This is a genomic window from Streptomyces sp. Tue6028 (genome assembly GCF_002300165.1).
GTDB lineage: Bacteria > Actinomycetota > Actinomycetes > Streptomycetales > Streptomycetaceae > Streptomyces > Streptomyces siamensis.
In genome coordinates this window covers 57,672-173,014 of sequence record NZ_MLCE01000015.1, presented here as the reverse complement: position 1 = coordinate 173,014, position 115,343 = coordinate 57,672, and the positions used below count along the sequence as shown (strand labels likewise).

93 protein-coding genes and 4 tRNA genes (1 of these 97 only partly in view) are annotated in these 115,343 nt (G+C 71.8%); 48 read left to right on the top strand and 49 right to left on the bottom strand.

Features of this window, described 5'->3' with window-relative positions; genetic code table 11:
- Positions 1-685 carry the start of an SGNH/GDSL hydrolase family protein gene (locus BKI49_RS14115; RefSeq protein WP_257004784.1) on the bottom strand. The gene continues 701 nt to the left of window position 1, outside the view, so 685 of the gene's 1,386 nt are visible here — the first part of the coding sequence; the start codon lies at positions 683-685; its stop codon lies off the left edge, out of view.
- A gap of 212 nt (positions 686-897) precedes the next feature.
- Here BKI49_RS14115 and BKI49_RS14110 point away from each other — a divergent pair, with 212 nt between their 5' ends.
- From BKI49_RS14110 to BKI49_RS14095, 4 genes are all read left to right on the top strand, one after another.
- Positions 898-2,277 (top strand): DUF445 domain-containing protein, encoded by a 1,380-nt coding sequence (locus BKI49_RS14110; protein WP_095934610.1) that lies wholly within the window; start codon positions 898-900, stop codon positions 2,275-2,277.
- 485 nt (positions 2,278-2,762) lie between these two features.
- Positions 2,763-4,268, top strand: coding sequence for an MFS transporter (locus BKI49_RS14105; RefSeq protein WP_095934609.1), 1,506 nt, complete (start codon positions 2,763-2,765; stop codon positions 4,266-4,268).
- 176 nt (positions 4,269-4,444) lie between these two features.
- A complete protein-coding gene (locus tag BKI49_RS14100) occupies positions 4,445-4,918 on the top strand; it encodes a hypothetical protein (RefSeq protein WP_095934608.1) in 474 nt (157 codons plus the stop codon).
- A gap of 45 nt (positions 4,919-4,963) precedes the next feature.
- On the top strand, positions 4,964-5,323 hold the full coding sequence (locus BKI49_RS14095) for a VOC family protein (RefSeq protein ID WP_095934607.1): 360 nt from the start codon (positions 4,964-4,966) through the stop codon (positions 5,321-5,323).
- A 93-nt stretch (positions 5,324-5,416) separates the two neighbouring features.
- Here the strand turns inward: BKI49_RS14095 and BKI49_RS14090 are convergent, their stop codons facing one another.
- The gene (locus tag BKI49_RS14090; protein WP_095934606.1) at positions 5,417-5,926 is read right to left on the bottom strand and encodes a levansucrase; all 510 of its coding nucleotides are present in this window, start codon (positions 5,924-5,926) and stop codon (positions 5,417-5,419) included.
- Positions 5,927-5,936: 10 nt separating this feature from the next.
- Positions 5,937-6,386 carry a hypothetical protein gene (locus BKI49_RS14085; protein ID WP_095934605.1) on the bottom strand — a complete coding sequence of 150 codons (450 nt, stop codon included), beginning with the start codon at positions 6,384-6,386 and terminating at the stop codon, positions 5,937-5,939.
- Between the two features lie 199 nt (positions 6,387-6,585).
- Between BKI49_RS14085 and BKI49_RS14080 the strand changes: the two genes are divergently transcribed.
- The gene (locus tag BKI49_RS14080; protein WP_095934604.1) at positions 6,586-7,554 is read left to right on the top strand and encodes a GlxA family transcriptional regulator; all 969 of its coding nucleotides are present in this window, start codon (positions 6,586-6,588) and stop codon (positions 7,552-7,554) included.
- 184 nt (positions 7,555-7,738) lie between these two features.
- On the opposite strand, the gene BKI49_RS14075 is transcribed toward BKI49_RS14080, so the two are convergent.
- The 5 genes from BKI49_RS14075 to BKI49_RS14055 all read right to left on the bottom strand — a co-directional run bounded on the left by BKI49_RS14075 (position 7,739) and on the right by BKI49_RS14055 (position 19,958).
- A complete protein-coding gene (locus BKI49_RS14075; RefSeq protein ID WP_095934603.1) occupies positions 7,739-8,041 on the bottom strand; it encodes a hypothetical protein in 303 nt (100 codons plus the stop codon).
- A gap of 160 nt (positions 8,042-8,201) precedes the next feature.
- The gene (gene drmB / locus BKI49_RS14070) at positions 8,202-10,067 is read right to left on the bottom strand and encodes a DUF1998 domain-containing protein (RefSeq protein ID WP_095934602.1); all 1,866 of its coding nucleotides are present in this window, start codon (positions 10,065-10,067) and stop codon (positions 8,202-8,204) included.
- On the bottom strand, positions 10,064-13,309 hold the full coding sequence (locus tag BKI49_RS14065; RefSeq protein WP_095934601.1) for a helicase-related protein: 3,246 nt from the start codon (positions 13,307-13,309) through the stop codon (positions 10,064-10,066). The genes drmB and BKI49_RS14065 overlap by 4 nt, the downstream gene beginning before the upstream one ends.
- On the bottom strand, positions 13,306-15,210 hold the full coding sequence (locus BKI49_RS14060) for a UvrD-helicase domain-containing protein (RefSeq protein ID WP_095934600.1): 1,905 nt from the start codon (positions 15,208-15,210) through the stop codon (positions 13,306-13,308). The genes BKI49_RS14065 and BKI49_RS14060 overlap by 4 nt, the downstream gene beginning before the upstream one ends.
- The gene (locus BKI49_RS14055) at positions 15,207-19,958 is read right to left on the bottom strand and encodes a DEAD/DEAH box helicase (RefSeq protein WP_095934599.1); all 4,752 of its coding nucleotides are present in this window, start codon (positions 19,956-19,958) and stop codon (positions 15,207-15,209) included. The genes BKI49_RS14060 and BKI49_RS14055 overlap by 4 nt, the downstream gene beginning before the upstream one ends.
- Positions 19,959-20,716: 758 nt before the next feature.
- On the opposite strand from BKI49_RS14055, the gene BKI49_RS14050 reads away from it, so the two are divergent.
- The 3 genes from BKI49_RS14050 to BKI49_RS14040 are packed head-to-tail and all read left to right on the top strand — an operon-like array spanning position 20,717 to position 24,735.
- A complete protein-coding gene (locus BKI49_RS14050; RefSeq protein ID WP_095934598.1) occupies positions 20,717-22,861 on the top strand; it encodes a helix-turn-helix transcriptional regulator in 2,145 nt (714 codons plus the stop codon).
- A 3-nt stretch (positions 22,862-22,864) separates the two neighbouring features.
- Positions 22,865-23,860, top strand: a complete 996-nt coding sequence (locus BKI49_RS14045; RefSeq protein WP_095934597.1) for a hypothetical protein — start codon at positions 22,865-22,867, stop codon at positions 23,858-23,860.
- Positions 23,857-24,735 (top strand): DUF6339 family protein, encoded by an 879-nt coding sequence (locus BKI49_RS14040; protein ID WP_095934596.1) that lies wholly within the window; start codon positions 23,857-23,859, stop codon positions 24,733-24,735. The genes BKI49_RS14045 and BKI49_RS14040 overlap by 4 nt, the downstream gene beginning before the upstream one ends.
- Before the next feature lie 10 nt (positions 24,736-24,745).
- Here BKI49_RS14040 and BKI49_RS14035 read toward each other — a convergent pair whose 3' ends face one another.
- From BKI49_RS14035 to BKI49_RS14000, 8 genes are all read right to left on the bottom strand, one after another.
- Positions 24,746-26,215, bottom strand: coding sequence for a DNA cytosine methyltransferase (locus BKI49_RS14035; protein WP_373557546.1), 1,470 nt, complete (start codon positions 26,213-26,215; stop codon positions 24,746-24,748).
- A 126-nt stretch (positions 26,216-26,341) separates the two neighbouring features.
- Positions 26,342-27,325, bottom strand: coding sequence for a DNA cytosine methyltransferase (locus BKI49_RS14030; protein ID WP_095934594.1), 984 nt, complete (start codon positions 27,323-27,325; stop codon positions 26,342-26,344).
- Positions 27,313-27,723, bottom strand: a complete 411-nt coding sequence (locus BKI49_RS14025) for a very short patch repair endonuclease (RefSeq protein WP_095934593.1) — start codon at positions 27,721-27,723, stop codon at positions 27,313-27,315. Before BKI49_RS14025 ends, BKI49_RS14030 begins: the two co-directional genes overlap by 13 nt.
- Before the next feature lie 54 nt (positions 27,724-27,777).
- Entirely contained in the window at positions 27,778-30,666 is a 2,889-nt protein-coding gene (locus tag BKI49_RS14020; RefSeq protein ID WP_095934680.1) for a Z1 domain-containing protein, read from the bottom strand.
- Between the two features lie 118 nt (positions 30,667-30,784).
- A complete protein-coding gene (locus tag BKI49_RS14015; RefSeq protein WP_095934592.1) occupies positions 30,785-32,365 on the bottom strand; it encodes an ATP-binding protein in 1,581 nt (526 codons plus the stop codon).
- Positions 32,366-32,541: 176 nt separating this feature from the next.
- The gene (locus BKI49_RS14010) at positions 32,542-33,561 is read right to left on the bottom strand and encodes a YecA family protein (RefSeq protein WP_095934591.1); all 1,020 of its coding nucleotides are present in this window, start codon (positions 33,559-33,561) and stop codon (positions 32,542-32,544) included.
- A gap of 189 nt (positions 33,562-33,750) precedes the next feature.
- Positions 33,751-34,188, bottom strand: coding sequence for a DUF3592 domain-containing protein (locus BKI49_RS14005; RefSeq protein ID WP_095934590.1), 438 nt, complete (start codon positions 34,186-34,188; stop codon positions 33,751-33,753).
- Positions 34,189-34,374: 186 nt separating this feature from the next.
- Positions 34,375-35,850 (bottom strand): glycoside hydrolase, encoded by a 1,476-nt coding sequence (locus BKI49_RS14000; RefSeq protein WP_095934589.1) that lies wholly within the window; start codon positions 35,848-35,850, stop codon positions 34,375-34,377.
- A 270-nt stretch (positions 35,851-36,120) separates the two neighbouring features.
- Between BKI49_RS14000 and BKI49_RS13995 the strand changes: the two genes are divergently transcribed.
- Positions 36,121-36,957, top strand: a complete 837-nt coding sequence (locus tag BKI49_RS13995; protein WP_095934588.1) for a class E sortase — start codon at positions 36,121-36,123, stop codon at positions 36,955-36,957.
- An 83-nt stretch (positions 36,958-37,040) separates the two neighbouring features.
- Here the strand turns inward: BKI49_RS13995 and BKI49_RS13990 are convergent, their stop codons facing one another.
- Positions 37,041-37,658 carry a tetratricopeptide repeat protein gene (locus BKI49_RS13990; protein ID WP_095934587.1) on the bottom strand — a complete coding sequence of 206 codons (618 nt, stop codon included), beginning with the start codon at positions 37,656-37,658 and terminating at the stop codon, positions 37,041-37,043.
- A 44-nt stretch (positions 37,659-37,702) separates the two neighbouring features.
- Positions 37,703-39,196, bottom strand: coding sequence for an MFS transporter (locus tag BKI49_RS13985; protein ID WP_095934586.1), 1,494 nt, complete (start codon positions 39,194-39,196; stop codon positions 37,703-37,705).
- 113 nt (positions 39,197-39,309) lie between these two features.
- Here BKI49_RS13985 and BKI49_RS13980 point away from each other — a divergent pair, with 113 nt between their 5' ends.
- The 4 genes from BKI49_RS13980 to BKI49_RS13965 all read left to right on the top strand — a co-directional run bounded on the left by BKI49_RS13980 (position 39,310) and on the right by BKI49_RS13965 (position 42,226).
- A complete protein-coding gene (locus tag BKI49_RS13980) occupies positions 39,310-39,837 on the top strand; it encodes a winged helix-turn-helix transcriptional regulator (RefSeq protein WP_095934585.1) in 528 nt (175 codons plus the stop codon).
- A 170-nt stretch (positions 39,838-40,007) separates the two neighbouring features.
- Positions 40,008-40,325: a DUF6412 domain-containing protein gene (locus BKI49_RS13975; RefSeq protein WP_095934584.1), complete on the top strand. Its 318-nt coding sequence runs from the start codon at positions 40,008-40,010 to the stop codon at positions 40,323-40,325.
- A gap of 151 nt (positions 40,326-40,476) precedes the next feature.
- On the top strand, positions 40,477-41,235 hold the full coding sequence (locus BKI49_RS13970; protein WP_257004783.1) for a YidC/Oxa1 family membrane protein insertase: 759 nt from the start codon (positions 40,477-40,479) through the stop codon (positions 41,233-41,235).
- A 133-nt stretch (positions 41,236-41,368) separates the two neighbouring features.
- Positions 41,369-42,226 carry a fumarylacetoacetate hydrolase family protein gene (locus BKI49_RS13965; RefSeq protein WP_095934583.1) on the top strand — a complete coding sequence of 286 codons (858 nt, stop codon included), beginning with the start codon at positions 41,369-41,371 and terminating at the stop codon, positions 42,224-42,226.
- A gap of 262 nt (positions 42,227-42,488) precedes the next feature.
- Here the strand turns inward: BKI49_RS13965 and BKI49_RS13960 are convergent, their stop codons facing one another.
- A complete protein-coding gene (locus BKI49_RS13960) occupies positions 42,489-42,953 on the bottom strand; it encodes a heme-degrading domain-containing protein (RefSeq protein WP_095934582.1) in 465 nt (154 codons plus the stop codon).
- Complete coding sequence (locus tag BKI49_RS13955) at positions 42,950-44,026, bottom strand: Gfo/Idh/MocA family oxidoreductase (RefSeq protein ID WP_095934581.1); 1,077 nt, start codon at positions 44,024-44,026, stop codon at positions 42,950-42,952. Before BKI49_RS13955 ends, BKI49_RS13960 begins: the two co-directional genes overlap by 4 nt.
- A 234-nt stretch (positions 44,027-44,260) precedes the next feature.
- On the opposite strand from BKI49_RS13955, the gene BKI49_RS13950 reads away from it, so the two are divergent.
- The 13 genes from BKI49_RS13950 to BKI49_RS13885 all read left to right on the top strand — a co-directional run bounded on the left by BKI49_RS13950 (position 44,261) and on the right by BKI49_RS13885 (position 58,030).
- Positions 44,261-45,385, top strand: a complete 1,125-nt coding sequence (locus tag BKI49_RS13950) for an ROK family transcriptional regulator (RefSeq protein WP_095934678.1) — start codon at positions 44,261-44,263, stop codon at positions 45,383-45,385.
- A gap of 645 nt (positions 45,386-46,030) precedes the next feature.
- Complete coding sequence (locus BKI49_RS13940; protein WP_095934579.1) at positions 46,031-46,978, top strand: hypothetical protein; 948 nt, start codon at positions 46,031-46,033, stop codon at positions 46,976-46,978.
- Positions 46,979-47,015: 37 nt separating this feature from the next.
- On the top strand, positions 47,016-47,774 hold the full coding sequence (locus tag BKI49_RS13935; RefSeq protein WP_095934578.1) for a GntR family transcriptional regulator: 759 nt from the start codon (positions 47,016-47,018) through the stop codon (positions 47,772-47,774).
- A 154-nt stretch (positions 47,775-47,928) separates the two neighbouring features.
- Positions 47,929-49,053, top strand: a complete 1,125-nt coding sequence (locus tag BKI49_RS13930) for a TIGR03364 family FAD-dependent oxidoreductase (protein WP_095934677.1) — start codon at positions 47,929-47,931, stop codon at positions 49,051-49,053.
- Between the two features lie 5 nt (positions 49,054-49,058).
- Positions 49,059-49,814: an HAD family hydrolase gene (locus BKI49_RS13925; RefSeq protein WP_095934577.1), complete on the top strand. Its 756-nt coding sequence runs from the start codon at positions 49,059-49,061 to the stop codon at positions 49,812-49,814.
- Positions 49,811-50,950 (top strand): ABC transporter ATP-binding protein, encoded by a 1,140-nt coding sequence (locus BKI49_RS13920; RefSeq protein WP_095934576.1) that lies wholly within the window; start codon positions 49,811-49,813, stop codon positions 50,948-50,950. Before BKI49_RS13925 ends, BKI49_RS13920 begins: the two co-directional genes overlap by 4 nt.
- Positions 50,943-51,815 (top strand): 2-aminoethylphosphonate ABC transporter permease subunit, encoded by an 873-nt coding sequence (locus tag BKI49_RS13915; RefSeq protein WP_095934575.1) that lies wholly within the window; start codon positions 50,943-50,945, stop codon positions 51,813-51,815. Before BKI49_RS13920 ends, BKI49_RS13915 begins: the two co-directional genes overlap by 8 nt.
- Positions 51,802-52,599 (top strand): ABC transporter permease, encoded by a 798-nt coding sequence (locus BKI49_RS13910; protein WP_095934574.1) that lies wholly within the window; start codon positions 51,802-51,804, stop codon positions 52,597-52,599. Before BKI49_RS13915 ends, BKI49_RS13910 begins: the two co-directional genes overlap by 14 nt.
- Positions 52,600-52,666: 67 nt before the next feature.
- Positions 52,667-53,758, top strand: coding sequence for a 2-aminoethylphosphonate ABC transporter substrate-binding protein (locus BKI49_RS13905; protein WP_095934573.1), 1,092 nt, complete (start codon positions 52,667-52,669; stop codon positions 53,756-53,758).
- A gap of 411 nt (positions 53,759-54,169) precedes the next feature.
- The gene (locus BKI49_RS13900; RefSeq protein WP_028803458.1) at positions 54,170-54,949 is read left to right on the top strand and encodes an HAD-IIA family hydrolase; all 780 of its coding nucleotides are present in this window, start codon (positions 54,170-54,172) and stop codon (positions 54,947-54,949) included.
- Between the two features lie 121 nt (positions 54,950-55,070).
- Positions 55,071-55,895 carry a hypothetical protein gene (locus BKI49_RS35825; protein WP_257004782.1) on the top strand — a complete coding sequence of 275 codons (825 nt, stop codon included), beginning with the start codon at positions 55,071-55,073 and terminating at the stop codon, positions 55,893-55,895.
- 1 nt (position 55,896) lies between these two features.
- Positions 55,897-56,556, top strand: coding sequence for a class F sortase (locus BKI49_RS13890; RefSeq protein ID WP_095934572.1), 660 nt, complete (start codon positions 55,897-55,899; stop codon positions 56,554-56,556).
- 457 nt (positions 56,557-57,013) lie between these two features.
- Entirely contained in the window at positions 57,014-58,030 is a 1,017-nt protein-coding gene (locus BKI49_RS13885; protein WP_095934571.1) for a glycoside hydrolase family 6 protein, read from the top strand.
- Positions 58,031-58,165: 135 nt separating this feature from the next.
- Here the strand turns inward: BKI49_RS13885 and BKI49_RS13880 are convergent, their stop codons facing one another.
- From BKI49_RS13880 to BKI49_RS13870, 3 genes are all read right to left on the bottom strand, one after another.
- On the bottom strand, positions 58,166-60,103 hold the full coding sequence (locus BKI49_RS13880) for a radical copper oxidase GlxA (protein ID WP_095934570.1): 1,938 nt from the start codon (positions 60,101-60,103) through the stop codon (positions 58,166-58,168).
- Positions 60,100-62,046 (bottom strand): glycosyltransferase family 2 protein, encoded by a 1,947-nt coding sequence (locus BKI49_RS13875; RefSeq protein ID WP_095934569.1) that lies wholly within the window; start codon positions 62,044-62,046, stop codon positions 60,100-60,102. The genes BKI49_RS13880 and BKI49_RS13875 overlap by 4 nt, the downstream gene beginning before the upstream one ends.
- 406 nt (positions 62,047-62,452) lie before the next feature.
- Positions 62,453-62,526 (bottom strand) — tRNA-Lys (locus BKI49_RS13870).
- 317 nt (positions 62,527-62,843) lie between these two features.
- Here BKI49_RS13870 and BKI49_RS13865 point away from each other — a divergent pair.
- The 9 genes from BKI49_RS13865 to BKI49_RS13825 all read left to right on the top strand — a co-directional run bounded on the left by BKI49_RS13865 (position 62,844) and on the right by BKI49_RS13825 (position 73,772).
- Complete coding sequence (locus BKI49_RS13865) at positions 62,844-64,214, top strand: peptidoglycan-binding protein (protein ID WP_095934568.1); 1,371 nt, start codon at positions 62,844-62,846, stop codon at positions 64,212-64,214.
- 127 nt (positions 64,215-64,341) lie between these two features.
- Complete coding sequence (locus tag BKI49_RS13860) at positions 64,342-65,529, top strand: SPFH domain-containing protein (protein ID WP_095934567.1); 1,188 nt, start codon at positions 64,342-64,344, stop codon at positions 65,527-65,529.
- A 209-nt stretch (positions 65,530-65,738) separates the two neighbouring features.
- A complete protein-coding gene (locus BKI49_RS13855) occupies positions 65,739-66,377 on the top strand; it encodes a lytic polysaccharide monooxygenase auxiliary activity family 9 protein (RefSeq protein ID WP_179332440.1) in 639 nt (212 codons plus the stop codon).
- 145 nt (positions 66,378-66,522) lie between these two features.
- Positions 66,523-66,987 (top strand): DUF3592 domain-containing protein, encoded by a 465-nt coding sequence (locus BKI49_RS13850; RefSeq protein WP_095934566.1) that lies wholly within the window; start codon positions 66,523-66,525, stop codon positions 66,985-66,987.
- 68 nt (positions 66,988-67,055) lie between these two features.
- Positions 67,056-68,714, top strand: a complete 1,659-nt coding sequence (locus BKI49_RS13845) for a long-chain-fatty-acid--CoA ligase (protein WP_095934565.1) — start codon at positions 67,056-67,058, stop codon at positions 68,712-68,714.
- Between the two features lie 71 nt (positions 68,715-68,785).
- Positions 68,786-70,009: a sensor histidine kinase gene (locus BKI49_RS13840; RefSeq protein WP_095934564.1), complete on the top strand. Its 1,224-nt coding sequence runs from the start codon at positions 68,786-68,788 to the stop codon at positions 70,007-70,009.
- Complete coding sequence (locus BKI49_RS13835) at positions 70,003-70,647, top strand: response regulator (protein WP_095934563.1); 645 nt, start codon at positions 70,003-70,005, stop codon at positions 70,645-70,647. Before BKI49_RS13840 ends, BKI49_RS13835 begins: the two co-directional genes overlap by 7 nt.
- 318 nt (positions 70,648-70,965) lie before the next feature.
- Positions 70,966-72,255, top strand: a complete 1,290-nt coding sequence (locus tag BKI49_RS13830) for an MFS transporter (RefSeq protein WP_257004781.1) — start codon at positions 70,966-70,968, stop codon at positions 72,253-72,255.
- Between the two features lie 227 nt (positions 72,256-72,482).
- Positions 72,483-73,772, top strand: coding sequence for a M18 family aminopeptidase (locus BKI49_RS13825; RefSeq protein WP_095934561.1), 1,290 nt, complete (start codon positions 72,483-72,485; stop codon positions 73,770-73,772).
- 69 nt (positions 73,773-73,841) lie between these two features.
- Here the strand turns inward: BKI49_RS13825 and BKI49_RS13820 are convergent.
- The 6 genes from BKI49_RS13820 to ehuB all read right to left on the bottom strand — a co-directional run bounded on the left by BKI49_RS13820 (position 73,842) and on the right by ehuB (position 78,129).
- Positions 73,842-73,915: transfer RNA gene (locus tag BKI49_RS13820), tRNA-Lys, on the bottom strand.
- An 86-nt stretch (positions 73,916-74,001) separates the two neighbouring features.
- Positions 74,002-74,760, bottom strand: a complete 759-nt coding sequence (locus tag BKI49_RS13815) for an IclR family transcriptional regulator (protein ID WP_095934560.1) — start codon at positions 74,758-74,760, stop codon at positions 74,002-74,004.
- Between the two features lie 253 nt (positions 74,761-75,013).
- Positions 75,014-75,811: an ectoine/hydroxyectoine ABC transporter ATP-binding protein EhuA gene (gene ehuA / locus BKI49_RS13810; RefSeq protein ID WP_179332439.1), complete on the bottom strand. Its 798-nt coding sequence runs from the start codon at positions 75,809-75,811 to the stop codon at positions 75,014-75,016.
- Entirely contained in the window at positions 75,801-76,451 is a 651-nt protein-coding gene (gene ehuD / locus BKI49_RS13805) for an ectoine/hydroxyectoine ABC transporter permease subunit EhuD (RefSeq protein WP_095934559.1), read from the bottom strand. The genes ehuA and ehuD overlap by 11 nt, the downstream gene beginning before the upstream one ends.
- Complete coding sequence (ehuC, locus tag BKI49_RS13800) at positions 76,448-77,185, bottom strand: ectoine/hydroxyectoine ABC transporter permease subunit EhuC (RefSeq protein ID WP_095934558.1); 738 nt, start codon at positions 77,183-77,185, stop codon at positions 76,448-76,450. Before ehuC ends, ehuD begins: the two co-directional genes overlap by 4 nt.
- The gene (gene ehuB, locus BKI49_RS13795) at positions 77,182-78,129 is read right to left on the bottom strand and encodes an ectoine/hydroxyectoine ABC transporter substrate-binding protein EhuB (protein WP_095934557.1); all 948 of its coding nucleotides are present in this window, start codon (positions 78,127-78,129) and stop codon (positions 77,182-77,184) included. The genes ehuC and ehuB overlap by 4 nt, the downstream gene beginning before the upstream one ends.
- Before the next feature lie 106 nt (positions 78,130-78,235).
- Here ehuB and BKI49_RS13790 point away from each other — a divergent pair, with 106 nt between their 5' ends.
- Entirely contained in the window at positions 78,236-78,730 is a 495-nt protein-coding gene (locus tag BKI49_RS13790; protein ID WP_179332438.1) for a DUF3830 family protein, read from the top strand.
- A 99-nt stretch (positions 78,731-78,829) separates the two neighbouring features.
- Here BKI49_RS13790 and BKI49_RS13785 read toward each other — a convergent pair whose 3' ends face one another.
- Entirely contained in the window at positions 78,830-80,230 is a 1,401-nt protein-coding gene (locus BKI49_RS13785) for an amidase (RefSeq protein WP_095934555.1), read from the bottom strand.
- Between the two features lie 19 nt (positions 80,231-80,249).
- The gene (locus BKI49_RS13780; protein WP_095934554.1) at positions 80,250-81,233 is read right to left on the bottom strand and encodes a D-2-hydroxyacid dehydrogenase; all 984 of its coding nucleotides are present in this window, start codon (positions 81,231-81,233) and stop codon (positions 80,250-80,252) included.
- A gap of 228 nt (positions 81,234-81,461) precedes the next feature.
- Here BKI49_RS13780 and BKI49_RS13775 point away from each other — a divergent pair, with 228 nt between their 5' ends.
- From BKI49_RS13775 to BKI49_RS13765, 3 genes are all read left to right on the top strand, one after another.
- Positions 81,462-82,241, top strand: a complete 780-nt coding sequence (locus tag BKI49_RS13775; RefSeq protein ID WP_179332437.1) for a maleate cis-trans isomerase family protein — start codon at positions 81,462-81,464, stop codon at positions 82,239-82,241.
- Positions 82,238-82,972, top strand: coding sequence for a maleate cis-trans isomerase family protein (locus tag BKI49_RS13770; protein ID WP_095934552.1), 735 nt, complete (start codon positions 82,238-82,240; stop codon positions 82,970-82,972). The genes BKI49_RS13775 and BKI49_RS13770 overlap by 4 nt, the downstream gene beginning before the upstream one ends.
- Positions 82,973-83,145: 173 nt before the next feature.
- Entirely contained in the window at positions 83,146-84,237 is a 1,092-nt protein-coding gene (locus BKI49_RS13765; RefSeq protein WP_095934551.1) for an LLM class flavin-dependent oxidoreductase, read from the top strand.
- An 11-nt stretch (positions 84,238-84,248) separates the two neighbouring features.
- On the opposite strand, the gene BKI49_RS13760 is transcribed toward BKI49_RS13765, so the two are convergent.
- Positions 84,249-86,228, bottom strand: coding sequence for a putative bifunctional diguanylate cyclase/phosphodiesterase (locus tag BKI49_RS13760; RefSeq protein ID WP_257004780.1), 1,980 nt, complete (start codon positions 86,226-86,228; stop codon positions 84,249-84,251).
- Positions 86,229-86,721: 493 nt separating this feature from the next.
- Here BKI49_RS13760 and BKI49_RS35820 point away from each other — a divergent pair, with 493 nt between their 5' ends.
- Positions 86,722-88,374 carry a M6 family metalloprotease domain-containing protein gene (locus tag BKI49_RS35820; RefSeq protein WP_257004779.1) on the top strand — a complete coding sequence of 551 codons (1,653 nt, stop codon included), beginning with the start codon at positions 86,722-86,724 and terminating at the stop codon, positions 88,372-88,374.
- Between the two features lie 284 nt (positions 88,375-88,658).
- Here BKI49_RS35820 and BKI49_RS13740 read toward each other — a convergent pair.
- The 7 genes from BKI49_RS13740 to BKI49_RS13710 all read right to left on the bottom strand — a co-directional run bounded on the left by BKI49_RS13740 (position 88,659) and on the right by BKI49_RS13710 (position 95,586).
- Positions 88,659-88,732: transfer RNA gene (locus BKI49_RS13740), tRNA-Lys, on the bottom strand.
- Positions 88,723-89,418, bottom strand: a complete 696-nt coding sequence (locus BKI49_RS13735; protein WP_095934548.1) for a bifunctional DNA primase/polymerase — start codon at positions 89,416-89,418, stop codon at positions 88,723-88,725. Before BKI49_RS13735 ends, BKI49_RS13740 begins: the two co-directional genes overlap by 10 nt.
- A 177-nt stretch (positions 89,419-89,595) precedes the next feature.
- Positions 89,596-89,973 carry a hypothetical protein gene (locus BKI49_RS13730; RefSeq protein WP_095934547.1) on the bottom strand — a complete coding sequence of 126 codons (378 nt, stop codon included), beginning with the start codon at positions 89,971-89,973 and terminating at the stop codon, positions 89,596-89,598.
- 340 nt (positions 89,974-90,313) lie between these two features.
- Positions 90,314-91,648: an AAA domain-containing protein gene (locus BKI49_RS13725; protein WP_095934546.1), complete on the bottom strand. Its 1,335-nt coding sequence runs from the start codon at positions 91,646-91,648 to the stop codon at positions 90,314-90,316.
- Positions 91,645-93,351, bottom strand: a complete 1,707-nt coding sequence (locus BKI49_RS13720; RefSeq protein WP_095934545.1) for a hypothetical protein — start codon at positions 93,349-93,351, stop codon at positions 91,645-91,647. Before BKI49_RS13720 ends, BKI49_RS13725 begins: the two co-directional genes overlap by 4 nt.
- Positions 93,342-94,634, bottom strand: coding sequence for a hypothetical protein (locus tag BKI49_RS13715; RefSeq protein ID WP_095934544.1), 1,293 nt, complete (start codon positions 94,632-94,634; stop codon positions 93,342-93,344). The genes BKI49_RS13720 and BKI49_RS13715 overlap by 10 nt, the downstream gene beginning before the upstream one ends.
- Entirely contained in the window at positions 94,585-95,586 is a 1,002-nt protein-coding gene (locus BKI49_RS13710) for a phosphatase PAP2 family protein (RefSeq protein ID WP_095934543.1), read from the bottom strand. The genes BKI49_RS13715 and BKI49_RS13710 overlap by 50 nt, the downstream gene beginning before the upstream one ends.
- Before the next feature lie 249 nt (positions 95,587-95,835).
- On the opposite strand from BKI49_RS13710, the gene BKI49_RS13705 reads away from it, so the two are divergent.
- Entirely contained in the window at positions 95,836-96,432 is a 597-nt protein-coding gene (locus tag BKI49_RS13705) for a histidine phosphatase family protein (RefSeq protein ID WP_095934542.1), read from the top strand.
- Between the two features lie 26 nt (positions 96,433-96,458).
- Here the strand turns inward: BKI49_RS13705 and BKI49_RS13700 are convergent, their stop codons facing one another.
- Complete coding sequence (locus BKI49_RS13700) at positions 96,459-98,018, bottom strand: NsdA family TPR-like regulatory protein (RefSeq protein ID WP_095934541.1); 1,560 nt, start codon at positions 98,016-98,018, stop codon at positions 96,459-96,461.
- Positions 98,019-98,316: 298 nt separating this feature from the next.
- Here BKI49_RS13700 and BKI49_RS13695 point away from each other — a divergent pair, with 298 nt between their 5' ends.
- Both BKI49_RS13695 and BKI49_RS13690 read left to right on the top strand, forming a co-directional pair.
- On the top strand, positions 98,317-98,754 hold the full coding sequence (locus tag BKI49_RS13695) for a hypothetical protein (protein WP_095934540.1): 438 nt from the start codon (positions 98,317-98,319) through the stop codon (positions 98,752-98,754).
- A 156-nt stretch (positions 98,755-98,910) separates the two neighbouring features.
- Positions 98,911-99,816 (top strand): spermidine synthase, encoded by a 906-nt coding sequence (locus tag BKI49_RS13690; RefSeq protein WP_095934539.1) that lies wholly within the window; start codon positions 98,911-98,913, stop codon positions 99,814-99,816.
- Positions 99,817-99,856: 40 nt separating this feature from the next.
- Here the strand turns inward: BKI49_RS13690 and BKI49_RS13685 are convergent, their stop codons facing one another.
- A complete protein-coding gene (locus BKI49_RS13685) occupies positions 99,857-100,378 on the bottom strand; it encodes a hypothetical protein (RefSeq protein ID WP_095934538.1) in 522 nt (173 codons plus the stop codon).
- Positions 100,379-100,489: 111 nt separating this feature from the next.
- Between BKI49_RS13685 and BKI49_RS13680 the strand changes: the two genes are divergently transcribed.
- From BKI49_RS13680 to BKI49_RS13670, 3 genes are all read left to right on the top strand, one after another.
- The gene (locus tag BKI49_RS13680) at positions 100,490-101,194 is read left to right on the top strand and encodes a response regulator transcription factor (RefSeq protein WP_179332436.1); all 705 of its coding nucleotides are present in this window, start codon (positions 100,490-100,492) and stop codon (positions 101,192-101,194) included.
- 325 nt (positions 101,195-101,519) lie between these two features.
- Positions 101,520-102,899, top strand: a complete 1,380-nt coding sequence (locus tag BKI49_RS13675) for a sensor histidine kinase (protein WP_095934674.1) — start codon at positions 101,520-101,522, stop codon at positions 102,897-102,899.
- A gap of 187 nt (positions 102,900-103,086) precedes the next feature.
- The gene (locus BKI49_RS13670; RefSeq protein WP_095934536.1) at positions 103,087-104,556 is read left to right on the top strand and encodes a glycoside hydrolase family 18 protein; all 1,470 of its coding nucleotides are present in this window, start codon (positions 103,087-103,089) and stop codon (positions 104,554-104,556) included.
- A 134-nt stretch (positions 104,557-104,690) separates the two neighbouring features.
- Here BKI49_RS13670 and BKI49_RS13665 read toward each other — a convergent pair whose 3' ends face one another.
- The 4 genes from BKI49_RS13665 to BKI49_RS13650 form a co-directional block, all read right to left on the bottom strand.
- On the bottom strand, positions 104,691-106,121 hold the full coding sequence (locus BKI49_RS13665; RefSeq protein WP_095934535.1) for a GH1 family beta-glucosidase: 1,431 nt from the start codon (positions 106,119-106,121) through the stop codon (positions 104,691-104,693).
- Positions 106,122-106,261: 140 nt separating this feature from the next.
- Positions 106,262-107,170, bottom strand: coding sequence for a carbohydrate ABC transporter permease (locus tag BKI49_RS13660; RefSeq protein WP_095934534.1), 909 nt, complete (start codon positions 107,168-107,170; stop codon positions 106,262-106,264).
- Positions 107,167-108,195 (bottom strand): carbohydrate ABC transporter permease, encoded by a 1,029-nt coding sequence (locus BKI49_RS13655; protein WP_095934533.1) that lies wholly within the window; start codon positions 108,193-108,195, stop codon positions 107,167-107,169. Before BKI49_RS13655 ends, BKI49_RS13660 begins: the two co-directional genes overlap by 4 nt.
- Positions 108,192-109,514, bottom strand: coding sequence for an ABC transporter substrate-binding protein (locus BKI49_RS13650; RefSeq protein ID WP_095934532.1), 1,323 nt, complete (start codon positions 109,512-109,514; stop codon positions 108,192-108,194). The genes BKI49_RS13655 and BKI49_RS13650 overlap by 4 nt, the downstream gene beginning before the upstream one ends.
- 404 nt (positions 109,515-109,918) lie before the next feature.
- Between BKI49_RS13650 and BKI49_RS13645 the strand changes: the two genes are divergently transcribed.
- Together BKI49_RS13645 and BKI49_RS13640 are read left to right on the top strand one after the other, a co-directional pair.
- Positions 109,919-110,974, top strand: coding sequence for a LacI family DNA-binding transcriptional regulator (locus BKI49_RS13645; RefSeq protein ID WP_095934531.1), 1,056 nt, complete (start codon positions 109,919-109,921; stop codon positions 110,972-110,974).
- Positions 110,975-111,069: 95 nt separating this feature from the next.
- Entirely contained in the window at positions 111,070-111,897 is an 828-nt protein-coding gene (locus tag BKI49_RS13640; RefSeq protein ID WP_095934530.1) for a protein kinase family protein, read from the top strand.
- 85 nt (positions 111,898-111,982) lie between these two features.
- Here BKI49_RS13640 and BKI49_RS13635 read toward each other — a convergent pair.
- From BKI49_RS13635 to BKI49_RS13620, 4 genes are all read right to left on the bottom strand, one after another.
- A tRNA-His gene (locus tag BKI49_RS13635) sits at positions 111,983-112,055 on the bottom strand.
- Between the two features lie 109 nt (positions 112,056-112,164).
- Positions 112,165-112,767: an oligoribonuclease gene (gene orn / locus BKI49_RS13630; protein WP_095934529.1), complete on the bottom strand. Its 603-nt coding sequence runs from the start codon at positions 112,765-112,767 to the stop codon at positions 112,165-112,167.
- A 229-nt stretch (positions 112,768-112,996) separates the two neighbouring features.
- The gene (locus tag BKI49_RS13625) at positions 112,997-114,241 is read right to left on the bottom strand and encodes a helix-turn-helix domain-containing protein (protein ID WP_095934528.1); all 1,245 of its coding nucleotides are present in this window, start codon (positions 114,239-114,241) and stop codon (positions 112,997-112,999) included.
- 374 nt (positions 114,242-114,615) lie between these two features.
- On the bottom strand, positions 114,616-115,128 hold the full coding sequence (locus tag BKI49_RS13620; RefSeq protein WP_095934527.1) for a hypothetical protein: 513 nt from the start codon (positions 115,126-115,128) through the stop codon (positions 114,616-114,618).
- Positions 115,129-115,343 lie beyond the last annotated feature (215 nt).

The window sequence follows — 115,343 nt, the reverse complement described above, 5'->3', positions numbered from 1 at the left end:
ACTCGCTCTGTTCGGTGTACGCCGTGCTGGTCACGTCCTCCGTGCGGTCGCCGTCCGCGACGTACGAGACCTGCCGCGCGTGCGGGTGGTAGGTGACCGGGCCGGACTCGGTCGGCGCGTACGTGGTGACGAGGACGTCCGCGCCGTGCGGGATGCGCACGCGCACCGCGTCGCTCATCGCCTGCCCGCCCGCCGGGATGACGACCGTGGGGTTGCCGCCGAAGGTGAGGCGGCGCATGGTGTCGGCCGCCGCGGCGGCGTTGTTCGGCGTCGCGGCGACGGCGAGCGAGACGTGCGTGAGGGTCAGCGGCCGCTGCCCGTAGAGATTGGAAAGCGTGATGCGGGCACTCGTACCACCGGCGCTCGCGTGCACGACGTTGCGTATGGAGCGGCCCGCCATGCCGTGCGTCTCGGTGCCGGGCTCGGCCCCCACCGGGGAGGCCGACCAGGCGCCGACCCAGGTGCCCGTGGAGGCGGGCGCCGCCGAGTTGTGCGGTGCACGGCCCGCGGCGAGGTTGTTCTGGTCGCCGCTCCCGTCGTCGGCCGAGACACCGATGTAGATGCCGGCGGAAAGGACCACGACCAGGGCGATGATCGCGGCCAACAGGGCGCCGTGCCTCACGGGGACTGCGGACGTCTGTGGGTCCACAGCGTGCCCCGCACCCCCGGCGTGACGCTTGGTCATGCGGTGCGTGTCTCCTCGGACGATGGGAGCCCGAGGCTCCGATGTGATCACCCCATGATGCGTCATGGGGCGGAAGAACACCGACAGCGCCCCCCTACGGGACCCCCTGGTCGATTCCCCGTCCGAACAGACGCCGGGAACTCCTGGTCCGTTCCAGGAGTCGGTCAGGAAGAAGCCCAGGAAGGGACAATGTGTACAGGGACTGAGAACGGATGGAGTGGATGGAACGCACGAAATCAGGTGAAACAAGCGATCCAGAGCAGCCTGCCCGGTCCGCCGCCGCCGTGAACCCCGCGACGACGGCGACCGCCGGGCGGCCGGGCCGGGCGATGACCACCTTCAGCCCCGCCGACGAGGAGCGCCGCCGCGGAGTGCGCCGCATGAAGGCCACGGCGACGGGTCTGCTGCTGCTCGTCGCGCTCGTCTACGTCCTTGCCAAGTGGGCGTCCCACGAGGGCGCCGGCGCCTGGGCGGGGTATGTGGCGGCAGCGGCCGAAGCGGGCATGGTCGGCGCCCTCGCCGACTGGTTCGCGGTCACGGCCCTGTTCCGTCACCCGCTCGGCCTGCCCATCCCGCACACCGCGATCATCCCCACCAAGAAGGACCAGCTCGGGGTCTCCCTGGGCGAGTTCGTCGGCGAGAACTTCCTGTCCGAGGAGGTCGTCCGCCAGCGGCTGCGGGCCGTCGGCATCGGCAGCAGACTCGGCTCCTGGCTCGCCGAACCGGAACACGCCGACCGGGTGACGGCCGAACTGGCGACCGCGCTGCGCGGCGCGCTGGCCGTCCTGCGGGACTCCGACGTGCAGGCCGTGGTCGGCGAGGCCATCACACGCCGCGCCGACGCCCAGGAGATCGCCCCCGGCATGGGCAAGATGCTGGAGCGGATCGTCGCGGACGGCGGCCACAGACGCGTCGTGGACCTGATCTGCGTCCGCGCCCACGACTGGCTGGTACTGCACGACGAGCAGGTCCTGGACGCCGTGCAGGGCGGGGCCCCCGGCTGGACCCCCAGGTTCGTCGACAAGAGGGTCGGCGAACGGGTCTACAAGGAGCTGCTCCGCTTCGTCACCGAGATGCGCGACGCCCCCTCGCACCCGGCCCGCGGCGCACTCGACCGCTTCCTCACCGACTTCGCCTCCGACCTCCAGTCCGACACCGACACCCGCGCGCGCGTGGAACGGCTCAAGGGCGAGGTCCTGGGCCGCGGGGAGGTCCAGGACCTCATCGCCTCCGCCTGGACCGCCGTACGCTCCATGATCGTGTCCGCCGCCGAGGACGAGCGGAGCGAGCTGCGGCTGCGCGTGCGGGCCTCGCTGCTGTCGCTGGGCGCCCGCATGGCCACCGAGCCCAAGATCCAGGCGAAGGTCGACTCCTGGGTGGAGGACGCGGCGGTGTACGTGGTGACGACGTACCGCACGGAGATCACCTCGCTGATCACCGACACCGTGGCGAGCTGGGACGCCGAGCACACCACCCGGAAGATCGAGGCGCACATCGGACGCGACCTCCAGTTCATCCGGATCAACGGCACGGTGGTGGGCTCGCTGGCGGGTCTGCTGATCTACGTGGTGTCGCGGGCGCTGGGGGCCTGAGCGGCGGCCGTCGGCCCGGGCGGCGATCGTCGGCCCTGGCCGGGGTCGTCGGCCCGAGCGCCGGCCGGGGCGGGCCCCGGGGCCGGGCGCCGGGCTTGGGTGTGGGGGGCGGGCTTGGACGCCGCCGGGTACGGGCGCCGGTCGCGGGCCCGGAGGTGTGCGCCGCCGGGTGCGGGCCTGGAGGCTTGCCCTGCTGGGCGTCGGTGCAGGGCGCCGGGCGCGGGCCGGTAGCCCTGTGCTGCTGGGCTCGCGCCGCCGGGTGCGGGTGCCGGGCGTGCGGTGCAGGCTGGAGGGATGGAGGCCCTTCCCGCCGCTGCCGGGTGCAGGCCTGGAGGCCCCTCCCGCCGGTGCCACGTCCAGGGCTGGAGGCCCGTCCCGCCGGTGCCGCGTACGGGCCCGGACGTCCGCCCCGCCTGCGCCGTGCGCAGGCGTGAAGGCCGGAGGCAGGGGCACCCGGACGTGGTTCGCTCAGGAAAGAGGGAGCCATGACCGCACCAGCCCCGGGCGCCTCCGGACCTGCCCCCACCGGCACCGTCACCACGGACGTGCCCGCCCGCCTGGACCGGCTGCCCTGGTCCCGCTGGCACTGGATGATCGTGATCGGCCTGGGAACCGTGTGGATCCTGGACGGCCTGGAGGTCACCACCGTCGGCAACATCGCCGGACGGCTCTCCGAGGAGGGCAGCGGCCTCGCCATCACCTCCGCCCAGGTCACCGGCACCGCCGCGGCCCTGTACGTGGCGGGCGCCTGCGCGGGCGCCCTCTTCTTCGGCCGGCTCACCGACCGCTACGGCCGCAAGAAGCTCTTCATGGTCACCCTCGCCGTCTACCTCTCCGCGACCGCGCTGACCGCGCTGTCCGTCGACGCCTGGTGGTTCTTCGCTTTCCGCTTCCTCACCGGCTTCGGCATCGGCGGCGAGTACGCCGCCATCAACTCCGCGATCGACGAACTCATCCCCGCCAAGTACCGGGGCCGGGTCGACCTGATCATCAACGGCAGCTACTGGCTCGGCGCGATCGGCGGCGCACTGCTGTCCATCGTCATGCTGAACACGGACATCTTCCCCGCGAACATCGGCTGGCGGCTCACCTTCGGCCTCGGCGTGGTTCTCGGACTGGTGATCCTGCTGGTCAGGCGGCATGTTCCGGAGAGCCCGCGGTGGCAGTTCATCCATGGGCGCGGCGAGGAGGCCGAGGAGCTGGTCGCCTCCGTCGAACGGGACGTCGAGCGGGAGAAGGGCGCACCGCTGCCCCGCGCACGTGGCGAGATCACCATCCGGCAGCGCAAGAGCATCGGCTTCGGCATCATCGCCAGGACCGTGTTCGCGCACTATCCCAAGCGTGCCGTCCTCAGCCTCGCCCTCTTCATCGGCCAGGCCTTCCTCTACAACGCGATCACCTTCGGCTTCGGCGCCATCCTCACCAAGTTCTTCGACGTGCCCACCGGCGGCACCGGCTACTACTTCGCCGTCATCGCCGCCGGCAACTTCCTCGGCCCGCTGCTGCTCGGCAAGCTCTTCGACACCGTGGGCCGCCGGATCATGATCTCCTCGACCTACCTGCTCTCGGGCTTGCTGCTGTTCGGCACGGCCTGGCTCTTCGACCGCGGCTCGCTGAGCGCGGCGACCCTCACGGCCTGCTGGTGCGCGGTCCTCTTCTTCGCGTCCGCGGGCGCCTCCAGCGCGTACCTCACGGTCTCCGAGATCTTCCCGATGGAGACCCGCGCCATGGCCATCGCCTTCTTCTACGCCATCGGCACCGCCGCGGGCGGCATCAGCGGCCCGCTGGTCTTCGCCGACCTCACGGAGTCCGGGGTGGTCGGCGACACCGTGCTCGCCTTCCGGATCGGCGCGGCCCTGATGTGCGCGGCGGGCCTGGTCGCCGCGTTCCTCGCGGTGAACGCCGAGCGCCGTTCGCTGGAGGACATCGCCACGCCGCTGTCGGTGGAACCGGCGGGGGCCGCCGCGTCGTCCGCGTCGACGAGGAGCTGACGGCCCGCCCCGCACGAGCCCCGGGCCGCGGCTGAACTCCCGGTCCCCGGGGCCCGCGGCGGCCCCGGCTCCCGGGCACGGTCCCGGCAGGCGTCCCCGAGCACACGGATCTGAGTACGGGCACCTGAGTACGCGTACTCTGTCGGCCCGCCGCGCGGACGGGAACCCTCGTACGCATGACCGAGAAGCTGTTGAGCCCCCTGCGAACGAGCCCCGGGCCGGAACGCTGGCTGACGCGCCTGCTCGGCGCCGTGCTCTCCTGCACGGCGTATCTCCTGTGCCTGCCCTGGGACCTGGGCAACCGCCGGACGACGGAGGGCGCCCTCACGGAGACGAGCCCCGTGACCGGTGCCGGCGTCGTGACCCTCGCCGTGGTCCTGCTGCTCCTGGCCGCGTACTTCGGCCACCGGGACGCGCTGGCCTGGGCGTTGCTGCTGGTCGCGGTCGGACCGGCCACGCTGCTGTACGTGTCGCTGCGCACACATCCCGGCCCCCCGGACGGGTTCGCGGGCGCATGGCCGCTGGTGTGGGCGTTCTTCACGCTGCTGATGGCGACCGGGGTGCTCGTCGCGGCAGCGGTGGCACGGCAGTTCAGGGCAGACTTGGCGGACGACTTCAACGAGGAACTGAGCCTGGCCCACCGCCCGTGACGCCCGAGGAGCCGTCACCGGCGGCCACGAAGTGAGGAGCCCCGCATGACCGTGCGCAGGATCGTCCCGGACGTCCACGTCGAGTCGGAGAAGGCCATGGCCACCAGCCGGGACTTCTACGGCCTGCTCGGCTTCGAGGAGGTCATGCACCTGGGCTGGGTCATGACACTGGCCTCCCCCTCCAACCCCACCGCCCAGATCAGCTTCTTCACCGAGGAGCGCACCGCCCCCGTCGTCCCCGACCTGAGCGTGGAGGTCGAGGACGTGGAGGCGGTCTACGCGCAGGTCCTCGCCTCGGGCGCCGAGGTCGTACGGGAACTGCGCGAGGAGGAGTGGGGCGTACGGCGCTTCTTCGTACGGGACCCGAACGGGCGGGTGGTCAACGTGCTGGAGCACCGGACGTGAGCCGCTCGCGCCGGACGCCCGGAACCCTGGGTACCCGGAACCCCGAACACCCGGAATCCCGGGCGCCTGGAACCCCGGAACCTCGGGGCGCGGTCACTGCCCGTAGAAGTACTGCGAACCCTTCTCGATGAAGTACGAGGCGTAGACGCGGCCGAGGGCCGGCTTGCCGCGGTACATCCCCACGTAATTACGCGCGCTGTCGACCACCACGGGCCGCGTCATGCAGGCGAACTTGATGCGCTGCTGCGCCTCCGCCCACTGCACGGCGGCCGGATCGACCCGGTCACTGACCAGGAGCGGGAAGGCGCCGATGCCGTTCTGCATACCCACGGGCAGGCCGCCCTTGGTGTCCTTGGCGTACTTCATCACCTGGTCCGTGAAGGCCGAGACGACGGGCACGGTTATCTCCGGGACCGCCGCGGCCACCGTGAACAGATGCAGCCTGGTCGCCATCCAGCGCATCTTGAAGTCGGCCCGCCGCCCCACGAGGACGGGCACCCCGGCCCAGTCCTCCCAGCGCGTCGCGCATCCGTCGGCCGTCAACTGGCGCTCCACGAAGGCCAGGTAGGCCCCCGGCGCCGACTGTCCCTGCTGTGCGTACATGGGCGGGATCCTAAGCCCCCGTGGTGGACCCCGGTCGCACGATCATCAGGACGGTGACGGTCGCCCACAGGAGGTTGAAGATCCCGGTGAACATGGCGAGCCGTACGGTCGCCCGCCGGTCGCCCGCGCCCTCCACGAGCGCGCTCTGACGGGGCAGGACCAGCGCGCCCAGGACCACGGCGGCCAGCGCGGTCAGCGCGATCGAGACGATCAGCCAGGTGTCACCGAGGACACCCATGTCGCTCGCCGTGGCGAAGCCGAAGACGGGGACGGCGACGCCGACGACCGCGTACACCTGGCAGATGCGGTGCAGCAGGCGCGTGGTGGCGAGGGCACGCTCGTCGTCCGGCGCGGCGAGGGCCCTGCGCGCGGCGGGCGGGAACATGCTCGCGGCGACCGTCACGGGCCCGACGGCGACGATCGCGGCGATGACGTGGACGGCGAGGAGGAACTTGGTCACGGGGTGACGGTAGGGGCGGGAGAGGATCTTCCAGAAGTGGCGGTTCTGCCAGTCCCCAACGGATTCTCGCCAGAGGCCCTCACGAACGCCTCTCACCCGGCCGGATTCCCTCGGGCACGCCGGAAAAGCCGTCACGGCCGAGCGCGGACACCCAGGTCGCGGAAGTGACCGGAACCCGTCGTCCGCGTACGCTCTCGCCATGCACACCGTGGCCGTACTGGCGCTGGACCAGGTCATCCCGTTCGATCTCAGCGCCCCGATCGACGTCTTCGGCTGGGCCCGGCTGCCGGACGGCCGGGAGGCGTACCGGGTCCGGGTCTGCGCGGTCGAGGCGGGCAAAGAGGTGGGCGCCGGACCGTTCACCCTGCGCGCCCCGCACGGTCTGCGGGCCCTGGCCGAGGCGGACACGATCATCCTGCCGGGGGTCGCCGACCCCACCGCCCCGCTCCCGCCGGGCGTCGCGGAGGCGCTCCGCGGGGCGGCCGCGAACGGCACCCGCATCGCCTCGGTCTGCGTGGGCGCCTTCGTCCTCGCCGCCACCGGGCTGCTGGACGGACTGCGCGCGACCACCCACTGGATCGCGGCCCCCGACCTGGCCGCCCTGCACCCGGCCGTCACCGTCGACCCGAACGTCCTCTACGTCGACAACGGCCAGTTCCTCACCTCGGCGGGCGCGGCGGCCGCCCTCGACATGTGCCTGCACATGATCCGCAAGGACCACGGCTCGGCCGTCGCCGCGCACGCCGCCCGGATGTGCGTCATGCCACTGGAACGGGAGGGCGGCCAGGCCCAGTTCATCGTCCACACACAGCCGCCCGTGCCGACGGGGACGACGCTGGAACCGCTCCTGGACTGGCTGGAGGAGAACGCCGCCCGCGACCTGACCCTGGAGGACATCGCGGGCCACGCCGGCATGAGCACCCGCACCCTCAACCGCCGCTTCCGCGAACAGACCGGCACGACGCCGCTCCAGTGGCTGCACCGGGCCCGCGTGCGGCGCGCCCAGTACCTGCTGGAGACGACCACATATCCGGTCGAACGCATCGCGGCCCAGGCCGGGTTCGGCTCACCGACGGCATTCCGGGACCGCTTCAAACGGGTGGCGGGAACGAGCCCGCACGCGTATCGACGGGCGTTTCAGGGGGAGGGGGCGGGGAGGGTGGGGTGAGCCTGCGTCACCCCCGGGGTGGGGGGTGAGTCGACGCTCACACCCTGGGGCGGGGCGGGGTGAGTCGACGCCCACGCCCCTGGGCCCGGCGGGCTGGGGTGAGCCCATGCCCACGCTCGGTGTCAGGCGGGTTGAGCCCGGGGCCGACGGCCTGCGTCGCCCGGCCGCTTCCGCCCGACCTCTCTCAGACCTTGCGGTCGGCGACGGCCCAGGACGCGAGCGCCACGGCCCCGGCGACGCCGAACACGGCGGGCCAGGCGCCGACCTTCTTGGCCAGCGGGTGGGACCCGGCGAAGGCGGCGACGTAGGCGACGGTCAGCGCACCGGCGGCCTTCCCGCCGGCGGCCTGCCGCCACTGCTGCGCGGCCGTGGCACCCGCGGCGGCCAGCACGACCCCGCCCAGCTGCCGCTTCTTGGTCCAGCGCGCCACGCCGTAGCCGCCGATGAGCCCGCTCGCGGCCACCACCGCGGCCGGTACCTTCGCCATCACTGCCTCCCGCTGCTGCGTCAGTCGAACGAACCGAGGCTAACCCGGGCCCTTCCGTCACCGGGCGCCCACCCTCACCAAACGCGCATCGAGGTCAATCGAGGCATCCGGGCGAGGGCCGGCACGGGCATCGTGCAGACTGCCGGCCGGCCCCTCGATGTCACCCGGTGAGTATGTCCGCGAAGAAGCCCAGACGAGGATCGTCGGGGGTACCGACGAGCAGCGCGCGGTCCAACAGGATGTTGTTGTGCTCGCAGCTCGTCTCGGGCAGCATCACGCAGGCGTGGCAGGCGGCGAGGTTGGTTCCGCCGGCACCGGAGGCCTCGGTCTCCATGCAGAGCGGGTCGGAGGAGCACCACTCGGCGCGGTGGACGGCCGAACGCACCGTGCGGTCCAGGAGTTCCGGTTCGCCTTGCGCGACGAGGCCGCCGAGGCTGCCCGCCGAGTCGCTCGTCGCCGTGTAGACGAGCACCCCGGCCATGTCGTCGGAGGCGTACAGACGCTCGCGCAGGGAAGCGGCCGGGTAGCCCGCCTCCAGACTCCACTCGTCGATGAGGACGTGGGCCAGAGTGTGCAACAGCACCATGCGAGGAGTGGCAGGGGAGGGGACGACCCGACTCGGATCATCGGCCCACTGCTCCAGCACCCGCTGGTGGGCGGTTCGCATCCGCTCGATCCGGGCCGCCACCGCCGGGGCCTTCTCCCAGGCATCCAGTCGGTCTTCGGCCAGGCGGAGGAAGACTCCTTCGCCACGCACCTCCATGGCCGGGAGCCAGCGCAGTGGGCGTTCGGAGAGCGGCATCTCCTTGGCATCGGTCGTCGACTCGGCATCGACGAGCCGGGTGAACGCCTTCAGAGCCCGTACCTCGCGGAGCTTCTTGACCAGCATCGGACCGGTGACACCGAGCGGATCGAGCACGCTCTGGTCACCCAGGGGGGTCTCGCACACGAACTGCTCGTCGCGGGAGTGCTCGCTCTCGTCGTTGCCGGAGCGGAGACGCTCGTACTCCTTGTTCCGCAGGGCGCGGTAGCGGTGGTCGAACGTGGGAGCCGTCTCACCGTCGGGGTCCTCCTCGCGCTCGGCGGCGAGCAAGGTCATCACCTCGTCCAGGGAGACGGGCCACTCCTCGTCGAAAACAGCGTCGAGGTAGATCGCGACGGCGTCGCGGTTCTCGTACTTCCTGAGCTTTTCCCAGTGGCCGTCGAGGGGATCCGCGCGGCTGTCGCTCCACGGCGGGATGGAGAGCGCCGACTTCAGTACCGGTTGCCACACCGAGGAAGAGCCGCGCTGGAGAGTACGCAGGGGGAGTCCGCACTCCTGAGCCGGAGCGGACGTGCCGAGCCACGGGCGAGTGCCTCGGCACTTGAGGCCCAGGTCCCCCAGCGCGCTCCTGCGGAAAGAGCCCTCCATCGAGACCTCGGGAGCCTGCTCGCAGCTGCAGGAGACGAGAATCGAGCGGAGCGAGGACGTACGCCCGGACGAGCGCAGCTTGAGCATCCCCCCACACGTTCCGAACGTCGTGGAACCACGCTCGGGAGAACGATGCACCCATTGCCAGTAGGGGAATTCGCCGAGATGTCCGGCCTCGCAGGCGACGACGAAACGGGAGGGGACGAGGTCGACCTCGCAGGTGCCGCACACGCTTCGGCCGGCGGGCGGGTTGAAGTCGCCGTGTCGTTGCAGTTCGAGGCACTCGGGGCAGGAGTGCATCGAGGGGAAACGCCGGACCCGGAGACCGTCCTTGCTGGTGTCGTCGGACGCCGGCGGCAACCGGAAGTGGTCGACGCCGAGCAGTCGGGCCAGGCGCCGTTCGCTGATCCGCGGGGATTCGTCGCTGTTCCAGCTCTGATCGGCCTCGTCCAGGCCCGAGACGATGAAGGACTCCTGATCGACGGCGATGAGCGATCCGACGCCGTACGTGGTGATCGCCTGGGCACGACGAACTGTGCCCCGCCGCGGAAGATTGTGGGCGGGCGTACCGCCTCGCGCGGTGGTCCGGCGACGACGGGCTGGGGGCGGGGTCATCGGGTTCCCTCCATGAACAGGGCGGTCTCGGCGTCGACATCGCGCAGACTCCACAGAGTGGGGTACGCCTCGGCGTCCTCGGACTCGTCGTCGTACGCCTTCAGGAGTGAGGGGGTGCGATCACCCCGTTTCGGTTCGAAGAGCAGGCCGCTGTGGTTGCTGGCCTCCTTGCGCCACCACTCGACGAACTCGTCGAAACCCTGGGACACGGCCTCGGTCTCCTCAGGAGTGACCGCGCCCACGCGGCTCATGAGCACGGATTTGATGCGGCCTTCGAGGACGTTCACGTAGGACTCGACCTTGCCGGCACTCTTGTTGGGACGGGCGGCCGGGATCAGGATGCGGGCGAGGGCGACGATCACCGCATGCAGCCCCCTTTCGCGAGCGCGGGCGGAGAACGGGGTGACGGAGGTCGACTCCACCTCGCGGTACAGAGCCGAGTGGAAGTGCTGGAAGCTCTCGTAGTGGGAACGGTCCCGGGAGCGCGCCGAGTTGAGCATGACCGCCACCAGCCCCGGGTGCGCCCGGCCGACCCGGCTGGTGGCCTGGATGTATTCGGCGGTCGTCTGCGGCTGACCCGTCACGGCCATGAGCCCCAAGCGGTCCACGTCCACGCCCACAGCGATCATGTTCGTGGCGAGCATGACGTCCACGGTGTCCTCGTCGGGGAGCCTCTTCTCGATGCCCTTGAGCCGGGTGGGGATCTCGCTGGCGTCGATACGGCTCGTGAGCTCCGAGTAGTTGGCGACCGAGCGGACCGCCACGCCCTCTCGTTCGGCGAGCAGTTCCAGATAGGCCACCACGTCGTCGTGGACCTGGAGTTCGGCTGCGGAGAGCAGCCGAAGGCTGTTGAAGTAGCCGACGAGACTCCAGTACGCGTCGCGCACCTCGTCTTCGGTCCTCGCCTGCTTGGCGCGGTGCAGCAGCGTCGCGTAGGTGCGGATCAACAGGGTGGACTGGCTGGTGCCGGGTGCCAGGAGGCCCACGTAGCGGCGGCTCGCCTTCTCTTCGCGCGGTGTCTCCACGGCGAACCACGAGTCGCGTGCGTCCAGACCTGCGGGCGGGAACTGCCGTACACCACGCGCGAAGAGGTGAAGCCCCTGATCGGCGGCGCGACGGATGGTGGCCGTGGAGGCGATCACCTTGGGGCGGTCGGCGAGCGCGTCCACGGCGGTCTCGTAGAGACCGGTGAGGGTTCCCAGCGGACCCGAGATCAGATGAAGCTCGTCCTGGACGATCAGCTCCGGGGGAGGGGTGCCGTCGTGCGGGTCGTCGAGGTTGAAGAGAGCCGATGTCGCCGGTCGCCACGGCATCGAGGCGAACTTGTCGACAGTGGCGATGACCAACGTGGGTCGGGCGTCGTACACCGCCTCGTCGATCAGGTGGACAGGCAGGCCGTCGGCGAAGTCGCAGCCCGTACCGGGGCAGCGGACATGCATCCGCCTGGCGTCCTCGTCCACCTCGTAGTTCCGGGCGTCCAGGCGGGTCCCGCACCAGGGGCAGGCGTGCAACTGGACGGGGTTCTCGGTGGCGAGGCGCTTGTCGAGGTTCGCGCGCAGCTCGTCGAGCTTGAACCCGGCCTCGGCCAACGTGTTGGGGGTGGCCGAACGTCCCACCCACATGCCGACGGAGAACGCCTCGTCTCCCAATTCGGGTGTGTTGCCTCGCAGGTGCTCCATGGCACAGAGCAGCGTCGCCGCACGCTCGAACTGCTGAAGGGTGAGGAGCCGCAGCGTGTAGCGCATGAGGACGGTGACACCACCGCCGTCCGCACCCCTGCGGATACGGCGCAGGAACGACGTGAGGGCGATCAGCCCGAGGTAGGCCTCCGTCTTGCCACCACCGGTGGGGAACCAGAGCAGGTCCGAGATCTCGCGGTCGTGGTGCTTGCGATCGTCGATGCCGGCCATGCACAGCAGGACGAAGGCGATCTGGAAGGGGCGCCATTCGCCGGCCGCGGGGTCCGGAGCGCCCACGCGCCCGTCCTTCACCCACTTGCTGCGGGCACGCTGGTCGGCCATGGCGCGGTTGGCCAGCCGGAAGGCCCTCATCAGGTCGGGCTTGTCCCGCAGCAGTTCGATGCCCTCGCGGATCCGGTCGAGTGCCTCGCGGCAGGCCTTCACCTGGTCCCGCGCGGGCTTCTCATGGGTCTCACCCATCAGGGCGTCCGCCTCGGCCGACTTCCGATCGATCCACCGTTCGTATCCTGTGGCGAGCCCTTCCAGAGCGGTCAGGACCTCGGCGTCGGAGTCCTCGGCCAGCCCCAGCATGGACAGCGTCGAGCTGTCGATCTCCGGATTGGAGTCGGTGAGCAGCACCTCCACGCTGGGCACGAACTCGCTCCGCACTTCGGCCACGGCGGCCTTGACGGTGTCGGTCATGCCGATCGGCGGCGGAGTCCAGTCCCAAGCGGCGGAGCAGCCGTGTCCGACCGCGAAGGTCGGGGCGTGGCGGTGCAGCAGCCGACTCGTGGCGATCTCCGGGTCATGGGCGGAGGTCGGGGCGGGACGCTCGACGAACGCGGTGGAGCCGTCGGCGGCCCGGACCGTCAGACCGCACTGGAACAGGGAGAACGCGTCCTGGAGATCCCGTTCGCCGATCTTCTGAGTGTTGATCAACGTGACCGTGACAGTGACTGTGCCGGTGGTCCGGTCGGGACGACGGACGATGACGTGCAGCGCCACCTTCCCGAGGAGGAGTTCGATCGGTTCGGCCGGCGAGGGCGCGGTCACGTCGATGTGCTGGTCCGGGAGCTGGAGCTCCGTGCGCCCCCACCGCTCACGCTGCTCGGCGGTGGTGCGGGCCTCGGCCCGGCGAGCAGGTATCGGATTGCCGTCGACGTCCGTGGGTTCGTAGCCGGCAGCGCGGACCGAGACCACGATCGTGTCGCTTTCGGTCGGGTCGACCGCGAAGGTCAGGCCCATGGAGGAAGGACGCCTGTCACCCGCCGCGCCGACATCCTGCGCGGTGCCGGACTCCTCGGCGTCGTCGCGGGAAGGAACGGGAGTGGCGTCCGTGCCGTCCTGTTCGGCGGCGATCTCGACCCTTCGCTCCTTGGAGGCACGTGGGTACAGCACGCCGGTCAGATAGCGGTCGATCGGCGCGTCCTGGGTGAGCACCTCGTCGCGGTCGTCCGCCTCGGCGTCCTCGGCGGGGCCGAGGAGCTCACGGCGCAGTCCCACGAGGAGCTCCTCGTCACGGACCCGGTAGTGCTCGGAGTGTCGGCCTGCCATGTGCGTCATGCGCGCTGCTCCTCGTTGTAGTCGGCTCTCCGGTACCGGCCGATGCCCGTGATCCGCGGGGAGATCCACACGCCCCGATCACCGAGCCCCGCGTTCGCGCCGGCCGCGGTGCTGCCCGTCACGGTCTCCAGCGTGTCGATCCGCAGCCCGTGGATCTCGTCGGGCCACCGGGGGTCCCAGGTACGGTTCACCTTCTGCACCTTGAACAGCTCCTCGCGGAGCCGCTGCGAGGCCTCGCCGATCTCGCGTCCGTCGTGCATCAGGGTGTACGGGGGGCTCTGCGTCTCGCCCATCGGCATGTCGTGGCTTCTGCGCAACACGACCGGGTGTCCGGGGCCCACCCGTTCCAGGAGGTACGTCTGGGTGGCGACGGCGTCGCCCTCCCGGCCGGGCGGCTCGTCCCGGCTTACGTCACCCGCCTCGGCGACGATGCCGTACCGGTCGTAGGACCGCCATCCACCGATGTATCGCCGTCCGTCCCCCCGCTTCCCCACCCGCCTGATCTGCGGCAGTTCGGGGGGTGTCGTGTGGTAGAGGTCCTGGCGGGCGCGCGTCATCGCCACGTAGAGGGCGCGTGCCTCGGCGGGAAGGTCCAGCTCGTCCTTGTGGCGCTTGTGGAGCTCCGCGACGGCGGGCGGGACCAGGACGATCACCCGGTCGAACTCCAGGCCCTTGGCCCGGTGAACCGTCGAGATGACGATCCGGGCGGTCTCCGGGTCGGCCGCCTCGTCGGGGAACCTGCCGTCGGCGACCGCGCGGCGAAGCCGGCTCAGGTCGAGCACGCCGCGCCCGGAACCGCGAGCGACTCGACGCAGTGCGGCCCACAGAGCCTTCGCGTTCGGCTCGTACGGCAGGGGGACGTCCGAGAGCATGGAGTGGAAACGGTCCTCGGAGAGACCGGTCGCCTCCGTCCGGCGCAGCAGTTCGGCGACCCAGTACGGCACCGGACGGTCTTCCAGCGGGCGCCGCAACCTGTGCTCGACGCCGTGCGCGTGCAGCAGCTCGGAGACCACGAGAGCCTCCCTGTTGTCACGCGTGAGGATCGCGCAGCTGTCCGTGACGTCCCGCAGTCCGGCCAAGGCGAACTCGTTGGTGAGGTCACCCATGGCGTTCACCGGGTCCAGGAGCAGGTCGCGCAGCTCGTCGTAGAGAGTGCCCGCCTCGTCCGGGTCGGTGACCTGCTGGAGGCGCGGTCCGTGCGCCAGCGCCACCCGGGCCTCCGGCGTGATCGCTCGGAAATTCTGGGTGAGCCGCAGCTCCACCAGGTCGTCGGGGTACGAGCAGCGCAGCCAGTCGAAGAACCGGCCGGTCTCGTCCGCACGTTCGCCGGCATCGGTGATCTGGAAGCCGTAGACGGACTGTGCCGCGTCTCCGACGACGGTGAAACCGCAGGTCTCCTGGTACCGGTCGAGCAGTGTCTCCACCAGTTCGCGGCGCGCGCCCAACAGATCCTGGACCTCGTCGATCACGACATGGGCGGGCGGGACGCCGTCACCGATCTCCAGCGCGCCCTTCTCGACCGCGTCGGTGGCGGCGGCGATCCGCTCCTCGAAGCCCGCTGCCGTCCAGTTGCCGTCCGGGTGCGCCCGGTCGAGGACTGCGTAGGCCCAGGCGTCGAAGGTCTGGGCGCGCACCCGCCGGCCGCGTTCTCCGTGCCGGGCGATCCGCTCACGCAGCTCACGGGCGGCGGCCCGGGAGAAGGTGAGCACCAGGATCTCGGCGGCCTCCAACGCCTCCTCCGGATCCTCGTGACCGCACAGCGAGTCGAGCCGCCGGACCAGGGTGTGCGTCTTCCCCGCCCCGGCTCCCGCCGTGACCAGGACACGCGCGTCCCAGGGCTGATCGACCACGGCCCGCTGCTCGTCGGTGAGCGGGGGGCTGTCCAGGTAGGCGTCGGTCACTTACGGCTCCAGAGGTGTTCGAACTGGGTGAACGCGAGCTGGGTGTCGAAGTTGGCAATGTTGTCGGAGACGTTGAGGATCAGGCAGCTGTCCTTGCCGCCGTTCTTGGTGCCGCGCAGGCCCCGGCCGATCATCTGCTGGTAGACGTTGGTGCTGTAGACCGGGCGGGCGACCACCACTACGCGGGTGGCGGGAGCGTCGAACCCCTGGGTCAGCACTCCATAGTTGGTGAGCACACGGATACCTCCCGCGCGGAAGTCCTCGATGCGGCGGCGTCGATCCTGCGTACTGGTCGTCGAATCGACGGCTGCCGCGGGCACTCCTCGGTCGTTCAACAGGGCGGCCAGGTAGTTGGCGTGGTCCACGGAGGTGGCGAAGAGCAGGGTCGGCCAGTCCTCGGGGAGGCCGGCCACCTCGTCGACGATGCGACGGCTGCGCGCATGGTCCTCCGCGAGGCGCTGTTCGGCGGAGCGCGACAGCATGGCCATGCGCTCGGCCTGAGCCTTCTCGTCGCGGGTCAGCTCGATGCTGCCGCCCTCGAGGGTGCGATGCTCCACCTGTGCGAGCATTCCCCATTCCTGGAGATCCCGGTACGGATCGCCGGACGGGAAGACCCCTTCGTCCAGACGACGTCGGCCGAAGCGGCCGGCCAGCCGGTTGGTCTCCTCCTCGTTGGTGTTGCGGTACGGGGTGGCCGTCAGGCCGAGCAGATGACGACGGGTCTCGTACTGGGTGAGACCCAACTTGCCCAGAATGTCGGTGTATCGCGGGGAGATCGCCGTATGGGCCTCGTCCACGATCACCAGGGAGGCGTCGAGCAGCCACTCGTACTGCTCGGTGCCCAGGCACCGTTCCAGCTTGGCGTCCGTGGCCACGACCAGATGCGGGTGCCCTTGGACGTCGCCGACCTCGTTGCCGCTCCACAGCCGGCTGATGGTGAGCGGCCGTTCCGCCCCCACCTTGCTCCAGACGAACTTCCAGCTCTGCACGGCCTGTTCGCACAGCTCCTCGGTCTGCGCGATCCACAGCAGCGGTCCCTGCAGCTCACCGACCCGCTTCACCCAGCGGATCACAGCCTCGGCGGTGACGCGTGTCTTGCCTGCGCCGGTGGGCAGGGAGAGCATGGCGCGCTGCGGGGCCAGCCGGTCGAGCAACGTGGTGATGTTGCGGACCAGGTCCTCCTGGTAGTCGTGGAGTCGGGGGAAGTCCCGCGGACCGTCGATCGTCTCGAACACGGGCGGAGAGGGCGTCCGGGAGCCGGCGAACGTCACCGGAAGCCCGAGGCTCGACACGAAGGCGATGGCGGCCGACGAACCTCCGTATCCGACAGGTGCGTTGGGGAATCCGGCCTGGATGTCCCGGGCGTGGTGGTGGAGCACCCTGTCACCGCGCGCGTTGAAGGCCATCTGAGCGATCCGCCGTCCCGACGGCTCGGCGCCTCCGGTCGCCTCCGCCTCGGCGTCCATCAACCCCTCGGGCAGACCGGAGCGCAGGGCTTCGGCTCCGATCAGCAACTCGATCTTGGTGACCACGTCCTCGGCGTCGCGCACCGCCTTCAGGGCGGCCTTCGTCGCACTGTCCCGCACCATCTGCTCCTGGCGTTCCAGGACGGCTCTGCAACCGGCGGCGCCCAGCCCCAGTTCCAGTTCACGGTCGATCAGGCGGAGCATCGGCTCGGGACCCAGCGGGACACGGACCTTGACCGTGGTGCCCTGGCGCACGGCGTCCAGGGGGCGGGGCTTGGCTCCGTTCTCCGTCCGGGTCACCTCCTCCAGCTCGATGCACCGTTGCACCAGGCTGTTCCGGTTGCCGCTGTTGAGTCGCTGGCGCAGGGCGGGGTACAGCTCGACGAGCGGAACCGGGTCGCCGTCGGGGACCTCACGCGTCTCTCGGGTGATGGCTTCGGCATAGCGCTTCATGTGCCATGTGGTCGCCATGAGTTCGGCGTCGGCCTCGGACACCACGAGCAGCGCGGGGAGCTGTTCGGCGCGCAGGGCCCGGTACTCGGCCGTACCGACGGCGACGGTGATCTCGTCGTCCGGACGGGTGCCCCAGGTGTCGCCGATCCGACAGCGGGTCAGCGAGTCCTCGGGGAAGGCCGCGCCTAGCCGGGTGAGCATCACGTAGGTGTTGCCGACGAACTTGTCGTCCGCACTGCGGGTCAGCTCCAGGAGCAGGGGCTCCCAGCGTTCGGGCGGGACGTCGTCGACCGTGGTGGGCAGACGCAGCTTGCGGGCCTTCTCCGGGGAGAGATCGGCCACCGGCAGGACGTCGCAGTAGGCGGCGAGCTGCGGGCCGACCGCTTCGCGCAGCGGCTTGATCCCCTGGGAGGTGAAGACCGACCCGTGCCTTCTGAGCATCCAGCGGATCGGTGATTCCACGGCTTGCCTGGTGCTCGACTGGGCGCCGATCTGGCGCGTCCAGTTGTCCACCACGGCGTCGTCCGGCAGGGCTTTCAGGAAGGAGGCGCGGGACTCCTCGGACAGTGCCCGGAAGAGGTGCAGCGGCCCCCCGATCGCGGCCCCCTCCATCTTGAGACGGTTGAGGGCGGGACGAGGAGCGCGCTGGTCCAGGCCCCGCAGAAGGGTTGCGTGGACGGCTTCCCGGTACTCCTCGAACCAGGCCTCGTTCTCCGGACGCATCGATGCGGACGGACGCTCCAGCAGACCGAACTCGCGGAAGACGGCGACATCGTCGGAGTGGAACTTCATGTCCACGGCGATGCTCGGGTCGCGCTCGGCGTCGACCACCGCGCCCGGCAACATGCAGTCGCGTATCGGCCGGAACTTCCCGTCCGCCGTCCGGACACGCAGCGTCTCGCGGACGTTCGGCACCTGCCGGAGCACGGTGTGGGTCAACCTGCGCCCGCCGGCCTGGCGGAACAGGTCCCAGAAGCGCTCCCACTCGGTGCTCCCGTAGCCGTCGAAGCCCTGGTCGAGCACGCTGACGAACCGGCCCTCGACGTCCGCCTCGCGGATGCCGAGCAGATTGAGCGCGGAGGCGAGTCCGGGGTTCCCGGCCATCTCGCCGACCACGTACACCAAGGACTCCCGCAGTCCGTCCTCGTCCGCACGGCGGAACACCTGACCGGCGACCGGAGGGACGAGGCCGTGCTCCTCGGTGAGCACGATCTTCGCTTTGCGGGCCTCCTCGGTGTACGGCGACCCGGCCTCGATCATGTCTGCGAGGATGCGGACGGCGGTCGCGGAGGCTTCGGCGGTGCCGCACGCGACCAGGGCCTCCAGCCACGCCCGGACGTCGGAGCGCTTGTGCCCGGCCGCACCGAGGACGTGCTCGACCTTTCCCGAACGCAGCGTGTCGGCCTCCGCGTCGGGGTGCAGCCAGTCGGAGGGGCGGCCGGGTGTCTCGTGCCACATCCGCAACCAGCCGGCGTGCCGGTCCTTGTCGAGGCGCGGCGGGACGCGCAGCTCGGTCGGGACGCGCAGCACGCCCTCCTGGTCGGGGAGAGACGGCCGGACGGCCGCCTGGTCCCAGATCTCCCGGGTCAGGAACTCGTCCGCCCAACTGATCGCCTCCTTCACACGCCCGGGCAACAGTGGGAGGTACGCGGCGGGGTCCTCGGCGGGGGCCAGGCCGGGGAGGGACTCGACCACCAACTTCGCCGAGACCTTGATCATCTCTTCGTTGAACGCCGAGGAGTCGAGCAGGTTCTGTCGGTCCTCGTTGGTCTTCCAGGAGCCGTTGAGGATGCCGCTCAGGGACATCTCGTACTTGGTCGGGAAGAAGGACCAGAAGCGGCCTCGCCCCCGCGACTGCGGGCTGACGTAGAGCCCGCTCTTTTCGTCCTTCTCCAGGGCGGGCACTGCCCAGGCGAGGTCGAGCGCGAGACGGTCGTGCAGTTCGCCGGCGTCGGCTCGGGCAGCGGGACCGGGTTCGTGCGCGGTGGAGAAGACCCTCCAGCGGGCGCTGACGGTCGCCCGGCCCGCCCGCTCCTCGGTCACGACGTGCAGGTTCCCGGACTGCTCGGCGGTCAGCACGCGGCGAAGGGCCGGACGGGGCCTGCGGTCCTCGAGCACCACCGTCCCCACGTGAGGAGAGAGCAGCTGGAACCCCGGCGGGAACTCCTCACGGGCCGATCCGGCGGGCGTCCGCCCGCCGTGCATGTCCAGCGCCAGCCTGGCGGCGGCGCCGTCGAGCAGCGGTAGGCGGACGACGGTCGTGGCCCAGCGCAGCAGTTCGTCGAGAACCGGGTCCTGGGCACGCTCCGCGTCGGCGTCGAGAGGGCGGGCCATGCGCAGCACCGGCGCCTCGAACTCCTCGCCCAGGCGCTTCCGTACACCGGGGACCGAGCGGATCTTCTCGAGCGCCCATTCACGATCGAATCCGAAGGAGCCGGAACTGCTGAAGAACTGTGGTGTGTCGGTGACGACGAGAACGGACTTCACGCCCACACCGAAACGACCGATCTGGCCGCCGCGCTTGCGCGACATGCTCATTCGCAGAATGGTTTCCGCGCCCTCGGCCGTCACCGGTTCACCCTCGTTGGCACAGTAGAGGTGCCTGTCGGTGAGGACGACCTGGACAGATCCCCCGGGCTCGGTGGCCATCTCGTCGGCTGCGTTCTGTACGAGTTCGAAGAGCTGACGGTCGCCGTAGCCGCCCTGGGTGATGCGGCGTTCCCCGTTGGCGTGTTCCGGAACGAGGCCGGGGTCGACCGCATAGGTCTGCAGGACACGAGACGACTGTTCGATGACGGTGGGAATCACCGACGACGGGGTGACGGACATTGCTTCTTCACGACTCCTACGAAGGATATGACGGAAGCGGAGGGCGAAGTCGGGTGTGGAGGCGTCCCGAACCCGCTTGAGCTGCGGTGATGTGATGAGACGGCCTTGCGACATCACTGATCGGACGTCGAGGCGACACGAGCCGTCTCAAGGTCGGCCGTCGTCAGGATCGATGAATTCGGAGCGGTGGCCGAAGAGGTCGTCGAATTCGCCGACTGTCATGCCGAACGAGTTGAGGGTCTGCGTTGTTTCCGTGTCGGAGCTGGCCGAAGAAAGCCGCAGGTGTACCGAGATCCCGAATGTTCGGGAGGGCCTTTCATGGGTTGCGATTCCTCCGATTCTTCTCGGGGATCCCCGGGGCGCGGAGGCGTTCGGGGCCGTGCAGTGGAAACAGGGCACAACTCACCCGCTGTCACACGGGAGTTCCCGAGTGAGGCGACAGCTGTCGTTGTCGAGGATCCTAGAGCGCTTCACTCGTTCGTGTCATCCCCAACTCTCCTATTGCTTAATGGAGTTGACGTCTCCGCTTTGCGATGAGTCTTTGCGTCCGGGATTCCGTGCCGACCTTTCCTTGATCCGTCCGGCCCGCACCCTTCTGGGCGAAGCCGTCGAAGTCGGGAAAAGGTGATGAGCCGGGTTGATGAGCTTGCGGGGTCGATCGAGCTTGCGTCAAGCATCAGTTGACGTGCGTCAGGGCGTCAAATTAGCCTGTCTGTGACCGGGGGCACAACGACATACTGCGGGGAGTGGGAGGCCACATGGAGGCCGGTGAGGAGTTCGGGCCCTGGCTGGCTCGTCAGCTCAGGCTCGCGAACAAGACGCAGGCGGAGCTGGCGGAGGAGCTGGGGCTGACCCGGGCCGCGGTCTCGGCGTGGATCACCAAGCGTTCGGTCCCCCGTCCGACCGTCATGGGAGAGATCGCCAAGGCGCTCGGAACGGACCTGGGCACGGTGCACACACGTACCACCGACACGCAAGCCGGCCTCCCTGTCACCTGGTACCACCGGCCCGGCTACCAGGACGGCGGGCGCGACGGCGGGAACGCCGCGGCTTTCGCCTTCGACGCGGACGTCCAGGTGCTCGCGCGGGAGACCTGCCAGAACAGCCTCGACGAGCGACTCGTGGAGAACGGTCGTCCGGTCCGCGTGCGATACACCATCCACGAACTCACCGGCGAGAAGCTGGAGGCGTTCCGTGCTGCCCTGCTCTGGGACGAACTCCAACCCCACTACTCGGCGGTCTCCGAGTCAGCCGCCGATCAGAAGGTCGGCCGCGTCGTGGACGCAGGCGTACGAGACATGTTCGAAAAGGGTCGCCTGGTCCTCCTCCGGATCGACGACTACAACGCCTCGGGCCTCACCGGTGACGACTACGACGACGGCAAGTTCGCGGCAGTCGTCCGCAGGCAGTTGGAAAGCCTCAAGTCGGGGCGCGGCGCGGGCGGCTCCTACGGTCTCGGCAAGGCAACTCTTTGGGCCACCAGCGCGCTGGGCATGGTGCTCATCAACTCCACGCTCTCCGTGCCGCACGAGGGGCGCACTGAGCGTCGCGTCATCGGGAGGCTGGAGCTGCCCTGGCGTTCCGTCGACGGCATTCCGTACGCGGGCCCCGCCTGGCTGGGGCGACCCGATCCCGAGACGCACAACGCGGAGGTGGTTCGCTCCTGGTGGGCGGACGAGGAGACGGTCGAACGCCTTCATCTCACCCGTGACAACGACGAGCCGGGCACGTCCTTCCTCATTGTCGGCGCCCACGACGTGGCGAGCCTCGAGCAGGGTGGAACGGACTCGGACGACGAGGAAGGCAACGCGAGCGACGGTGACGGGATCCGCGACATCCGTGTCATGCATCGACGTCTGGTCGAAGCGTTGGGCCGGGATTTCTGGGCGGCCATGACCGGAGGCGGCAGCAGGCTTCCTTTGCTCGAGACCTCGGTGCGCACGTATCGCAACGGCGAGATCGTGCTGGAGGAGGAGACGGTCGACCCCACCGACATTCAGCCCTCGCGGAGCCGGGCGCTGCGGGCGTTCTACGAAGGGACGACCGTGGACCGGCTTACCGAGGCCGGCCAGGTGGCCCTCCGTGCCGTTCCGCTCAAGCTCCCCCTGTTCGGCGGACGGTCGGGCACGCTCGGCACACACCAGGGGGTCCTCCTGGTCACGGAGGCCGAGGACAAGGACGGGGTACCGAACCAGGTCCACTCGCTGCGTGGCAACCGGATGACCATCAAAAAGTCGACCGTTCACGGTCTGCCGCTGGGCGTCACCCAGTTCCAGGCCGTTCTCCTGGTGGGCCATGCGGCGGGGGAGTCGGCGCCCTTCGCGGGGGAGGCCGAGGAGTTCCTACGGGCCGCGGAACCTCCGGAGCACGACCGATGGGGCCAGACCGAGGAGTTGACGCTCCGATGGTCCCACAGTGCCCACAACCGGATCTCCAGACTCACCACCGAGGTCAACGCAGCCGTCAAGGAACTGGTGGTCCGACCGAAGCGCCCCGGCTCCGAGGAGAGCGCCAAGCTGCGCAAGAAACTCACCGTCCAGCGCAAGACCGCCGCAGTCAAGCGGGGTTCCGGGCCGACCGTGCCGGAACTGGTCGAGTTGGACGCCGAGATCGGTGAGAGCAAGGAGTGGCGGATCACCGCGGAGGTGAAGCTTCCACGCGCCGACGAACTGCCCGCGATGACCCCTGTGGTTCTCCTCGAAGTCCGCTCGGGCGGCAGGCCCAGACTCGACTGGGCCGAACTCGTCGCCGTGGAGGGCTGCGAGGTGGAAGGCGGCGTTCTGCACTTCGAGCAAGGCGCCCGCAGGGCGGTGTTCCGTGGGGCCACAGATCCCACCAGTCATCCGGTCCGCACCGAACTCACGCGACTCGCGCTCGAACTCCGTGCCGGCTCAGGGGAGTGAGGCATGAAGTTCTATCCGTACAAGAGACTCAACCGCCCGGTCGGTCTGAGGGTGACGTCGGTCTCGCTCAGGCTGCCCGACCGCACCCGTGACCACTTGGACACCTCGGCGTTCTCGACACCTCAGAGGACGGTTGCCCTGGGCGTGGCACAGCACGAGGACTGGCTGTCCGCCAGGATCGGCCTGTCCGCGACCCTGCCCCCCGGTGCCACCGACCCGGACGCCCCGTGGAGCGATCTACGGGTCCTTGCGGTGCTCACCGACGGCGACACCAACGTCCGAACCACGGTCGAACTCCGCCAGGATGCCCCGGAAAGCAAGGAATGGTCCGGTGCGATCGAGGTGCGCCGTGACGACCACGTCGGTCGTGCCGATCTGGCGGTCCACGCGGTCGCCACCGTGGACGGCGTGCGGGGCCGGGCGATCACCGAGACCGACACCGACTGGACGATCGACACGACCGCCGAGGAACCGCTGGGTGGACTCCGCCTCGACGTCAAGCAGACGAGCTTCACCAAGAGCGCGCGGGAGTGGTTGCGTCCCTACGCCGACGCCCCCTGGGTCGTCGATGCCTCGGGCCGGCTCCCGGTGGTGATGGTCAATACCGATGTCGAAGGGTTCTCCGACCTTCTCGGCGGCGAGACCGGCGGGATGGAGAACAGGGTTCACGAGTTGCTGCTCTCGCAGATGGCCACCGACGTGTGGACGGCCGTCTTCCACAGCGCGGTCGGTGATCTGGAGGTCGAGCCCGACGGCTCGCCCGTCTTCCCCTCCGACTGGAGGGGGGAGGTGCTGCGGGAGATGCTCCCCGACGTGGTGCCCGGCCTCCGAGCCGAGGATGCGCTGCGCCAGGTGCATCGACGGCGGACCGGCGACGCCGGTTGGGCGGAACTCCAGACCCGCGTCCACTTCGCCGCCGTACGTCGTGCGGGTGCGCGACAGTCGCTCGCCAACGTCCTGCGCGCGCTCCAGCAGACCAATCGAGAGGACCGGTCGTGATCGAGCAGCCGCACCACCTTCCCCCGCGACTCGGTCTGCTCTCCGCGACGGCCGCCGATCCCTTCCTCACCGAGGATCTTCTCCGGGGGATCCAGGGGCACGGGGGCGTGGACCTGGCGAAGGTCGTCGAACCCCTTCCCGAGGAGGACCCCCGCTGGCGGGCGGAACCTCTTCGGGAACTGATCGACGACGTGTTGCACCAGTTCAAGGAGAACCGGACGGAGGCTGACGCCTGGCTGGCCCCCCGTCTGCACGCCGCTCTTCGCCTGACCCGGCGGGAGGCCGCCGACCGGCGGATCTGGAACCACCTCGCGCTCGGTGTCGCCCCGGACTACGTGGCGTGGCGGCATGCCTCCGCGCCCTCGTCGGGGAGCGCTGACTCGCGTGTCGCCGCGGCCCGTTTCAAGGGATCCCCGGACCGGCAGTGTTTCTCACGTCTGTGGTGGGCGGCCGAACTGTTCCGCAACGGACGGGACTACGCCCCGGTAGTGGTCGCCTGCTCCAATCAGGATCTGATCCACACCGTGATGCGGTCGGACCTGGTCGACCACCGCCCGACGGCCCAGGCGTTGGTCCGTGTCCTCCAGAGCGGCATCGCCACCACCGGCCGTGAGATCAACGGCCTCATGGCCGCGATCAACACAGCCGGTGCCACCCTGGTCTACGACGCGATGGCCGCAGACGAGTGGCGGGACCCCGAAGATCTGCGCCGTTGGATCGAGGAGGCCGAGACCGCCCCTCCCGTGCCCCGTCACGAGTTGCCGACCGGACCGGAGGAGGAGCCCGTCCCCGAGAAGTCCGTCGAGACACTGACCAAGTACTTCGCCGACCTCTTCGAGACGGCACCGGTCCGGGGGCGGGCGCCGCAGGGGTGAGCCGTAGGGGTCACCCGCCGGTGAAAGAGTGGCCTTCCAGGCCTTCCCGCTGGCGGGCCCTCACTGGCTTGCTCGGGGGACGCCAGTTCTCCAGCTTCGCCAAGGCCTGCTCCAACCTAGCGCGGGCTTCCTTCTTGCTCAGCCCCGGTTCGAGTACATGCTGAAGCACGTGCAGCGCGAGCCGGGGTGGCACCGCGTTGCCGATCTGCTGGGACCGGTCGCCGCCCTGCCAGGGGTACGCGACGGGAAACGTCTGGAGAACTCCGGCCTCGGCGAGTTCGAAACGAGGGAGATCCGTGTTCGTGCCCTTGTGGACGAGCCGGTTGCGGGACACCTTCCCGGTGACCGTCGAGGACGGGGCGTCGTGGTCACGGCGCCCTCGTGCGGCCGGGTCGCCGCCCGTTCCATAGTTCGAGACGACGGTGAAGGCGGGACGGTCCGGCAGGTCCAGGTCCGGGAGATCCAGCGCGATGTCCCGAGCCTTCTTCAGGGCGGCTTCCATGGACACCCAGGAGTCCTTCGTCTCTTCCTCGGTCTTGTCGACACCCTTCTCGTCGATGTCCCAGAGCGCGTCCGGGCGATCCGTGTTCCGGGAAGCGGCGGAAATACCGCCCGGCCGGTAGCGCTCGTGGGTCTCCTCCAGCTTCGGGATGTCGATCTCCTTATATCTGGCCATGAGCACGGCACGTCTACGGGTCTGCGGGACACCGAACGCCTCGGTGTGCATCATCTGCGTCCTGGTCCGATAGCCGAGGGTGCCCAGCACCTTCTCGTACTCCTCCCACACAGGCATCACGGCGGGTACCTGTTCCAGCACGACGGCCTCGTACGGCACCAGCCCAGGGCGTCGGCGGCGTTCGATGATCCACCACAACGGCTGCAGGACGAGTCCGGTCCGTTCGTCGCCCAGTTCCTCCAACCTGGCTCGGTGTGCGTCGAGGGACTTCTCCAGAGACACGAGGCCGTCGAAGAGGCTCTTGAGGTCGGCGTCCCGGCGGGCGAGACCGCGTGGTGCCTCTGTCGTTTTCAGTGCGAGCTTGATCTCCTCGGTCGAGCAGCCGTGCTCGGCGAGGCTCTTCCTGGCCGCCTTGCGAGTGACCGAGCGGACCGCCTCGTCCTCACGCTTCCGGGCTTTGACCGCGTCCGCCTCGGCGGCCCTGAGTCGCAGTTCTTCGGAGATCTCGCTCCAGGTACGGTCGACCTCACTCCAAGGGGTCTTCTCCGAGCTCGCGGCTTCGTGCAGCCGCGCGATGTACTTCTTCACCTCGTCCAGGGCCCTGCGGCCGGCGCCGTGTCCGGCGACGGTGAACGTCTGGCAAGGCGGCCCACCCGTCAATACCTGGGCGTGCGGGAAGTCGGCGGCCCGATAGTCCCTGACGTCACCGGCGAAGGTGTCCATCCCCGCCGCCTCGCGGGTCTTGCAGGCGTTGTCGTCCCATTCGATGCCGGTGACCTGATGACCGAGGGCCTCCGCTGCCACATCCAGCCCTCCAGGTCCCGCGAACAGGTCCACGATGCGAAAAACCGCAGGTGAGGAGGGCGTGTGCGTGACGTGGCTCATGTGCGAGAAGTTTAGCCGGCTGTCCGGTGTGCCATCGCCCATCGGCTACGCCCGGCCCGAGGACTGCAGAGCGGTCGCGATCGCCTTGCCCAGTGCCCTGCCGACCGGCGGAGGGGTGGCATGGCCGATCTGCCGGTATCGGGCGGTCTTCTGTCCCGTGATCCGCCACTCCGGGGGGAACGCCTGGACGACGGCGGTCTGGTCCACCGTGATTTTCGGCATGTGCGCCACGTCTTCCGAGCGGGGCCACACGTAGTCCGGTCCCGGCACCTCGTCGGCGAAAGCGTTGCCGTTGATCCCCATCCGCGCCCAGGCACGTTTCGTGCCGGTCGGGCCGACGTCGGCACCACCCCGGTTGTCCGAGCCGCCGACGAGGGTCGGAGCCACGGCGCTCGCCTGATCCGCCCAGGCGTCGGCCTCCCGCCAGCCCCGCGCTGCCATCGAGCCGCGAAGCGCCTGACCGACCGAGACGTGCACGTCCACCGTCGGCTCCGGCGGGGCGAAGGCGGCGAACCAGGGCTCCTTGAGTGCCACCAGGACACCTTGTTCACGGTCCTGCGGCACGCCGAAATCCGCGGCGTTCAGTACGAACCAGCGCCATCGGTAGCCGAGGTGAGCCAGTTCCTCCGCGATGAACCGGCGCACCTCCGCATAGGCGGGCGAGTCGACGAGTGCCGGGAGGTTCTCCAGCAGCAGGGCGCGGGGCTGGACAGCGTGGAGCAGGTAGACCGTGGCCGTGAGTTGTCGCAGTTCCGGCTCGCCGTCCGGCCGCCCCACCGCGGCCGAGGACTTCACGCGGGGCAGGCCCGCCGAGAGCAGATCGACGTCCAGGGTCTCCGGGTGCTCTTCCGGGAGGAAGTCGATCAGATCCTCGCAGACGACCATCCAGTCCGGTCGGTTGGCGAGAAGCGTCTCGCACGCTTGGGGCTTGTTGTCGAGCAGGAGCACCGGCGAGAAACCCGCGCTCTCCAGCCCGAGGGCGAGCCCGCCGGCTCCGGAACACACATCGACGAAGGTCAGATCCCCCACGCTTCCCCCTTGCCCGAGCGTCCAGGCGGGCGCCGTTCCACTACTGCTCTCACCCGGGCGGCGACATCCTCGGGAGCCTCGTGTTCCCAGAACCGCAACACCGTCCACCCCCGCGCGGTCAGGTGCTCCGTCGTCTCCAGATCACGGGCCATGTTCCGGTCGAGCTTCGTGCGCCACCACTCGGCGTTGGACTTCGGCTGCGTGGCGTGTTCCGGACATCCGTGCCAGAAGCACCCGTCGATCAGGACGGCCACCTTGGCCCGGGTGAACGCCACGTCGATGCGCCGCCGCGGCATGCCCGGCACCGGGTATTCGACGCGGTAACGCAGACCTGCCGCGTGCAGCAGGCGCCGCACGGCCAGCTCGGCGTTCGTGTCCTTGCTGGCCTGACGGGACATGCGTGCGGAGACGCCGGGGGAGGAGGGCCTCACGTTGTCCAATGGTGTCGCGCCTCAGGGATGTACGTCGTCTCGGTCGATGACGACCGCATCCTGCCGGCCCGAGTCGATCGTACGGAACCGGACCAACGGGCGACCGGTGCCCGCCGACGACTCCGGCGCGACGAAGGAGAAGGCCATGACGACGTCACCGGGCTCCACCGTCCCGTCGGAGGCGAGGCGGGGCTCGGATTCGACCACCGGGTAGAGCAGCAGTGCTCCTCGACGCGGGCGGACGAGCTGCTCGACCGACACGTTCCCGGCCGTCTCGACGGCGCCCGCGATGCGCAGGGCGGCGGCGCGGTGCTTGGGCTCGCTGAGCGCGCCGAAGAGTGAGCCGCGCCGGCGGGTACGACGGGCCAGGGCGAACGGGCCGTGCCCCATGAGACGGGCCTCCACGCGTTTGGTCGAGGTCTGCAACGGCGTGATCACGAGCCAGTCGTCGATCGTCGCAGGCAGTCGGCCTGCTTCCAGCAGGAACTCCAGGTGCGGCGAGAACTGGCTAGGGATCGACCACCGCAGGTCGCACAGCACCCTCGTCAGCGTCTCGTGCGAGACAGTACCCACGCGCGCCTCGTACGCCGGGCCCTCGCCGACCGACAGCCTTACCGGGCCCTGCCCCAGTGCGGCGAGCACCGGTTCCCAGCAGTCCGTGTTGTGGGCCAGCGCGTCCGAGGTCTCCGGGTAGGCGGTCGGCTCCACCCAGGTCCCCGGCGACCGCACCTCCACCAACTCCGCGTTGAACATCTTGTTCCGGGCCGACGGCTTGACCCACGGCAGATGCTGGGCCACCAGCGGCGGGATCTGTGCGGGGGTGACCTGGGGTCGGCCGTCCACCAAGGGTGCGTAGCGGGCCAGTTCGGCGCGGAAGAGTTCCTCGTCGCGGCAGATCGCCTCGAAGGCCTCGTACAGGTCGACGGTCTTGGCGTTGCGGCCGCGGCCGAGGGACTCCTCGCGACCGATGTACAGCCGCACCAGATCCCGGTACCCGGGCCGGAAGCCGAACCAGCGGCCCATCTGCATCAGGGTGTCGGCCTGCTGCGTCGTGCGGCGGTAGTACGTGATCGTCAGGCCCTCGACCGTGAAGCCCCGGGACAGCTTGGTGCCGCCGACGAGGATCTTCCAGACGTTCGGGGTGCGGTCGAAGTCCAGATCGGGCTGGGCGTAGTCGCGCTCGCTCTCGCCGTTGATGACCATGACAGGGCTGCCGCCCTGGTTGATGAGACGGCGGGCCCCGGACACGTACGGCTTGAGGTCCGCGTACGTCGTGGGCATGGGCAGGGAGCCGTCCGCGTGGGTGCGGAAGTCCCTCTCGAAGAGGGACGCCAGGCGCGTGTGGCCTTCCGGTCCGGTGTACGCGGCGTTGTGCCACATGGTGTTGATGCGCAGGGCCAGCGCGGTGTGCTCGGCCATGCGGACCGACTCGTGCACGAGCATCGTGTGGTGCCGGAACGGGCCGGAGGGCACGCCGTGCTCCTCGCGGTAGAGCTTCAGAGCGCCGGTGAGGACGAAGGCGTCCAGCGCTTCCTGGAGGCGGTCGCCGGTGGAGTCGTGGATGCCCCGGACATGCCGCTTCTCCGCCTCGCCTTCGTCGTCGTCGACGGCGTCCAGGTCGTGGAAGTCCTGCACGCCCATGTAGTCGGTGGGGCGGGGGAGGGAGATCAGGAAGTCGCGCGGGAAGAGGTCTTCCTCGTCGCCCGGGTCGATGAACACGTTGGCGAAGGGCGTCGCGGTGTAGCCGACGTACTGGGCGCGCGGCAGGAGCTTGAGGAGCTTGCTGATCTGGCCGTTGATCGCGGTGCGGGTGACCTTGCCGTCCTCCCACTTCTTCGGGTCCGTCGTGTTCACCGAGGCCTGGTCCGACTCGTCGTCGATGATCAGGGCCGGTATCTCCCCGAGGATCGGGCCGAACTTCTTCAGGTCCGTGACGAGCTTCTCCAGCACCGACTTGTTCTTCTTCACGACCATGACGCGGGCGCGGGCCGTGTGCAGGTTCGCCGGGTCGTTCAGGGGCCGGGTGGGGTCCGCCTTGTCGAACTGCAGGGCGCTGATGCCGCGCTCCAGCGCCATGTAGTCACGGTCACGCGAGGTGAGACGTTCGATGTCGAAGGCGCCGAGCACGGAGGGGCGGGCGCCGAACGAGACGAACTTCGCGGGCCAGTCCTCGTCGTCCTGGTAGTCGATGCCGACGAGGGCGTCGGGGTCGTTCGGGTCGGCGGCGCCCAGGATGTTCTCCTGGCCGATCAGTTCCATGTCGAGCCGGCGCTGGGTCTGGCCGCGCAGCAGGTTCAGAGTGCCGCCGAGGACGATCACCAGGCGATAGCCGGCGTCGACGGCCTTGGCGATGACACCGGTGAAGTTGGCGGTCTTGCCGGACTGCACGTAGCCGACGACCAGTCCACGCGCGCCGTAGGGATCGTCACGCGTGGGGTCGGCGAGCCGCTCCACGACCGCATGGGCGGCCTCGTCCAGACCGGAGACCGCCGCGTCGTTCCAGCCCTTGCGGCGCAGCAGACGCTCGTACGACGCCCAGTAGAAGGAGCGGTTCGCCGCCTGCTCCCGGGTGTACCAGGCCTGGAACTCACGGCTGATGGTGACAGGCCCCGGTTCCTCGTGGACCGGGACGGCCGTGTCGAACGCCTTGCGCAGGTCCCCGCCGAACGCGAGCTTGTCGTAGACCTCGGTGCGGCGCTCCACGGTGCGGGGCGCGGTCGCCGACCACGCGGGGGACTGCTCGAAGTCCCAGGCGGTGAGCTTGCGACGCCAGAGGGCGAGCAATTCGTCGCCGGGGGCCGCCGCCAGGAGGCGGTCGCGGAGGCCGACCAGGTCCGCGTCCGCCGGTTCGTCGGCGTCGGCGAGCACGAAGGCGAGCTTGGCGAAGTGTTTGGGGCCGCGCCGGCTCATCGCGTCGAGGACCTCGCCGTGGAGATCGGTGAGGCGGTCGGGAGCGGGGGTGTTCTCGGCGGTCACGGCGGCTGAGCGGCCTCTCTGGTGTACGGGATGGTGCGGGGCGGTGGGTGGACTAGCCCGCGTCGCGGGCGAGTTCGGCCCGCACCGCGGTGACGAGCACGCTGTTCCACAGCGCCACCTTGTCGGTCTGGTTGGCCCAGACCCGCTCCTTCTGGAAGATCTCGTTGAGCATCAGATAGAGAAGGCTCTTGAGGACCGGAGCGTCGTTGGAGCCCCCGCGTCGACCGCTGTTGAAGGCGTGCCGGTAGTCCCTGTTGAGGACGACCCGGCGCTCCTTGTGGTCGATCGTGAAGAGGAGCTCGGCGGAGTCGACGCCCGTCGGCACGTCCAGCCTGGCCCAGGTGAAGGTGATGGGGTCGTGGCCGTCCAGCTGCGGCAGTTCGTCGCGCAGCGTCCGCTTCAGCTTCGGGTCGATCCCCTTGCCGGGCGGGATGACGGCCGTGCGCTTCACCTCTGTGCGCCGCTTGGCCGCTTCGCGGTAGGTGGCCTCGGCCTCGCCGACGTACTCGACGAAGGCGTGACCGGTGCCGGGGGCCGCCGCGCCCTCCAGACCTCGGGCGAACGCCGGTGTGACCTGGACGCCGTCCTTCTTGACGGTCAGGGCGAACACGTCGTTGGGCTCGGGCGGCAGATCGACGGCGATGCGGGCGAGGGCGAGGTGGCCCTCCGCGCTGCGGGTGTCGTTCCAGCCGCCTGCCTGGACGAGCCGGTCGTTGCGATAGAGGTAGAAGCCCTGACGTTCGGCCAGCGGTCCGATGCCGCGGTAGGCGACCAGCGGTGACTTGGGCGGCCATATGTGCGCGGTGAGCGCGACGTCGCCGACCCCCTCGACCGGCGCGACGTACGTACGGGGATAGCCGGGTCGGCCCGGGACCCGGTAGCCGAACGGGTCGATGGGCTCCACGCCCCGGTGGTCCAGCTCCTCCCGGGTGTGGACGTCCTCCACGACGATGTCGATGTGGAAGCCGTCGCGGGCCAGGAAGCGGTGGAGGTGGAGACCGAGGTGGGTCTCCAGCCGTTCGATCGCGTCGTTGAGGTAGCGGTCGGTCTGTCCCGCGGTGATGGTCTCGAACGTGCGGACCTGGTCCCAGCGCACGATCGTGCCGTGCCAGCCGATGATTCCGTCGTAGCGGTCGACCAGGCTCTGGCAGTACATCGCGTCGACGATGTCGCAGGTGAAGTCGGCCTGTGCCCGAGCGGTGAGCCAGCGGCGGCCGGCCGACGGGCTGCGCTTGGTGCGGCTGATCACGGTGAGCGCGTCGGCGTGCGAGAGCGAGGCGGCCTTCAGCCCGGCGCCGAAATGCCCGAGGGCGCCGTCGGCGTACTTCTCGCGCCCGCCGACGGTCATCGCTGTGTCCAGGCCTGCCTCGTCCATCCCCTGGCCGTCGTCGATGACGAGCAGGCCGACGAGGCGGTCCCGTCCACCGCGCTCACCGGTGTCCCGCAGGAAGCTCACGACGACGTTGCCGGCGCCCGCGTCGATCGAGTTGTCGATCAGGTCGGCGATGGCCGCCTCGAAGCCGTAGCCCTGGTGCGCGAGCGATTCGAACGACCGGGCCGCCGGGGGGAGTCGCTTGCTCCCGCTGGTGGGTACGTCGAACTGCCAGTCCGACGACGGCTGGTAGGGCGGCATACGTGTTCCTCGCGGGCAGGGACATGCCCGGTCGGCGTGCGGGCGTGCCAGTTCAGCTGGTCACATATGACGTTAGCGCGAACGAGTTGTGAAGGAACAGTGGGTACGGAACGGAAGTGCTCGATGTCCCTGGACGTGTTTCGGGGCGGATGGCGAGGAGTGCGGCGCCGCCGGACTCAAGCTCCCGTGATCCCGTGGCACTCCCCATACCCCCGCCCCGACCCGCACCAGCAGACAGCCCCCCGCTGCGGCGGCCACGCCTCCGCGCGGCCTCGGGCTGCCAGGGTCGTCGCGTACTGGGGGAGGAGGGCCGGGTCGGAGGGCGACGTGGCCTCCGAGGCTGCGAAGGCCTCGTAGGAGGGGACCGTGCCGGTGACGATGCCCAGGTTCGGGGTGCCCGAGGAGGACAGTTCGCGCAGGGAGGCTTCTATCGTCGCGAGGTGCTCCTCGTGGGAGGGGTACTCGGCGGAGAGGCCCGGGTAGGCGCTCACGAGCTCCGTGAGCTCCGGCGCCGTCCAGTGCAGGACCGCCACCGGGAAGGGACGGGAGAGCGCCTCCCGGTAGGTGCCGAGCTCGGCCCGCAGCCGGCTGATCTCCGCCTGGATGTCCGCCGGGTTGTCGGAGCCCAGGGACCAGACCCGCTTGGGGTCGTGGAGCTCGTCCAGGGAGACCGACGACGAGTGCAGGGTGTCCGCCAGGGTGTCCCAGTCGTCGTGCGCCGCGCCCAGCATCCTGCGCACCCGGTGCCGGCCGAAGAGCACGGGCAGGGTCGAGTACGGGGGCTCGGCCACGTCCGCGAGCAGCAGCGTGGCCGCCTGCGTGAACGTGTCCTGCGCCGCCTCCAGCTCGTCGTGGTGCTCCAGCGCCTCCGCGACGATCACCCAGGGAGCGGCGTCGCGCGGGGCCGCGGCGCGGACGCCGTCGATGATCGCGCGCGCCTCGGCCTCGTGGCCGTACTCCCACAGGTTCGACGCCTTCAGGGCGCGTACGAGGGACGGGGCGTCGAGGGGCGTCGAGGAAGCGAGCAGGCTGTCGTAGAGCGACGTGGCGCGGGCGCGGTCGCCGGCCAGTTCGAGGTGGGCCGCGGCCTGCACGAGCAGGTGTTCGGCGTCCTCGGGGTAGAGCTCGGCAGTCCGCTCCAGGCGTGCTGCTTCGGCGTTGTGGTCGACGTTCTCGGCAGGCATGTCGGGGCGCATGGGGGACACCGTACTGCCGTCACCTTACGAAAGTGAGATACGGGCAGGCCAGGGCATTGGCCGGGAGCAGCCGGCGGACCCGGGAGCCGGGGACCGCACCTCGGTACCGGAACCTCGGCACCCGAGCCCGGTGCCGGAACCTCGGCACCGACCCCGGTACTGGAACCTCGGCATCGACCCCGGCGCGGATCAGTAGCCGTATCCCTCGGGCAGCAGCGTCGCGATGCGGATCAGGACGGCGGTCAGCGTGCCCGCGCACAGCAGGACTCCCGCCCAGGCGCCGATGACCGCCGACCGGTAGCGGTCCGGAGCGTCCAGGGTGACCGAGTCGGGCGCGCCGGGAACACACAGAAGGCGGACGCGGCTGCCCTCGGGCAGGGCGTGGGCGCCGATCGTGTCGGGGACGGCGCGCTCGTGCTCCACGCCGTCGTCCCCGGTCCAGCGGACCACCGGGTGCAGGGCGGCGTACGTCGCCTCGCGGGAGGCCAGGTGCCCGGTGACCGTGCCCTCGACGCGGCGCGCGGTGCGCCGCACGACGCGCTCGGTCACGGCGACCATGCCCTGTTGGCCGGTCACCGCCACGCCCGCGAGGAAGGGGATCAGGGCCAGCAGCCAGTACGCGCTCATGGCCGGGGAGTCTATGGGGGCGAGAGGGCCGAGGGAGCTTGTGGGGCTGGGGAGTTGGGCATCCCCGAGGGCAAGGACGCGGGGCTGGCCGGGACATCACGCCCTCGCCCCCGCCCCCGGTGCCGGGGCCGGCCCCGGCCCCAGCCCCAGCCCCGGCCCGATCCCGCTCCGGCCCGACCCGCCCCCTCAGACCGCCACCCCCTCCACCTCCAACGTCTGCACCGCCCCCGCCGCGAACGGGACGGCGACCGTCTTCCCGGTCAGGTACGTGTCCGTGTGGGCGGTGTAGCGGTCGCCGCTGCCTCCGGTGACGGTGTTCCAGCGGCGCACCAGGCCGCCGGTGGAGCCGGTCACCGTGCCGAAGCGGGAGAGGTCGAAGGTGAGGGTCTGGGCGGAGGACGCCTTGTTGAGCGCGACGATCACCAGGCGCCGGGCGCCCCGGTCCAGGGCGGCCACCGCGTGGTCCACCCCCGTGTCGAGGATCGTCATGCCGGGCCGGATGTGGCGGCTGAACTGCGCCATGACGTAGTGCTTCGTCTGGACCGCGCCGGGGGTGAGGGTCCCGGCGTCGTACGCGATCATGGCCCAGCCCGGGGACGGGTCCATGACCTGCCAGTAGACCCAAGCGGTCGGGTGCAGCCAGCGGAAGTCCAGCAGGAGGTTGCTCGCGAGGGTGGCGCCGGTGCCGTCCGCGTCGCCGTACTCGGAGTTCCACAGGCTCTTGCGCGCGGTCGTCACGGCGTCCGTGTAGAGGAGGTCGCGGCGCCCGCCGGCCCCCTGGTAGCCGTGCACGTCGACGCGGTCGACCAGCGCCTTCGTCGTCGAGCCGAAGGAGTTCCACGTCGTACGGGCCAGGTCGTAGCTGGTCTCGTCGGACGCGGCGATCCGCGTGCCGGTCAGGCCCCGCTTGTCCAGCTCGCTCCTCAGGTGGGGCAGGACGGCGGCCTGGACGGAGGAGTCCATGTGGCAGCCCTCCTGGGTGCCGGTGGCCGTCCACCAGCCGGAGGACGGTTCGTTGAAGGCCTCGACCGTCGCGAAGTCCACACCCCAGTCGTTCCTGGCGCGGAGGGCGACCGCGGCCAGGTGGGAGGCGTGCTGGCGGTAGTTCCAGGACTGGAGGTTGTTGCCGCCGCCGGACGCTCCGGACGGGTTGTGGTTCAGACACATCCACCACATGGGGGAGTTGGCGAACAGCTCGCTGGTCGCGCCGCGCGCGGTCGCCTTGACGAGGGCGGCGCGCTGCGTGGCGTCGGCCGTCCACTTCCAGGCCGAGGAGGCGGGGTCCTCGTTGTTCCAGTCCTGCCAGTAGCCCTCGATCTGCTTGAAGACGGGGATGCCGGAGGAGGCGACCATGCTCTCGCCGTTCACGCTGTTCCAGCTGCACGCGCCCAGGTTGTAGCGGGCGATGTTCAGGCCGAGGCCCGGCAGCGAAGTGCCGTTGTACGTCGTCGACTTGGTGGTGAAGAAGATGTCGGCGAAGTCGTCCCGGGCGCCGAAGACGTTGGCCCACCAGGCCAGCGAGGTGCCCCAGCCCTCCCAAGTCCCGTACGTCGTGGCGGGGTTGACGGCGATCGTCGCGTCCGCGCGTGCGGTGCCCGTCGCCACGGTGCCGGCGAGGGCCGTGCCGCCCGCGGCGGCCAGCAGTGTTCTGCGTCGGATCATGGCTTCTCCGTCCGGCCGACTCCCGGTCGTTCCCACGGGGTCGGCGTGTCGACTCGGTTGCCGGCCGTCCGCCGGCACTGGCCGTCGCGCTGCTGCCACAGGAAGGATCGGGTGTGGCGCGTGGGGTTGTCGAGAGTTGCGACAGCCCTTTCTAAAACCGGTGTACGAAGAGGGGGGCGAGAGGTCGGGAGCCGCGGGTCTGGAGACTTGCGGGGGGATCGCCTACCGTGCGGGCCCGGCTGCCCGCCGGGCGGTGAAGGAGGCGTACGCATGCGGGCTCACCCAGGGGGCGTACGCGGCCGGGTTCCCGGCGTCGTGCACCACGGCACCCGCAGACGGCGCGCACTGCGCCGCCGGGCCCTGTGGACCGGCGGCGAACTCCTCGTCACCGTCGGCCTCGTGCTGCTGCTCCTCGTCGTCCACCAGTTGTGGTGGACCAACCGGCAGGCCCGGCACGGCGCCGAGCGCAAGGTGCAGGCGCTGGAGCGGGAGTGGGGCGAACCCCGGGCGGATGCCTCCGCACCGGCCGGCGGTCCCGGTGGCGGCGCGGCGAGCGACGGCGACTCCGACGGCGGCCCGGACCCGGCCGAGGGCGCTTCCCCGGCCGGCGGCCGCCGGACCTCCACCGCCGGCGGCTCCGGGCAGCAACCCCGCTGGTCGCAGGCGTACGCCGTCCTCACCGTCCCCCGCCTCTCCCTGCGTGTCCCCGTCGCCGAGGGCGTCAGCAAGCCGGGCGTGCTCGACAAGGGGTACGTCGGCCACTACAAGGGCACCCAACAGCCGGGCCAGGCAGGCAACTTCGCCCTCGCCGGACACCGCAACACGCACGGTGAGCCGTTCCGGTACATCAACCGGCTGCGGCGCGGCGACACGATCACCGTCGAGACCAGGACCGCGCTGTACACGTACGTCGTCGACCGGACCCTGCCGCAGACCTCGCCGAGCGACGGCGGTGTCATCCGCAGCGTGCCGCGCAGCACCGTCCGGCCGTCGTACGGGTACAGCGAGCCCGGCTACTACATCACCCTCACCACCTGCACCCCCGAGTACACGTCCAGGTACCGGTTGGCGGTGTGGGGGGTGCTGCGCTCCATGCGGCCCCGCTGAGGCCACCGGAGAAGTCCGCGGGCAGGGCGCGTGAGAGGACCGGCCGGCCCGGGGAGCCCGCAAGAGAAGGGGCGGGGAGCTCCTTACAGGCGCGGCGGGCCCGGTGGGGACACCGCCGGGCCCTTGCCCTGCGCGTGCAGCAGCGCCGCGAGTTCGTACTGCGCCACCACGTCGCCCCCCTCCGCCTGCGGGCGGTACAGCTCCTCCGCCTCGGCGTACCGGCCCAGCGCCCACAGGCAGGAGCCGAGGTCGCGCCAGGCGAAGCGATGCCCGAGCGTGACGGCGAGGCGGTACCACTCCACGGCCGCCGTCAGGTCGCCGTCCAGCCGTCTCCAGTAGCCCAGTTGGCCCGCGGCCCGCGCGCTGCCCGCCCGTGCCATCCCGGCCACCAGCTCCTCGGCCTCGGCGACCCGGCCCGACGCCCACCGGCGCATCTCCTGGGCCATGGTCACCAGCCAGTCGGGGTCCCGGCGCACTTCCGCCTCACGGCGCAGCCAGTGCTCGGCCTCCGCCTCGTGGGCGGGGTCGGTGTGGGCGAGTCCGCTGGCCGTCCAGGCCAGTCGGCGTACCGCTTCGAGGTGGCCGGCTTCGGCGAGCGGCAGGAGATACCGCTTCGCCTCCTCGTGGCGCCCCTGGTCCATGAGGTCGCTGCCGAGCCGGTACTGGGCGGAGGCGTCGCCCTCCGCTGCCGAAGTCGCCATGACCGGCACCCTACGGGGGACCGCGGTCCCCCGGGCGCGGTCGGTCAGGTCCGTTCCCGCAGCACCAGCACACCGGCCGCAGCCAGCAGGGACAGTCCCGCGGAGACGCCGATCGCGATGTCCGCGCCGTGTCCCGGCCCGCCGGTGGAGGTCACCAGGGCGATGGTGAGGGCGACCCCGGCGCAGGACCCGATGTAGCGGAACGTCTGCTGGGCTCCCGAGCCCATCGCGGCGCGCGCGGCCGGTACGGACTCCACCGCGAGCAGCGGCAGGGAGGCGTTGAGCAGACCGCTGCCCACCCCGGAGACGACGAAGCCGGGGAGCAGCCGCGTCCACGAACCGGCGTCGACCGCGCCGAGCATGGTCAGGACGCCGGCCGCGTGCAGGGCGAAGCCCAGGACGAGCTGGTGGCGCGGGGAGACGCGGCCCGCGAGGCGCCGCGCCTGGAGGGCGACGGCGAAGGACAGTCCGGACCAGAGCAGGAACAGCCAGGCCGTGTCCATCGCGGACAGGCCGAGTGTCCGCTGGAGCAGCGCCGGCAGGAAGCTGAACAGGCCGATCACCGCGAGGCCCGTGAACATTCCGCCCGCGGACGAGGCGAGGAAGCGGCGGTGCCGCAGCAGACCGAGGTCGATCATGGGGGTGGCGGTACGGCGCTCGACGGCCACGAAGGCCGCCGTCAGGACGACGAAGGCCGCGAGCAGCAGACCCACCGGTGCGCGCAGCCAGCCGTCGCGGCCCATCGTGAGCGCGGCGACGAGGGCCACCAGGGCGAGGCCGAACGTCAGGGCTCCGGCCAGGTCGGGACGGCCGCCCCGGGGTGCGCGGGACTCGGTGAGGGCGCGGGTTCCCAGCAGGGCGACGACCAGTGCCGCCGCGCCCAGCACCGCGTAGGCCACCCGCCAGCTCAGCGTCGAGGCGATGCCGCCCGCGAGCAGCGGTCCGACGGCGATGCCGCCGCTGACGAACGCGCCCCACACGCCGGTCGCGTGCAGCCGGCCGCGCGGGGTCGGGAAGGCGTGGACGATCAGGCCCAGGCCGCTCGCGAGGATCGCCGCGCTCGCCGCGCCCTGCGCGATGCGGGTCAGTGTGAACAGCCAGGTCGAGCTCGCGAGCGCGCCCAGTGCCGTGGTGATGCCGAGGGCGACCGTGCCGGACAGGAAGATCCGGCGGCGTCCGTAGTCGTCCGCGAGGCTGCCGGCCACCAGGAGCAGCGCGGCCAGGCCCAGCGGGGTGCCGTTCAGCAGCCAGGCCTGGGCGGAGACCGAGGTGTGCAGCGCGGCGGCGGTGTCGGGCAGCGTGACCATCGGCGCCGTGTACGTCATCAGGGCCACCGCGGTGGCGGCGCTGGTGACGGCGAGGGTGGGGGCGGCGCGCGGGGTGGTGCCCGGCGGCGGGGGTGCGGGGGTCTCCCTTGATCTCGTGGAGCCCGTGGCCCCGGTGGCGTCGGCGGCTCGGGCGGCCACGGTGGACCGGTCGGTCCCGGCGGCCTCGGCGGTCGCGTCGGTGGAGGTGTCGGTCCGGTCGAGCCGGGTCATGGCCTGCTCCTTCGGAGCGTGAGTTCGTTCATTGAACCTTCCGATGTTCCGACCGTAGCACCCTAGGTTCGTTCACTGAACCAAGATGTCGGAAAGTGGCTACAGTGGGGGGCATGGCTCTGGGCAAGGACTACGCGACGCAGGAGTGCTCGATCGCCCGCGCACTCGAAGTCGTGGGCGAGCGCTGGACGCTCCTCGTCATCCGCGACGCGCTCTACGGCGTGCGGCGCTACAACGACTTCCTCGCGCACCTCGGCGTCCCGCGCGCCGTCCTGGCCGCCCGCCTCCAGACGCTCACCGCCGAGGGGATCCTCGAAAAGCGCCGCTACCAGCAGTCGCCGCCGCGCGACGAGTACGTCCTCACCGACCGCGGCATCGCCCTGTGGCCCACGCTGCGCGCACTCGGACTGTGGGGCCGTGAGCACTTCACCGAGACCCAGCTGCGGACGTTCCGTCACGCGGACTGCGGCACGGAGCTCGGTCCGTATGGCGAATGCCCCGCCTGCGGAACCGTCGTGCCCGTCCCGGACGTCGAAATGGTGCCGGGACCCGGACTCGATCCGGACCCGGCGGATCCGGTCAGCCGGGCCCTGCTCAAGCCGAGAAGGTTGCTGCGGCCGATCGAGACGGATCCTGTATAACGGCAGGAACGTCAACACGGCAGGAAACCGTGGTGCCGGACGGCCGACGCAGGCCCGCCGCATCACGGGCACGAGCGCAGGCGCGCGTACTCGCACAGGTACGAGCACAGGCGCGTACGGACACGGCCACAGGCACGCGTACGCGCACGAGCGGAGAGGGGAAGCGGTCCATGACACGGAGCTGGGCGAACGCGCGTCCCGTCGCCGTGCTGCTGGTGCTTCTCCTGGAGGTCGCGCTGCTCGACACGGGCAGCCTCTCCGCCGCCGTGGCCGTCGCGTTCACCGCGACCGCGGCGGCCGGCTCCGCGCTCGCCGTCTGCGCCCTCACCGGCTCGCGCTGCGCGCCCGCCGTCCCCCGCACACGGGTCCGGACGGCCATCCGCGACCGTGAGCGCCGCACGGCGTTCCTGCCCCAACGCGATCCCGACGCCGCCGGCCGCACCCGCCCGCGCGCACCCGGCCGGGCCCTCCTGACGGCCACCGCGTAGGGACGCACCGCACCATCACGTCACCGGTCACGCCGACCGGCACTCCGTGCACCCCGCGCGGGCCCGTCATGCCGCAACCCCGACGCGCGTCGCCCCCGACGCCGTCGAGGTGTCCCGTTCCGGCACGACGAGACCCCCGGAGGGCTCACCCATGTCCACGTTCATGTCCGCCTTCGCCGACCTGGTCGAGCAGCTCGCCGACCTGCTCCGCCCGCTGTTCCACGACTCGGCGGCCGCCGCGGCGATCATCCTGTTCACCGCGCTCGTACGACTCCTCGTGCACCCCCTGTCCCGGGCGGCGGCGCGCGGGCAGCGGGCGCGCGCCGAACTCCAGCCCCGCATCGCGGAACTGCGCAAGAAGCACGGGAAGGACCGGGAGACGCTCCAGAAGGCGGTGCTGGAGCTGCACGCGCAGGAGAAGGTGTCGCCGCTCTCCGGATGCCTGCCCAGCCTGCTCCAGATGCCGGCCTTCTTCCTCCTCTACCACCTGTTCTCCAGCTCGACGATCGGCGGCGACGCCAACGCCCTGCTCGGCCACCGGCTGCTGGCCGCGCCGCTCGGCGGCCGGTGGGCGGACGCCCTGGGCGACGGCGGGCTCATCGGCGCCCCGGGACTCGTGTACCTCGGCCTGTTCGCCGTCGTCACGGCCGTCGCCACCTTCAACTACCGGCGCACGAGGCGGACGATGGCGGCGGCCTCCCCGACGGCCGGCGACGAGCAGCTGCCGGGACTCGCCTCGGTCAACCGGTTCATGCCGTTCCTGTCCTTCTTCACGCTCTTCACCGTGGCCGTGGTGCCGCTGGCCGCCGCGCTGTACGTGGTCACCAGCACGACGTGGAGCGCGGTCGAGCGGGCGGTGCTGTACCGCGACATGCCGGGCGCGGCACCCGCGGCGGCGGCCCTCGCCTGAGCCCGGCCGCCGGGGTTACGGTCCAGTCCGTGAACGGGGTATTGCGGACTGGACGCCGAACTTGGAGGATCGACCAGTCCTCCGATGGCTGCACCCGTCGGTCGACGGCCCGCGATCGAGGGAGATTGTGATCATGAAGCTGCTGCGAGTCGGTACGGCGGGATCGGAGCGGCCCGCGCTGCTCGATGCCGAGGGGACCCTGCGGGATCTGTCGGACATCGTCCCCGACATCGACGGGGCGCTGCTCTCCGACGACGCGGCACTCGGCCGGATCCGTGCCGCCGCCGCGGCCGGGGAACTGCCCGCGCTGGACGCGGCCGGGCTGCGCGTCGGGCCGCCGCTCGCCCGCATCGGCAAGGTCGTGTGCATCGGGCTGAACTACCACGATCACGCCCGCGAGACCGGCGCCGAGCCGCCCGCCGAGCCGGTCGTCTTCTTCAAGGCGGCGGACACCGTCGTCGGCCCGAACGACACGGTGCTCGTGCCGCGCGGATCGGTGAAGACCGACTGGGAGGTGGAGCTGGCGGTCGTCATCGGCCGTACGGCCCGCTACCTGGAGACCGACGAGGAAGCACTCGCGCACGTCGCGGGCTACGCGGTCGCGCACGACGTCTCCGAGCGAGAGTTCCAGATCGAGCGCGGCGGCACCTGGGACAAGGGCAAGAACTGCGAGACGTTCAACCCGCTGGGGCCGTGGCTGGTGACCGCCGACGAGGTCCCGGACCCGCAGAACCTGTCGCTGAAGCTGTGGGTCAACGGCGAACTCAAGCAGGACGGCACGACCGCCGAGCAGATCTTCCCCGTCGCCGAAGTCGTCCGCTACGTCAGCCGGTTCATGACGCTCTACCCGGGTGACGTCATCAACACCGGTACGCCCGCGGGCGTGGCCCTCGGGCAGCCCGAGCCGAAGCCGTACCTGAGGGCCGGTGACGTCGTCGAGCTGGAGATCGAGGGGCTGGGGCGGCAGCGGCAGGCCCTCAAGAACGCGTAGGCGCTCCGCTTGGGCTGCGGTTCTGCGGGGGCCGGGGTGTCGGGGGCTGGGGGTGGGGCTTTCGGGCTTCGGGTCCCGTGCCGGTTGGGGGTGGCTGGGCGCGCCGTTCCTCGCGCCCCTGGCGGGGCGTTTGCTGGGTTCGGGTCCCGTGCGGGTGGAGTGTGGCTGGGCGCGCCGTTCCTCGCGCCCCTTACGGGGCGTCTCTGGTTCCGCGCCCTTACGGGGTGCTTCCGGCCCCGCCTGTTGGCGGGGCCGGGGGTGTTCAGGTGGTCTTGAGCCGCTCCAGGGCCTCTACGACCATGGCGTGGTCCTCGATCTGTGGGAGGCCCGACACCACCACCGTGCCGATGACTCCCGCGCCCTCGACGGCGATCGGGAACGCGCCGCCGTGCGCGGCGTACGTGTCGGGGTCCAGGCGCGAGGACTCCTCGAACGTCGTGCCCTTCGCGCGGAAACGCGAGCCGACCAGGAGCGACGAGCAGCCGTAGCGCTCGACGACCCGGCGCTTGCGGTCGATCCAGGCGTCGTTGTCCGGGGTCGAGCCCGGCAGCGCCGCGTGGAAGAGCTGCTGCCCGCCGCGGCGGATGTCGACGGCGACGGGCGCACGGCGCTCGCGCGCGAGCTCCACGAGGAGGGTGCCCAGGGCCCAGGCGTCGTCGTACGTGAAGTGCGGCAGCGTCAGACGGCGCTCCTGCTCCTCCAGCTCGGCGATCTCCGGCGCGTTCACAGGGACACCACCACGGACTCGCGGGCGGACCGGCGGGCCGCCTCCAGGACGTCGAGCGCGGCGGCCGCCTCGTACGCGGTGACCGGGTTGGGGCCGCCGTCGCGGAGGGCGGCGGCGACAGCCGCGTAGTACGACGGGTAGGCGCCCGGGACCGTGGGCTCGGGTCGCCCGCCGCCGCTCAGCGGGGACTCCCCGGAACCGACGCGGCCCCACAGGGCCTCGGGCTCGACACCCCATTCCGTGCCCGCCGCGGGCCGCTTGCCCTCGCGCAGGTCCGCCTCCTGCGGGTCGAGGCCGTACTTCACGAAGCCGGCCTGCGAGCCCAGGACGCGGAAACGCGGGCCGAGCTGGGCGGTCGTCGCGGAGACGTAGAGGTGGGAGCGGACGCCGTTCGCGTGCGTGATCGCGATGAAGGTGTCGTCGTCGGCCGCGGCGCCGTCGCGGCGGACGTCCGACTCGGCGTACACCGAGGTCGCGGGGCCGAAGAGGACGAGCGCCTGGTCGACGACATGGCTGCCGAGGTCGTAGAGAAGACCTCCGATCTCTGCCGGGTCGCCGGACTCGCGCCAGCCGCCCTTGGGCTGCGGGCGCCAGCGCTCGAAGCGGGACTCGAAGCGCCAGACGTCACCCAGTTCACCCTCGGCCAGCAGCTTGCGCAGGGTCAGGAAGTCGTTGTCCCAGCGGCGGTTCTGGAAGACGGAGAGCAGCAGCCCGCGCTCGTCGGCCAGGGCCGCCAGCTCGCGGGCCTCGGCGGCCGTACCGGCGATGGGCTTGTCCACGACCACGGGCAGACCGGCCTTCAGCGCGGCCGTCGCGATCGGTACATGGGTCTTGTTCGGCGAGGCGATGACGATGAGGTCCAGCTCGTCGGCGCGCGCCCACAGCTCGTCCGGCGTGGCGGCGAACCGGAGGCCGTCGCCGAACTCGGCGCGGGCCTGCTCCTGCCGCTCCGGGTTCGACGTGACGACCGTGTCGAGGGCGAGCCCCTCGGTCGCGGCGATCAGCGGGGCGTGGAAGACGGAGCCCGCGAGGCCGTAGCCGACGAGGCCCACACGGAGGGGAGTACGAGTCATGCCTCCCACTTTCGCAACGCTGTTGCCAAAGTGCAAGCGCGGGAGACAATGGCGGATGTGAACAGGACGAACGCGGGAGAGGCGGGACGGGCGCCGGCGCCGACAGGGGTCGGGAGCCCGGCGAGGGCGGGAGTCGCCGAGTCGGCGGCCGGTGCGCACGGGGCCGCGGGGCCGGGCGGGGCCGACGAGGTGGTCGGGTCGGGCGGCTCCTCGGGTGCGGGCGGGGCCGTCGGCATGGCAGGACCCGCCGGGGCGAACCTGCTGGCGTTGCGCAGCCACAACGCCGCCCTCGTGCTCGACCTGCTGCGTGCCGCCGGGCCCGCCGGGATCAGCCGGCTCGAACTCGCCGAGCGGACGGGGCTGACCCCGCAGGCCGTCAGCAAGATCACCGCCCGGCTGCGGGCCGAGGGGCTCGCGGCGGAGGCGGGCCGCCGGGCCTCCACCGGCGGCAAGCCGCGCACGGTGCTGCGGCTCGTCCCCGAGGCCGGTCACGCCGTCGGACTCCATCTCGACCGGGACGAGCTCACGGCGGTGCTGTGCGACCTCACCGGAGCGGTCGTGGCGGAGCGCAGGGCCCCGCTGGACCTGGGTGCCGGGGGCGACGCGGTCGTCGAGGGTGCGGCCGGGGAGGTCGAGGCGCTGCTCGCCGGCGTGTCCGTGCTGGGCGTGGGCGTCGCCCTGCCCGGACCGCTCGACCACACGCGCGGGGTGCTGCACCGCGTCACCGGGTTCCCGCAGTGGGACGGCTTCCCGCTGCGGGACGCGCTGGCGGGACGGCTGGGACTGCCGGTCGTGGTGGACAAGGACACCAACGCCGCCGCCCTGGGGGTCGCGGTGGCGGGGGGCGAGCCCGCCGGGTCCGCCGGGTTCGCCGCACCGGCGGGCTCCGGCGGCGGGTCTTTCGCGTATCTGCATCTCGGTACGGGTCTGGGGGCCGGGCTCGTGATCGGCGGGGCCGTGCATCGTGGGGCCCGCACCGGGGCGGGGGAGTTCGGGCACCAGGTCATCCAGCTGGACGGGCCGTCGTGCGGGTGCGGCAACCGGGGGTGCATCGAGGTGCTGTGCCTGGACGCGGTCCGGCGGGGGGCGCCGGAGGAGGCGGCCCGGGTGCTCGGAGCGGGGGCCGCGAACCTGGTGGGGCTGCTGGACATCGATCTCGTGCTGCTGGGCGGGCGGACCGTCGCGGCGGCGGAGGACGTGTTCGTGCGCGGGGTCGGGGCGGTGCTGGAGGAGCGGGCCCGGCGTGAAGGGGCTGTCGCGGGGGTGCCCGTGCGAGTGGCTCCGGGCGGGGCGCGGGGCGTCGCCGAGGGGGCCGCCCAGTTGCTGCTGGCTCCGTTGTTCGGACGGGGGGAGGGGTAGGGGCGGGGTTTGCTCTGCCGTGCCTGGGAGTGCCGGGGAGTGATCAATCCGTCCGGCGCTTGACGACGAGGCCGTTCAGGCCGATGCACTTCAGCCCGCCCGGCACCCCTTGAGAACGGGGGGCGCGCTTCAGCCCGTCCGGCGCTTGAGGACGAGGCCGTCCAGGCCGACCCGGGGGTCTGGGGGCGGAGCCCCAGGAACGAGGGACGGGCAGGGGTGGAGGGGGCGAAACCCGTCCGGCGCGCACCCGGCACGCCGGGCACACCCCGCACCGGCTCCAGGCCCGGCTCCCGCCTTCAGGCCCGGTTCCCGCCCCCAGACCGGACGGGGTTCGGAGTGAAGGCCGACGCCGGACGGACCGAGCGTTCCCCGGTGCCGAAAGGGCTCGGCGATCCAGAGCCGGCGCCGGACGGGCTCTGCCTTCCCCGGTGTCGAACGGCCTCTGCCAACGGGAGTCGGCGTCCGGCGGCCTGACGGCCCCCCGGCACTCGAAAGAGGCCGCCGTTCGGGCTATTTGTGCGACTTGTCCGGCGTGGTGGGGCGCCGCGGGCGGAGCGGGATGGCACGGTCGGGGAGGCCGTTGCCCGGTACCCCTGCCGCTTTCGATCCCGCTCCCAGCCGCCCCCCGATCGGCAAAGGCCCTTCATGCGACTGCGTTCCCTGCTTCCGTTCACCCTGACCGCCGCCGCCCCCGCTGCCCTGGGGAGTCTCGCCCCGGCGGCCTTCGCGTCGACCCCGGCCCCGGCGCTCACCGCCGCGGAGCCCCGTCCCGCCTGCGCCGCGCCCGACACCCGGAACTTCCCCATCACGACGCGTATCCATGGCGGTCCGGCCGTGTACGACGTCGGCGGCGGCTTCTCGACCTGGTACATCGACCTCACCAACACCACCGCGCACGCCTGCGGCGGCATCCACCCGATCGTCGTGCTCGTGGACGAGAAGCGGGCGCTGCGGCCGGAGCAGGCGCGGCTGGAGTTCTTCGAGGGGGAGAAGTCGCACGCGGTGACGTTCGACAAGAGCGACGAGGCCGAGAACGTGGGCGCGTTCGACGACGGGTTCCCGGGGTTCACCGTGGGCGCGGGCCGGACCCTCACCGTGAAGGTGCGGCTCTCCCTGACGTCGGACGCGCCCGTGCCGAACGAGGTCGTCGCCAACGCGGCCGTCGTGCAGCGGCACAACGACGACGGCGACTGGGTGGGGGAGTCGAACGACTACCGCTTCCGCGTCGAGGACCAGGGCGAGGACCCGCAGGAGAACGAGGAGCGGGGCGAAGCGTCGCCGGGAGAGGAGTCGAAGGAGGAGCAGCGGGGCGAAGGGCGGGATCCGGAGCAGGGCGTCGGTGACGGGGAGAGCGCCGGGGCCGACCCCGGCGTCGGGTCCACCGCGAGTGCCGGGGACGGCACCGCCACCGGGGACGCGAGCCGTGACGCCACCGGCACGGACGAGAACGCGAACCCGTCCGCGGACGTGCTGGCCAGTACGGGACCGGGTGCGCCGCGCGCCGTCGGGGTGGCGGCGGGCCTGCTGCTGTCGGCCGCCGGGGCCGCCCTCTTCGTGGTCTTCCGCCGGGAGCGCCCGGGCCGGCACCGCTGACACCCTGGGCCCCGGCGCCGTCTGCGACGATCCCCTCGTGGACTATCCGAACGACCAGGCACCCGGCGCCCCCGTCCGCTCCGGCATCCCGGAGCACGGCCGTATCCCGAAGTACTACGCGGTGAAGGCGCACATCGCCGTGCTGATCGAGGAGCTGGGCGAGGGGGGTCTGCTGCCCACCGAGCGTGATCTCGCCGAGAAGTACGAGGTCGCGCGCGAGACGGTGCGCCAGGCCCTGCGTGAGCTGCTGCTCGAAGGGAAGCTGCGCAGGCAAGGGCGCGGGACGGTCGTCGCGGGCCCGAAGCTGGAGCAGCCGCTCTCGCTGGCGAGCTACACGGAGGGCGTGCGGCGGCAGGGCCGTACGCCCGGGCGCACGCTCATCTCGCTCGACCGGTTCCCCTGTTCCGAGGCCCTGGCCGCGGAGGCCGGGCTGACGCGGGGCGAGCCCGTGTGGCACATGGAGCGCGTCCTGCTCGCGGACGACGAGCGGGTCGGGCTGGAGAGCACGTACGTCGCCGTGGCCCGCGCCCCGCGGCTGGACGAGGACTTCACGCCCGACTCGTCGTTCTACGCGTATCTGCGCGACCGGCTCGGCATCACGTTCGGCGACGCGGACGAGCGCATCGAGACGGTGCTGGCCACCCCGCGCGAGGCGCTGCTCATCGGTACGCCGCCCGCGCTGCCGATGCTGCTGATCCACCGGGTCTCGCGGGACACGGACGGGCTTCCGCTGGAGCGGGTGCGGACGCTGTACCGAGGAGACCGTTTCTCCTTCTCGGCGCACCTCCAGGGCTGACGCGGGCCCGTCCGGGGGCGGGGTGACGTGGGTCACCCCGCCCCTCTTTTTATAACGCGAAGATAACGGGTCTAGCCCAAACGTGATAGGCAGTTCACCATCTGGTTGCGGTACGGACCCTTCCGATTCCCCCTTCCCGAGGAGCGTGGCCGTCGTGAGAGTGATAGTTGTCGGAGCCGGCGTGGTGGGCACCCTGCACGCCTGGCACGCAGTGGAGCGCGGCCACGAGGTCGTGCAGATCGAGCGTGAGGCGGAGGCCCGCGGGGCCTCGCTGCGCAACTTCGGACAGATCTGGGTCAGCGGTCGCGCCGGGGGCGAGGAGCTGGAGACCGCCCTGCGGGCGCGGGAGCTGTGGGAGACGATCGGGGCACGCGTCCCGGGTCTCGGGTTCCGGGCCTGCGGGTCGCTGACCCCGCTCCGCAACCCGCGGGAACGCGCGGTGGCCGAAGCGGCCCTGGCCCGCCCGGACGCCGCCGCCCGCGGCTACAAACTGCTGACCGCGGGCGAGGCGCGGGCCGTGAACCCCGCCCTGCGGGGCGCCTTCGAAGCCGCCCTGTTCTGCGAGCGCGACGCGGCCGTCGAGCCGCGCACCGCGCAGCTCGCGCTGCGCGAGGAACTGCTGAAGTCCCCGCGCTACACCTTCCTGCCGGGCCGCGAGGTCCGGGACGTCGTCGGTGAACACGCGGTCCGCGACGACCACGGCGACGTCCACAGCGGCGACACCGTGGTGCTGTGCACGGGCGCCTGGCTCGGCGGCCTCGTCCGGGAACTGGCGGGCCCCGAGCTGCCCGTGCGGCGCGTACGGCTCCAGATGATGCAGACCGACCCGCTGGGCGAGCCGCTCACCACGTCCGTCGCCGACGCCGACAGCTTCCGCTACTACCCCGCGTACCGGAGCCCGGCCCTCGACGCGCTCGACGCGCACCAGCCGCAGTCCACGACCGCCGCCGAGCACCGGATGCAACTGCTGATGGTGCAGCGCGCGGACGGCGGCCTGACCATCGGCGACACCCACGAGTACGAGCACCCCTTCGCCTTCGACACGGTCGAGGAGCCCTACGAGCACCTCGCCGAGGTCGTCGAGTCCTTCCTCGGCCGCCCGCTGCCGAGGATCCGGCGCCGCTGGGCCGGGGTGTACGCGCAGTGCACCGACACGAGCCGGGTCGTGCACCGGCAGCAGGTGCGGGACGGCGTATGGCTCGTCACCGGGCCCGGCGGGCGCGGCATGACCTGTGCCCCCGCGATGGCCGAGACAACCGCCGAACAGCTGGGCTGGTGAGGAACATGACCGAACAGACCACCGACACGCGTCCCGCCCGGGACATCCGCCTCGTCGTCCTCGACATGGCCGGCACCACCGTCGCCGACGGCGGCCTGGTGGAACGGGCCTTCGCCGCGGCGGCCGGAGAGCTGGGCGTCCGGCCCGGCTCCGCCGACCACGCCGAGAAACTCGACTACGTCCGCGCCACCATGGGCGAGTCCAAGATCTCCGTCTTCCGGCACCTGTTCGGCGAGGAGTCCCTCGCCCGGCGCGCCAACTCCGCCTTCGAGAAGGCGTACGGGGAGCTCGTCGACGCCGGGCACATCGCCCCGGTCGCGGGCGCCCGCGAGACGATCGAGGAACTCGTCGGCTCCGGCCGGACGGTCGTGCTCACCACCGGGTTCGCCCGCGTCACCCAGGACGCCATCCTCGACGCGCTCGGCTGGCGCGACCTGGTGCCGCTCACGCTGTGTCCGGCGGACGCGGGAGGCCGCGGACGGCCGTACCCGGACATGGTCCTGGAAGCGTTCCTGCGCACGGGGGCGGCCGAAGGAGTCCAGCAGGTCGCCGTCGTCGGCGACACCTCGTACGACATGCTCAGCGGCGTACGCGCCGGGGCGGGCGTCGTCGCGGGCGTGCTGACCGGAGCACACGACGCCGAGGCGCTGCGCGCGGCCGGCGCCGGGCACGTGCTGCCGTCCGTGGCCGCGCTGCCCGCCCTGCTCGACGCGGCCGGCCCCCTGGACGGGGCCGCACCGCTCGGCGGAGCAGGGCGATGACCGGCGGAATCCGCTTCGACCGGGTGTCCGTCGCCTACGAGGGCACCACGGTCCTCGACGCCCTCGACCTCGCGGTCGAGCCCGGCGAGGTGATGGCCCTGCTCGGACCGTCCGGCTCCGGGAAGACCACCGCCCTGCGGGCCGTCGCCGGATTCGTGCGGCCCGCCGCCGGGCGGGTGTTCATCGGCGACCGCGACGTGACCGACCTGCCGCCGTACCGGCGCGGGATCGGCATGGTGGTGCAGCAGTACGCGCTCTTCCCGCACATGCGGGTCGAGGACAACGTCGCCTTCGGGCTCAAGGCGCAGAAGGTGCCCCGCGGCGACATCCGCGGACGGGTCGCCGAGGCGCTGGAGATGACCGGGATGGCCGCCTTCGCCCGACGGCATCCCCGCGAACTGTCCGGCGGGCAGCAGCAGCGCGTCGCCATCGCGCGGGCACTCGCCGTCCGGCCGGGCGTCCTCCTCCTCGACGAACCGCTGTCCGCGCTCGACGCGCAGCTGCGCTCCGGCATGCTCGCCGAACTGGCCCGGCTGCACCGCGAACTGCCGGACGTGTCCGTCCTGTACGTCACCCACGACCAGATCGAGGCACTCACGCTGGCCGACCGGATCGCGGTCATGGACAGGGCCCGGCTCAGGGACGTCGGCACACCCCGGCAGCTGTACCGGGCCCCGCGGACCGAGTTCACGGCGTCCTTCGTCGGCAACGCGAACCTGCTGCCGGTGACGGTGGGGGCGGACGGGGTCGTCTTCGCCGGGACCGAGCTGAAGGTGCCGACCGGGGGCGCCGCCCGGGGCGCGACCGCGACGCTGTGCGTACGGCCGCACCTCGTCGGTCTCGGTGCCGGGCCCAACGCCCTGACCGGGTCGGTCGCCGAGGTGCAGTGGCGGGGGGCCACGCATCGGCTCTACGTCGACGTGGGAGGCCATCGGGTCAAGGCGGACCTGCGGGAACTGCAGCGGCCGCCCGCCCTCGGGGACGAGATCACCGTGCACTTCGCGCCCGAGGACGCGGTACTGCTCTCCGCGGGTGTCGCCGCCGAGGACACGGCGCCGGTCACCGCCGGGGAGGCCGCGCCGGTCACCGCGGGTAAGACCGCGCCGGTGGCCGAAGGGGTGACCCGGGATGGCTAGCGCCGCGGCCGCCGCGCCGCCGGCGGCGGTCACCGGGCCCCGGAAGGGCATCCCGCCCTGGGCATGGGCCCTGCCACCCGTCGCCGTGCTCGGTCTCGTGTTCCTCTACCCGCTGGCCCTGGTCGTCCAGCAGTCCTTCCGGCCGGACACCGGGGGCACCTCGGCGCAGGCCTACGGGGACGTGTTCGCCTCGGCCGCGTTCCGGGAGGCACTCGGCACCACGGTGTGGCTTGCGCTGGGATCCACGGCCGGGTGCCTGCTGCTCGGGTTCGTCCTCGCCCTGGTCATCGCCTTCGTGCCGTTCCCCGGCGGGAAGGCGGTCGCCAAGTTCATCGACGTCTTCCTGTCCTTCCCGTCCTTCCTGATCACGCTCGCGCTGCTGTTCGTCTACGGCACCGTCGGCATGGCCAACGGGCTGTGGACGGGCGCCACCGGGGCGGCCGAGGGGCCCTTCCAGTTCCTCACCACGCCCTGGGGTGTGCTCCTCGCGGAGATCACGTACTTCACCCCGTTCGTGATGCGACCGCTGCTCGCCGCCTTCTCCGGCATCGACACCGCTCAGCTGGAGGTCGCGTCCTCGCTCGGCGCACGGCCCGCGCGGATCGTGCGGCAGGTCGTCCTGCCCGAGGCGCTGCCCGCGCTCGCCGCCGGCGGCAGCCTGGTCCTGGTGCTGTGCCTGAACGAGTTCGGCATCGTGCTGTTCACCGGGGCGAAGGGGGTCACCACCCTGCCGATGCTCGTGTACAGCAAGGCGATCCTGGAGTCGGACTACCCGGGAGCGTGTGTCGTCGCCGTCGTCAACGTCCTGATCTCCGTGGGGCTGTACGGCCTCTACCGGGTGGTGAGCCGCCGTGTTGGTGCATAGCCGCAAGGGGAAGTGGGCCACCTGGGCCGTCTTCTTCGTCCTCTTCCTGCCCCTGTTCGCCCTGCCCCTGCTCGTCGTCCTCGCCGCGTCGTTCGCCACGAACTGGTCGAGCGCGTTCCCGTCCGGCTTCACCACCGGGCACTACACCGCCGCCACCCGCGGCGAATCCCTCCAGGCCCTCACCACCAGCCTGGTCACCGCCCTCACCGCCAGTCTGATCGCGCTGGTCGTGGGCACCTGGGCGGCGCTCGCCGGGCACGCCCTGAAGAAGCGCGGCAAGCGCCTGCTGGACGCGCTGTTCATGCTGCCGGTCGCGGTGCCCTCCGTCGTCGTCGGGCTCGCGATCCTGGTCGCCTTCTCCAAGCCGCCGATGCTGCTCAACGGCACCCGGTGGATCGTCGTCCTCGCGCACGCCGTTCTTGTGACGGCGTTCGCCCACCAGTCGGTGTCGGCCGCCGTCGTGCGTCTCGACCCGGCCTACGAACAGGCCGCCGCCTCCCTCGGAGCCCGGCCCTCCTATGTGCTGTGGCGGGTGCGGCTGCCGCTGCTGCTGCCCTCGCTCACCGCCGCCGCGGGGCTCTGCTTCGCCCTGTCGATGGGCGAGTTGAGCGCCACGATGATGCTCTACCCGCCCGACTGGACCCCGCTTCCCGTCCAGATCTACGCGGCCACCGACCGTGGCGCCCTGTTCACCGGCTCCGCGCTCGCCGTGGTCCTCATGACGGCGACGGTGCTCGTCCTGTTCGCCGTCTCCCGGATCCGCACCAAGGCCTCCTACCGCTGATCCGCCGATCCGTCCCACCCGCGGAAAACCCTCAGAAGCACCGACCACGCAAGGAGTTCGCCTCGCCATGCCCAGAAACGCCCGCTCGCTCCGCCTCGCCCCGATCGCCGCCGTGACCGGCGGCCTCGCCCTCGCCGGCTCCCTCACCGCGTGCGGCGGCGACTCGGCCGCCTCCGACGCCAAGGTCGTCACCGTGTACAGCGCGGACGGCCTCAAGGGCGAGAACGGCGACGGCTGGTACGACCAGGTCTTCAAGGACTTCGAGAAGCAGACCGGCATCAAGGTCGAGTACGTCGAGGGGGGTTCGGGCGAGATGGTCCAGCGCGCGGCCCGTGAGAAGACCAACCCGCAGGCCGACGTCCTCGTCACCCTCCCGCCGTTCATCCAGCAGGCCGACGGCAAGGGCCTGCTCCAGAAGTACGCGCCCAAGGGCTCCGAGCAGGTCGACGGCGCCGACAAGGCCGCGGACGCCACCTGGACCTCCGTCGTCAACAACTACTTCGGCTTCGTCTACAACAAGAAGGAGCTGAGGCAGGCACCCACCACCTGGGACGAACTGCTCGACGGCACGTACAAGAACAAGCTCCAGTACTCCACCCCGGGCGTCGCCGGCGACGGAACCGCCGTGCTCATCAAGGCGATCCACGACTTCGGCGGCAAGGAACCCGCGCTCGCCTACCTGAAGAAGCTCCAGTCCAACAACGTCGGCCCGTCCGCCTCCACCGGCAAGCTCGCCCCCAAGGTCGACAAGGGCGAACTGCTGGTCGCCAACGGCGACGTGCAGATGAACTACGCGCAGGCCAAGGACATGCCGAACCTCGGCATCTGGTTCCCGCAGGCCACCGGCAAGGCCACCGACGCGGCCGGCAAGCCGACCACCTTCGCGCTCCCGTACGCCGCGGGCCTCGTCACCAAGGCCCCGCACTCCGAGAACGGCAGGAAACTCCTCGACTTCATGCTGTCCGCCAAGGCCCAGCAGCAGGTCAGCGCGATCGGCGGCGGCTTCTCCGCGCGCGCCGACGTCAAGGCCACCGACGTCAACGCCGTCGCCCTGGCCGCGCTCATGGACGGCGTCGAGGTCTTCGAGCCCGACTGGGCGGACATCGACAAGAACCTGACCTCGTACGTCGAGGACTGGAAGTCCGCCACCGGCAGCTGAACCCCGCCCCACCCGCCCCACCCGCGACGCCCTCGGAACCACCGGGGGCGTCGCCGTGCCTGACACGCACCACCGTCGCTGTCCCGTCCGTGCTCCCCCTCGCCCCCTCCCGGAGGATCACGTGTCGTCGCGCCTGTCCTGTCGCTCCCTGACGGCGCAGGTCCGGTTCCGCTGCACCGGCGGGAACAACGGGTACTGGGTGATCGACGGGGCGTCGGTCGAGCCGGCCTGACCGCACCACGGCCCCGGCCGGGCCGGAACCACGCCGTCGTGACCAGGGATGCCGTTCGGATCGGGGCCCGAACAGATCCGAACGGCAACCCCCTAGGCTGGGGGCGCCGGCACAACGTCGTTCCGGCGTCCCCGGATCGAGTGCGTGCAGGTACGCCAGGACGGCAGGAGACCCAGCAGATGGCAGAGCGCAAGCCCATCGAATCGTGGCTCACCGACATGGACGGTGTGCTCATCCACGAGGGCGTGCCGATCCCCGGCGCCGACGCCTTCGTCAAGAAGCTGCGTGAGTCCGGGAAGCCCTTCCTGGTGCTCACCAACAACTCCATCTACACCGCCCGCGACCTGCACGCCAGACTCCGGCGCATGGGCCTCGACGTGCCGGTCGAGAACATCTGGACCTCGGCCCTGGCCACCGCCAAGTTCCTGGACGACCAGCGGCCGGGCGGCACCGCGTACGTCATCGGCGAGGCGGGCCTGACGACGGCGCTGCACGACATCGGATACGTCCTCACCGACCACGACCCGGACTACGTGGTCCTCGGCGAGACGCGCACCTACTCCTTCGAGGCCATGACGAAGGCCGTCCGGCTGATCAAGGAAGGCGCCCGTTTCATCGCCACCAACCCGGACGAGACGGGTCCGTCCACCGAGGGACCGCTGCCCGCCACCGGCGCGGTCGCGGCACTGATCACCAAGGCGACCGGCAAGCAGCCGTACTTCGCGGGCAAGCCGAACCCGCTGATGATGCGCACCGGCCTGAACGCGATCGGGGCGCACTCCGAGACCAGCGCGATGATCGGCGACCGCATGGACACCGACGTGCTGGCGGGTCTGGAGGCCGGGATGCAGACCTTCCTGGTCCTCACGGGCCTGACCACGCCCGAGGAGATCGAGCAGTATCCGTACCGGCCGTCGAAGGTCGTGGACTCGATCGCCGACCTCGTCGACCTGGTCTGATACCCGCCGGCCCGTTCGAAACCCGTACGAAGGCACACAGACTCGGACGGAGCAACCGGACCGCTCTGAAGATGCGCCCCGGCGCCGCTGGAGGGAACCTCCTGTTGTCTGGAGGTTCACGATGCGTTCCAAGCGAATCACTCTCTGCGCCGGGGCGGCGGTCGTGGCCGCGTTCGCACCCACAGCGTGGCTCGCCCCCCTGGCCTTCGCGGCCGACCCGGGTACGGGCGTGCTGCTGACGCCCGCGGCCCCCGCCCCCGGCACCGACGTCCGGCTTCGGGCGACCGGCTGCTCGGGCAGGACGGGCACCGCCACGTCCTCCGCGTTCGTCTCGGACGCGCGGCTCACCGCCGTCGGCGGGGGTGTCCTGACCGGCGACACCCGGGTGACCAGCGGGCTGGCGCCCGGCACGTACGCCGTCGAGGTCGACTGCGACGGCCGGGGCGGCAAGGTCAGGGGGGTCGCGCAGATCGTGCCGCGGAGCTCCGCCACCCAGGGCGCCGTGCCCGACCTCCTGCCGAACGACATCGTGCAGCACCTGCTGCCGCAGGACATCGGGCCGACCATCCGGGTGCCGCAGGGCATCGTCCCGACGGGCATCGTGCCGACCGGCATCATCCCGACGGCTCTCGTGCCGCAGGACAGGCCGGACGCCGCCGAGCCCGGGAGGGACTCCGCCTCCGACCAGGACTCCGCCACCGACCACGGCTCCGACTTCGCGTCCGCGCCGGCCGAGATCCCGGCCTCGCCGGTCGCGCCCGTGCACGCGGGCGGCGGCGGCACCGTGCTCCTCGCCACCCCGGACGCGCGAGCGGCCGGTCCCGGCACCCGGCAGGCCGTGATCGGCCTCGTCCTGGCCGGCGTGGCCGCCGTCGCCGTCGCGATCCTCCCCCGGGTCCGCGGCTCCGCCCGGACCGTCACGCGCCGGGGGGACGACCGCGACTGACATGTCCGAGCACGAGCGTTCTTCCGGCACGGGGCGGCTGCTGACCGCGGTGGCCTGGCTGGTGCTGCTGTTCGGGCTGTGGTTGTGGGGCCGTGACGTGACCGACGTGCGGCAGGGGCTCACGACGCCCACCACCGGCGACATCGCGGCCGTCGGGCGCCCGGACGTCCCGCTGCCGCCCGCGCTGGAACCGCTCGGCAACGCGCGCCCGCAGCGCCTCGACATCCCGTCGATGGGGGTGCAGGCCCCCGTCGTCGCCCGCGGGCTCGACCGGCAGGGCGCGATCGAGCCGCCGCCCTTCGAGCAGCCCGGCGTGGTCGGCTGGTACGCCGCCGGCGTGCAGCCGGGAGCGGCCGGCGCCGCCCTGTTCGTCGGGCACGTCGACACCGACACCAAGCCCGCGGTCTTCTACAAGCTCAGCGCGGTGCGGCCCGGAGCGACGGTCCGTGTCGTCCGCGACGACGGGAAGGTCGCCGAGTTCACCGTGGACGAGGTCCAAGTGATCCCGCGCGATCACTTCGACGCCCAGCAGGCCTACGGCGCCCGGAAGCCGGGGCGGGCCGAGCTGCGGCTCGTCACCTGCGGCGGCACCTTCGACCGCGCGAGCCGCACCTACACGGCGAACGTGGTGGTGTCGGCGTACCTCACCGGAAGCGGTTGACGAGCGGTACCGGGCCCGGTCGACGACACGCTCCCCCGGGAGCCGCCGACCGGGCTGGTCCTCGACCGCGCGCGCACGGGCTGCGGGAGTAACCCGGCGACCGGCGCGGGAGGTTCTGGGTCCGTCCGCGCGGGTACGCGGGCGGAGGCAACCGGCTCGGGGCCGTGGCCATTTGTGGCAACTCTAGAACGGATGAGCGTTCCGGCCTAGAGGTCGTTTGACGACAAGTCCACGACCCGTGGCTCTACGTGATGGGCGCAGGTGGGTGCGGCCACGGGAGGGGCCGGGGCGGCCCGGCGCCCGGAGCGTGCGCTGCGCGCGCCCGGGGCGGATGTCTCCGGCTCCCGGAAGGTCCGGGGCTGTAACAGCTCTCCGACAAGGGGTGGGTGACCTCGTGAGCCGCGCGACACCTATGTCAGGATTGAGACTTAGGACGGTGCACCCAAGGGGGAGTTGGATGTACGGCAGCAGGGGGGCCGGGGCACGGGCGTCCGTGGCGGTGGTGGGGGCGGCACTGCTTCTCGCGGGATGTTCCTCCTCCGGGGGAGACGGCAAGAGCGACGGCTCCGGTGCCGAGGTCACGCAACAGCCCAAGAATTCGGACCCGTTCTGGGTCAATCCGGACGGGAACGCGGCCGAGCAGGTCGCCGCCTACCTGAAGGCGGACAAGAAGGACGAGGCCGAGCAGATCCGCAAGATAGCGGAGCAGCCGACCGGCGAGTGGATCGGCCCGGAGAACCCGGAGTCGGAGGCACGTGGCTTCACGGAGGCCGCCGAGAAGGCGGACCGGGCCGCGATCCTGGTCCTCTACAACATCCCGCACCGCGACTGCGGACAGTTCTCGCAGGGCGGCGCCGCCGACGGCGACGCCTACCGGACCTGGATCGACGGGGTCGCCCAGGGCATCGGGGACCGGCCCGCCACGGTGATTCTGGAGCCGGACGCGGTCCTGCACCTGGTCAACCAGTGCACCCCGGACGAGTACCACGAGGAGCGCTACGACCTCCTCAAGGGCGCCATCGGCAAGCTCAAGTCCCTGAAGAACACGAAGGTGTACCTGGACGCGGGCAACGCCGGCTGGGGACACCCCGACCAGATCTTCCAGCCCCTCCAGTGGGCGGGCATCGACCAGGCCGACGGCTTCTCCGTCAACGTCTCCAACTTCTACTCGACCGAGGACTCCATCGCGTACGGCAAGCAGCTGTCCGCGAAGGTCGGCAACAAGCACTTCGTCGTCGACACCAGCCGCAACGGCAACGGCCCGTACACGGGCGGCAAGGCGGACGAGAACTGGTGCAACCCGCCGGGCCGCGCGCTCGGTGAGACCCCGACGACCAAGACGGCCGACCCGCTCGTCGACGCCTATCTGTGGGTCAAGCGGCCGGGCGAGTCCGACGGCACGTGCAAGGGCGGGCCGAAGGCCGGCCAGTGGTGGCCGGAGTACGCGCTGAAGCTCGCACGGGCCACCGAGTAGCGCGCGCGGGCCGTCGGGCATCGGCAGCCGGACACGAGGAAAAGGGGGCGCCCTCCGCTCGAAGCGGAGGGCGCCCCCTTCGTCCGTGGTCCTCGCCCTCCGGGGCGAGGCGCACCCGGTGCCGGGCGGCCGGGATCAGGGCACCCTGACCCACTGGGCCTTGCTCGGCGTTCCCTGGTCGTCCGTCACGAACAGCATGTACCAGCCGGATTCCACGAGGTTCCGGCTCTTGGGAACCGTCACCGTGATGCCGTCCTTCGTCTTCGTGAAGTCCAGCGCGATGGACCGCTGGTCGACGTCGGTGACGTGCGTGGAGGCGCTCGGCCGGATCAGCCGGGCCGTCTTGATCGACGACGTGTGCTGCGAGGAGAACGTGGCCGAGCCGCCGCGCGCGATCGTCTTCGGTCCGCCCGAGAGCGAGGGCCGCGAGTCCCGGTACAGGTACGGCGGGGTGTAGATCTCGATGCGCTGCTCGAACACGCCCGGCTTGGTGTCGGCCTTGTCGGCGTAGAGCGAGTCGGACCCGAAGAACATCACGCGGCCGTCGGGCAGCAGGAGCGAGCCCGAGTGGTAGTTGCGGCCCACCAGCGGGTCGGCCACCCGGTCGAAGGTGTTCGACTTCGGGTCGTAGATCCGCGCCTGCAGGATGTTGGAGTCACCGCGCCCGCGGTAGTCCTCGGAGCCGCCGGACACCAGCACGGTGTCGTCGGGCAGGATCGAGGACTGCGGGTAGCGGGTGCCCTTCTCCAGCTCGGGGCCGTCCACGAACCTCGGGTTCTTGTCCTTGAGGTCGATGAGCCGGGTCTTCTTGCTGGACAGCTGGGACTCGCCGACCCCGCCGCCGCCGATCACCATGTACTTCTCGTCCTGGGCGGGCGGCAGCAGCACCGTGCCCGAGGTCTCCATCATGTTCGCGTCGCTCAGGCCCTTGAGCTTGGTGAACTTGTTGGTCTCCACGTCCCAGACACCGGGCTCGCGGCCCACGTCGTCGGGGCCGTACCCGGCGTTCGAGCCCGAGTAGAAGAGCTTGCCGTTCTGCATCAGGGAGATCGCCGGATAGGTCGGGAACTGCCGGATGCCCTTGGTGTAGGTCCACTTCTTGGTCTTGGGGTCGAACACCTCGTTCTTGCCCGGGACCAGCTGTCCGATCTCGTCGAGACCGGACAGGCTGAGCACCTTGCCGTCGGACAGGGTGGTCAGCGTCGGGTACCAGCGGGCCTCGTTCATCGGGTCGACCTTGATGTACTTCTCGGCGACCGGATCGAACTCGTAGGCCTCCCTGATCCCCTGGAAGTCCTTCTTGTCCAGGGCGAGTTTCTGCGCGATGCCGTACGTGTTGCGGGCGTCGGTGCCCGTCAGGCCCTGGACGCGATAGTTGTCCTGGGTGCCGGTCTCGTGCTTCTGGCCGCTGCGCTGCGCCTCGACGTAGATGCGGCCGAGGCCCGGGTCGTTGCGCAGGAACACGCCGGTCGCCGGGTCGAAGACCTTCTTGGCGCGCGGTACGAGCACCGGGTCCTTGGAGACGAACGTCTTGCCGTTCTTCTTGCCGGTGAACTTGGTGCCCGCGGGCAGGGTGATCGGCTTGTCCGGGTTCTCGTTGTGCACGATCATCAGGCCGCCGGCCTTGGTGACGTCACCCTTCAGCTTCTCGTACCGCTTGGTGCCGCCCGCGATCAGCAGGTTGCCGTTGGACAGCTGGGTGTGGCCCGTGCAGAACAGGTCGCTCGGCGTGGGGATCTTCTTGATGGTGCCCTTGACCGGGTCCCAGATCCGCGTGTCGAACTTCTTCGCGTCGAAGTTGTCCTGGTTGTTGCCCGAGCCCGCGACGAGCAGGACCTTGCCGGTGTGCAGCAGGGCGGCGTGGATGGTGTTCTGCCGGTACTCCTTGGGGAACTGGACGATGTCCCAGTGGCCGTTGTCGGCTTTGTACTCGGGCTTGTTGATCGTGTACTGGTGGTACTTGTCCGTCCCGAAGCGATACAGCCAGGGCCCGTTCATCCCGGCCAGAGCGAGCACCACCACCCCGGTTATGCCGAGGCGGCGGGCACGGCGGCGGCGGGCACCGTCTTTCATTTCTTACGTCCCCCAAGGGCGATCTGCATGGTCTGGTCGTTGCCCCCGGCCGAGGCCCAGGTGGGCCGCTGCTGCGGCGCGTGCGGGGCGTGCTGCTCCTGCTGCGGCACGGAGGCCTGCGGCGGGACGGTGGCGGCCTCGGGCGGCGTCGGCGGCTTCTTCCGCTCCTGGCGCATGGTCCAGCGCCAGGCGAAGATCGGCGAGGCGGTGATCAGCAGGGCGAAGGTGGCCCAGGTGATCATCGCGGGGTGGGAGTGCCCGAGCACGAAGCCGGCGGTGATCGAGCCGGCGAAGACCAGGATGAAGAACAGGTGGATCCGGAAGGTCCCGAACAGCGTGTCGGGGCTGGCCGAATCGCCCTTGGGCGTCACCACGAACTTGCTCTTGCGGCGCAGCACGGCGTCCATCAGCGAGCGGGCGTAGATCGGCGCGGACAGTGCCGACATCACCATGCCCGCGACACCGCCGGAACCCTCGGGCTCGTGCGGGGAGACGTTGTGGCGCCGGTTCCAGATGTACAGGCCGATCTGCAGCGCGGACGCGTTGCCGTAGAGCATCAGCCAGACCGTCGGGTCGATGTTCACGCCGGAGGCGCCCAGGCCCAGGAAGAGGGCGCAGCTCAGTGCCGCGAGGATCCAGTTCAGCGCCGACATCGGGTAGAAGATGATCATCATCGTGTAGTTGAAGAGCTTGCCCGGAGGCATGGAGAAGAAGCCCTTCCAGTACTGCTTGAGGATCGTCTCGTAGGTGCCCCGGGACCAGCGCAGCTGCTGGGTGAAGAAGTCCGTCCAGGCGTTCGGCCCCTCGCCGACGGCGAGCACGTCCGGCGTGTAGACCGACTTCCACTTCCGGCCGGTGGCGGGGTTCTTCGCGCGGTGGATCTCGAAGCCGGTCGCCATGTCCTCGGTGATCGAGTCGTACAGGCCGCCGATCTGCTTCAGCGCCTTGATGCGTACGGCGTTCGAGGTGCCCACGAACATCGGGGCGCCGTAGAAGTTGCCGGCGCGCTGGATGAGGGCGTGGAAGAGGAACTGCTGGGACTCGGCGGCCTTGGTGACGAACGCGTCGTAGTTGCCGTACACCTGCGGGCCGATGACGAAGCCGACGTCCGGGTCGCGGAAGAAGCCGAGCATCCGCTCCAGGTAGTTGGGCAGCGGCACGTGGTCGGTGTCGACCGAGGCGAAGTAGTCGTAGTCGTCGCCGTGCGCCTCGAGCCAGGCGTTGTAGTTGCCGTGCTTGGTCTTGGCGCGGTGCGGGCCCTTGGCCCGGTTCCACTTCGAGACACCCTTGCGGGAGAAGTGGTGCACGCCCAGACGCGCGCACACCTCCTTCACCTCGGGGTCGTCGCCCTCATCGAGGAGCCAGACGTGCATCAGACCCCGGTGGCGCAGCTTGACCGCCGCCTCCAGGGTCTTCGTCACCATGGCGAGGGGCTCCTTGCCGGGCACGAAGGAGGTGAGGAAGGCGACTCTGGTGCCCGTCTCGGGCACCACCGGGATCGGGTCGCGGGCGACCAGGGTGGCGTGCGCGTTCGACAGCACGTTCATGCAGCGGAAGAACTCGATCAGACCGATCGAGACCAGCATGACGATGTCGAGCGCGGGCAGGAAGTCGTAGGCCGGGTAGTCGCGTTCGGTCCAGTGCTCGGGCTGGAGCAGCCAGCCGAGCAGGACCAGAGAGAGCAGCGGCGCCGCGCCCAGCATGAGGGCCGCCCGTATGCGGTGCGGCTCCTGCGACAGCAGCGAGCGGTACTGCACCTTGTAGGGCTTGCCCGGGTCCGGCTGAGTGAGGGGCCCCGCAAGCCGGCTGTAGTGCTCGTAGTCGTATCTCGGAAGCGACTTCTTGATTCTCCGGAAGCCGCCCGTCCGGTGCGACGGCACACGGAGCTGGGTCGTCTCGGACGGGTCGAAATTCTGCCGGGCGCCCGTCGGCGTCGACGTCATGAGTCATCCCCCCGCACGCACGGTCAAGTGCGTGTTCGTCGGTTCTTGGCGCCCGCTCAGGTCCCCCTCGACCTTTCCGGACGCATCACTGGCAGGCCGCAGTCACCACATCTTCCACACCCTATAGACATGGAACGACGACCTTCCGGTTGCATGATGCCCCCCTCGGCATCCGTTCATGAACGGGGCCCCCAACCCCCCATGCCCGCAACCGGCCCTGCCCCCAACTGTCATGTATCGACAGTCCCTTGAAGCCCAGGGTTCTACGCCGTTCATCATGATCGCAAGATGCGAAACGATGTGTTAACCGGTCATACGCGCTCATTGGGACACGTGTACGACGGCGAGGGTGATGTGGCGTACGACGAAGGGCCCCCTCGCGGTGGCGAGAGGGCCCGTCGGTCGGTGCGCCGCCAGGGACTCGAACCCCGGACCCGCTGATTAAGAGTCAGCTGCTCTAACCAACTGAGCTAGCGGCGCCTGCTGACGGCAGAACTCTACCCGACCCGGGAGGGTGCTCCGGACCGCCGGACCGCCCGGGCCGGAGGGTGGGCAAGGGGGCGGGCCGGGGTGCGCGCGGAGGCGTCCGGGCGGGAGCGGTCGGCGGTCCGGGCGGGAGCGGTCGGCGCCGGGCGAGGGGGGTCGGGTTCCGGCGGCCGCGGCCGGCTCCGGGTGAGGCGGGGGCCCGGGTGGCGTACATCATTCGGACCGTCAACATGCGACACCGGGGCACAGTTGCCAGACTGGCGAATGTGCAGAAATGCGGACAATTTGACGGGGAGTGTGAGGGGAGTCGCATGGATGCTCCGGTGTTCGAGGAGATCGATCCCGCGAGCGACTGCGACTGCCCCGGATGCGTGCACTGGCGGCGTGTGATGCCCGCTTCCGCGCTGCCCGGACCCGTGGGCCATCCGGCGGCACGCAGGGCGCTCGTCCTGGCCGCCGCGGCGGGCACCGTCCTCGGCACCGGCCAGCCGGTGCCGGCGCTCGCGGTCGCGCACGGACCCGCACGGCCGGGCGCCCCCGCGGGTGACGAGCCCGGTACCCCGCAGGGCGGCCGGGCTCCGCTGCACGGCCCGGCGGGCAGACCCGCGAAACCGGCCAGGCCCGGGGCCGCGGTGCCCACGACCACCCGGGCCGCGATCATCAACCGGGCGAAGGCCTGGGTCTCCGGTCAGGTTCCGTACAGCATGAGCGCGTACTGGTCGGACGGATACCGGCAGGACTGCTCCGGCTTCGTCTCGATGGCCTGGAACCTGCCCGGCAACGAATGGACGGGCAGCCTCGCGGGTTTCGGGGTGCGCGTCTCCCGCGACCAGCTCCAGCCCGGCGACATCCTGCTGTTCCACAATCCCGCCGACCCGCAGAACGGCTCGCACGTCGTCCTGTTCGGCGGCTGGACCGACTACACGCACACCTATTACATCGCCTACGAGCAGACCCGCCCGCACGCCCGCAAGCAGTCCACGCCGTACGCCTACTGGACGCACTCCACCGGCTATCTGGCCTACCGGTACAAGGGGCTCGCGGAGACCACGACCGGTGCGGGCGCGTCCTCCCCGGGCACCGCGACGGCACGCCATCCGGGCTCGGCGTACTTCGGACCCGGCGCGGACAACGCCTATGTCACCCAGTTGGGCCGCCTCCTCGTCGACCGGGGTGCGGCCCGCTTCTACGCCTCGGGGCCGGGGCCGCGCTGGTCGGACGCGGACCGGCGGGCCACCCGGGCGTTCCAGCGGGCGCAGGGCTGGACCGGGGCGGACGCGGACGGACTGCCGGGGCCGCAGACCTGGTCGTACCTGGTGGGAAGCAAGGGCAAGGACATCCCCGGTGCGGCGGCGGGGGGTTCGGGGTCCACGGGGTCCTCCGGCGGCAAGGAGGGCACCGGACAGGACGGCGGCCGGACGCCGGGCGGATCCTCGCACGGCGTGCCCGGCTATCCGGGGCGCGGCATGTTCCGGCCCGGGGCCGACAACGCCCATGTCACCCGGCTCGGGCGGCAGCTGGTCATAAAGGGGTTCGGCAAGAACTACACCTCGGGGCCCGGTCCGCGCTGGGGTGAGGCGGACCGGCGCAACGTGGAGGCGTTCCAGCGGTCCCAGGGCTGGCGCGGCGGCGCCGCGGACGGCTATCCGGGGCCGGAGACGTGGCGGCGGCTCTTCTCCTGAGCATGTCCCGGGGCCTCGTGAACATCTGGTCCGTCCGTCCGTCGGTTCCATCCGTCACGGCCCGGCGATTCCCGGGCCCGTCCCGGGTTCTCACGAAACTTCCAGGCGCGGAGGCATGGAGGCAGCTATGAGCACGACGACGTCACACACCCCGGAGTCGGAGGGGGCGTCCTCCCCGGCCTCCGGGTCCGATGCGACCGCGGAGGGCGCCGGCGGTCCCCGGTCCGCGCGCCTCATCCAGAACGAGGTGACGACCGAGATCCCCGTCCACCTGCTCTTCCGGGACGACCCGGAGCCCGTCTCCGTGCCGCTCGCGCCCGCCGTCGTGGGCCGCAGGCGCGGCACCGGTGAACAGCCGAGGGTCAGACGGCCCGTTCCCGGGCGGGCGCCCCGCCCGGTGCCGGAGGTCGAGCCCGAGCTGGTGGAGCGGCCCGCCCGGGTGCTGCCCGGGGTTGCGGGGGTGCTGGCCGGGGCCTGCGGGGCAGCCGGGTGCGTGTTCACCTCGTGGTGGTCGGGTGCGCTGCCGCCGTCCGTGACCGGGGCGCTGGAGCTGCCGGCCGTCGCGGGCGCCGGACTCGGGCCCGCGCAGTGGGCGGCGTATGCGGGGGCCGGTGCGCTCGGCCTGTTCGGCTTCGGGGGGCTCGCCCGCGGCCGGACCGGACGGGCCTGGGTGCTCGGGCTGTTCGGGCGCTACCGCGGCACGGTCCGGCGCACCGGACTGATGTGGATCAACCCGCTGGTGCTGCGCCGTCGGGTGGACGTGCGGCTGCGGCACTGGCGCAGCGAGCCGATGTCGGTGGTCGACGCGAACGGGGTCGCGCTGCGCGTGGTGGTGCTCGTCGTCTGGCGGGTCAAGGACACCGCGCGGGCCACGCTCGGCATCGAGGACCACGAGGAGTATCTGCGGGCGTGTGTGGAGGCGGCGCTCACCCGGCTGCTGTCGCAGCTTCCGGCGGAACTGCCGCCCGCCGTCGTGAAGGACGTGACCCTGCGCAACACGGACGCGGTCGGTGAGGCGCTGACCCGGCCGGTGGCCGCCGACACGGCGCCGGTGGGCCTGGAGGTGTTCTCGGTGCAGCCGATCCGGATCGACTACGCGCCCGAGGTCGCGGCCGTGATGCAGCGCCGCCGCGTCGCCGCCCTGGACGCCCAGCACCGCGACACCGTGCTGAGCTCCGTCGTCGACTCGGTCGAGGACACGGTGACCCGGCTGACCATGCGGGGGCTCGTGGAGCTCGACGACTACGAACGCAAGGCGTTGGTGAAGGACCTGACGGTGGCCTTCTACACCGGGCGCAGGGAGGCCTCCTCGTAGGCGTGCGGTCGGGCCCGGCCGTACGGGGTCCCGTGCGGCCGGGCCGCGGGAGGCGGCGCCACGGCCGGGCCCCGGCGCGCGTGGCGGAGAGCTTCGCGATTGGTATGGACATGTTCAACTAACGGCAATAATCTGGGACTTGGTCTAGACCTGAAAATCGCGCGCACAGCTCACCGAGAACCTCCCCCACGTCCTCCAGGAGCGGCAGCATGCGCATACGGACGACCGAGATCCGTACCACCAGGAAAGCCAAGCTGTACGCGGCCGTGCTCGGCCTCGCCACCGCGGGCACCTTCGTGCTCTCGACCGGCGGCGCCGACGCCCACGGCTACACCGACCAGCCCCTCAGCCGGCAGAAGATGTGCGCCGCGAACGGCGGCAGCGTCGCCAACTGCGGTGACATCCAGTGGGAGCCCCAGAGTGTCGAGGGCCCGAAGGGCTTCCCGGCCGCCGGTCCGGCCGACGGCCGGATCTGTTCCGCGAACCACACCAACTTCAGTCAGCTGGACCAGCCCAAGACCCCCGCGGGCACGGCCTGGCCGACGACGAAGGTGACCGCGGGTCAGAGCTACGGCTTCCGCTGGCAGTTCACCGCGATGCACGCCACGACCGACTTCAAGTACTTCATCACCAAGAACGGCTGGAACCAGAACCACGCGCTGACCCGCGCGGACCTGGAGACCACGCCGTTCCTGACCGTTCCCTACAACGGACAGCGCCCCCCGTCCACGTTCTCGCACACCGGCACGCTGCCGGGCGGCAAGAGCGGGCACCACATCATCCTCGGCGTGTGGACGATCAACGACACGGCGAACGCGTTCTACTCGTGCGCGGACGTCACGTTCTAGTCCGGCCCGCCCCGGGGCGGCTCGCGCGACGCCCGCATTCTGAGGCTTCCTTGAGCTGCCCCTCCTTCCCCGGAGGGTATGTTCCCCGCACGCCGACGGACCGCGGCGGCGTGCGGGGAACCGCACCGGACACCGGGGGAACGAGATGGACGCGCTGTTCTACGCCATACCTGCACTGATCATGGCCGTGACGATGCTCATGGCCGTCAAGGTGGTCCGCCGCTCGCTGGAGCTGAGGAGCGCCTGGAGCAGCGGACTGACCGCCGAGGCGCGCTGCCTGCGCTCGTACACGACCACCAGCGGCGGGGGCGGCACCTCGGTCACCACGACGCTGCACCACGTCTACGAGTACACGACGCGCGAGGGACGCGCGGTCCGCTTCGACGAGGCGGGCGGCCCGTCCACCGTCGTCGAGGGCGACATCGTCACCGTGCACTACGCGGCCGGACGCCCCGAGAAGGCCACGGCCCGGGCGCCGCACCCGGGCAGGGCCGCCGCCGGCACCGTCGGCTTCCTGGTCTTCTTCGGCGTGATCATCGCCTTCTGCATCGGCTTCATGGTCACGTACCACGAGGTCTTCGCGGCGAACGACGCCCTCGGCGGATTCTGAGGCCGCCGCCCGGGCGACGGCGTCACGCCTCTCCTCATCTGACGGTGCGTCAATTATGGTGCGCACCCATGGGGTCGATGAAGCGGACCGTCGCGGAGCTCGTGCGGGAACGGTGGGACGACCACCGGCCGGGACTGTGGTTCGAGGGCCGGTTCCTGAGCCACCACCAGGTGGCCTCGGGCGCCGCCGCCCGGGCCGCGCTCCTCGCCGACCTGCTGCCGCCCGGCGCCGAACCGCACCTCGGCGTGCTGCTCGACAACACGCCCGAGTACCCGCTGTGGCTGAGCGCGGCAGCCCTCGCCGGCGCCGCCGTCGCCGGAATCAACCCGACCCGGCGGGGCCCCGAACTGGCCCGCGACATCCTGCACACCGAGTGCCGGGTACTGGTCACCGAGCGGGCCCAACTGCCGCTGCTCGACGGCCTGCGCCTGCCCGGGGTACGCGTCCTGGTGACCGACACGGACGCCTACGCCGGCCTCCTGGAGCCCTACGCGGACGCCGTGCCCGACACCGGCACCGCCCGTGCCGACGACCGCCTCCTGCTCTACTTCACCTCCGGCTCGACCGGCGCCCCCAAGGCCGCGATCTGCACCCAGGGCAGGCTCGCCGCCGCCGGGCAGTCGCTCGTGGACCACTTCGGGGTGCGCCCGGACGACACGCACTACATCTGCATGCCGATGTTCCACGGCAACGCGGTGATCGCCGACTGGGCGCCCGCGCTCGCGGCGGGCGCGACCGTCGCGCTGCGGCGCCGCTTCTCCGCCTCCGGGTTCCTCACCGACGTACGCGCCTGCGGGGCCACGTACTTCACCTATGTGGGCCGCGCCGTCCAGTACCTGCTGGCCACGCCCGCCCGCCCGGACGACCGGGACAACCCGCTGCGGACCGGCTTCGGCACGGAGGCCGGCGCGGTGGACGCCGCCGCCTTCGAGGAGCGCTTCGGGGTGCGGCTGGTGGAGGGGTACGGCTCCTCGGAGGGCGGCGCGGCCATCCAGCGCGCCCCCGGCACACCGCCCGGCGCGATCGGACGGGCGGCACCCGGCGACGACCTCGCGGTGGTCGACCCCGGCACCCGGCAGGAGTGCCCGCCCGCCGTCCTCACCGGCGACGGCCGGCTGCTCAACGGCACCGAGGCGATAGGGGAGTTGGTCAATCGCGGACCCAACCCCTTCGAGGGCTACTGGCGCAATCCGGACGCCGATGCCGCACGCCGCCGCGACGGCTGGTACTGGACAGGCGACCTCTTCTATCGCGACGCCGACGGCTTCCTCTACTTCGCCGGACGCACCGACGACCGGCTGCGCGTCGACAGCGAGAACCTCGCCGCCGCGGTGATCGAGAACATCCTCTCCCGGTACGCCGACGCCGCCGCCGTGGCGGTGTACGCGGTGCCCGACCCGGTGGCCGGGGACCAGGTGATGGCGGCGCTGGCCCTGCGGTCCGGGGCCGCCTTCGACCCGCTGTCCTTCGGCGAGTTCCTGCTCTCCCAGCCGGACCTGGGGACCAAGATGGCCCCCCGCTTCCTGCGGATCGTGGAGCGGATGCCCGTCACCGCCACCAGCAAGATCCACCGGGTGGGTCTGCGACGGGAGGGCTTCCGCTGCCCGGACCCGGTGTGGTGGCGGCCCCCGGGCGAGCCGGCCTACCGGCCGCTGGAGACGGCCGACGTCGACACGCTGCTCGCCCAGTACCGGGCCCGGGGACGCGAGGAACTGCTCGCGAGGTAGGGCCGGCCCCACCCCGGGGACACCCGCTGCGCATATGGTCCGGGGCGCCCGCAGCCGCCTACCGTGACCGCATGATCAGCAGAGCCGGGCCGTGGCGTGCGGCCGGATACCTCGTCACCGGTGTGCTCGTCGGCGCCCCGCTCCTCGTGGGGCTGCTCGTGCTCGCGGTCGCGGGCGCGGCACTGACCCCGCTGCTCGTCGGGCTTCCGCTGCTCGCGCTCCTCGCGCTGGCCGGCGTGCCGGTGGGGGCCATGGAGCGGTGGCGGCTGCGGCTGGTCGACCCGGCCCCGGTGCCGGCCCCGCACCGCACCCCGGACGTGCCGGGCCTCGCCGCCTGGGCCGGGCTCCGGTTCACCGAGCGGGCGACCTGGCGCGAACTCGGGTACGCGGTGCTGCTCGCGGCGGTGCTGTGGCCGCTGGACCTGCTGGTGCTGACGGGAGCGGCCGGGATACCCGGCGCCATGATCGGGGCGCCGGCACAGCTCGCCCTCGCCGGCGACGAGACCCGCGTCGCCAAGCTCTGGCTGATCGACTCCTACGGTCAGGCGTGCCTGTGCGCGGCGGGCGGAACCGTCCTCCTGCTCGCCCTGCTGTGGCCGCTCGCACGGTACGCCCGCGCCCGCGCCGCCGTGGCCCGGCTGCTGCTGGCACCCCGCGAGACCGAGCGGCAACTCGCCGAGGTGACCCGGTCCCGGGCCCGCCTGGTGGCCGCCTTCGAGGCCGAACGGCGGCGCATCGAAAGGGACCTGCACGACGGCGCGCAGCAGCGCCTGGTGGCGCTGAGCATGCAGCTGGGCCTGGCCCGCCTGGACGCGCCGCCCGAGCTGGCGCAGCGGCTCGCGGCCGCGCACCGTGACGCCGATCAAGCACTGGGAGAGCTACGGGAGTTGATCCACGGTATCCATCCGCAGGTGCTCGCCGACTACGGGCTCGGGGACGCCATAGCCGACGCCGCCGACCGCTCCGCCGTGCCGGTCGAGCTGGACGTGGAGCTGCCGCGGCTCGCCGAACCCGTCGAGTCGGCCGCGTACTTCGCGGTGCGCGAGGCGCTCGCCAACGTGGGAAGGCACAGCCGTGCGCGGCGGGTGTGGATCAGCGGACGGTACGCGCGAGGACGGCCGGGGGAGGGCCGGCTGCGGATCGAGGTGCGCGACGACGGGTGCGGTGGCGCCGACGCCCGGGCCGGCACCGGCCTCACCGGACTCACGGACCGGCTCGCCGTTCTCGATGGCACACTGACCGTCGACAGCCCGTCCGGTGGGCCCACCGTGCTGCACATGGAGATCCCTTGCTGAGAGTGGTGCTCGCCGAGGACAGCGTGCTGCTGCGGGAGGGGCTGGTGGGGCTCCTGGGCCGCTTCGGGCACGAGGTGGTGGCGGCCGTCGGGGACGCGCGGGCGCTGCGGGACGCGGTGGCGGCGCATTCGCCCGACCTCGTCCTCACCGACGTACGGATGCCGCCCGGATTCCAGGACGAGGGGCTGCGCGAGGCCCTCGCCCTGCGCGCCGCGGACCCCCGCCTGCCGGTCCTGGTCCTCAGCCAGTACGTCCAGCGGGCCTACGCCGCCGAACTCCTCGGCACCGGGGACGGCACCGGCGTCGGCTACCTCCTCAAGGACCGTGTCGGGCAGGTCGAGCAGTTCGCCGAGGCGGTGGAGCGGGTCGGCGCGGGCGGGACGGTCGTGGACCCGGAAGTCGTACGGCAGTTGCTGCGCCGCAGACGTGATCCGCTGGAGGCGCTGACCCCGCGCGAACGCGAGGTGCTCGGGCTGGTCGCCGAAGGCAGGTCCAACAGCGCGATCGCCCGGGAGCTGGTCGTCACCGAGGCGGCCGTCGGCAAGCACATCGGGAACATCCTGGGAAAGCTGGATCTGCCCCCGGCGCAGGACACCCACCGGCGCGTGCTCGCCGTACTCGCCTATCTGCGCGGCTAGCCCCGGTCCCGGTCCCGGTCCCCGTCCCCGCGGCCGGACCCGGTCTCGAAGGGGTGTGCGGGAGAGGAGTTCCCACCGCTCCTCGGGGGGAGTATGCACCCGTACACCTGTGCGGAGGAGTCGAGGGAAGAGGGGGGACATGCGTCGCCTGATCCGGGTCACGGACGTCGAAGCCGTTCATGCCGCCGCGGTGCGGGGGCGTCGGAGCCTGCCGCTCCGGACCGGGACGCTCTCCTCCCGGGTGCCGCTCGCTACGCACCGCCTCCGGGCACGGCTCGCGGTCCGCCCCGTGCGGGGGCGGCTCGTGGCGTGTTGCCGGTGACGGGCGACGGGCGCTACCGCGTCCTGGTCGCCGGGTACTCCGTCTCCTCGTACGGCACCTTCCTCAACATGGTGGCGCTCAACCTGTTCGTCTACGCCACCACCGGCAGCGCGCTCGCCATGGGTCTGTTCATGGCGGTCCGGCTCGGGGCGGGGTTCCTGGCCGGGACGGTCGCGGGCCGGTTGCTGGCCCGGTACGCGGTCAAGCCCGTGATGCTGTGGTCCACCGTCACCCAAGCGCTTGTCATGCTCCTGCTGGTCGTGACGCCGGGCGGCGGACCGCGCACCGGCGTGCTGTTCGCGGTGTCCGCGGCGGTCGGCGCGTGCGGCACCGTCTTCATGGTCGCGCTGCGCAGCTCCGTCCCGGACCTGGTCGGCGCGGACCGGCGCAGCTGGGCCAACTCGCTGATGGTCGGCGGCCGTTCACTGGCCATGGTGGCGGGCTTCGCCTCGTCCGGCGTCGTGGTGCCGTGGCTGGGATTCACCGCGGCCTTCCTGGTGGACGCGGCCAGCTTCCTGGTCTGTGCCGCCGCGGTGGGATGGCTGCCGGCGCCGGAACGGGACACGACGAAGGGCGCCCGGTCCGCCGCCGAGAAGTCGCCGGGCCGCGAACACCGGCGCGGTAAGGGCGTGTTCGGTGCGGCGACGGCCCTGACGACCGTGCCCGCACTGGGGCTGATGGTCCTGCTGCGCGGTGTCGACGCGCTGGGTTCCTCGTCGCACAACGCCGCCCTGCCCGTCTATTCGAGCGCGCTGGACCCCGACGACCCGGCCGCGTTCGTCAGCCGCTTCTGGCTGTTCTGGGCACTGGGCAACGTCCTGGCGCAGCAGGTGATCCAGCGCTGGGCCCGGCGTACCGGCCGGTCCGTCGGAGCGCTCGGCTTCGGCCTGGGCACCACGGTGATGTCCTCCGCGTTCATCCTCGGTTTCGCCGGGTTCCCCATGGCCGTGACGATCGGGGTCGCGCTGGTGGCCGGCGCCGCGGACGGGCTCACCGAGGTGTCCTACACCTCGCACCTCCAGACCCTGCCGGAGACACTGCGCGGCCATGCCTTCGGTCTCTCGGCCACCGTCGAGAACCTCGGCTTCGGACTCGGCATGATCGCCGTGTCCGCGGCCCTCGAACGGTTCTCGGCGCTCACCGTCGTGGCCTGGTCCCACGGGGTCGCCGTCGTGGTCGCGGGCATCTACCTGCTGCGGTTGTACGCCGTCCGAGGAGCCGACGCGGAGGGGGCGCCCAGTGCGTACAGCGAACGCCGGGACGACGCCGGGGTGCCCGGGCGCTGACCCGCCGGCCGGACACGGCCGGACACCACCATGCCGTCCGCGGCGCGGGCCCCGACTCATCGCCCGGGCCCCGCCGTGCGTCCTTCCCGTCACCGGACACCATCCGCACACACACGACGTTCAGGAGATCCCCGACGACCGGACCGCCGTACCGGCCGGCCCGTGCACCCGGCCCGGCGCCCCGCTGCCGCACCACCTCGACCCTCGACAGCACCCGGAAGGCACCCATGTCCCCCACGCATGACCGCAGTCACAGCGACGACCTGCTCTCCTTCGTCTCGGCCTGCCCCTCGCCGTACCACGCGGTCGCGAGCGCCGCGCAGCGCCTGGAGAAGGCGGGCTTCGCGGAGCTGCGCGAGACGGACGACTGGACGGCCGGTGCCGAAGGCGGCAGATACGTCGTACGGGGAGGGGCGCTGATCGCCTGGTACGTCCCCGCGGGCGCGCCGGCCCGCACCCCGTTCCGGATCATCGGCGCCCACACCGACTCGCCGAACCTGCGGGTCAAGCCCGCGCCCGACACCGGCGCCGCGGGCTGGCGGCAGATCGCCGTGGAGATCTACGGCGGCGTGCCGCTGAACACCTGGCTCGACCGCGACCTGGGGGTCTCGGGCCGGCTGGCACTGCGGGACGGATCGACCCGACTCGTCCGCGTCGACAAGCCGCTGCTGCGCGTGCCGCAGCTGGCGATCCACCTCGACCGCAACGTCAACGAGGGCCTCGCACTGGACCGGCAGCGCCACATGACCCCGCTGTGGGGGCTCGGCGACGTCGCACCGGGCGCGCTGCTCGGCCGGATCGCCGCCGAAGCCGACGCCGACGTCGCCGAGGTCCTCGGCTGGGACCTGATGCTGCACGACCTCCAGCCGCCGGGCTACCTGGGCATGGACGAGGAGTTCATCGTCTCGCCGCGCCTGGACAACCTGATCTCGGTCCACGCCGGCGTCACCGCCTTGGTCGCCGCCGCCACCTCCCGGCCGCCCGCGTACGTCCCCGTGCTCGCCGCCTTCGACCACGAGGAGGTCGGCAGCGGCTCCGAGTCGGGTGCCCAGGGCCCTCTTCTGGAGCGGGTGCTGGGCCGGGGCGTCGCCGCGCGGGGCGGCAGCGGGGAGGACGTCAGCCGGGCCCTCGCGGGCGCGTTCTGCGTCTCCGCGGACATGTCCCACGCCGTCCACCCGAACTATCCCGAACGCCACGACCCGGACCACCGGCCGCTGCCCAACGCCGGACCTGTGGTCAAGGTCAACGCCAACCAGCGGTACGCCACCGACGGCGCCGGAGTCGCCGCCTTCGCCGCGGCCTGCGAACGGGCCGACGTGCCGTGGCAGCCGTTCGTCTCGAACAACGTCATGCCGTGCGGCACGTCGATCGGCCCGATCACCGCGGCCCGCCTCGGGGTCGCCACGGTGGACGTGGGCGTGCCGGGTCTGTCGATGCACTCGGCGCGTGAGCTGTGCGGGGCGCGGGACCCGGGGCTGCTGGCCCGGGCGCTGACGGAGTTCGTGACGTCGCGGTGAGGGCCGGCGCACGGTAGGACCGGGACATGCGTGAAGGCCCCCCACTCGCGTGGAGGGCCTTCACCGATGTGCGCCGCCAGGGACTCGAACCCCGGACCCGCTGATTAAGAGTCAGCTGCTCTAACCAACTGAGCTAGCGGCGCATGACTCCCGCCTCCCGCTCTCGCGGTCGGCGACAAAAGAAATACTACCTGGTCCGAAGGGGTGCTCCCGACCACCCGTCCGAGCCCTAGATCGCCAGGGAGAGCAGGACCGGTGCCGCGCCGCGGTTCAGCGTGTCCGCGGCCTGCCGGAGCCGGTGCGCGTGCTCCACCGGCAGCGACAGCGCGAGGCAGCCGACGGAGGAGCCGGCCGTGATGGGCACGGCCGCGCAGACCGTGCCGACCGCGTACTCCTGGAGATCGAGGACGGGCACGGTCGGCGCCTGCGCCTCCAGGCGGGACAGCAGCAGCCGCTCGTTGGTGATGGTCCGCGAGGTGAGGCGGGCCATCTTGTGGCGGGCCAGATGGTCGCGCCGGCCGTTGTGGTCGAGCTGACCGAGCAGGCTCTTGCCGACCGCGCTGGCATGGGCGGAGGAGCGGAAGTCGACCCATTCGTTGACCGCCGGTGCCGCGGGGCTGTCGGCGTACTGGGTGACGTGCACCTCGCCGTCGATGTAGCGGCTGATGTAGATCGCCGCGCCCACCGAGTCCCGCAGCCGGTCGAGGGTGCGCTGGAGCTTCTCGCGCAGGGCCCGGTCACGCTGCTGGGCCGAGCCGAGACGGCTGAGCGACGCACCGGTGACGTACGCGCCGTCGGCGATCTGCTCGACGTACCCCTCCCGGCGCAGCATCCGCAGGAGTGCGGTCAGGCGTTCGGTGCCGAGGCGGGTCTGGCGGGCGAGGTCGGCGTCGGTGACACCGGCGGAGTGCCGTGCCACCGTCTCCAGGACGCGCAGGGCGTCCTGGGCCGAGTGGTACGGCGCGGTCGGCTCGTTCTTCAGCGCCACGGTTTCCCCCTGCGCTTCATGGGCCCGGCTCAAAAACGACACAGCCCGGACGGCCGGGCTCACTCCACGATAACCGTCAAAGAGCGGGCTGTGAGCGTCCGTTGACGAGATTGATGTCGTACCCGGAGGCTCCCAGCAGCGACGCGACACTCTGGCATATGCCCCGGTCACGGCACGCGGGGCATGACCCGACTGTCGTACCTCGGGCCTTGCCCCGCGCGCTCCCCGCCCGCCCCTCGTTCACTCCCGGTAGTCAAAGAACCGCGCTGAGGAATTCCCGGGTGCGGTCCTGCTCCGGATCGCTGAAGATCTTCTCCGGCGGACCGGACTCGATGACGTGGCCGGAATCGAACATCAGGACCTGGTCCGAGATGTCCCGGGCGAAATTCATCTCGTGGGTCACACAGAGCATCGTGATGTCGGTGGTGCGGGCGATGTCACGGAGGACGTCGAGGACACCGGCGACCAGCTCGGGGTCGAGCGCGGACGTCACCTCGTCCAGCAGCAGCACCTGCGGCCGCATCGCCAGCGCCCGCGCGATCGCGACGCGCTGCTGCTGGCCGCCGGACAGCCGGCTCGGACGCTCGTCGCACTTGTCCGCGAGCCCCACCAGGTCGAGCAGTTCACGGGCCCGCGCCTCGGCCTCGTCCTTGGACATCCCGAGGACGGTGACGGGCGCCTCGGTGACGTTCCTGAGGACGCTCATGTTCGGGAACAGGTTGAACTGCTGGAAGACCATCCCGATCTTCTTGCGGACCTCCCGGACCTCCTTCTCGCCCGCCGGGAAGAGCCGGTCCCCGGCGACCGTGATCGTGCCCGCGTCCGGCTTGGCCAGCGTCATCAGCAGACGCAGGATCGTCGTCTTGCCGGAGCCGGACGGGCCGATCAGGGTGACGTGCTTCCCGGAGTCGACGCGGAAGTCCAGTTCGTCGAGGACGGTGTTGTCGCCGAAGCGCTTGGTGACCTTCTCGAAGCGGATCAGCTCGGCACCGTCCACCGGCGGATTGGCGTTCAGTTCGTTCGCGGGTACGGGATTGGTGTCAGCGGACAAGACGTCGCTCCAGGGCTCGCAGAAGCAGGGAAGCCGGATAGGAAATGAGGATGAAGGCCACGCCGATGACCGTGAGGGGCTCGGTGAACTGGAAGTGCTGCTGCGAGTACAGCCGCGCCTCGCCGAGCATCTCCAGCACGGTGATCGTCATCAGCATCGGGGTGTCCTTCAGCATCGCGATGACGTAGTTGCCGAGCGCGGGCACCACGCGGCGGATCGCCTGCGGCAGGATCACCGCGGTCCAGGTGCGCCGCACGGGCAGGCTGAGCGCCGTGGCCGCTTCCCACTGGCCGACGGGCACGCCCTCGATGCCGGCCCGGTAGACCTGCATCGTGTACGTCGAGTAGTGCAGCCCGATCGCGACGACACCCGTGGTCAGCGCGGAGAACGTGATGTTCCACTCGGGCAGCACGTAGAAGAGGAAGAACAGCTGCACCAGCAGCGGGGTGTTCCTGACGAACTCGGTGACGACACCGACCGGCCAGCGCACCCACCGCGTCGGCGTCCGCATCAGCAGCGCCCACACCAGACCGAGGGCGAAAGCGATCAGCGAGCCGAGCGCCAGCGCCTGCAGGGTGACCAGCAGGCCGTCCCAGAAGTGCGGCATGAAGTCACCGACCGCGCTCCAGTCCCAGTTCATGCGCCACCTCCCGCCGCGCCCGCACCGGCGCCCACGCCGGTGCTCTCCGCCCGGCGCAGCTCACGCTGGGACGCGCCGCGCTCCGGTTCCTTGCCTATGCCGGCCTTCAGCCGCTTCTCCAGACCGCGCATGACCCGGGTGAGCAGGAAGGCGATGACGAAGTAGATGAGCAGCACGTACGTGTAGATCTCCGCGCTCTGCTGGAGCGCCAGCCGCACCAGGTTGGCGCTGAAGGTCAGATCGCCCATCCCCATGATGGAGACCAGCGCCGTGCCCTTGAGCAGCTCGATCAGCAGGTTGCAGAAGGAGGGGATCATCTCGGGCACCGCCTGCGGCAGCAGGATCAGCCGCATCCGCTGCCAGGGCGTGAAGCTGAGCGCGATACCGCCCTCACGCTGTGCCGGATCGACCGCGTTCAGCGCGCCGCGCACGATCTCCGAGCCGTACGCGCCGTACGTCAGCCCCAGCGCCAGCGTGCCCGCCCACATCGGGACGAGCTGCCAGCCGAAGGCGAGCGGCAGCACGAAGTACACCCAGAAGATCATGATCAGCGCGGAGGTGCCGCGGAACACCTCGGTGTAGAAGCCCGCGAGGAAGCGGACGATCCACAGCCGCGAGGTGCGCGCCATCCCGACCACGAAGGAGACGGCGCCGGCCAGCAGAGCGCTGAAGAACAGCAGCTGGACGGTGACCCATATGCCTTTGAGTACGAGTTCCCAGAGTCCCGATGTCATCCGCGGCAGAGCTCCTTCGCGGTCATGTCGGTCATCTCCGCCTTGGTGAATCCGAACGGCTGGAGGATGCGGAACAGTTCGCCGCTCGCCTTCATCTTCCGCAGCTCCACGTTGAAGGCGTCCCGCAGCCGCGTCTCGCTCGACCGGAAGGCGAAGCCGCCGCCGTCGACGTGCGGCTTGCCCTTGACCAGGGGCGCGAAGGGTTTGGTGCTCTCCGCCTTGCTGGACTTCTTGACCACCTCACGCGTGGTCAGCGCGGTCCCCGCGAAGACGTCGGCCCGCCCCGCCTCGACGGCGTTCAGCCCGGCGACCTGGTCGGGCACGATCAGGATGTCGCTCTCCTTGTACCCGGCCTCCACCGCGTACTGGATCTCGGCGTAGCCCGTGCCGGTCGCGAACTTCGCCTTCTTCGCCACGACGTCCTTGTAGTCGTGCAGGTCCATGGGATTGCCCTTGCGCACGATGAACGCGTCGAGCATCTGGTAGTCCGGGTCGGCGAAGATGACCTGTTCGCAGCGCTCGGGGTTGATGTACATCCCGGCCGACACGACGTCGAACTGCTGCGAGTTGAGTCCGGGGATGAGCGAGCCGAACTCGGTGGGGACCGGCTGGACGCGGTCGATTCCGAGCCGCTTGAAGACGGCTTTCGCGAGCTGCGGCGCCTCGCCGGTCAGCTCGCCGTTCCTGTCGATGTAACCGAAGGGGATCTCGCCCGCGATACCCAGCCGTACGACGCCCTGCGCCTTCAGCCGGTCGAGGAGATCACCACCGTCCGTGCCGGACGCCGTGGCGACCCGGCTGCAACCGGCGGCGCCCAGCGCGCCGACGGCACCGAGCGCGGAGACACCCGCGAGCAGCGACCGCCGGCTCGGGCCTTCGCCGGGGGCCCTGAACGGGCCTCGTTTCTCCGCACCATAACCGTCCTTGCCAAGTGGTGGAGCCATGGCCGCGCGGCTACCCGATGCCATGCGATCCATGCGGATCAATTTGCGCCCGTACACGCCGCCGAATGTCCGAGGCCCTCTTGACTCCCGCGGGACCATGGAATGCATGGCTGATCGCTACATCGAAGTCTCCCTGGTCAAAAGGGGAGTCGACTGCACGGCGAAACTGCTCGACGACCGGGCGCCGATCACCTGCGCGGCGGTGTGGGACGCGCTTCCACTGAGCGGAGACGTCTACCACGCGAAATACGCACGCAATGAGATCTACGCCCTTTTCCTGCCTTTCGCGAAATCGGAGCCACCCCTGGAAAATCCGACAGTTACCCCTATTCCGGGAGACCTCTGTTATTTCTCCTTCGCGGGCGCGGAACTGGGCACGCAGGCCTACGGATACGACCGTGAGGTCCGCGCCGGGACGACGGTGGTGGACCTGGCCCTGTTCTACGAGCGCAACAACCTGCTCCTGAACGGGGACGTCGGCTGGGTGCCGGGGATCGTCTGGGGCCAGGTGGTCGAGGGCCTCGACGCGATGGCCGAGGCCTGCAACGACCTGTGGCGCACCGGCGCGCAGGGCGAGGCGCTCCGGTTCCGCCGGGCGTGACCGTCCCGGCGCGGCGGTCGCGGCCGGCCGGGCGCCGAAGTGCCGGGGGAGCGCCCCCGGTGCGGCGCCGGCGCACCGGCGGGCGTCCCCGGCCGGGGGTCAGAGCGCCGGGGGAGCCACCCCGGCGACGCCCGCCTCGTACAGCGCCTGCGCCGTCCGCAGGACGAGGTCGTCACGGTGCCGCGCCGCCACGATCTGCAGACCCACCGGCAGGCCGTCCCCGTCCACCCCGACGGGGACGGTCGCCGCGGGCTGCTGCGTCATGTTGAACGGGTACGTGAACGGGGTCCAGCCCGTCCAGCGCCGGTGACCGGAGCGCGCGGGCACCTCCGCGCCCGCCTCGAAGGCCGTCAGCGGCAGCGTCGGCGTGACCAGGACGTCGTAGGACTGGTGGAACCGGCCCATGCGCCGGCCCAGCTCCATGCGGACGTCCACCGCGGCGAGGTAGTCCAGTGCGCCGAACCGGGCGCCGAGCGCGCAGATCTCGCGCAGGCCGGGGTCGAGCAACTCCCGCTGGTGGGGCCCCAGCCGCTGGGTCACGCGGGCGGCCCCGCTGAACCAGAGCGTGTGGAAGGCGTCCACCGGATCGGTGAAGTCGGGGTCGTCCTCGGCGACGTACGCGCCGAGACCCGCCAGCCGCTCCACCGCCCCCCGCACCGCCGCCGCGACAGCGGGCCGGACCGCGACCTGACCGCCGAGCGAGGGCGAGTACGCGACCCGCAGCCCCCGCACCCCGCCCTCCAGCGCGTCCACGAAGGAGCCGGCCGCCGGCCCGAGCGCGGACCAGTCCCGGGCGTCCGGACCGCTGATCACGTCCAGCAGCAGCGCCGCGTCGGCGGCGTCCCGCGTCATCGGACCGACGTGCGACAGCGTCCCGAAGGCGCTCGCGGGATACAGCGGCACCCTTCCGTACGTCGGCTTCAGACCGAAGATCCCGCAGAGCGCGGCCGGGATGCGGACGCTGCCGCCGCCGTCCGTGCCCAGGGACAGCGGGCCCGCGTGGAGCGCCACGGCCGCCGCGCTGCCCCCGCTGGAGCCGCCCGCGGTGCGCGAGACGTCGTACGGATTGCGGGTCACCCCGGACAGCGGCGAGTCCGTGACGCCCTTCCAGCCGAACTCGGGCGTGGTCGTCTTGCCCACGAGGACCGCGCCGTGCTCGCGCAGCCGGGCCACCGACGGCGCGTCCTCCTCCCAGCGGCCCCCCGGGGCGACGGTCCTCGATCCGCGCAGTGTGGGATGCCCGCGCTGCAGCAGGATGTCCTTCACGGTGACGGGGACACCGTCGAGCAGGCCCGTCGGCTCGCCGCGCCGCCAGCGCCCCTCCGACTCACCGGCCCGGGCCAGAGCCTCCTCGGCGTCCAGCCGTACGAACGCGTTCACGGCGGGCTGGACGTGTTCGGCCCGCTCCAGGACCGCCCGCGTCGCCTCCACGGGGCTGAATTCGCCCTTGCGGTAGCCGTCGACGAGTTGTACCGCGGTCAGCTCGGTGAGTTCCGACATCGGCCCCTCCAAAGGGAGTTCAGTGTCCCGGCACGTACCCGCGCTTCTTGTCGACGACGTTCTGGAGCGATTTGCCCGCCGCCCACCTCTCGTACAACTCCACGAACTGCATACCCAGTTCGTCCCGCCAGCCCACTGTGTCCCCGCTCATGTGCGGCGACACGATCAGTCCCGGGACCTGCCACAACGGGCTCTCCGGGCCGAGCGGTTCGTGTTCGAAGACATCGAGGGCCGCGCCCGCGATCCACCGCTTCGACAGCGCCTCGGCGAGCGCCTCCTCGACCACCAGCTGACCTCGTCCGATGTTGATGAAGCGGGCGGAGGGCTGCATCATGCCGAACCGCCGCGCGTCGAACATCCCGTACGTGTCCTCCGTCAGCGGCGCCGCGGACACCACCCAGTCGGCGCGCGCCATCAGCCGGTCCAGCTCCCCGGGGCCGTGGATCCCGGTGCGCGGGGTCCGCCCCACCAGCGCCGTCGTGATGTCGAGCGCCTTGAGCGTGCGGACGATCGCCCGCCCGATCGGGCCGGAGCCGACCACACAGGCGCGGGTGCCGGCCACCCGCTGCGACTCGCGGTGCCGCCACTCCCGCTGCCGCTGGAGGTCCCAGGTGTGCGGCAGGTCCTTCGCCATGGCGAGCACCAGCGCGGCGACGTACTCCGCGATCGGCTGGTCGAAGACACCGCGCGCGTTGGTCACCACCGTGTCCGAGTCGGTGAGCTCGGGACACATCAGATGATCCACGCCCGCGCTCGCCGTGTGCACCCAGCGCGGCCGCGGCCCCTCGCCCGGCCAGGCACGGCGTACGGCGTCCGAGGTGAAGTCCCACACCAGCAGTACGTCCGCGTACGGCAGCCGCTCGGCCAGTGTGGTCGCGTCGGCGTGCTCGATCTGCACCCGGCCGGTGAGTCTGCCGAGCCGGGGCGGCGGCTCGGCGTCCAGGACGAGCAGCCGGACCGGGGGCTGCGGGCCGGGCCCGTGAGGTGACGTGAAGCTGTTCATCGGGTGAAACCGTTTCGCAACGCGGGTCCGCTTTCCTGGGAAGGTGTGAGGCGGTTCTCCGGGGCGCCGGAGGCGGGATTCCCCGGCGGATCATGCGGTCGGACGTGCGCTCGGGGCCGTCTGAGATGCGCGGATTGACCACGCTCGCACCCGAACCTACCTTCGTCAACACGGGCCCACCTCCGGTCCGTTGTCCACCCGTTTCCCTTCGTGAGGCCGGTGACTGCGATGGATGTCTCCTTTCTCGGCGGTCCCCGCGAACAGCGCGGCATCGGCGTCGTCGCGCCCTTCGACTTCGCTCTCGACCGTGAGCTGTGGCGATGGGTGCCCGACGACGTCTCCCTGCATCTGACGCGTACCCCGTTCGTGCCGGTCGAGGTGAGTCTCGACCTGGCCCGGCTGGTCTCCGAGCACGAGACGCTCGGCGACGCGGTGCGCGCGCTGAACGCCGTCGCGCCCGAGGTCGTCGCGTACGCCTGCACCTCCGGCAGCTTCGTCGGCGGCGTCGCGGGCGAACGCGCCATGTGCGAGGCGATGACGCGGGCGGGCGCGGTCCCCTCGCTCACCACCTCCGGTGCCCTCCTCGACGCGCTGCAGGAGCTCGGCGCCCGGCGGATCGCCCTGGTCACCCCGTACACCGTCTCGGTCACCCAGTCCCTGGAGGAGTACCTGGCCGAAGCCGGCATCAGCGTCACCGGGCGGTCCTCGCTGGGCCTGACGCGGCACATCTGGAAGGTGCCGTACCGCGACGTGGTGACGATGGCCCGGTACGCGGCGCGCACCGCCGCCGACGCCCTCTTCATCAGCTGCACCAACCTTCCGACGTACGACGTCATCCCCCAATTGGAGGCCGAACTGCGCATCCCGGTGATCTCGGCCAACCAGGTGACGATGTGGGCGGCGCTGCGCCAGCTGGGTACCCGGGCGGTGGGCCCTTATCAGCGGCTGATGGACCAGTCCGCCCGTGGGGGACCGGTACTGCCGGAAGAACAGGAAGGTTGGGCATGACCGCACTCGGATTCCTCTACCCCGGTCATTCGGCCGAGGACGACTACCCGCGCATGGAGCAGCTGCTCGGCAGCGACATCCGCTTGGCCCTGGTCCACACGGACATCGGGGAGGACGCCCACCGCGTCGACGCGCTCCTGGAGATGGGCTCGGAGGCCAGGCTCGCGGCGGGCGTCGAGGAGCTGCGCCTGTCCGGTGCCGAAGCGGTGGTGTGGGCCTGCACCAGTGCCAGCTTCGTGTACGGCTGGCAGGGCGCCCACGACCAGGTCCGCGCCCTCGCCCGGGCGGCGGGTCTGCCCGCCTCCTCCACGTCCTTCGGCTTCGCGCACGCCGTGGGGGAGGTCGGCGCCCACCGCGTCGCGGTCGGGGCGACCTACCCCGACGACGTGGCCGCGCTCTTCGCCACGTTCCTGAAGGACGCGGGGGTGGAGGTCGTCGGTGTGCGCGGCTCGGGGATCGTCACGGCCGCGGAGGTCGGCACCTGGGGGCCCGACCAGGTCCTCGCGATGGCCCGCGCGGCCGATCACCCGGACGCGGAGGCCGTCCTGCTGCCGGACACGGCCCTGCACACCGCCTCGCACATCCCCGCCCTGGAGGAAGCCCTGGGCAAGCCGGTCCTCACCGCCAACCAGGTGACCGTGTGGGAGGCGCTCCGCCTGGCGGACCGCCGGGTCAACGCCCCCGACCTCGGCACGCTCTTCACGAGGGAGCCCATCGTGCAGATGCCGTAGGGCCTGCGAGTGCCGGACGGGCCAGGACCCGGCCCGTCCGGCACCGGGGAAGGGCTCCGTGAGCGGCTCCCGGCGCCGGGCCGCGGCCTGACACCGGGAATAAACGGAGACACCCTCCTGTTCGTACTCCGCGAACCACGCGTCGTACGCAAGCGAAAGCAGGAGGCACCCCGGTGGACGAGACGGACGAGACCCGAGGCACCGCGCTCGGCAGCGCACCCGTACCCCTGTCCGTACTGGACCTGGTCACGGTCGGCGCCGGCCGCACCGCGACGGACGCGCTGCGGACCAGCGTCGCCCTCTCGCGCCTCGCGGAGTCCCGCGGCTTCCACCGCTACTGGGTCGCCGAGCACCACTCGATGCCCGGCGTGGCCTCCTCCTCGCCCGCGGTGATCCTCGCCCACCTGGCCGCCCACACCACCCGCATCCGCCTCGGGTCGGGCGGAGTGATGCTCCCCAACCACGCTCCCCTGGTGATCGCGGAGCAGTTCGGCACCCTGGAGGCGCTGGCGCCGGGCCGGGTGGACCTGGGCCTGGGCCGTGCCCCCGGCACGGACGGCGCCACGGCGGCGGCCCTGCGCCGCGCCGACCGCCTCGACGAGGGCGCCGACGACTTCCCCCAGCAGCTCGCGGAACTCACCCGCTTCCTCGACGACGACTTCCCGGACGGCCACCCCTACACCCGTATCCACGCGGTCCCCGGCCCCGTCCAGTCGACCTCCCCGGGCGGCGTCCAGTCCCCGCACCGCCCGCCGATCTGGCTGCTGGGCTCCTCCGGCTTCAGCGCCCGCCTCGCCGGCGTCCTGGGCCTGCCGTTCGCCTTCGCCCACCACTTCTCGGCGCAGAACACGATCCCGGCCCTGGACCTGTACCGCGAGTCCTTCCGGCCGAGCGCCGTCCTCGACGCCCCGTACGCCCTCATCGGCGTCTCCGCCCTCGCCGCGGACGACGAGCGGGAGGCCCGCCGCCAGGTCATGGCCGCGGCCCTGAACATGGTCCGTCTGCGCACCGGCCGTCCGGGTCTGGTCCCGACGCCCGAGGAGGCGGAGGCGTACGACTACAGCCCGATGGAGCGGGAGTTCATCGACTCCTGGAACGTCAACGTCGTCCACGGCACGGCGGACGAGGTGCGGTCGGGTCTGGACGACCTCCAGAAGCGCACCGGCGCCGACGAGCTGATGATCACGAGCCACGCCCACAGCGGCGACCTGCGGCTGCGCTCGTACGAGCTGATCGCGGACGCCTACGGCCTGCCGAAGGCCTGAACCCGGCGGCCTCAGGCCTGCGCGCAGGCCTTGGTCAGCAGTGCGGAGATACGATCCGGCGCCACCGGCCGCGAGTACAGCCACCCCTGGCCGGTGTCGCATCCGATCCCGCGCAGCCGGGAGGCCTGCGAGGCGGTCTCCACGCACTCGGCGGTGACCGTCAGGCCGAGCCGGTGGGCCAGCTGGATGAGGGCCTCGACGATGACCTCGTCGGCCGCGCCCGCCTGCGCGGCCGAGCCTTCGCCGCCCTGGGCACCGCCGTCGGGGGCCTCGTACTGGAAGCCGCGGACGAACGAGCCGTCCAGCTTCAGCACGGACACCGGCAGACGACTGAGGTAGGCCAGGTTCGAGTAGCCCGTGCCGAAGTCGTCGATGGCGATGCGGACGCCCATGTCGCTGAGCGACTGGAGCGCCTGCAGCGGGCGGCCCGCCGAGCCCATCACCGCGGACTCGGTGAGCTCCAGCTGGAGCAGGTGCGGCGCGAGGCCGGTCTCCGCGAGGATCTCCGCCACGTCCGCGACCAGGTCGGAGTCCCACACCTGTCGGACCGCGACGTTGACGCTGACGAAGATCGGCGGCGCGTCCGGGTGGTCCAGCTGCCAGCGGCGGGCCTGCCGGCACGCCGTGGCGAGCACCCAGCGGCCGAGCTGCACGATCGAGCCGTCCTCCTCCGCCAGTCCGATGAACCGATTCGGCGTCAGCGTGCCGAACTGCGGGTGGTGCCAGCGGACGAGCGCCTCGACCCCGCGCACTCCGCCGTCCTCCATGCCCACCAACGGCTGGTACTCCAGGGCGAATTCACCCCGGTCCACGGCCGCGCGCAGGGTGGAGGAGAGGGCCTGGCGGGTCATGCGGTGGGCGTTGCGCTCCGGGTCGAACAGGGTCCAGCGGCCCTTGCCGTCGGCCTTCGCCCAGTACAGCGTCGTGTCGGCGGCCTGCATCAGACCGGTCGCGGTCGTGCCGGTGGCGCGCCGCTCGACCACCCCGATCGACGCGGACAGCGACAGCCGCTGGCCGGAGAGGTCGAAGGGGGCCTGGAGCGCCTTGAGGACGGATTCGGCGAGGTCCGCCACCTGGTCGGTCCCCGTGGAGTCCTCGACGAGCAGCGCGAATTCGTCGCCGCCCAGTCTGGCCACCAGGGGAGTGGCCGCTCTCGTGTACCCCGCCTCGTCGGCGCAGCGCGTCAGCCGTTCGGCGACGGCCGCGAGCAGCCGGTCCCCGACCCGGTGGCCGAGTGTGTCGTTGACCGCCTTGAACCCGTCGAGGTCCAGATAGCAGAGCCCGATCCGGCCGGTGCCGCCCTCCTCGTACGCCTCCGCCTCCAGCGCGGCCGACAGACGCTCGAAGAACAGCGCGCGGTTCGGCAGCCGGGTCACCGGGTCGTGCATCTGCAAGTGGCGCAGACGGGCCTGGAGTTCACGCCGGGCGCTGATGTCGGTGACGGACAGCAGGACCGCGGGCTCCTGGGGCGACAGCGGAGCGACCGTGACCTGGACCCAGAGGGAGTGGCCGTCGGGATGCTTGAGACGGCGGGTGAAACGCAGCCGTGCCTGGCGTCCGCGCAGCACCTCGCGGTACGCGTGCCAGGTGCGGGCGTCGGACGCCAGGTCGACCAGGTCGGCGGCGTTCTTGCCGGGGAGCGTCCCGGCCCTGGCGCCCAGCAGCGTGCTCAGCGACGCGTTGGCGGTGACGACGAGCCCCTCGCGGTCGACGACGGCCATGGCGAGGGGGGCCGCGGCGAACGCGGCCTGATGGGTGCGGGGTGACGTTCCGTCGGGTGCGGCGGCCGCACCGGGGAGGGGCTCGCCCGGGACGTACGAGGCGTCAGGGACCCCAGGTGCGACGGATGTGCCCGGAGGGGAGGCAGAGGATCGGGACGTGCCGTGATGCGCCTCGGCCGACGCACGAGGAGATGACTCGATGTGACGCTCTGTGACGGCCGGCCGGACGAGGTCTGCCGCGGGCGCCTGCCCTTCGGAGGTTCCGCTCACCGCTCGCTCCCGCAGTGCACTCGTTCTTCGTATGGGTCTCTCGGGGCGGTCGACCGGTGAGGGACGGCCGCACAAGCCGTGTCCGTGCAGGAAAGTGCCGATCATAGAGGCTGGCCTCGGGGCATCGCAGCCACTGTCCAGTGTCCCGGAACAACCACCCGTTCTGACAGATCGTTTCTGCCTGCATCTGAACGGGTTCCTTCCTTGCGCAGACCGCATGTGACGTTGCGTGAGTGCTCGGGGTGTCGGCCCCGGATGGCCCTCACCCTTCTGGTGCAGACAAACAGGGCGAAGTATGGCGAACTCGCCCAGGCTGGGTGCGGTATCCCCGAATCCGCATCCGGAGGTCCACGTGCTGCGTCCGCTCCCCCTGCGGGGTCTCGCCCGGGAGACCCGTCGCGGTTTCAGCCGCGAGGTCCGTCGGGGTTTCACCCGCGAGGCATTGCGGGGCCTCGCTCGTGACGGGGCGCCACGCTGGCGCAGCACCGCGGCCGTGTTCACCTCGATGACGGCGCTCGCCGCGACCTCGCTGGTGCCGGGACCCGCCCTGGCCGAACCCCACTCGGCCCCGTGCGCGCTGGAGCGGACCGACGCGCACCACTCCGAAGGCGTGGACACCTGGAACTCCGCCTACGTGCGCCCCACTCACCCGCTCGACGCGGTGATGGTCTTCCTGTCCTTCCCGGACGCGCGTCCGCTCACCACCCCCGCCGAACTGGCCGCCGACCATTTCCCGGCCACCAGCGACTTCTTCGAGCGTGCCTCGTACGGCAGGTTCACCCTGCGCGCGCACCCGCAGCCCCGCTGGATCCGGATGCCGCACCCCTCCACGTCGTACGCCATACAGCGCGACTGGGACCCGGAGGACCGCGCCGCCTATCTGCGCGACGCACTCGCCGCGGCCGACAAGCAGGTCGACTTCTCGCGCTACGACATCGTCTACTTCGTCGCCGACCCGGACGCGCCGGGCGTCGACTCGGACGCCACGAAGGTCGTGAACCTCGACACACCCCTGCACGCCGACGGCAAGGACATCCACCGGGTCGTCACGGTCTTCGAGAAGCACCCGCCGGACCGGCTCGTCCTCGCCCACGAGACGGGCCACGTCTTCGACCTGCCCGACCTCTATCACCGGCCCTCCGACGGCAAGAGCGACTGGGACACCTATGTCGGTGACTGGGACCTCATGGGCAGCCAGTTCGGGCTCGCCCCGGACCTGTTCGCCTGGCACAAGTGGAAGCTGGGCTGGCTGGACCCGCACCAAGTGGCGTGTGTCCAGGGCCCGGGCAGTACCCGGCTGACGCTGGAGCCGCTGGGGCAAGGACCGGACACCGCGGGTGTGGCTGCGGGTGCCGGTGCGGGAGCGCTGGGTGCCGGCGCCGGTGCGGCCGCGGCTGCCGGTGCCGCCGCCAGAGGTGCCGCCGCCAGAGGTGCTGCCGCTGCGGGGTCGGCCGCCAGGGGCGCTGCCGCCGCGGGTGCGCTCGCGGCCGGGTCGGGCATCTCCATGGCGGCCGCGTCCAAGGGCGTCCGCGCGGGAGCCTCCGACCCCGGCGCTTCCGGACCGGGCAGCGGCTCGGGCGCCCCGCTCCCGGATGCGAGCGGCTCGGGCGCGTCCCTGCCGAGTGCGAGCGGCTCGGGTGCCCCGCTCCCGGGTGCGAGCGGCTCGGGCGTACCCCTTCCGGGTGCGAGCGGCTCGCCCCTCCCGAGTGTGAGCGGCTCGGGTGCCTCCGGGCCGGACACCTCCGGATCCGGTGCCTTCGCGGCGCCGTCCCCCGGCGCGGGCCTCCCGGACGGGCGGAACTTCGGGGCCGGCCGGGGCACCAAGCTGGCGGTGGTCCCCACCGGCCCGGACAGCGCCCTCGCCTTCGAGGTGCGCGCCCCGGGCGGGAACGACGGCGCGACCTGCGCCCAGGGAGTGCTCGTCTACCGCGTGCACAGCGGGGCCGCGTCGGGCGGCGGCCCCATCGAGGTCGTCGACGCGCACCCGCACACCGAGTCCTGCTGGGAGGAATCGGTGTACCCGCCGCTCGCGGACGCACCCGTGGGGCTCGGGGAGAGCTTCACGGTGCCGGGCGAGAACGTCCGCGTCGAGGTCGAGGGCCGTACGCCCTCGGGTGCGTGGACGGTGCGGATCACGACCGGCTGAGCCGGATCGCGCCGACCGAGGGGGAGCGCGTCGGCTGGGGGAACGCGTCTGCCGAGGGGGATCGCGTCGGCTTGGGGGAGTGCGTCGACCGAGCGGGATTGCGCCGGGCGCGGCGGAGGACGATCGGCGCGGGCGGGTGGCCGGCGCCGGCGGGGCGGGCGGCACGGAGGGGCGGGACGATGTGCTGTCGGCCGTTCGGGTGAATGCCGCGGGGTCGTCGTGCGCGAACATGACGATGGCGAGACCGGATGCGTTTCCGCGATCCTGCCTCGCCATCGTGAGCGTGCGCCGCCAGGGACTCGAACCCCGGACCCGCTGATTAAGAGTCAGCTGCTCTAACCAACTGAGCTAGCGGCGCCTGCTGACGTCGTAGACCTTAGCATCCTGATCGGCGGGAGGAAAAATCGATATGCGGACCGCGGCGGAGGCGGCCGCACGGGCCGCCCGGACGGCCGCCCAGAGCAGGATCTCGGGGCCCGGGAGCCACGGATGGCGGGTGTCGGGCGCGACGAGCCAGCGGGATTCCAGCCGCTCGGCGGGGTGCGGTCCCGAGGTGTCGGGGGTCGGTGCGGGCACGGTCACCGCGTCGCCCGTGCCGTGGCAGAGCAGGGGCGGGACCGCTCCGCACCGGCCCGCGTGCACGGTGCTCCCCGGGCGTCCGGCGTCACGGGAGCCCCACTCCTCCCACTCGAAGAGCGACGGCAGCCGTTGCGCCGTGCCGGGCGCGGCGAACAGCATCATCCGCCCCCGGTACGCGGCCACCGGCCCCGAGCCCGGCCCCTCCTCCCACAGTCGGTCGAGCATCCGGCGCCCGAAGATCGCGGGGGCGCTGACCACGTCGAAGGCGGTGCCGCAGGGCAGGACGACCGGGGCGTGCGGGCGCTCCGCCCAGAGGGCGAGGGTGCTGCGCGGATACGCCCCCGCGGAGGCGAGCCAGGCGGCGCCCTCGGGCGTGGCCCCGCAGATGTCGGACCGGCCGGGCGACGCCGACGGGCCGCCGGGGGCGTGGGCGGTGGTGAGATCCGGGTTCCGAGTGCCGCTCATGCCGACTACATCTACCGGCGGTGAGCGGTCCGTCTCCGAGGGTTGCCGGAAACCGGGACAGGGAGGGGCGGGGTGGAGTATTTTGCGTGCCCCTCTGGCATATGCCGAAGGGTGGCCGTGTCGGGCCGGGGCGTGACCCGCGCCGTGCGCGCGGGCCGACCCGGCCGGGCCACGGGCTCACAGAGGGTCGACGACCCCGTGTCCGTGCCCGTTCCCCTCGACGCCCCGCAGCAGATCGCGGCCGAACTCGACCATCTTCTTCGCGTAGTCCTCGGTCCATTCGGCGCGTTCGCCGATGGCGGCGGGGGTGAGCCGGTCGAAGCGGCGCGGGTCGGCGAGCTGTGCCGCGGCGATCGCCTGGAACTCGACGGCGCGGTCGGCGGCGGCCCGGAACGCCTGCGTCAGCTCCGTGGCGCGGTCCAGCAGCGCGCGCGGGTCGTCGATCGACTCCAGGTCGAAGAAGTGCTCCGGATCCCCGGCGGCCTCCGCGGGCTCGAAGAGCAGGGGCGCGGGGCGTAGCCGCGGTTCGTTCCGACGCGGCGTGGGCTCCGCCATGTCTTCTCCTCCTCGTACGGTTGGGAACCCGCCTTGTGGGTGGGCCATCGTCCATTGTCCCCCGGCCGCGCAAGTGGGCCGCGGACGACGGGACCCGAGCGTGGACGGGCCTGTCCGGTCCGCTGCCGCGGTCGCCGACGGCCGTACGCGGTCACCGGCGATCGTGCGTGGTCACCGGACCGCGTGCGTCCCCGGCGGGTGCGCGGGTCCCCGGTCGGCCCCGGTCGGTCATCCGCGTCCACGCGCGCTCGCCCGTTTCCTGCACCGGTGCCGTCCTTTTCCTGCACCGGTGCCGCCCGTGTCCCGCACCACGGCTGCCCGCGTCCGGTACCGCGGCCGGTCAGGGCCGCCAGCTCACCCGATGCTCCGCCAGGTGCGACAACACCGCGTGATTGGCTTCCCAACCATCCGGAAACTTCACCGTGACGCCCAGTTGCACGGGCTCGGTCGACGGATGGTCGTCCAGCAGCTCCGTCACGCCCTCCCGGCACACCACGATGCACGCGTGCCGGTGCCGGGACGCCAGTACGCACAACCGTCCCGTCTCCAGGTGGAAGGCGGTCGCGTCGGGGCGCCCGGACAGCGGGTGCAGCACCACCGTCACGTCGAACTCCCGGCCCTGCAGCCGGTTCGCCGTGTCCACGGTGACGTCGGCGACGCCGAGATCCGTCAGTGCGGCCCGCACGGCCGCGGCCTGGTCCCGGTGCGCCGTGCCGACCGCGATCCGGTCGGCGGTCAGCGGCACCGGCTCCCCGGACCGCTCCGAGGTGGCGGCGCCGCCCCGGTCGAGCAGCCGCCGCACGACCTGTGCCACGGCCCGCACCGCCTCGGGGTCGGTGCGCGGAGTGTGCCGGGCCGGCAGCTCCAGCAGCCCCCAACCGGCGCGCGCCGCCTCGTCGATGACCCGGTCGGGACCCGAACCGTCCGAGGCGACCGCGAAGTCGAGCCGCCGGTCCTCGTGTCCCGTCCCGCTGCGGAACGGCGTGTACGGGTAGAACGCGTCGGACACCAGCGGTGCCGCGGACGCGGGCAGCCGCCAGGACACCGGCAGACGGTGCTGCGGGAGCTCGGGATTGTGGGCGAGCAGCGTGGTCACCGCGGAGGCCGACGGGTCGTACGACAGCCCCGCCCACTGCTCCGCGCCGACGATGGCGAACGGGTCCAACTGGCCCGGGTCGCCGACGAACAGGGCCCGCTCGAAGAGCCCCGCCACGGCCAGCAGCGCGTCCGACCGCATCTGGTACGCCTCGTCGACGATCGCGTGCCGCCACGGCTCCACGCCCTTGACGTGGGCCCACTTGGCCGCGGTGGAGATGACCACGTCGAGGCCCGCCAGGTCGGCGGCCTTCGTCGACTTGCGCACGTTGTCCAGGCCGTCGAGGGCCTTGTCGTACGGGTCGGAGTCGCTGCTGTGCAGACGGCCGACGGACACCTCGGCGTCCTTCTCGGCGAGCCGCAGCACCAGGTCGTCGACCTGGGCGTTGGTCTGCGCGATGACCATCAACGGCCTTCCCGCGGCCGCGAGTTCGAGCGCCGCCCGGACGACCAGCGTGGACTTCCCGGCACCGGGCGGGGAGTCCACCACGACACCGCGGTGCGTGCCGTGCAGCGTGTCGTGCAGGATCGCGTCGGTGGCGCGGGCCGCCGCGGCACCGGGATCGAAGACGGTGGTCACAGGATGTCCTCCGGCGTCGTCGGATCCGGCAGGGGCACCGCGTCGGGCTCGCCCGGAGGCCCGCCGTGCGTCCACGGTGTCTCCTCCGGGTCGGGCAGCTTCGCGCCGCCCCGCTGCTCGTGCTCGAAGAGCGTGAAGCACACGAGGTCGCCCTTCTCGGGCACGGATCCGGCGTCGGGCTCCTTGCCGCGGCCCATCTTGTCGACGATGCGCAGCACCACGAGGACGTCGCCGCCGTCCGGGTCCTGGGCGGACGTCACGTCCCCGCCGGACGGCGCGGTGCCGTCGGCCTCCGCGGTCCGGTCGGACTCGTCGGCTCCGGCGGACTTCCCGGCCCCGGGGAGCGTCTCGTGGCCGACGAACTCCGCGGACTGCGGCTTACCGCCCAGTGAGCGGTACACCTTGACGCGTTCCCCCAGATACGGCCGGTCGTCCGTGCGTACCGTCACCAGCGGGCGCGGACTGGGCCGCTTGCCCTCGCTGTACGCCATGACCACGTCGACGACCTCGCCCGCGAAGGCCTCTCCGGCGAGCCGGCGGCCGGCCATGACGAGCGGGTCGTCCAGGGCCTCCTGGGCTTCCAGGCGGGCCTGTTCGCGCTCGCGTGTCGCGAGTTTGTTCGCCGCGGTGACCGCGTCGTCCCGGCGGGGCTGCGGCGGCTCTCCGGCGGACACCCGGTCGCGGTGCCCGGTGAACGACCAGCGGTCGCGGGTCCAGCGGTCGGCGGCGTGCGCGCCCTCGGGCAGCCCGCGCAACAGGTCGAGGCCACGCCACACCGCGTCCCAGGTGGGACGGGCGACGTCGGCCACCAGGTCGCGGATCTCCTGCTCGGCGGCGGTGACGAGGCCGAGCCGGTCGTCCGCCTCGACACCGTCCTCGGCGGCGGCGAACGCGGCACGCGCGCGGTCGTAGCGCTCGATGGCCGGAGCCAGCAGCTGGTTGTCGAAGGCGGGGTCCGTGGCCGGTCCGGCGGGCGGGCAGACGAGCTGTCCCCGTGCGTCGCGCGTCGTCCCCGCGCGCAGCGCGGCCTCCGCGCCCAGCATCCCCTCGGGCGGGTCGATCCACGCGAGCAGCGCGCCCAGGTGCTGGTCCTCCAGACTGCTCTGGCCGGTGGCCCAGTGCCGGGACAGTACGTCGGTGAGGGCGAGCAGCAGTGCGGAGCCGGGCACCCGGGCCCGCTCCGCGTAGTGCGTGAGCCACCGGCCGAACAACGGGACCCGGGGCGGTGCCGGATGGGGCGTCTCCGGGTCCTGCTCGGCGGTGCGCCGGAAGCGGGTGGAGCGGCCGAGCAGCCGTACGAACTCGATGCCCGGCCGGCTCGGGACGATCAGCTGCGGGGCGTCCGCGCACAGTTCGACCTCGACCTTGACGCGCTTGCCGGTCTCCGGGTCCGTCTCGCTGCGCTCGGCCGGCTCGACGGCGTCCGCGTACGTGTCGATGTACGGGAGTACGACGTCGGCCAGCTCGGCGAGGAACGCGGACCGCAGGTCCCGGTCCCGGGGCTGCGGCACGACCAGCAGCCGGGGGGCGTCCCGGTCGGTTCCCACCAGCGCGCCGAGCGGTGCCCCGGCCTCGCCCGCGGTGGTCAGCGGCACCAGCACGAGCGGCCGTTCGGTGAGGTGCCGGTGCCGCACGGTGGCGGCGGGCTGGGCCCGTCCGCTCTCCACGGCTTCGAGCCGGGCGAGGGTGGCGATCAGCGACATGCGGCGCCCTCCAGGGCTTCGGACGCACCCGCGCCGGCGGGGTGGCCGTCCAGGGCCTCGGCCCGCAGCCGGGCCGCCCGCCGCAGCATGGCGACCGCCGGGTCGCGCGGGTCGCCCGCCTCGCCGTGCGCCGCCGCGAGGACGTCCGTGACCGAGGTCAGGCCGCCGAGCTCCGAGCGCAGCGAGCGGCCCAGGGATGTGACCGCACCCTCGGCGAGCGCGCGGTCGCGGCAGTGGAAGGCCAGGTCGCAGGCGGACAGGCACTCGGGGGCGTACGCCGCCGGGACCGCTTCGACGGCGGTCGTCAGCTCGGCGGCGGGGAGGTCAGGGGAGAAGCAGGTGCCCTCGGGCAGGGCGGCGGCGATGTCCTCGACGCGGGTGAGGCGGGCGAGCTGGCGCCTGGTGACCGCGCGCTGCTTGCGGATGTCGACGGCGGAGGCGGCCGGCAGGTTGGAGAAGTCCTTGGGGCACACCAGGAGGATCCGGTGGGAGACCTCGGGGGCGCCGGTCCGGGCGCCGTGCGCAGGGGGCGCCCCGGCCGGGACGGCCGTGTCCGGTGCCTCGGCCGGCGCGGGAGGGACGGCCGTGTCCGGCTCCCCGGCCCCCCGCGCGGCCGCGGCGTGCTCCTCCGGCGGTGTGCCGAGGCGGGCGGCGACCTCCTCCAGGGCCAGGACGTACACGGCGGACTGCCGGGCGGCGGCGCCCACCTTCGCCGGGTCCGCCGAACCGTCGAGCATCGGGAAGGACTTGATCTCGACGACCGTCCAGCGGCCGTCGGGGTGCACGACCACGGCGTCCGGCTCCAGGAAGGCGGGGGAGCCGGCGACGTCGAGGGCGAGCATGGGGTGGTCGAGCAGCGTCCAGACACCGGCCCCGGTGGCCTCGCGCAGCGCGAGCGCCGTCCGGGCGGCGCGTCCCTCGGGGCCGACGGCGCCCAGGTCGGGCACGACACCGGCCGTGGGAGGCTCGGCGCGCGGGTCCAGCCGCTCGTGCACCAGCCGCAGCAGCTCCGCGCCGCCGTCGGCCTTGACCCGTGCCTCGAACGCGTTGCCGCGCATGAAGGCGAACTGCGACTGCCCGAAGCCGGACGGCGCCCCCAGCGCGCCGGCCAGCTTCGCCTTGTCCACGCCCGCGCCGTCGAGCAGGGCGCGCCGCTCGCACCCGGGGTTCGCGGCGAGCGCCGCGAGGGCGCGCGCGTCGAGGGACTTGGGCGGTACGTCCGGGCCGCGCAGCTCAGCGAGCCGCTGCCGGAGCCCCGTCCCCCGCGTCCGTGGGAGAGGCACCCGGTTCGGCTCCCGGCCCGGTTCGGGACTCGCGCTGTCGGGGAATTCGCTCACCCGCGGAAGTCTGGCACCCCGCACTGACAATTGAGGAACCTGTGGTGCCCGAGGCGGTGGCGGACCGCCGGAACCGCGCGACCAGCCGCGTCCTCGCCCGGTCCGCCAGCCGCAACACCACGGGGGTCAGCAGCAGACCTGCCCCCATCACCGCGGCACCGGCGACGGCGTCGAGGAAGTAGTGGTTCGCGGTGCCCATCACGACGATCGTGGTGAGCAGCGGATACGCGACACCCGCGAGCCGGGCGAGCGGTGTGCGGCCGTGGCGCCACAGCATCACACCGCACCACAGCGCCCAGCCCACGTGCAGGCTCGGCATCGCCGCGTACTGGTTGGTCATGCCGCCCAGGCCCCGCGGCGCGCTCGCCTCGCCGCCCCACCAGCCGTACGAGCTGTACTGGGCCATCGTGTCCACGAAGCCGTGGCCCTCGGACAGCAGCCGGGGCGGGCAGGTCGGCAGCAGCGTGAAGCCGATCAGGCCGATGAAGGTCGAGGTCATCAGCCAGGTGCGGGCCGCGCGGTAGTGCGCGGTCCGGGAGCGGAAGAGCCAGACGAGGAGCACGGGCGTCACCAGGTAGTGCAGCGACGCGTACCAGAAGTCGGCCGGGACGCCGAGCCAGGCCTCGCGGGTGAACAGCCGGTTCAGCGGGTGCTCGGCGTTGAGGTGGAGGACCTTCTCGATGCGCAGGATCTCCAGGCCGTGGTCGACCGCGCTGGAGGTGTCGCCGCGGGCGAGCAGCCGGCCCGCCGAGTACGACGCGTACACCAGCAGGATCAGCGGCAGTTCGGTCCACCAGCGCAGGCGCGCGTGCGCTCCCGAGACGTCGCGCAGGTCGGTCCACCTGCGAAACCGGGCGCGTGGTGCCGTCCCGGTACGCGGTGCATCGGTCTGCGGCATCCGATCGCCCTCCCCCATCTGCTTCTGCTGTGACCCCACAGTCTGCACAGTGTCTGGAGACGATCGGTGGCCGCATGCGATTTTACGGTGTATGTGAACGCCCTCGGTGGGCGCCCCCGGCCCTCAAAGACGCGGAGATCGCCCGCCGGGTTGCCCCGCGGACCCGTGAGCGATGATGGAGTGACCCCCTCGCTCGTCGCCGAGTGACCCGTTCTCCCTGTCTCACTCGTCCCGGAAAGGTCTCCTTCCATGGCACCGCGCATCCTGCTGGCCCGGCACGGACAGACGGAATGGTCGCTGTCCGGCAAGCACACCGGCAGGACCGACATCCCGCTCCTGGAGGAGGGCCGGCGCGGCGCCAAGCTGCTGGGGGAGCGGCTGCACCGTCCGCCCTTCGACGGCCTCGACGGGGTCGAGGTGCGCACCAGCCCGCTGGCACGCGCGCGGGAGACCTGCGAGCTCGCCGGGTTCGGGGACCGCGCGACCACCTGGGACACGCTCATGGAGTGGGACTACGGCGCCTACGAGGGCATGACCCCGGCGGACATCCAGGCGGTCCGGCCGGGCTGGTTCATCTGGCGCGACGGCGTCCCCGGGGGAGAGCCCCTCCAGGAGGTCTCCGCGCGCGCGGACGAGGTCGTCGCCTGGGCACGTGCCGAGGACCGTGACGTCCTGGTCTTCGCCCACGGCCACATCCTGCGCTCCATCGGCGCCCGCTGGCTCGGCCTCCCCCTCGACTTCGCGGCCCGCATCCGCCTCAACCCGACGTCGCTGTCGGTGCTCGGCTGGGCCTACGGAGAGCCCGCGATCGAGGTGTGGAACGACTGCGGGCACCTGTCCGCGTAGGGCGACCTCGTGCCGTCGGCCGTCCCTCAGACCGGGCGCGGCAGGCTCGCGTGGCGCTCCAGGAACGTCGAGACGCCCGACGCCCTGCGGTGCGGGAGCAGGACGCGCGCCGTTCCCGCGAGCATCGTCTGGATGCGGGAGGACTGGACCTCGTTCAGCAGGTCCAGGACGCGCAGACCGGCCAGGGCGGCCTCGTCGGGGCGGCCGCCGCGCGCGAGGTCGTCGGCCAGTTCCGCCGTGTAGAGGGCGATGTTGCGGGTGAAGTGCGGGTCCTGGAGCTCGGCGGCGCGGCGGGCGTGCCGGGCGGCGCGGGGCCAGTCGCCCAGCGTCGACCAGCACTGCGCCTCCAGTCCCTCCAGTTCGGCCTCTCCGTAGAAGGTCATCCACTCGGGGTCGGCCTCGGAGGGACCCCGCTCGAAGAGGGCCTGCGCACGGGCCAGGGCCTGCTCGCACCCGGCCCGGTCGGCGAGCCCCGCCCAGCCGCCCGCCTCGCGCAGCGCGAGCAGGGAGAGCAGACGAGGGGAGCCGAGGGGGCGGGCGGCGCGCTGCGCGGCCTGTGCGGCACGCACGGCCTCACGCGGGCGCCCGGCGTCGCGCGCGAGGAACGCCGTGTTGCAGAAGGCATGGGCCTCCAGGCCCGGGTCGCCCGACATCCGGGCGGTCGCGAGGGCCTCCGCGTAGTGCGAGCGGGCGTCGTCGAAGCGCCCCGAGTCGTGGGCCAGCCAGCCCACCGAGATGGCCAGTTCACCAGCGCCCGCGTACAGCCGCTCCGCGATCGACTGCCGTGTGGTGCCCGCGTCGAGCAGCGCGTACGCCGTCCGCAGCGGGGTCGCCGCGCGCCGGTAGAGGCCGTCGGCCCCATGGCGGTCGTCGAGCAGCCGGATCTTGCGTACGGCCTCTTCGAGGGCGCCGGCTTCCGACGTGCCGGCCCGGTGGACGCGCCGTTCGGCGGCCGCGGCGCTGCCGCCGAACGCGCCCGCGAAGGGCCCCAGTGAGGCCACCGCCATGGTGGCGGTGCCTCCGGTCATGAATGCGCGACGTTGCACGTCGCTCTCCTCGTGGTTCTGATCGTGGTCCTCGTACGGGTCGCACGGGTCGCACGTGTGGTGCGGGTGGTGCCTGTCATGCGGGTCGTACGGGTGATGCGGATCGTGCGGGTGGTGCGGTGCGTGCTGCGCCGGAACGCGATGCGCTTCCGGAGTCTCATACGTCTCGTACGCCTCCTCCGTCTCATGCAGGGCGTACGACAGGCTCGCGGAGTGCGAGGAGGGCGCCTCTCCCGTGCCCCGCGCCCCGCGCCCGCGTACCCATGAGCGGGGAGTGAAGCCCAGGTCCGTGAGCGTGCGGCCGGGGAACATGTGCAGGAACACCCGCTCGTACGCGTAGTTGGGGCAGCGGATCTCGCCCGCCTCGACGCGCCCGATGTAGCGCGCGTCGCAGCTGACCCGCTCCCCGATCTCGCGCGCCGCCCGCCGGACCGCCGCCGCGAACTCGCTCGGCGAGCGCTGTCCGCGCAACCGCCTGAAGGCGAGGTTCGGCCGCGGTGGCCGGGGGGACTGGGACGAGGTCACCGCTGACGACGCCATGGCCGGGCCCTCTCTTGCGAACCGTCGAACCATGCCGGACCAAGGACGAGTTGCACTGGTTCGTGACCAGTGGTGCCCTGCTTCCGGCGCGGCAAGAACGTACCTGCTGTGACAGGGTCGCCACGCTGGGTTTAGCTACAAACCGGATATCTCATCCACGATCTGCCATGAACTGCCATCCTTTGCGGCGGTGTTACGCCGTAGCCGTTGACGTCCCGGAGCGTTGAACCCTGCGGACCGGGAGCCACCCGAACTCCCGACCCACTCGTCAAGAGGAGGGGTTCCGTTGGAGGCGGGGATGGAGACCAGGCAGAGCACCGATTTCCGTACGTCGACGACGACCGCGCAGCACCGGCCGTCCCCGGAGTGCAGCGCCCCGCCGGAGCCTGCGTCCGAGTGCGAGCTGGTGACCGTTCCCGCGCGTCAGGGCCTGGAGGCGGTCGACATCATCCGCCGCGGTGCCTGCGAAGCGGTCGGCCCCGTGCTCCACGACGACGGCTGCGACACCCTCGGCTTCCTGGTGCCGCCCGGCACCGCCGACGCCTGGGACGTGCCCGGCAGCACCTGCACACAGACCAACGGCCGCGGACTCAGCCTGCCCCCCGAGCCCCCGGTCGAGGGCTCCGACTGGCTCCTGCCGCCCGGCGAGGCGGACCTCGCGACCGACCCGGCCGTCCTGCGGGCCGCGCTGGGAGAGGCGGCCCGGCTCATCGAGGCCGCGGACAACTGCTGCTGAACCCGGACAGGCCGCCGGTGGCGCCTGCCGTTCCCGGAGCCGGGCCGCCACCTCCGGACAGCGCCCGGTGGCCCCGGGCACCGACCTCGGGCCCCCGCCCCGGCCCCGCACCCCGGCCGGTGGGCCGAGCCGCCCGTACCCCCGGATAATGGTCTGATGGCAAGGGCGAGGAACAAGCGGTCGGACGAAGGCCGTGAGACGGGGCGGGGCGCGCGGCGCGGACAGCGGGCGGCCGACGCGGTCGTCGAGCCCGTCGACGGCGGACTCGCCGAACTGCTGCCCGACCGGGACCGGGCACGTGCCTGGACGCTGCTGATCGACGGCGCCCCGCAGTCGCACGTCGACCTCGACGACCCCACGTACCTGAGCTTCGAGTACCAGCGCCGCCTCGGCCACGTCATCGACCTCGTCGCCCCGCCCGGCAAGCCCGTGCACGCCGTGCACCTCGGCGGCGGCGCCCTCACTCTCGCCCGCTACACCGCGGCGACCCGCCCCCGCTCCACCCAGCAGGTCGTCGAGCGTGACGCGGCCCTCGTCCAACTCGTCCGCCGCGAGCTGCCGTTGGATCCGAACGCGCGGGTCAGGGTGCGCTCCGCGGACGCCCGAGCCGGTCTCGCCAAGGTGCCCGACGGGTGGGCGGACCTGGTGATCGCGGACGTGTTCAGCGGGGCGCGGACACCGGCCCACCTGACATCCGTCGAGTTCGTCTCGGAGGTGCGCCGGGTCGTGAAGCCCGACGGCTTCTACGCCGCGAACCTCGCCGACGGGCCCCCACTCGCCCACCTCCGCGGCCAGATCGCCACCGTCGGGGTCGTCTTCCCCGAACTCGCGCTGGTCGCCGACCCCACGGTGCTGCGCGGCAAGCGCTTCGGGAACGCCGTCCTCGTGGCCGCCGCCCGGCCCTTGCCGGTCGCCGAACTGACCCGGCTCGCGGCCTGCGACCCGCACCCCGCACGGGTCGAACACGGCAGGCAGCTCACCGCGTTCACCGGAGGCGCCGCCCCGGTCACGGACGCGGCGGCGGTCGCCTCACCGGCGCCGCCCCCGTCCGTCTTCCGCTAGGGCCGACGATCCTGCCGCCGCGGAGGCCGGTCCCGGTCGCTCAGTAGGTGCCGATCTCCACGCGCGGCGGTCCGTCGTGCCATGTGCAGAACACCGACACCCGGTCCGCGCCCGAGCTGAACTCCACGCGGATCCACGCCTCCGTCTTCCACACCTGCATCGACCAGCCGGCGCCCGGGGTCGCCGACACCAGCGTCGCGGACGTCTTCCCCAGGTCGAAGACCGCCCGGCCGCCGTCGGTGTCGTAGCTCCTGACCCGGCCGGAGGCGGAGGCCGAGGGGTTCGGGCCGGCGGTCGCCGAGCGGGACGGCGACGCGGTGGCGCCGGGGCGCCGGCTCGCGCTCGGCCGCTCCGACGGGCTCGGCGACGGCTCGGCCCGCCGGGTCGAGGAGGCGAGCGGCTTCGACTCCTGGGTCGTCGCGTCGCCGGCCGTGATGGGCAGGGCGCGCGGAGGGTCGTACGCCGTCCCCGCCATCACCGTGTGGACACCCCACCACGACAGCGTGACCGCCGCGCCCGTGGCGAGCGACCAAGCAAGTCCGTGTACGAGTCCTCTGCGCATTTCCCGGCCATACTGCACCACCGGCCCCACGCGTGTCTCTGGGTCGCGTCACAGCGGGGGTTGTCCACAGGTGCCGGACCGGCATCCCCCGGATGGCGTACGGTGCCGCCCATGGCAAGTGTGCTCGTGGTCGAGGACGACCAGTTCGTGCGCTCGGCCCTCATCCGGCATCTGACCGACGCCGCACACACCGTGCGCAGTGTCGGCACCGCCCTCGAGGCGCTGCGCGAGGTCGCCCATTTCTCCTTCGACGTGGTCATCCTCGACCTCGGCCTGCCCGATCTCGACGGGGCCGAGGCGCTGAAGATGCTGCGCGGAATCACCGACGTGCCGGTGATCATCGCCACCGCGCGGGACGACGAGAGCGAAATCGTCCGCCTGTTGAACGACGGGGCGGACGACTATCTGACCAAGCCGTTCTCGGTCGAGCACCTGTCCGCGCGGATGGCCGCCGTACTGCGCCGCTCACGCGCCGGCACGGGCGACGTGCCGCCGTCGACCGTCATCCGGGTCGGCGGGCTCGCCATCGATCCGCTGCGGCGCCAGGCCGAGCTGGACGGCGCCCGACTGGACCTCACCCGCCGCGAGTTCGATCTGCTGGCCTTCCTGGCAGGGCGGCCCGGCGTGGTCGTGCCGCGCAAGGAACTGCTCGCCGAGGTGTGGCAGCAGGCCTACGGCGACGACCAGACCATCGACGTCCATCTGTCGTGGCTGCGGCGGAAACTGGGCGAGACGGCGGCCCGGCCGCGCTATCTGCACACCCTGCGGGGCGTCGGCGTGAAGCTGGAGCCACCGAGAGCGGAGCCGCCGCTATGAGGCGCGCCGGTGCCGGACGGCCGGACGCCGTCCCGCACCGACCGGCCGGACGGCCGGGTGCGAACGGGCAGGCACAGCCGGCGCGTTCAGGTGCGACCGGGCAGGCACCGGCAGGGCGGTCGGGGGCCGGCGGGCAGGTGCCGGCAGGGCGGCCGGGGGCCGGCGGGCAGGTGCCGGCAGCGCGTGCGGGTGCGAAGTGGCAGGCGCCGGCGGTGGGTTCGGGTGCGAAGTGGCAGGCGCCGGCGGTGGGTTCGGGTGCGAGCAAGCCGGCGCCGCGCTCGCGTTCGAGCGCGACCGGGCGGGCACCGGCGGGGGAGTGGGCGTCATGAGGTGGGCGCTGGTCAAGGTGTGCGTGGCGGTGACCACGATGGTCGTCGTCGCCTTCGCGGTGCCGCTGGGCCTCGTCATCAAGGAGATGGCCCGGGACCGCGCCTTCTCGAACGCCGAGCGCGAGGCCGCCGCCATCGCCCCCGCGCTCTCCATCACCACCGAGCGGGACAAGCTGGAGCGGGTCGTCGCCTCCGCAGGCTCGGACTCGGGGATGGCCGTGCACATCCCCGCCGCCGACGGCACCGCCGCGGTGGAGATCGGCAAGCGGCGCGCGGCCGGCAAGGACATCGCCACCACCCGCAAGCTGGGCCGCGCCTCCACCACCGAGGTTCCCGGCGGTTCCACCCTGCTCCAGCCCGTCGCGCTGAGCTCCGGAGAGATCGCGGTCGTCGAGGTGTACGTCCCCGAGTCCGCGGTCAGCAATGGCGTCGGTACGGCCTGGGCGGTGCTCGCCGCGGTCGGCGTCGCCCTCATCGTCGGCTCCGTCGCGGTGGCCGACCGGCTCGGTGTGCGCATGGTGCAGCCCGCCCAGCGGCTGGTCGAGAGCGCGCACGAGCTGGGGGAGGGGAAGCTGGGCGCCCGGGTGCCCGAAGAGGGCCCCGCCGAACTGCGCCTCGCCGCCGTCGCGTTCAACTCCATGGCCGACCAGGTCGTCCAGCTCCTGGCGAACGAACGAGAGCTGGCAGCCGATCTGTCGCACCGGCTGCGCACACCGCTGACCGTGCTGCGCCTCAACACGGCCTCGCTGGGCGACGGTCCGGCCGCCGAGCAGACCCGGGCCGCCGTCGCGCAGCTGGAGCGTGAGGTCGACACGATCATCCGGACCGCCCGCGAGGCCAAGCCGCAGACCGCGGCGAAGGGAGTGGGCGCCGGCTGCGACGCCGCCGAAGTCGTCCGCGAACGCATGGACTTCTGGTCCGCGCTGGCCGAGGACGAAGGGCGCAAGGTACGCATGGCCGGGGTCGAGAGGCCGGTCCGGATACCCGTCGCCCGCGCCGACCTCGCGGCGGCGCTCGACGCCCTCCTCGGCAATGTGTTCCGGCACACGCCCGAGGGCACGGCCTTCGCGGTCGACGTGCACAACGGCGAGGACGCCGTGATCGTGCTGGTCTCGGACGCGGGCCCCGGCATCGTGGACCCCGAGGCGGCGATGGCGCGCGGGCGCGGGTCCGGGAGCGACGGGTCGACCGGGCTGGGGCTGGACATCGTGCGGCGCCTCGCCGAGTCGACGGGCGGTGACGTGCGCATCGGTTCCTCCGTACTGGGCGGCACCGAGGTGCGCATCTGGATCCAGCTGGACGGACGGACCCCGGAGCGGCGGGGCCACCGGGGATCCGTACGGCGCCGGAGGCGGGGCGGCGTCGGCGTGCGCTGACCCCCCCGCGCACCCTCAATTGGTCTCGACCTTTAACCACCCCCGATGCCTTCCTTAAGCGCACCCTAAGATCCTCAACCCTCGTCCGGATGAAGCGGTTTGCCCGATTCCGGATCGCTAGCGTGCTGCCGCACCCACTCCCGGGAATCCCCGTGAACCCCCGTGAAACCGCGAAGGCAGGCACGCGATGAGCAGCACGCACCGGCGCAAGGTCAGTGGCAGGAACAAGGCGATAGGCGGCCTCGTCGCCGCGGCTGTGGTCGGCGGCGGCGCCCTCCTGTTCACCGGAACCGCGCAGGCCGCCGGCGTCGGCGCCGCGTACACCAGGACCAGCGACTGGTCGACGGGCTACACCGCGCAGTACGTCATCACCAACGACAGCGCCCAGGTGAAGGCCGACTGGACGCTGGAGTTCGACCTGCCCTCCGGCGCCACCCTCAGCTCCCTGTGGAACGGCGAGTCGAGCGTGAGCGGGAAGCACGTCACCGTGAAGCCGCCCTCCTGGGACAAGGACGGCCTGAAGGCCGGCGAGTCCGTCACCGTCGGCTTCGTCGTGAACGGCACCGCCGACCCGACGGGCTGTCTCGTCGACGACACCAAGTGCTCGGTGGACGACGGCGCGACGCCCGAGCCCAGCGGCCGCCCGACGCAGTCCGCGACCCCCACGTCCACCCCGACCGCGACCGCCTCGCAGAGCGCCACCCCGACGCCGACCGCGACGGCCACCCCCTCCCCCTCGCAGAGCTCGGGCAGCGGCAACACGACGACGGCCGGCTTCGCGCCCTACGTCGACACCTCGCTCTACCCCGCCTTCGACCTGGTCGGCAGCGCCGCGGCCACCGGCGTGAAGAACTACAACCTGGCCTTCGTCACCGACGGCGGCGGCTGCACCCCCAAGTGGGGTGGCGTCACGGACCTCGCGAGCGACGGTGTGGCGTCGCAGATCGGCGCCCTGCGCGCCAAGGGCGGCGACGTCCGCGTGTCCTTCGGCGGGGCCTCCGGCACCGAGCTGGCGACGAGCTGCTCCTCGGCCGACGCGCTGGCGGCGGCGTACGGGAAGGCGGTGGACGCGTACGACCTCACGAAGGTCGACTTCGACGTCGAGGGCGGCGCGCTGCCCAACACCACCGCCAACACCAACCGGGCGAAGGCGATCGCCAAGCTCCAGCAGCAGCACCCGGACCTGGACGTGTCCTTCACCCTGCCGGTGATGCCGGAGGGTCTGACCCAGGACGGCGTGAACCTGCTGTCCAACGCCAAGTCGAACGGCGTGAAGATCAACACCGTCAACATCATGGCGATGGACTACGGTCCGGCGTACAGCGGTGACATGGGCACCTACGCCGAGCAGGCGGCCACGGCCACGCAGGCTCAGGTCAAGAGCGTCCTCGGCCTCTCCGACAGCGCCGCCTGGAAGGCTGTCGCCGTCACCCCGATGATCGGTGTCAACGACGTCTCCTCCGAGATCTTCAAGGTCGACGACGCCTCGCAGCTGGTGACCTTCGCCCGGTCCAAGGGCCTCGGCTGGCTCTCCATGTGGTCCGCCACCCGCGACAAGCAGTGCCCGGGCGGGGCCAAGAACTCCGCCGACGCGACGTGCAGCTCCGTCGTCCAGGACGCGAACGCCTTCTCGAAGGCCTTCGCCGCCTTCAAGTAGCCATCCCCCCACGGGGGTTGCGCGCCCCGGCCGGACCTCCCCCCACCCGGCCGGGGCGCCGACACGCGTGCGGGGCGCGGCACCCCCCCTCGGGCGCCGCGCCCCGTCCCCCGTGTGCCCGGTCGGCCAGGGGCCTACTCGGCGGCCGTCACCGGCGGCAGCGCGCCGGTCCGCGCGGCCTGCGCGTACCAGTGGGCGCTCGACTTCGGCGTACGGGCCAGCGTCGCGTAGTCCACGTACACCGCGCCGAAGCGCTTCTCGTAGCCGTACGCCCACTCGAAGTTGTCCATCAGGGACCACAGGAAGTAGCCGCGGACGTCCGCGCCGTCGGTGATCGCGCGGCGCACCGCGGACAGGTGGCCGTGCAGGTACGCGACGCGCTCCGGGTCGTGCACCCGGCCGTCCGGGTCCGGCTTGTCGTCGTAGGCGGCGCCGTTCTCCGTCACGTACAGCGGCAGGCCCGGGGCCTCCCGCGTGTAGCGCATGATCAGGTCGTGCAGGCCCGTCGGGTCGATGGTCCAGCCCATCTCCGTGCGCTCGCCCGGGGTCTGGTGGAAGGCGACGTCGTCCGCGCCCGGCCAGGGGGAGTACGAGCTGGCGCCGTGGCCGTCCGCACGGTTGCCGTCGGCGGCCGAGTCGGCGGCCGACACCAGCGTCGGGGTGTAGTAGTTGAGGCCGAGCGCGTCCAGCGGCTGGTGGATCGCCGCGAGGTCGCCGTCCTGGACGTACGACCAGTCCGTGATCGGGGCGGTGGCCGTGAGGAGGGTCTCGGGGTAGGCGCCGTGCAGCATCGGGCCGTGGAAGACGCCGTTGGCGAGGTCGTCGATGCGGCGGGCCGCCGCCAGGTCCGCCGGCTCCTGCGACAGCGGCCGGACCACCGACGAGTTCAGGCTCACCGCGACCGAGTTGCGGGCGGGCATGACCGACCGGAGGGCCTTGGCGCCGAGCCCGTGGGCCAGGTTCAGGTGGTGGGCCGCCCTCAGCGACGCCTCCGCGTCGGTGCGGCCGGGGGCGTGCACGCCGGAGCCGTACCCCAGGAAGGCGCTGCACCACGGCTCGTTGAGGGTGATCCACTGCTCGACGCGGTCGCCCAGCGCCGCGCCGACGATCTGCGCGTACTCGGCGAAACGCAGCGCGGTGTCGCGCTCCGGCCAGCCGCCCGCGTCCTCCAGCTCCTGCGGCAGGTCCCAGTGGTAGAGGGTGATCGCGGGCTTGATGTCGTGGGCGAGGAGCTCGTCCACGAGCCGCCGGTAGAAGTCCAGGCCGCGCTGCACGGCGGGACCGCGCCCGGTCGGCTGCACCCGGGACCACGAGACCGAGAAGCGGTACGCGCCCAGGCCCAGGTCCGCCATCAGCGCCACGTCGTCGCGATAGCGGTGGTAGTGGTCGACGGCCACGTCGCCGGTCTCACCGCCCGCCGTCTTGCCGGGCGTATGGCTGAAGGTGTCCCAGATCGAGGGGGTGCGGCCGTCCTCCCGCACCGCCCCCTCGATCTGGTACGCGGAGGTCGCGGCGCCCCAGAGGAAGGCCGGGGGGAAGGTCACGGGGGTAACGGGCTCAGACATGGAAGCGCTCCCATAGGGGGTCGAGGAGACCGACGGAACGGAAGTAGGGGAGAAGAGGAACAGGAAGAAGGGAGGAGGGAGAGGGGAGAAGGGGGCCGGGGCGACGGTGACCCGGCCCCGAAGGGCCCCGGTGCGGCCCGTCAGCCCTTGATCGCGCCCTGCATGATGCCGCCCACGATCTGCTTGCCGAACAGCAGGAAGGCGATGAGCAGCGGCAGCGTGCCGAGCAGCGCGCCCGCCATGATCACCGACTGGTCGGGAATGTAGCCGGTGCCGAGGCTGTTCAGGGCGACCTGGACGGTGGGGTTCTGCTGGTTGAGCGCGATGATCGGCCAGAGGAAGTCGTTCCAGGCCATCACGAAGGTCAGCAGCCCGAGCACCGCCATCGCCGGCCGTGCCGCCGGGAAGACCACGTGCCACACGACGCGCAGACTGCTCGCTCCGTCGACCCGCGCGGCCTCGATCAGCTCGGTGGGCAGCGCCTGCACCAGGTACTGCCGCATGAAGAACGTGCCGAAGGCGCTCACGAGGGTGGGCAGGATGACCGTCTGCAGCTGGTTGGACCACCCCAGGTCGCTCATCCACAGATAGAGGGGGACCACGGCGAGCTGCGGCGGGATCATCATCGTGCCGATGGTGAGCAGCAGCAAAGTGCTGGAGAACTTGAAACGCAGCTTGGCGAAGGCGAACCCGGCGAGCGTGGAGAACAGGACGGTACCGAAGGTGATGGTCCCGGCGACGATCACGGAGTTGACCATCGCCGTGCCGAGCCCGGCCTGGTCCCACGCGGTCTGGAGGTTCTTGAACAGGTTCCCGCCGAACCACAGCGGCGGCGGTGTCTGGGCGAGCCGCTCGTTGTTGCGTGAGGCCGCGATCGCGGTCCACAGCAGCGGCGCCAGCGAGACCAGCGCGAGAACCGTCAGGACGACATAGGTGACCGGGCCCGCGTGCAGCTGCTTGCCCGCACCGAGCACACGGCGCCGTCCGGGCCTCCCGCCGTCCGCGCGGCTCCCCTGCGCCTCGGGGAGCGTCAGTTCACTTGTGGTCATTGGGATTTCCTCAGCCGTCGGGTGATCAGCAGATTGATCGCGGCGACGATCAGCAGGATCAGGAACATCGTCCAGGCGATCGCGGACGCCTTACCGAGGTTGCCGATGCCCCAGCCCTGGTCGTACATGTACAGGCCGAGCGTCTGGTACTGGTGCGCGGAGCCGCCCTTCGAACCGCTCACCCCGCCGAACAGCAGGGGCTCGCCGAAGAGCTGGGTCGCGCCGATCGTCGAGACCACCACCGTGAACAGGATCGTCGGCCTGAGCATCGGGACTGTCACATGGCGGAACTGCTGCCAGCGGCCCGCCCCGTCCAGCGCGGCCGACTCGTACAGATCGGTGGGGATCGCCTGCATCGCCGCCAGATAGATCAGCGCGTTGTAGCCGGTCCACCGCCAGATCACGATCGAGGAGACGGCGAACTGACCGCCCCAGTCGGACTCGCGCCAGTTGATCGGGTCGATCCCGACGAAGTGCAGCAGCCAGTTGATCATGCCGCCGTCCCACGAGTACAGCAGCGTGAAGACCAGCGTCGCCGCCGCCACCGAGGTGGCGTACGGAGTGAGCATCACGACCCGCCACACGGTCGAGCCGCGCAGCCGGTAGTTGAGCAGATGCGCGATCCCGATCGCCATCAGCAGCTGCGGCACCGTGGAGATCACACCGATGGTGAAGGTGTTCTCCAGGGCGTTCCAGAAGAACTCCGAGGACAGCAGGTTCTTGTAGTTGTCCAGGCCCACCCAGGTCTGGTGGTCCAGGCCGGACAACTGCACGTTGTGCAGCGAGTACCAGGCCGTGTACAGCAGCGGCACGAGCCCGAAGGCCCCGAAGACGATGAAGAAGGGGGCGATGAACGCGTACGGCGACGCCTTCATGTCCCAGCGGTACAGCCGGCTGCGCCACGAGCTCGGGCCCGGGGGCGGCGTACCGCGACCGTGAGCGCGGCGGGCCGCGCCCGGCTGGTCACCGGGCGCGGCGTCGGCGCTCGACGCGGTCTGCGCGAGAGCCTGCTTGGAGCTGGTCACTGGCCGAGCACGTCCTTGATCTCCGACTTGGCCGCGTTCCAGCCCTGGTCGGGCGTCTTGCCCTTCTGCTCGACCTGGAGGATGCCGACGTCCGTGATGGCCGTGCCGATCGGCTGGTCCTTGACGCCGAATATCTGCGTCGGGATGGTCTTCGCCGAGTCGGAGAAGATCTGGGTGATCGGCGCGTCGGAGAAGTACGCCGTGGTGGCGGCCTGCGGCTTCAGCGACGAGTACGCCGACGGGGTCGACGGGAAGCTCGCCTGCTTGCCGAAGACCTTCGCCTGCTGCTCGGGGGCGGTCAGCCACTTCGCCAGCGCGACGGCCTCCTTCTGGTGCTTGGTCGCCGTCGGCACGCCGATGAACGAACCGCCCCAGTTGGCCGCGGTCGGCGCCGCCGCCACGTCCCACTTGCCCTTGCCCGAGTCACCGGACTTCTCCTGGATGTAGCCCATCATCCAGGCGGGGCAGGCCACCGTGGCGAACGAGCCCTTGGCGTAGCCCTGGTCCCACGTCGGGTCGAACTGCTTCAGCTTCGCCGACATGTTGCTGGTCGCCACCGACATCGCGGTGTTCCAGGCCGTCTTCACGCCCGAGGACTTGTCCCAGATGACGTTGCCGTCCTTGTCGTAGTACCGCTCGCTCTCGCCTCCGAGCGCCGCGTTGTAGACCGAGGAGGCGGAGTCCACGAACTTGGTGCCGCTCGGCGCCTTCTTCATGTAGTCCTTGCCGACGGCGACGTACTTGGACCAGTCGCCCTTCCACTGCTCGGCGAGCTTGGTGCGGTCCGTTTCCAGACCGGCCTTCTCGAACAGATCCTTGCGGTAGCAGATCGCCATCGGGCCGATGTCGGTGCCGAGCCCGATCAGCTTGCCGTCCTTCGTGGTGGCCTGGGCGTTCTTCCAGTCCAGCCACTGGGACTTGTCGACGTCCTTGCCGAGGTCGACGAACTTGTCGGCCTGGGTCTGGACGGCCTCGGTGATGTTGCCGACCTCGATCGCCTGGATGTCGTCGGTGCCCGAGCCGGCCTGGAGGCGGGTCAGGGTCTTCGGCCAGTAGACGTCGGTACGGGTGGTGACGTTCTCCTTGATGGAGATGTCGGGGTGGAGCTTCATGTACTCGTCGTAGAGGCCGGCCTGCTTGTAGCCGAAGACGCCGAAGGTCCCGATGGTCAGAGTGGTCTTACCCTTGCCATTGCCGCCGTCGGAGTTCGACGAGCCGTCGTCCGAGTCGTTGGCGCAGCCGGCCAGCAGCCCTGTGGTCAGCGCGGCGACAGCCGCGAGGGCCCCCAGCCTGCGGGACCGACGGGTACTCGTGCGCATTGAGTCCTCCTGTTGCCTGACGTGCCGACCCCCCGGCCAACTGCTCTGTTGGGCCCGTTGGTTCTCGCTGCGGCTCGGGCGGGGAACGTGCGGGATGTGTATGTGTCAGGTACTGTGGGAGCGCTCCCACAGGTGATGTGTTGAAGAGTCGTCGGTTCGCGCGGGGGTGTCAAGGGTGGGAGCGCGGAGATATGCGTTCAGTTATCGGCCCGTTAGCTAACTCCGGGGCCGGAGTCGGGGACCGCCCCGGGACGGGTGAGGTGGCTCGTGTCAGTGTGCCCGCCCGGTGCGGGAGGATGAAGTCCGGGTGGGACCGGCACCCCGCGCCGGGACTCCCGTCCATGAACACGACTGTTAGATTCCAGGCCAGTCGCGGAGCGCGCGGTGTCGACGGGAGGCGGACCATGGCAAGCCACGGAGCGCGGGGCCGGGGTGGCGGCCGGCCGACCTTGGAAGAGGTCGCCGCGCGCGCCGGAGTGGGCCGCGGCACGGTCTCCCGGGTGATCAACGGCTCCCCGCGGGTCAGTGACGCGACCCGCGCCGCCGTCGAGGCGGCGGTCGCGGAGCTCGGCTACGTCCCGAACACGGCGGCCCGCGCCCTGGCCGCCAACCGCACGGACGCCATCGCCCTGGTCGTCCCCGAGCCGGAGACCCGCTTCTTCGCCGAGCCGTACTTCTCCGACATGCTGCGCGGTGTCGGCGCGGAGCTCTCGGACACCGAGATGCAGCTGCTGCTGATCTTCGCGGGCAGCGACCGGGAGAGGCAGCGGCTGGCCCAGTACCTGGCGGCGCACCGGGTGGACGGCGTCCTGCTCGTCTCGGTCCACGCGGACGACCCGCTCCCCGACCTCCTGTCCCAGCTGGAGATCCCGGCGGTGATCAGCGGTCGCCGCTCGGCGGACGAGACGCTGCCGTCGGTGGACTCGGACAACTACGGCGGGGGCCGCGCGGCCGTCGAGCACCTGATGTCCCAGGGGCGGCGCAAGGTGGTCCACCTCGCCGGACGCCTCGACGTCTACGGTGCCCAGCGCCGTGTGGACGGCTACCGTCAGGCCCTGCTCGACGCCGGCCGGGAGGTGGACGACCGGCTGATCGTCCCCGGTGACTTCACCGAGGAGGGCGGTCGCCGCGCGATGAGCCTGCTGCTGGAGCGCTGCCCCGACCTCGACGCGGTCTTCGCCGGCTCCGACGTCATGGCGGCGGGCGCCCGCCAGGTGCTCCGCGAGGCGGGCCGCCGCATACCCGACGACGTGGCGTTGATCGGCTACGACGACTCCGCCATCGCCCGCCACATGGACCCGCCGCTGACGAGCGTCCGCCAGCCGATCGAGGAGATGGGCCGCGCGATGATCGACCTGCTGCTCGGTGAGATCGCGGACCGGCGTCCGGCGGTGTCGCGAGGTCTGGAGAAGCGGCAACTCGTCCTGCCGGCGGAGCTGGTGGTGCGCGCCTCGTCCTGAGGGCCGTGCTGTGGTGCGGCCGGTGGCCCCCTGCCGCGCCACGGGGACCGGCCGGCGGCCCGCCCGCCGGCCGCCGGTAGGGCAGGCTGGTGACCATGGTCCTGCATCCTTTGCTCGGAGTCGGTGAAGTGCCCGCGGTGGAGCCGTATCTGGGCCGCGTCGGCGAGGTGTTCAGGGCATTCCGGGGGCAGGACTCGGGGTGTGTGTCGTACGGGGTGCGGCTGCTCGACGGTGCTCGTTGGTTCGTCAAGGAGGCGGTCAACGACCGGGCCTGTCGTTCACTCGAACGAGGATGGGCGTTTCATCGCGCCGTCCGGCACCCGGCGATCGTCCCCCAGGTGCACCGGATCGCCGTCGGCGACAGCTGGGCGGTGGTGATGCCCTGGCGGGAGGGCGAGGTGCTGTACCACACGACCGCGGCCGGGCGCCGGGACCGTACGAGCCCGGACAGTCCGGCGGCCCGCTTCCGGGCCCTGCCGGTGGCCCGCGTGCTGGCCGCCTTCGACCGGGTCCTGGACGCGCACCTCGCGGTGGAGGCCGCGGGGCATGTCGCGGTGGACTTCTACGACGGGGCGCTGCTGTACGACTTCGCGGCCGATGTGGCCCACCTGGTCGACCTCGACGAGTACCGTCCGGGCCCCTTCGTGGTGGAGGAGGAGCGCCTGCCGGGCTCGCGGCGCTTCATGGCCCCCGAGGAGTTCGTGCGCGGGGCGGTCGTGGACACCCGGACCACCGTCTTCACGCTCGGCCGTACCGCCCGGCTGCTGCTGGACGCGGGGGACGAGGAGCGCGCCTGGCGCGGTACGCCGCAGCAGCTGGCGGTCGTGGCGCGCGCCACGTTCCCCGATCCGGACGACCGCTTCGCCGACGTCCATCGTTTCGCGGCGGCGTGGCGGGCGGCCGACCCGCGCGGGGAGGCGTGAGGCCGGGGCGCCGGACCGTGCCGCCCGGCTCCGGAGACGCAGTCAGCCGGTGACCTGTCGATCAGGTCACCGGCTGACTGTTCAGGGTGAGTGACGGGACTTGAACCCGCGACATCCTGGACCACAACCAGGTGCTCTACCAGCTGAGCTACACCCACCACGACCGGTCCTTGGGTTTCCCCGACCGGCCGAGAAAAAGTGTACAGGGTCCGAAGGGGTGCTCGCGCACGGCTTTTGCGGGGGCCCCAGGAGGGCCCCGTCGCAGGGCTATTCCGCGGGCAGGACGTGCTTCGCCGCGATGGTGCGGGCGGTGTCCGAGTCGGGGCCGGGCTGCGGGACGAAGATCGCCTCGCGGTAGTAGCGGAGCTCGGCGATGGACTCGCGGATGTCGGCCAGGGCGCGGTGGTTGCCGTTCTTCTCCGGGCTGTTGAAGTACGCCCGCGGGTACCAGCGGCGGGCCAGCTCCTTGATGGAGGAGACGTCCACGATCCGGTAGTGGAGGTAGTCCTCCAGGGTCGGCATGTCGCGCAGCAGGAAGCCGCGGTCCGTGCCCACCGAGTTGCCGCACAGCGGGGCCTTGCCCGGCTCCTTGACGTGCTCACGTACGTAGGAGAGGACCTGCTCCTCCGCGTCCGCCAGGGTCGTGCCCGCGGCGAGCTCGGAGAGCAGACCGGAGGTGGTGTGCATCTGGCGCACCACGTCCGGCATCGTCTCCAGCGCCGCGTCCGGCGGGCGGATCACGATGTCCACGCCTTCGCCGAGCACGTTCAGCTCCGAGTCGGTGACCAGCGCGGCCACCTCGATGAGCGCGTCGTCCGACAGCGAGAGCCCGGTCATCTCGCAGTCGATCCACACCATGCGATCGTTCATACGTCTCACCCTACGGCCCGCTCCGGCCGGGTGGACCCGCCCGTACCTGCTCGCCCGCACCGAAAAGCGCGGGCCGCCGCGGCGACCGCGTTCCGCCCCGGCGGGCTGACGGGAGGCGGACGGCCCCCGAAGGGCAGGTGCACGGCGTCCGGAGCGCGGGCGTACGGAAGAGGGCCCGCACCCGAAGGCACGGACCCCTCCCGTCACGTACGTCCCCGCCGGCGGCCGGCTAGGGCGCGCTGCGCTGCCCGGGCAGGCTGGGCCTGCCTCCCGCGTACAGCTCCTGGCCGTGCTTGCCCGGGTCGGGGCCCAGTGCCGCGGCCGACGCGGTCGGGCCCAGGGCGCCGGCCGTCGCCGTACGGCGCGTCTGCATCGGGACCGGGCTGTCCTGGTGCACGACCGGTGGCGGCCCGAGCGGTCCCGCCGAGCCGTCCACGTCGGACGGGCGCTCGGCCTGCGGCCTGCGGGCGCGGTACGCCGCCCGGTACGCGGCCGGGGACGAGCCGAGCTGGCGCCGGAAGTGACCCCGCAGGGCGACCGGCGAGCGGAATCCGCAGCGCCCGGCGACCTCGTCGACCGAGTAGTCGGAGGTCTCCAGGAGGCGCTGTGCCTGCAGGACGCGCTGAGTGATCAGCCACTGCAGGGGCGCGCTCCCGGTGAGCGAGCGGAACCGGCGGTCGAAGGTACGGCGGCTCATGTACGCACGGGCCGCCAGCGTCTCCACGTCGAACTGCTCGTGGAGGTGCTCCAGCGCCCAGGCGACGACCTCCGCGAGGGGGTCGGCGCCGATCTCCTCGGGTAAAGACCTGTCGAGGTAGCGCTCCTGCCCGCCGCTCCGGCGCGGCGGGACCACCAGACGCCGGGCCAGCGCGCCCGCCGCCTCGTTGCCGTGGTCCGTCCGCACGATGTGGAGACAGAGATCGATTCCGGCCGCCGTGCCCGCCGACGTCAGGACGTCTCCGTCGTCCACGAAGAGTTCCCGTGGATCCACGTGCACCGACGGGTAGCGCTTGGCCAGCGTCGGCGCGTACATCCAGTGGGTCGTGGCGGGCCGTCCGTCCAGCAGGCCGGCCGCCGCCAGGACGAAGGCCCCGGTGCACAGCCCGACGATGCGGGCGCCCTCCTCGTGCGCTCGCCGCAGTGCGTCGAGCGCCTCCTCCGGTGGTGGCGAGGTGATCGACCGCCAGGCGGGCACGACGACCGTGCCTGCCCGGGAGATCGCTTCCAGGCCATGTGGTGCGGTGAGTTCCAGGCCCCCTGTGGTCCGCAGCGGGCCTTCCTCGCCCGCGCTCACCAGAAGTCGGTAGCGCGGTACGCCGGCGTCCTGGCGGTCAATCCCGAACACCGACAGCGGTATGGAACTCTCGAAGATGGGGCCGCCGCTGAACAGCAGCACCGCGACGATCTCCTTGCGGCGTCGCCCGGAAAGCTTCCGGGCCGCGGCTTCCGGCGCGGCAGTGGAGTCGTGGCTCATCCTGCTAAGCCCCCCTCGGTGGTCGCGGCTCCTCGGTTGTGTCGCTCCTGCACGTTTCCCCTCGGTCCTGCACGAGTCCCCCGCCGTAAGACAAGATCGAATCTACTGTGTCGCGTAGCGCCAAGGTGACCAGTTCGGTACTCCGCAGAATGTCGACATGGCAACTTGGCGTAAAGCATTCGATCACGAAGCGTTGCACTCGTGGGCCGTGCAGGGAAGTGCGCCTCGTGGCAGTGGCCAATCCACGTAGGGTGCGCGAGCCGCCCAGGACCCTTTCGGTGCAGGTCGAACGGGGGTTGGGGGGTCGTTCGGGCAAGGGAGGGGCGGTTCCCAGAAGTTGGCTGAAAAGTACCGGGGGCGTGCGCACAAACCGGTCAGTCAACCGGCTTGTTTCCCGTACCGCGCCGACCGCCTCTGTGCGCCCCGGTGCCACTCCAGCCGCGCAGATCGGCCACGGTGCCCGTTCCGCTCCTGCCCCGTGGATCGGGCATCACGCCCGGCCGGACCCCGCCGGGCGGGCGGGCCGGCCGCTCCGGGCCCCCGCCGCCGCGCGGTTCGGCCACGGTGGCCGACGCGGCCCTGCCGTGCCGGCCGCGCGGTGCGGACCGCTGCCCGGCGGGCCGCGCGTCCCGTTCCGCGGCGCGCAGCCGTGCCGCGCCCCGCTCGGACTGTCTCATCAGCAGCCGGCAGGCGCCGGTCACGGCGGCCAGCCCCAGGGCCGTCCCGGTCGCACCCGCGAGCGAGGCACCGAACCAGACGAGGATCACGGGGACCAGGACGCAGCTGAAGGCGGCCCAGCGCACCACGTCGCTCGCCGTGTCCGGCGCCGACGGTGACGGGGAGTGCGCCCCGGGGGAGGGATGGGGCGCGGTCTCGGGTCCGGGCACGCTCTGCTCCCTAGTGCTCCAGTGCTCCCCATGGCGAGCGGCGCGGTCCGGGGGCCGGCCGTCCGCTCTCCATGCTGTCCGTGGCGGTGGCTCTTCTGTTCAACGCGTGTTCGACCGGCCGGTCACTGCCCGGTATGCGTACCTCGTCCCGGGAGATCGCGGCCGTACCACGAGAAAAGTCCCCGTCGCCGGGTGAACCCTGCGCAAACCGCCTG

Coding starts and splice junctions, on each gene's coding strand:
- ehuC (WP_095934558.1), bottom strand. CDS start 77,185: ATGACATCGGGACTCTGGGAACTCGTACTCAAAGGCATATGGGTCACC.
- BKI49_RS13675 (WP_095934674.1), top strand. CDS start 101,520: ATGAGGTGGGCGCTGGTCAAGGTGTGCGTGGCGGTGACCACGATGGTC.
- BKI49_RS14025 (WP_095934593.1), bottom strand. CDS start 27,723: ATGTCCCGTCAGGCCAGCAAGGACACGAACGCCGAGCTGGCCGTGCGG.
- BKI49_RS13890 (WP_095934572.1), top strand. CDS start 55,897: ATGTCCGAGCACGAGCGTTCTTCCGGCACGGGGCGGCTGCTGACCGCG.
- BKI49_RS13645 (WP_095934531.1), top strand. CDS start 109,919: ATGGCAAGCCACGGAGCGCGGGGCCGGGGTGGCGGCCGGCCGACCTTG.
- BKI49_RS13900 (WP_028803458.1), top strand. CDS start 54,170: ATGGCAGAGCGCAAGCCCATCGAATCGTGGCTCACCGACATGGACGGT.
- BKI49_RS13685 (WP_095934538.1), bottom strand. CDS start 100,378: ATGCGCAGAGGACTCGTACACGGACTTGCTTGGTCGCTCGCCACGGGC.
- BKI49_RS13850 (WP_095934566.1), top strand. CDS start 66,523: ATGGACGCGCTGTTCTACGCCATACCTGCACTGATCATGGCCGTGACG.
- ehuD (WP_095934559.1), bottom strand. CDS start 76,451: ATGAACTGGGACTGGAGCGCGGTCGGTGACTTCATGCCGCACTTCTGG.
- BKI49_RS13995 (WP_095934588.1), top strand. CDS start 36,121: ATGCGGGCTCACCCAGGGGGCGTACGCGGCCGGGTTCCCGGCGTCGTG.
- BKI49_RS13770 (WP_095934552.1), top strand. CDS start 82,238: ATGACCGCACTCGGATTCCTCTACCCCGGTCATTCGGCCGAGGACGAC.
- BKI49_RS14055 (WP_095934599.1), bottom strand. CDS start 19,958: ATGTCCGTCACCCCGTCGTCGGTGATTCCCACCGTCATCGAACAGTCG.
- BKI49_RS13970 (WP_257004783.1), top strand. CDS start 40,477: ATGTCCACGTTCATGTCCGCCTTCGCCGACCTGGTCGAGCAGCTCGCC.
- BKI49_RS14015 (WP_095934592.1), bottom strand. CDS start 32,365: ATGCCGCCCTACCAGCCGTCGTCGGACTGGCAGTTCGACGTACCCACC.
- BKI49_RS13785 (WP_095934555.1), bottom strand. CDS start 80,230: ATGTCGGAACTCACCGAGCTGACCGCGGTACAACTCGTCGACGGCTAC.
- BKI49_RS13925 (WP_095934577.1), top strand. CDS start 49,059: ATGACCGAACAGACCACCGACACGCGTCCCGCCCGGGACATCCGCCTC.
- BKI49_RS13950 (WP_095934678.1), top strand. CDS start 44,261: ATGGCAGGACCCGCCGGGGCGAACCTGCTGGCGTTGCGCAGCCACAAC.
- BKI49_RS13665 (WP_095934535.1), bottom strand. CDS start 106,121: ATGTCTGAGCCCGTTACCCCCGTGACCTTCCCCCCGGCCTTCCTCTGG.
- ehuB (WP_095934557.1), bottom strand. CDS start 78,129: ATGGCTCCACCACTTGGCAAGGACGGTTATGGTGCGGAGAAACGAGGC.
- BKI49_RS14075 (WP_095934603.1), bottom strand. CDS start 8,041: ATGGCGAAGGTACCGGCCGCGGTGGTGGCCGCGAGCGGGCTCATCGGC.
- BKI49_RS13775 (WP_179332437.1), top strand. CDS start 81,462: ATGGATGTCTCCTTTCTCGGCGGTCCCCGCGAACAGCGCGGCATCGGC.
- BKI49_RS35825 (WP_257004782.1), top strand. CDS start 55,071: ATGCGTTCCAAGCGAATCACTCTCTGCGCCGGGGCGGCGGTCGTGGCC.
- BKI49_RS13680 (WP_179332436.1), top strand. CDS start 100,490: ATGGCAAGTGTGCTCGTGGTCGAGGACGACCAGTTCGTGCGCTCGGCC.
- BKI49_RS13905 (WP_095934573.1), top strand. CDS start 52,667: ATGCCCAGAAACGCCCGCTCGCTCCGCCTCGCCCCGATCGCCGCCGTG.
- BKI49_RS13940 (WP_095934579.1), top strand. CDS start 46,031: ATGCGACTGCGTTCCCTGCTTCCGTTCACCCTGACCGCCGCCGCCCCC.
- BKI49_RS13845 (WP_095934565.1), top strand. CDS start 67,056: ATGGGGTCGATGAAGCGGACCGTCGCGGAGCTCGTGCGGGAACGGTGG.
- BKI49_RS13705 (WP_095934542.1), top strand. CDS start 95,836: ATGGCACCGCGCATCCTGCTGGCCCGGCACGGACAGACGGAATGGTCG.
- BKI49_RS13730 (WP_095934547.1), bottom strand. CDS start 89,973: ATGGCGGAGCCCACGCCGCGTCGGAACGAACCGCGGCTACGCCCCGCG.
- BKI49_RS14065 (WP_095934601.1), bottom strand. CDS start 13,309: ATGACGCACATGGCAGGCCGACACTCCGAGCACTACCGGGTCCGTGAC.
- BKI49_RS14045 (WP_095934597.1), top strand. CDS start 22,865: ATGAAGTTCTATCCGTACAAGAGACTCAACCGCCCGGTCGGTCTGAGG.
- BKI49_RS13840 (WP_095934564.1), top strand. CDS start 68,786: ATGATCAGCAGAGCCGGGCCGTGGCGTGCGGCCGGATACCTCGTCACC.
- BKI49_RS13855 (WP_179332440.1), top strand. CDS start 65,739: ATGCGCATACGGACGACCGAGATCCGTACCACCAGGAAAGCCAAGCTG.
- BKI49_RS14110 (WP_095934610.1), top strand. CDS start 898: ATGGAGTGGATGGAACGCACGAAATCAGGTGAAACAAGCGATCCAGAG.
- BKI49_RS13690 (WP_095934539.1), top strand. CDS start 98,911: ATGGCAAGGGCGAGGAACAAGCGGTCGGACGAAGGCCGTGAGACGGGG.
- drmB (WP_095934602.1), bottom strand. CDS start 10,067: ATGACCCCGCCCCCAGCCCGTCGTCGCCGGACCACCGCGCGAGGCGGT.
- BKI49_RS13640 (WP_095934530.1), top strand. CDS start 111,070: ATGGTCCTGCATCCTTTGCTCGGAGTCGGTGAAGTGCCCGCGGTGGAG.
- BKI49_RS13790 (WP_179332438.1), top strand. CDS start 78,236: ATGGCTGATCGCTACATCGAAGTCTCCCTGGTCAAAAGGGGAGTCGAC.
- BKI49_RS13975 (WP_095934584.1), top strand. CDS start 40,008: ATGACACGGAGCTGGGCGAACGCGCGTCCCGTCGCCGTGCTGCTGGTG.
- BKI49_RS13875 (WP_095934569.1), bottom strand. CDS start 62,046: ATGACGTCGACGCCGACGGGCGCCCGGCAGAATTTCGACCCGTCCGAG.
- BKI49_RS13965 (WP_095934583.1), top strand. CDS start 41,369: ATGAAGCTGCTGCGAGTCGGTACGGCGGGATCGGAGCGGCCCGCGCTG.
- BKI49_RS13885 (WP_095934571.1), top strand. CDS start 57,014: ATGTACGGCAGCAGGGGGGCCGGGGCACGGGCGTCCGTGGCGGTGGTG.
- BKI49_RS13985 (WP_095934586.1), bottom strand. CDS start 39,196: ATGACCCGGCTCGACCGGACCGACACCTCCACCGACGCGACCGCCGAG.
- BKI49_RS13780 (WP_095934554.1), bottom strand. CDS start 81,233: ATGAACAGCTTCACGTCACCTCACGGGCCCGGCCCGCAGCCCCCGGTC.
- BKI49_RS14105 (WP_095934609.1), top strand. CDS start 2,763: ATGACCGCACCAGCCCCGGGCGCCTCCGGACCTGCCCCCACCGGCACC.
- BKI49_RS13825 (WP_095934561.1), top strand. CDS start 72,483: ATGTCCCCCACGCATGACCGCAGTCACAGCGACGACCTGCTCTCCTTC.
- BKI49_RS13990 (WP_095934587.1), bottom strand. CDS start 37,658: ATGGCGACTTCGGCAGCGGAGGGCGACGCCTCCGCCCAGTACCGGCTC.
- BKI49_RS14000 (WP_095934589.1), bottom strand. CDS start 35,850: ATGATCCGACGCAGAACACTGCTGGCCGCCGCGGGCGGCACGGCCCTC.
- BKI49_RS14020 (WP_095934680.1), bottom strand. CDS start 30,666: ATGAGCCGGCGCGGCCCCAAACACTTCGCCAAGCTCGCCTTCGTGCTC.
- BKI49_RS13860 (WP_095934567.1), top strand. CDS start 64,342: ATGAGCACGACGACGTCACACACCCCGGAGTCGGAGGGGGCGTCCTCC.
- BKI49_RS14080 (WP_095934604.1), top strand. CDS start 6,586: ATGCACACCGTGGCCGTACTGGCGCTGGACCAGGTCATCCCGTTCGAT.
- BKI49_RS13920 (WP_095934576.1), top strand. CDS start 49,811: ATGACCGGCGGAATCCGCTTCGACCGGGTGTCCGTCGCCTACGAGGGC.
- BKI49_RS14005 (WP_095934590.1), bottom strand. CDS start 34,188: ATGAGCGCGTACTGGCTGCTGGCCCTGATCCCCTTCCTCGCGGGCGTG.
- BKI49_RS13865 (WP_095934568.1), top strand. CDS start 62,844: ATGGATGCTCCGGTGTTCGAGGAGATCGATCCCGCGAGCGACTGCGAC.
- BKI49_RS13955 (WP_095934581.1), bottom strand. CDS start 44,026: ATGACTCGTACTCCCCTCCGTGTGGGCCTCGTCGGCTACGGCCTCGCG.
- BKI49_RS14050 (WP_095934598.1), top strand. CDS start 20,717: ATGGAGGCCGGTGAGGAGTTCGGGCCCTGGCTGGCTCGTCAGCTCAGG.
- orn (WP_095934529.1), bottom strand. CDS start 112,767: ATGAACGATCGCATGGTGTGGATCGACTGCGAGATGACCGGGCTCTCG.
- BKI49_RS13915 (WP_095934575.1), top strand. CDS start 50,943: ATGGCTAGCGCCGCGGCCGCCGCGCCGCCGGCGGCGGTCACCGGGCCC.
- BKI49_RS14010 (WP_095934591.1), bottom strand. CDS start 33,561: ATGCGCCCCGACATGCCTGCCGAGAACGTCGACCACAACGCCGAAGCA.
- BKI49_RS13625 (WP_095934528.1), bottom strand. CDS start 114,241: ATGAGCCACGACTCCACTGCCGCGCCGGAAGCCGCGGCCCGGAAGCTT.
- BKI49_RS13980 (WP_095934585.1), top strand. CDS start 39,310: ATGGCTCTGGGCAAGGACTACGCGACGCAGGAGTGCTCGATCGCCCGC.
- BKI49_RS13710 (WP_095934543.1), bottom strand. CDS start 95,586: ATGCCGCAGACCGATGCACCGCGTACCGGGACGGCACCACGCGCCCGG.
- BKI49_RS14090 (WP_095934606.1), bottom strand. CDS start 5,926: ATGTACGCACAGCAGGGACAGTCGGCGCCGGGGGCCTACCTGGCCTTC.
- BKI49_RS14100 (WP_095934608.1), top strand. CDS start 4,445: ATGACCGAGAAGCTGTTGAGCCCCCTGCGAACGAGCCCCGGGCCGGAA.
- BKI49_RS13700 (WP_095934541.1), bottom strand. CDS start 98,018: ATGGCGTCGTCAGCGGTGACCTCGTCCCAGTCCCCCCGGCCACCGCGG.
- BKI49_RS13880 (WP_095934570.1), bottom strand. CDS start 60,103: ATGAAAGACGGTGCCCGCCGCCGCCGTGCCCGCCGCCTCGGCATAACC.
- BKI49_RS13695 (WP_095934540.1), top strand. CDS start 98,317: ATGGAGACCAGGCAGAGCACCGATTTCCGTACGTCGACGACGACCGCG.
- BKI49_RS13720 (WP_095934545.1), bottom strand. CDS start 93,351: ATGTCGCTGATCGCCACCCTCGCCCGGCTCGAAGCCGTGGAGAGCGGA.
- BKI49_RS13670 (WP_095934536.1), top strand. CDS start 103,087: ATGAGCAGCACGCACCGGCGCAAGGTCAGTGGCAGGAACAAGGCGATA.
- BKI49_RS13735 (WP_095934548.1), bottom strand. CDS start 89,418: ATGAGCGGCACTCGGAACCCGGATCTCACCACCGCCCACGCCCCCGGC.
- BKI49_RS14095 (WP_095934607.1), top strand. CDS start 4,964: ATGACCGTGCGCAGGATCGTCCCGGACGTCCACGTCGAGTCGGAGAAG.
- BKI49_RS13660 (WP_095934534.1), bottom strand. CDS start 107,170: ATGACCACAAGTGAACTGACGCTCCCCGAGGCGCAGGGGAGCCGCGCG.
- BKI49_RS13650 (WP_095934532.1), bottom strand. CDS start 109,514: ATGCGCACGAGTACCCGTCGGTCCCGCAGGCTGGGGGCCCTCGCGGCT.